Origin of the sequence: Streptomyces sp. 3214.6 (assembly GCF_900129855.1) — a bacterium.
GTDB classification, from domain to species: Bacteria; Actinomycetota; Actinomycetes; order Streptomycetales; family Streptomycetaceae; genus Streptomyces; species Streptomyces soliscabiei.
Map to the genome: position 1 here is coordinate 4,913,937 of NZ_LT670819.1, position 115,343 is coordinate 5,029,279.

The 115,343-nt window shown below is 69.8% G+C and carries 98 protein-coding genes, 5 tRNA genes and 2 pseudogenes (2 of these 105 cut by a window edge); 46 read left to right on the forward strand and 59 right to left on the reverse strand.

What is annotated here, in order from left to right; all coding sequences use genetic code 11:
• The 4 genes from B5557_RS22075 to B5557_RS22090 all read right to left on the reverse strand — a co-directional run.
• A protein-coding gene (locus B5557_RS22075; protein ID WP_079661096.1) for an AI-2E family transporter crosses the window boundary here: on the reverse strand, positions 1-679 show its 5' portion. It extends 431 nt beyond the left edge of the window; the window shows 679 of its 1,110 coding nt (coding positions 1-679); the start codon lies at positions 677-679; its stop codon lies beyond the left edge, outside the window.
• Between the two features lie 156 nt (positions 680-835).
• Positions 836-1,816: a pirin family protein gene (locus tag B5557_RS22080; RefSeq protein ID WP_079661097.1), complete on the reverse strand. Its 981-nt coding sequence runs from the start codon at positions 1,814-1,816 to the stop codon at positions 836-838.
• A gap of 117 nt (positions 1,817-1,933) precedes the next feature.
• Positions 1,934-3,877: an Ig-like domain repeat protein gene (locus B5557_RS22085; RefSeq protein ID WP_173877716.1), complete on the reverse strand. Its 1,944-nt coding sequence runs from the start codon at positions 3,875-3,877 to the stop codon at positions 1,934-1,936.
• 217 nt (positions 3,878-4,094) lie between these two features.
• A complete protein-coding gene (locus tag B5557_RS22090; protein WP_079661099.1) occupies positions 4,095-4,574 on the reverse strand; it encodes an SseB family protein in 480 nt (159 codons plus the stop codon).
• A gap of 219 nt (positions 4,575-4,793) precedes the next feature.
• Here B5557_RS22090 and B5557_RS22095 point away from each other — a divergent pair, with 219 nt between their 5' ends.
• The 4 genes from B5557_RS22095 (at position 4,794) to B5557_RS22110 (ending at position 8,942) form a co-directional block, all read left to right on the forward strand.
• A complete protein-coding gene (locus B5557_RS22095; protein ID WP_079661100.1) occupies positions 4,794-6,620 on the forward strand; it encodes an acyl-CoA dehydrogenase in 1,827 nt (608 codons plus the stop codon).
• Positions 6,621-6,702: 82 nt separating this feature from the next.
• Positions 6,703-8,001, forward strand: coding sequence for a M18 family aminopeptidase (locus tag B5557_RS22100; RefSeq protein WP_079661101.1), 1,299 nt, complete (start codon positions 6,703-6,705; stop codon positions 7,999-8,001).
• A gap of 90 nt (positions 8,002-8,091) precedes the next feature.
• Positions 8,092-8,346, forward strand: a complete 255-nt coding sequence (locus B5557_RS22105; protein WP_079661102.1) for a DUF6458 family protein — start codon at positions 8,092-8,094, stop codon at positions 8,344-8,346.
• Between the two features lie 98 nt (positions 8,347-8,444).
• Positions 8,445-8,942: an LURP-one-related/scramblase family protein gene (locus B5557_RS22110; protein WP_079661103.1), complete on the forward strand. Its 498-nt coding sequence runs from the start codon at positions 8,445-8,447 to the stop codon at positions 8,940-8,942.
• Here B5557_RS22110 and B5557_RS22115 read toward each other — a convergent pair.
• Complete coding sequence (locus B5557_RS22115; RefSeq protein ID WP_079661104.1) at positions 8,939-9,751, reverse strand: carbon-nitrogen family hydrolase; 813 nt, start codon at positions 9,749-9,751, stop codon at positions 8,939-8,941. The two genes, B5557_RS22110 and B5557_RS22115, sit on opposite strands and share 4 nt — an antisense overlap.
• A gap of 181 nt (positions 9,752-9,932) precedes the next feature.
• On the opposite strand from B5557_RS22115, the gene B5557_RS22120 reads away from it, so the two are divergent.
• Positions 9,933-10,757: a maleylpyruvate isomerase family mycothiol-dependent enzyme gene (locus B5557_RS22120; protein ID WP_079661105.1), complete on the forward strand. Its 825-nt coding sequence runs from the start codon at positions 9,933-9,935 to the stop codon at positions 10,755-10,757.
• 124 nt (positions 10,758-10,881) lie between these two features.
• On the opposite strand, the gene B5557_RS22125 is transcribed toward B5557_RS22120, so the two are convergent.
• Positions 10,882-11,784 (reverse strand): D-alanyl-D-alanine carboxypeptidase family protein, encoded by a 903-nt coding sequence (locus tag B5557_RS22125; RefSeq protein ID WP_079661106.1) that lies wholly within the window; start codon positions 11,782-11,784, stop codon positions 10,882-10,884.
• Between the two features lie 255 nt (positions 11,785-12,039).
• Here B5557_RS22125 and B5557_RS22130 point away from each other — a divergent pair, with 255 nt between their 5' ends.
• From B5557_RS22130 to B5557_RS22150, 5 genes are all read left to right on the forward strand, one after another.
• Entirely contained in the window at positions 12,040-12,759 is a 720-nt protein-coding gene (locus B5557_RS22130; protein ID WP_231975998.1) for a GntR family transcriptional regulator, read from the forward strand.
• 62 nt (positions 12,760-12,821) lie between these two features.
• Positions 12,822-14,069, forward strand: coding sequence for an MFS transporter (locus tag B5557_RS22135; RefSeq protein ID WP_079664930.1), 1,248 nt, complete (start codon positions 12,822-12,824; stop codon positions 14,067-14,069).
• Between the two features lie 175 nt (positions 14,070-14,244).
• Positions 14,245-14,317 (forward strand) — tRNA-Trp (locus B5557_RS22140).
• Between the two features lie 5 nt (positions 14,318-14,322).
• Positions 14,323-14,394: transfer RNA gene (locus B5557_RS22145), tRNA-Pro, on the forward strand.
• A 2-nt stretch (positions 14,395-14,396) separates the two neighbouring features.
• Positions 14,397-16,751 (forward strand): hypothetical protein, encoded by a 2,355-nt coding sequence (locus tag B5557_RS22150; RefSeq protein ID WP_079661108.1) that lies wholly within the window; start codon positions 14,397-14,399, stop codon positions 16,749-16,751.
• Positions 16,752-16,814: 63 nt separating this feature from the next.
• Here B5557_RS22150 and B5557_RS22155 read toward each other — a convergent pair whose 3' ends face one another.
• The 4 genes from B5557_RS22155 to B5557_RS22170 all read right to left on the reverse strand — a co-directional run bounded on the left by B5557_RS22155 (position 16,815) and on the right by B5557_RS22170 (position 22,598).
• Positions 16,815-18,323, reverse strand: a complete 1,509-nt coding sequence (locus tag B5557_RS22155) for a dihydrolipoamide acetyltransferase family protein (RefSeq protein WP_079661109.1) — start codon at positions 18,321-18,323, stop codon at positions 16,815-16,817.
• Positions 18,324-18,333: 10 nt separating this feature from the next.
• Entirely contained in the window at positions 18,334-19,341 is a 1,008-nt protein-coding gene (locus tag B5557_RS22160; protein ID WP_079661110.1) for an alpha-ketoacid dehydrogenase subunit beta, read from the reverse strand.
• A 1-nt stretch (position 19,342) separates the two neighbouring features.
• Positions 19,343-20,560, reverse strand: coding sequence for a pyruvate dehydrogenase (acetyl-transferring) E1 component subunit alpha (pdhA, locus tag B5557_RS22165; RefSeq protein ID WP_079661111.1), 1,218 nt, complete (start codon positions 20,558-20,560; stop codon positions 19,343-19,345).
• A 427-nt stretch (positions 20,561-20,987) separates the two neighbouring features.
• The gene (locus tag B5557_RS22170; RefSeq protein ID WP_107472622.1) at positions 20,988-22,598 is read right to left on the reverse strand and encodes a protein kinase domain-containing protein; all 1,611 of its coding nucleotides are present in this window, start codon (positions 22,596-22,598) and stop codon (positions 20,988-20,990) included.
• Positions 22,599-22,956: 358 nt separating this feature from the next.
• On the opposite strand from B5557_RS22170, the gene B5557_RS22175 reads away from it, so the two are divergent.
• Complete coding sequence (locus B5557_RS22175) at positions 22,957-24,594, forward strand: protein kinase domain-containing protein (protein WP_079661113.1); 1,638 nt, start codon at positions 22,957-22,959, stop codon at positions 24,592-24,594.
• 80 nt (positions 24,595-24,674) lie between these two features.
• On the opposite strand, the gene B5557_RS22180 is transcribed toward B5557_RS22175, so the two are convergent.
• Complete coding sequence (locus tag B5557_RS22180; RefSeq protein ID WP_079661114.1) at positions 24,675-25,220, reverse strand: bacterial proteasome activator family protein; 546 nt, start codon at positions 25,218-25,220, stop codon at positions 24,675-24,677.
• Between the two features lie 163 nt (positions 25,221-25,383).
• Here B5557_RS22180 and B5557_RS22185 point away from each other — a divergent pair, with 163 nt between their 5' ends.
• Positions 25,384-25,935, forward strand: coding sequence for a hypothetical protein (locus tag B5557_RS22185; protein WP_079661115.1), 552 nt, complete (start codon positions 25,384-25,386; stop codon positions 25,933-25,935).
• Positions 25,936-26,028: 93 nt separating this feature from the next.
• Here the strand turns inward: B5557_RS22185 and B5557_RS22190 are convergent, their stop codons facing one another.
• Entirely contained in the window at positions 26,029-27,009 is a 981-nt protein-coding gene (locus tag B5557_RS22190) for an NAD(P)H-quinone oxidoreductase (protein ID WP_079661116.1), read from the reverse strand.
• An 88-nt stretch (positions 27,010-27,097) separates the two neighbouring features.
• Positions 27,098-27,796: pseudogene (locus B5557_RS22195) on the reverse strand (potassium channel family protein); the annotation flags it as partial.
• Between the two features lie 120 nt (positions 27,797-27,916).
• Here B5557_RS22195 and B5557_RS22200 point away from each other — a divergent pair.
• Complete coding sequence (locus B5557_RS22200; RefSeq protein WP_079661117.1) at positions 27,917-29,035, forward strand: potassium channel family protein; 1,119 nt, start codon at positions 27,917-27,919, stop codon at positions 29,033-29,035.
• Between the two features lie 99 nt (positions 29,036-29,134).
• Here B5557_RS22200 and B5557_RS22205 read toward each other — a convergent pair whose 3' ends face one another.
• The 5 genes from B5557_RS22205 to pdhA (B5557_RS22225) form a co-directional block, all read right to left on the reverse strand.
• Positions 29,135-30,514 (reverse strand): molybdopterin molybdotransferase MoeA, encoded by a 1,380-nt coding sequence (locus B5557_RS22205; RefSeq protein ID WP_079661118.1) that lies wholly within the window; start codon positions 30,512-30,514, stop codon positions 29,135-29,137.
• Complete coding sequence (locus B5557_RS22210; RefSeq protein WP_079661119.1) at positions 30,511-31,470, reverse strand: NTP transferase domain-containing protein; 960 nt, start codon at positions 31,468-31,470, stop codon at positions 30,511-30,513. Before B5557_RS22210 ends, B5557_RS22205 begins: the two co-directional genes overlap by 4 nt.
• Before the next feature lie 81 nt (positions 31,471-31,551).
• Positions 31,552-32,982 (reverse strand): dihydrolipoamide acetyltransferase family protein, encoded by a 1,431-nt coding sequence (locus B5557_RS22215; protein ID WP_079661120.1) that lies wholly within the window; start codon positions 32,980-32,982, stop codon positions 31,552-31,554.
• Entirely contained in the window at positions 32,982-33,986 is a 1,005-nt protein-coding gene (locus tag B5557_RS22220) for an alpha-ketoacid dehydrogenase subunit beta (RefSeq protein ID WP_079661121.1), read from the reverse strand. Before B5557_RS22220 ends, B5557_RS22215 begins: the two co-directional genes overlap by 1 nt.
• The gene (pdhA, locus tag B5557_RS22225) at positions 33,983-35,119 is read right to left on the reverse strand and encodes a pyruvate dehydrogenase (acetyl-transferring) E1 component subunit alpha (protein ID WP_079661122.1); all 1,137 of its coding nucleotides are present in this window, start codon (positions 35,117-35,119) and stop codon (positions 33,983-33,985) included. Before pdhA (B5557_RS22225) ends, B5557_RS22220 begins: the two co-directional genes overlap by 4 nt.
• A 175-nt stretch (positions 35,120-35,294) precedes the next feature.
• Here pdhA (B5557_RS22225) and B5557_RS22230 point away from each other — a divergent pair, with 175 nt between their 5' ends.
• Positions 35,295-35,804 carry an Lrp/AsnC family transcriptional regulator gene (locus tag B5557_RS22230; RefSeq protein ID WP_173877717.1) on the forward strand — a complete coding sequence of 170 codons (510 nt, stop codon included), beginning with the start codon at positions 35,295-35,297 and terminating at the stop codon, positions 35,802-35,804.
• Between the two features lie 68 nt (positions 35,805-35,872).
• On the opposite strand, the gene B5557_RS22235 is transcribed toward B5557_RS22230, so the two are convergent.
• Positions 35,873-36,463 (reverse strand): TetR/AcrR family transcriptional regulator, encoded by a 591-nt coding sequence (locus tag B5557_RS22235; protein WP_079661124.1) that lies wholly within the window; start codon positions 36,461-36,463, stop codon positions 35,873-35,875.
• Positions 36,460-37,974 (reverse strand): 3-hydroxyacyl-CoA dehydrogenase, encoded by a 1,515-nt coding sequence (locus B5557_RS22240; protein WP_079661125.1) that lies wholly within the window; start codon positions 37,972-37,974, stop codon positions 36,460-36,462. Before B5557_RS22240 ends, B5557_RS22235 begins: the two co-directional genes overlap by 4 nt.
• A 159-nt stretch (positions 37,975-38,133) precedes the next feature.
• Between B5557_RS22240 and paaN the strand changes: the two genes are divergently transcribed.
• Positions 38,134-39,828 (forward strand): phenylacetic acid degradation protein PaaN, encoded by a 1,695-nt coding sequence (gene paaN / locus B5557_RS22245; protein ID WP_079661126.1) that lies wholly within the window; start codon positions 38,134-38,136, stop codon positions 39,826-39,828.
• 89 nt (positions 39,829-39,917) lie between these two features.
• On the opposite strand, the gene B5557_RS22250 is transcribed toward paaN, so the two are convergent.
• From B5557_RS22250 to B5557_RS22260, 3 genes are read right to left on the reverse strand one after another with little or no spacing between them, the layout of a single operon-like run.
• Positions 39,918-40,706 (reverse strand): TrmH family RNA methyltransferase, encoded by a 789-nt coding sequence (locus tag B5557_RS22250; RefSeq protein WP_079661127.1) that lies wholly within the window; start codon positions 40,704-40,706, stop codon positions 39,918-39,920.
• Positions 40,703-41,914, reverse strand: a complete 1,212-nt coding sequence (locus tag B5557_RS22255; protein WP_079661128.1) for an HTTM domain-containing protein — start codon at positions 41,912-41,914, stop codon at positions 40,703-40,705. The genes B5557_RS22250 and B5557_RS22255 overlap by 4 nt, the downstream gene beginning before the upstream one ends.
• A complete protein-coding gene (locus B5557_RS22260; protein ID WP_079661129.1) occupies positions 41,911-42,909 on the reverse strand; it encodes a DUF5819 family protein in 999 nt (332 codons plus the stop codon). Before B5557_RS22260 ends, B5557_RS22255 begins: the two co-directional genes overlap by 4 nt.
• 290 nt (positions 42,910-43,199) lie before the next feature.
• Between B5557_RS22260 and paaA the strand changes: the two genes are divergently transcribed.
• The 6 genes from paaA (at position 43,200) to B5557_RS22290 (ending at position 48,224) form a co-directional block, all read left to right on the forward strand.
• On the forward strand, positions 43,200-44,237 hold the full coding sequence (gene paaA / locus B5557_RS22265) for a 1,2-phenylacetyl-CoA epoxidase subunit PaaA (RefSeq protein WP_079661130.1): 1,038 nt from the start codon (positions 43,200-43,202) through the stop codon (positions 44,235-44,237).
• On the forward strand, positions 44,234-44,521 hold the full coding sequence (paaB, locus tag B5557_RS22270) for a 1,2-phenylacetyl-CoA epoxidase subunit PaaB (protein ID WP_079661131.1): 288 nt from the start codon (positions 44,234-44,236) through the stop codon (positions 44,519-44,521). Before paaA ends, paaB begins: the two co-directional genes overlap by 4 nt.
• Positions 44,518-45,366, forward strand: coding sequence for a 1,2-phenylacetyl-CoA epoxidase subunit PaaC (gene paaC / locus B5557_RS22275; RefSeq protein ID WP_079661132.1), 849 nt, complete (start codon positions 44,518-44,520; stop codon positions 45,364-45,366). Before paaB ends, paaC begins: the two co-directional genes overlap by 4 nt.
• On the forward strand, positions 45,360-45,905 hold the full coding sequence (paaD, locus tag B5557_RS22280) for a 1,2-phenylacetyl-CoA epoxidase subunit PaaD (protein WP_079661133.1): 546 nt from the start codon (positions 45,360-45,362) through the stop codon (positions 45,903-45,905). The genes paaC and paaD overlap by 7 nt, the downstream gene beginning before the upstream one ends.
• The gene (locus tag B5557_RS22285; RefSeq protein WP_079661134.1) at positions 45,905-46,966 is read left to right on the forward strand and encodes a 2Fe-2S iron-sulfur cluster-binding protein; all 1,062 of its coding nucleotides are present in this window, start codon (positions 45,905-45,907) and stop codon (positions 46,964-46,966) included. Before paaD ends, B5557_RS22285 begins: the two co-directional genes overlap by 1 nt.
• A gap of 91 nt (positions 46,967-47,057) precedes the next feature.
• Entirely contained in the window at positions 47,058-48,224 is a 1,167-nt protein-coding gene (locus B5557_RS22290; RefSeq protein ID WP_079661135.1) for an acyl-CoA dehydrogenase family protein, read from the forward strand.
• A 59-nt stretch (positions 48,225-48,283) separates the two neighbouring features.
• Here B5557_RS22290 and B5557_RS22295 read toward each other — a convergent pair whose 3' ends face one another.
• Together B5557_RS22295 and B5557_RS22300 are read right to left on the reverse strand one after the other, a co-directional pair.
• The gene (locus tag B5557_RS22295) at positions 48,284-48,613 is read right to left on the reverse strand and encodes a rhodanese-like domain-containing protein (protein WP_079661136.1); all 330 of its coding nucleotides are present in this window, start codon (positions 48,611-48,613) and stop codon (positions 48,284-48,286) included.
• A 129-nt stretch (positions 48,614-48,742) separates the two neighbouring features.
• On the reverse strand, positions 48,743-49,540 hold the full coding sequence (locus B5557_RS22300; RefSeq protein ID WP_079661137.1) for a J domain-containing protein: 798 nt from the start codon (positions 49,538-49,540) through the stop codon (positions 48,743-48,745).
• Positions 49,541-50,323: 783 nt separating this feature from the next.
• On the opposite strand from B5557_RS22300, the gene B5557_RS22305 reads away from it, so the two are divergent.
• The gene (locus tag B5557_RS22305; protein WP_079661138.1) at positions 50,324-51,544 is read left to right on the forward strand and encodes an IS110 family transposase; all 1,221 of its coding nucleotides are present in this window, start codon (positions 50,324-50,326) and stop codon (positions 51,542-51,544) included.
• Between the two features lie 4 nt (positions 51,545-51,548).
• On the opposite strand, the gene B5557_RS22310 is transcribed toward B5557_RS22305, so the two are convergent.
• Together B5557_RS22310 and B5557_RS22315 are read right to left on the reverse strand one after the other, a co-directional pair.
• A complete protein-coding gene (locus tag B5557_RS22310; RefSeq protein WP_443031266.1) occupies positions 51,549-53,075 on the reverse strand; it encodes a DUF2252 domain-containing protein in 1,527 nt (508 codons plus the stop codon).
• 479 nt (positions 53,076-53,554) lie between these two features.
• A tRNA-Leu gene (locus B5557_RS22315) sits at positions 53,555-53,641 on the reverse strand.
• Between the two features lie 458 nt (positions 53,642-54,099).
• On the opposite strand from B5557_RS22315, the gene B5557_RS22320 reads away from it, so the two are divergent.
• The 7 genes and pseudogenes from B5557_RS22320 to B5557_RS45285 form a co-directional block, all read left to right on the forward strand.
• Complete coding sequence (locus tag B5557_RS22320; protein ID WP_079661140.1) at positions 54,100-54,999, forward strand: FhaA domain-containing protein; 900 nt, start codon at positions 54,100-54,102, stop codon at positions 54,997-54,999.
• Between the two features lie 10 nt (positions 55,000-55,009).
• Complete coding sequence (locus B5557_RS22325) at positions 55,010-55,528, forward strand: FHA domain-containing protein FhaB/FipA (RefSeq protein WP_069769333.1); 519 nt, start codon at positions 55,010-55,012, stop codon at positions 55,526-55,528.
• 140 nt (positions 55,529-55,668) lie between these two features.
• On the forward strand, positions 55,669-57,216 hold the full coding sequence (locus B5557_RS22330) for a Stp1/IreP family PP2C-type Ser/Thr phosphatase (RefSeq protein ID WP_079661141.1): 1,548 nt from the start codon (positions 55,669-55,671) through the stop codon (positions 57,214-57,216).
• 27 nt (positions 57,217-57,243) lie between these two features.
• Entirely contained in the window at positions 57,244-58,683 is a 1,440-nt protein-coding gene (locus B5557_RS22335) for an FtsW/RodA/SpoVE family cell cycle protein (RefSeq protein WP_079661142.1), read from the forward strand.
• Positions 58,680-60,149, forward strand: coding sequence for a peptidoglycan D,D-transpeptidase FtsI family protein (locus B5557_RS22340; RefSeq protein ID WP_079661143.1), 1,470 nt, complete (start codon positions 58,680-58,682; stop codon positions 60,147-60,149). The genes B5557_RS22335 and B5557_RS22340 overlap by 4 nt, the downstream gene beginning before the upstream one ends.
• Positions 60,150-60,318: 169 nt before the next feature.
• Entirely contained in the window at positions 60,319-62,298 is a 1,980-nt protein-coding gene (gene pknB / locus B5557_RS22350; protein WP_079661144.1) for a Stk1 family PASTA domain-containing Ser/Thr kinase, read from the forward strand.
• Between the two features lie 168 nt (positions 62,299-62,466).
• Positions 62,467-62,619: pseudogene (locus tag B5557_RS45285) on the forward strand (restriction endonuclease); the annotation flags it as partial.
• 111 nt (positions 62,620-62,730) lie between these two features.
• Here B5557_RS45285 and B5557_RS22360 read toward each other — a convergent pair.
• Genes B5557_RS22360 through B5557_RS22385 form a run of 6 tightly spaced genes read right to left on the reverse strand, consistent with a single transcriptional unit; the run spans position 62,731 to position 66,975 of the window.
• Positions 62,731-63,486: a class E sortase gene (locus B5557_RS22360; protein ID WP_079664932.1), complete on the reverse strand. Its 756-nt coding sequence runs from the start codon at positions 63,484-63,486 to the stop codon at positions 62,731-62,733.
• A 45-nt stretch (positions 63,487-63,531) separates the two neighbouring features.
• The gene (locus tag B5557_RS22365) at positions 63,532-64,599 is read right to left on the reverse strand and encodes a class E sortase (protein ID WP_079661145.1); all 1,068 of its coding nucleotides are present in this window, start codon (positions 64,597-64,599) and stop codon (positions 63,532-63,534) included.
• Positions 64,596-65,234 (reverse strand): aminodeoxychorismate/anthranilate synthase component II, encoded by a 639-nt coding sequence (locus B5557_RS22370; protein ID WP_079661146.1) that lies wholly within the window; start codon positions 65,232-65,234, stop codon positions 64,596-64,598. Before B5557_RS22370 ends, B5557_RS22365 begins: the two co-directional genes overlap by 4 nt.
• A complete protein-coding gene (locus tag B5557_RS22375; RefSeq protein ID WP_173877623.1) occupies positions 65,231-65,428 on the reverse strand; it encodes a hypothetical protein in 198 nt (65 codons plus the stop codon). Before B5557_RS22375 ends, B5557_RS22370 begins: the two co-directional genes overlap by 4 nt.
• A 16-nt stretch (positions 65,429-65,444) precedes the next feature.
• Positions 65,445-66,128 carry a class E sortase gene (locus B5557_RS22380; protein WP_079664933.1) on the reverse strand — a complete coding sequence of 228 codons (684 nt, stop codon included), beginning with the start codon at positions 66,126-66,128 and terminating at the stop codon, positions 65,445-65,447.
• A 22-nt stretch (positions 66,129-66,150) separates the two neighbouring features.
• Positions 66,151-66,975: a DUF881 domain-containing protein gene (locus B5557_RS22385; RefSeq protein WP_079661148.1), complete on the reverse strand. Its 825-nt coding sequence runs from the start codon at positions 66,973-66,975 to the stop codon at positions 66,151-66,153.
• A gap of 140 nt (positions 66,976-67,115) precedes the next feature.
• On the opposite strand from B5557_RS22385, the gene crgA reads away from it, so the two are divergent.
• Positions 67,116-67,370 (forward strand): cell division protein CrgA, encoded by a 255-nt coding sequence (crgA, locus tag B5557_RS22390; protein WP_079661149.1) that lies wholly within the window; start codon positions 67,116-67,118, stop codon positions 67,368-67,370.
• 256 nt (positions 67,371-67,626) lie between these two features.
• Here crgA and B5557_RS22395 read toward each other — a convergent pair whose 3' ends face one another.
• A complete protein-coding gene (locus B5557_RS22395) occupies positions 67,627-68,526 on the reverse strand; it encodes a rhomboid family intramembrane serine protease (RefSeq protein WP_079661150.1) in 900 nt (299 codons plus the stop codon).
• A 172-nt stretch (positions 68,527-68,698) separates the two neighbouring features.
• Positions 68,699-69,232, reverse strand: a complete 534-nt coding sequence (locus B5557_RS22400; protein ID WP_079661151.1) for a peptidylprolyl isomerase — start codon at positions 69,230-69,232, stop codon at positions 68,699-68,701.
• 296 nt (positions 69,233-69,528) lie between these two features.
• On the opposite strand from B5557_RS22400, the gene B5557_RS22405 reads away from it, so the two are divergent.
• A complete protein-coding gene (locus tag B5557_RS22405; RefSeq protein ID WP_079661152.1) occupies positions 69,529-70,257 on the forward strand; it encodes a DUF5324 family protein in 729 nt (242 codons plus the stop codon).
• 70 nt (positions 70,258-70,327) lie between these two features.
• Here the strand turns inward: B5557_RS22405 and B5557_RS22410 are convergent.
• Positions 70,328-70,400: transfer RNA gene (locus B5557_RS22410), tRNA-Ala, on the reverse strand.
• A gap of 182 nt (positions 70,401-70,582) precedes the next feature.
• Here B5557_RS22410 and B5557_RS22415 point away from each other — a divergent pair.
• Together B5557_RS22415 and B5557_RS22420 are read left to right on the forward strand one after the other, a co-directional pair.
• Positions 70,583-71,131, forward strand: coding sequence for a helix-turn-helix domain-containing protein (locus tag B5557_RS22415; RefSeq protein ID WP_079661153.1), 549 nt, complete (start codon positions 70,583-70,585; stop codon positions 71,129-71,131).
• 189 nt (positions 71,132-71,320) lie between these two features.
• Positions 71,321-72,994, forward strand: coding sequence for a serine/threonine-protein kinase (locus B5557_RS22420; RefSeq protein ID WP_079661154.1), 1,674 nt, complete (start codon positions 71,321-71,323; stop codon positions 72,992-72,994).
• Here B5557_RS22420 and B5557_RS22425 read toward each other — a convergent pair.
• Both B5557_RS22425 and B5557_RS22435 read right to left on the reverse strand, forming a co-directional pair.
• Entirely contained in the window at positions 72,958-74,358 is a 1,401-nt protein-coding gene (locus tag B5557_RS22425; protein WP_197697259.1) for a hypothetical protein, read from the reverse strand. The two genes, B5557_RS22420 and B5557_RS22425, sit on opposite strands and share 37 nt — an antisense overlap.
• 251 nt (positions 74,359-74,609) lie before the next feature.
• The gene (locus B5557_RS22435; RefSeq protein WP_003999697.1) at positions 74,610-74,738 is read right to left on the reverse strand and encodes a DLW-39 family protein; all 129 of its coding nucleotides are present in this window, start codon (positions 74,736-74,738) and stop codon (positions 74,610-74,612) included.
• Between the two features lie 359 nt (positions 74,739-75,097).
• On the opposite strand from B5557_RS22435, the gene B5557_RS22440 reads away from it, so the two are divergent.
• On the forward strand, positions 75,098-75,472 hold the full coding sequence (locus B5557_RS22440; RefSeq protein WP_079661156.1) for a DUF6344 domain-containing protein: 375 nt from the start codon (positions 75,098-75,100) through the stop codon (positions 75,470-75,472).
• Positions 75,473-75,693: 221 nt separating this feature from the next.
• On the opposite strand, the gene B5557_RS22445 is transcribed toward B5557_RS22440, so the two are convergent.
• The 10 genes from B5557_RS22445 to dnaA all read right to left on the reverse strand — a co-directional run bounded on the left by B5557_RS22445 (position 75,694) and on the right by dnaA (position 89,132).
• Positions 75,694-76,047: a VOC family protein gene (locus tag B5557_RS22445; RefSeq protein ID WP_079661157.1), complete on the reverse strand. Its 354-nt coding sequence runs from the start codon at positions 76,045-76,047 to the stop codon at positions 75,694-75,696.
• 103 nt (positions 76,048-76,150) lie between these two features.
• Positions 76,151-76,227 (reverse strand) — tRNA-Ile (locus B5557_RS22450).
• A gap of 124 nt (positions 76,228-76,351) precedes the next feature.
• The gene (locus tag B5557_RS22455) at positions 76,352-77,146 is read right to left on the reverse strand and encodes a DUF3566 domain-containing protein (RefSeq protein WP_079661158.1); all 795 of its coding nucleotides are present in this window, start codon (positions 77,144-77,146) and stop codon (positions 76,352-76,354) included.
• Between the two features lie 19 nt (positions 77,147-77,165).
• A complete protein-coding gene (gene gyrA / locus B5557_RS22460; RefSeq protein ID WP_079661159.1) occupies positions 77,166-79,760 on the reverse strand; it encodes a DNA gyrase subunit A in 2,595 nt (864 codons plus the stop codon).
• Positions 79,761-79,802: 42 nt separating this feature from the next.
• Complete coding sequence (gene gyrB, locus B5557_RS22465) at positions 79,803-81,863, reverse strand: DNA topoisomerase (ATP-hydrolyzing) subunit B (RefSeq protein ID WP_180291564.1); 2,061 nt, start codon at positions 81,861-81,863, stop codon at positions 79,803-79,805.
• A 397-nt stretch (positions 81,864-82,260) separates the two neighbouring features.
• Positions 82,261-82,797, reverse strand: coding sequence for a DUF721 domain-containing protein (locus tag B5557_RS22470; RefSeq protein WP_079661161.1), 537 nt, complete (start codon positions 82,795-82,797; stop codon positions 82,261-82,263).
• Positions 82,794-83,915 carry a DNA replication/repair protein RecF gene (recF, locus tag B5557_RS22475; RefSeq protein ID WP_079661162.1) on the reverse strand — a complete coding sequence of 374 codons (1,122 nt, stop codon included), beginning with the start codon at positions 83,913-83,915 and terminating at the stop codon, positions 82,794-82,796. The genes B5557_RS22470 and recF overlap by 4 nt, the downstream gene beginning before the upstream one ends.
• A 52-nt stretch (positions 83,916-83,967) precedes the next feature.
• Positions 83,968-84,843, reverse strand: coding sequence for a phosphogluconate dehydrogenase (NAD(+)-dependent, decarboxylating) (gene gnd / locus B5557_RS22480; protein ID WP_079661163.1), 876 nt, complete (start codon positions 84,841-84,843; stop codon positions 83,968-83,970).
• Between the two features lie 214 nt (positions 84,844-85,057).
• Entirely contained in the window at positions 85,058-86,188 is a 1,131-nt protein-coding gene (gene dnaN, locus B5557_RS22485) for a DNA polymerase III subunit beta (protein WP_079661164.1), read from the reverse strand.
• A gap of 925 nt (positions 86,189-87,113) precedes the next feature.
• On the reverse strand, positions 87,114-89,132 hold the full coding sequence (gene dnaA, locus B5557_RS22495) for a chromosomal replication initiator protein DnaA (protein WP_079661166.1): 2,019 nt from the start codon (positions 89,130-89,132) through the stop codon (positions 87,114-87,116).
• A gap of 377 nt (positions 89,133-89,509) precedes the next feature.
• On the opposite strand from dnaA, the gene rpmH reads away from it, so the two are divergent.
• The 9 genes from rpmH to B5557_RS22540 all read left to right on the forward strand — a co-directional run bounded on the left by rpmH (position 89,510) and on the right by B5557_RS22540 (position 96,401).
• Complete coding sequence (rpmH, locus tag B5557_RS22500; protein ID WP_005482975.1) at positions 89,510-89,647, forward strand: 50S ribosomal protein L34; 138 nt, start codon at positions 89,510-89,512, stop codon at positions 89,645-89,647.
• 21 nt (positions 89,648-89,668) lie between these two features.
• A complete protein-coding gene (rnpA, locus tag B5557_RS22505; protein WP_079661167.1) occupies positions 89,669-90,040 on the forward strand; it encodes a ribonuclease P protein component in 372 nt (123 codons plus the stop codon).
• Positions 90,037-90,390, forward strand: coding sequence for a membrane protein insertion efficiency factor YidD (gene yidD, locus B5557_RS22510; protein WP_079661168.1), 354 nt, complete (start codon positions 90,037-90,039; stop codon positions 90,388-90,390). Before rnpA ends, yidD begins: the two co-directional genes overlap by 4 nt.
• A gap of 3 nt (positions 90,391-90,393) precedes the next feature.
• On the forward strand, positions 90,394-91,671 hold the full coding sequence (gene yidC, locus B5557_RS22515) for a membrane protein insertase YidC (RefSeq protein WP_079661169.1): 1,278 nt from the start codon (positions 90,394-90,396) through the stop codon (positions 91,669-91,671).
• A gap of 15 nt (positions 91,672-91,686) precedes the next feature.
• Complete coding sequence (locus B5557_RS22520; RefSeq protein ID WP_079661170.1) at positions 91,687-92,199, forward strand: Jag family protein; 513 nt, start codon at positions 91,687-91,689, stop codon at positions 92,197-92,199.
• Between the two features lie 118 nt (positions 92,200-92,317).
• Complete coding sequence (gene rsmG, locus B5557_RS22525) at positions 92,318-93,034, forward strand: 16S rRNA (guanine(527)-N(7))-methyltransferase RsmG (protein WP_079661171.1); 717 nt, start codon at positions 92,318-92,320, stop codon at positions 93,032-93,034.
• Between the two features lie 249 nt (positions 93,035-93,283).
• Positions 93,284-94,357 (forward strand): AAA family ATPase, encoded by a 1,074-nt coding sequence (locus tag B5557_RS22530; RefSeq protein ID WP_079661172.1) that lies wholly within the window; start codon positions 93,284-93,286, stop codon positions 94,355-94,357.
• Positions 94,354-95,454, forward strand: a complete 1,101-nt coding sequence (locus B5557_RS22535) for a ParB/RepB/Spo0J family partition protein (protein WP_079661173.1) — start codon at positions 94,354-94,356, stop codon at positions 95,452-95,454. Before B5557_RS22530 ends, B5557_RS22535 begins: the two co-directional genes overlap by 4 nt.
• A gap of 329 nt (positions 95,455-95,783) precedes the next feature.
• Positions 95,784-96,401, forward strand: a complete 618-nt coding sequence (locus B5557_RS22540; protein WP_079661174.1) for a GNAT family N-acetyltransferase — start codon at positions 95,784-95,786, stop codon at positions 96,399-96,401.
• A gap of 97 nt (positions 96,402-96,498) precedes the next feature.
• Here the strand turns inward: B5557_RS22540 and trxA are convergent, their stop codons facing one another.
• The 7 genes from trxA to B5557_RS22575 form a co-directional block, all read right to left on the reverse strand.
• A complete protein-coding gene (gene trxA, locus B5557_RS22545; RefSeq protein WP_079661175.1) occupies positions 96,499-96,831 on the reverse strand; it encodes a thioredoxin in 333 nt (110 codons plus the stop codon).
• 40 nt (positions 96,832-96,871) lie between these two features.
• Positions 96,872-97,840 (reverse strand): thioredoxin-disulfide reductase, encoded by a 969-nt coding sequence (gene trxB, locus B5557_RS22550; RefSeq protein WP_079661176.1) that lies wholly within the window; start codon positions 97,838-97,840, stop codon positions 96,872-96,874.
• 178 nt (positions 97,841-98,018) lie between these two features.
• Positions 98,019-98,918, reverse strand: coding sequence for an anti-sigma factor family protein (locus B5557_RS22555; protein ID WP_079661177.1), 900 nt, complete (start codon positions 98,916-98,918; stop codon positions 98,019-98,021).
• Positions 98,915-99,652 carry an RNA polymerase sigma factor SigM gene (gene sigM, locus B5557_RS22560; RefSeq protein ID WP_079661178.1) on the reverse strand — a complete coding sequence of 246 codons (738 nt, stop codon included), beginning with the start codon at positions 99,650-99,652 and terminating at the stop codon, positions 98,915-98,917. The genes B5557_RS22555 and sigM overlap by 4 nt, the downstream gene beginning before the upstream one ends.
• Before the next feature lie 27 nt (positions 99,653-99,679).
• Positions 99,680-101,398 (reverse strand): protein kinase family protein, encoded by a 1,719-nt coding sequence (locus B5557_RS22565; RefSeq protein ID WP_079661179.1) that lies wholly within the window; start codon positions 101,396-101,398, stop codon positions 99,680-99,682.
• A 138-nt stretch (positions 101,399-101,536) separates the two neighbouring features.
• Positions 101,537-103,858, reverse strand: a complete 2,322-nt coding sequence (gene murJ, locus B5557_RS22570; RefSeq protein WP_079661180.1) for a murein biosynthesis integral membrane protein MurJ — start codon at positions 103,856-103,858, stop codon at positions 101,537-101,539.
• Positions 103,859-103,902: 44 nt separating this feature from the next.
• Positions 103,903-106,326 (reverse strand): DUF6049 family protein, encoded by a 2,424-nt coding sequence (locus B5557_RS22575; protein ID WP_079661181.1) that lies wholly within the window; start codon positions 106,324-106,326, stop codon positions 103,903-103,905.
• Between the two features lie 257 nt (positions 106,327-106,583).
• Here B5557_RS22575 and B5557_RS22580 point away from each other — a divergent pair, with 257 nt between their 5' ends.
• Positions 106,584-108,050, forward strand: coding sequence for a CCA tRNA nucleotidyltransferase (locus tag B5557_RS22580; protein WP_079661182.1), 1,467 nt, complete (start codon positions 106,584-106,586; stop codon positions 108,048-108,050).
• 110 nt (positions 108,051-108,160) lie between these two features.
• Here the strand turns inward: B5557_RS22580 and B5557_RS22585 are convergent, their stop codons facing one another.
• The 4 genes from B5557_RS22585 to B5557_RS22600 form a co-directional block, all read right to left on the reverse strand.
• Positions 108,161-108,679, reverse strand: a complete 519-nt coding sequence (locus B5557_RS22585) for an LppU/SCO3897 family protein (RefSeq protein WP_079661183.1) — start codon at positions 108,677-108,679, stop codon at positions 108,161-108,163.
• 128 nt (positions 108,680-108,807) lie between these two features.
• Entirely contained in the window at positions 108,808-110,070 is a 1,263-nt protein-coding gene (locus tag B5557_RS22590) for an MFS transporter (RefSeq protein WP_079661184.1), read from the reverse strand.
• 96 nt (positions 110,071-110,166) lie between these two features.
• Positions 110,167-111,249 carry an inositol-3-phosphate synthase gene (locus B5557_RS22595; RefSeq protein WP_079661185.1) on the reverse strand — a complete coding sequence of 361 codons (1,083 nt, stop codon included), beginning with the start codon at positions 111,247-111,249 and terminating at the stop codon, positions 110,167-110,169.
• 44 nt (positions 111,250-111,293) lie between these two features.
• On the reverse strand, positions 111,294-111,977 hold the full coding sequence (locus B5557_RS22600; RefSeq protein ID WP_079661186.1) for a PadR family transcriptional regulator: 684 nt from the start codon (positions 111,975-111,977) through the stop codon (positions 111,294-111,296).
• Positions 111,978-112,329: 352 nt separating this feature from the next.
• On the opposite strand from B5557_RS22600, the gene B5557_RS22605 reads away from it, so the two are divergent.
• Both B5557_RS22605 and B5557_RS22610 read left to right on the forward strand, forming a co-directional pair.
• On the forward strand, positions 112,330-115,002 hold the full coding sequence (locus B5557_RS22605) for a transglycosylase domain-containing protein (protein WP_079661187.1): 2,673 nt from the start codon (positions 112,330-112,332) through the stop codon (positions 115,000-115,002).
• A 130-nt stretch (positions 115,003-115,132) separates the two neighbouring features.
• A protein-coding gene (locus B5557_RS22610) for a glycosyltransferase family 87 protein (protein ID WP_079661188.1) crosses the window boundary here: on the forward strand, positions 115,133-115,343 show its 5' portion. 1,289 nt of this gene lie beyond the right edge of the window; 211 of the gene's 1,500 nt are visible here — the first part of the coding sequence; the start codon lies at positions 115,133-115,135; its stop codon lies off the right edge, out of view.

A 115,343-nucleotide genomic window follows, 5' to 3' on the forward strand; every position in this document is an offset into this window, starting at 1 on the left:
CGAGGACGAGCAGCCCGACGGTGATACAGACGGCGTCGATGAAGGCGATGAAGGTGGTCCCCCGCATGAACCCCTCGACGGCCCGGAAGGCCCGCCGGGCGATGGCCTCCAGGATGTCGGCACTCCCCCCGGGGGCGACGGAACGCAGCACGCCGACGAACCGATGCGAGTCCCGTAGAAAGAAGAAGACGAGGAACAGGGCAAGCACAGCAAGGGCGATGCTCTCCCCGACGATGCTCACCCCGCTGATGACATTGGACGCGGCCGTCCCGCCGAACTTGGTCAGCAGCTCCTTGGCGTTGGAGGCGAGATCGTCGAGCGAGGTCCCGGCAGCGCCGAACCGCCGGGCGAGATCCTGCCCCGCGTCCTTCAACGAGGCGATGATCTGATCCCCGGTGTCGACCAGGGCAGCGACGACGATATAGACAGCCCCGCCCACCACACCGACCACGGCGACACAGGTGAGCCCGGCCGCCACCGCCCGAGGCACCCCCGCCTTGACCAGCTGCCGATACAACGGCCCGAGCAGTGCGGTCCCGAGCAACGCGAGCAACACGGGCGTGACGGCTGCCCGCAATTCCGAACAGAGCCGAATCCCCACGTACCCGACGCCGGAAACAAGCAGGACGACGGCACACCAGGCAGCCAGCCTGCGAACGGGGACGGGGAGCAGGTGCACGGCTCCAGCGCATCACGGGGTCGGAGAGCTGTCCTGCGGGGACCACCCGCACGGGTGACGGTTCGTCACTTTGGCGCAGATTCGCACCGACACAAGACAGGCCCGAAGTCGCAAAACGGAGTTGCGGCTTCGGGCCTGCTCGTGAGCTACCGGGACTCAGGCGGTCTGCGGGCCGCCCTCCGTCATCCCGTGCACCGCCGGGATCGTGCCCAGTCGGCCCTTCTGGAAGTCCTCGAACGCCTGCTGCAGCTCGTCCTTGGTGTTCATGACGAACGGGCCGTAGTGAGCCATCGGCTCACGGATCGGCTGGCCGCCCAGCAGCACGACCTCCAGGTCCGGGGTGTGGGAGTCCTGCTTCTCGTCCGCGCGGACGGTCAGCGAACCGCCGGCGCCGAAGACCGCCGTCTGGCCCAGGTGGATCGGACGGCGCTCGGCACCGACCGAGCCCTTGCCCGCCAGGACGTACGCGAGGCCGTTGAAGTCCTCCCGCCACGGCAGTGTGACCTCCGCGCCCGGCGCCAGCGTCGCGTGGATCATCGTGATCGGGGTGTGCGTGATGCCGGGGCCCTGGTGGCCGTCCAGTTCACCGGCGATGACCCGCAGGAGCGCGCCGCCGTCGGGGGTGGTGAGCAGCTGGACGTTGCCGCCGCGAATGTCCTGGTAGCGCGGCGCCATCATCTTGTCCTTCGCCGGCAGGTTCACCCACAGCTGGAGACCGTGGAAGAGACCGCCGGACATGACCAGCGACTCCGGCGGCGCCTCGATGTGGAGGAGGCCCGAGCCGGCCGTCATCCACTGGGTGTCGCCGTTGGTGATGGTGCCGCCGCCGCCCTGGCTGTCCTGGTGGTCGAAGATGCCGTCGATGATGTAGGTGACGGTCTCGAAGCCGCGGTGCGGATGCCAGGGCGTGCCCTTCGGCTCGCCCGGCGCGTACTCCACCTCGCCCATCTGGTCCATCATGATGAACGGGTCGAGGTGGCGGTAGTTGATCCCGGCGAACGCGCGGCGCACCGGGAAGCCCTCGCCCTCGAATCCGCTGGGCGCGGTCGTGACGGTGAGCACGGGACGTGCCACCGCGTCCGCCGCTGCGGTGACGCGGGGCAGGGTCAGCGGGTTGTCGATGGTCACTGCGGGCATGTCCGACCTCCTAGGGCGACGTGCATCCGAGTTTAGTTGAGCATTGAACTTTCTGCCACCCACAACGACGAAAGCCCGGAGGACATTCCCTCCGGGCTCCGCCGTTGTTCAGACGGGTCAGTTGCTGAAGTACAGGTACTTCCAGGCCCCGATCGTCGTCGCGTTCGCGCTGTCGCCGGACGCGCCGTCGACGTACGACGAGCGCACACGGGCCTTGATGCCGGACTCACCGGGGGCACCGAGGTTCACGGCCGACTTCCCGTTCGGAGCGAGGGCGAAGTACTCCGAGCCCGTCGTGTACCAGGCGCCCTGGAAGTAGACCTGCAGCTCGAGGCGCTGCTTGCGGCCGGGGTAGTAGGACATGGCCGTGGTGATGACCGGGGCGGTGTTCTTGTGGAACCAGTAGTACGACGTCGAGCCGATCCTGGCCGTCTTGTAGTGCTTGGAGACGGCGGTGGAGACGTTGACCCGGGCGTATGCCGTGACCTTCACGCTCTTCGGGGCGTAGCGGGCGTCGCCCGCGAAGACCGCGGTGACCGTCGTGTCGCGGGTCATGTCGACGGTCGCGACGAGGTTGCCGACGGAGTTGACCGTGCCGGTCTTGATCAGCCTCTTGGGCGCGTCACCCCCGTAGGGGTCCGACCAGATCTCGACCTTGCGGCTCTTGTAGGTCGCCCCGAGGTGCGCCGTGAACTTGACGTCGGCGCCGTTGCTGTACACCTTGCCGTTGTTGTTCAGGGTCAGGGCCACGGCCGCGCGGGAGACGGCCACCTTGTCGGAGGCCGAGACCGCGGTGTGCTCGGCGTCGCCGGCGTAGGCGACCGTGTACGTGACCGTGCCGCCGGCCGGCGGGGTGTCCGTGACGGAGTACGTGCCGTCCGCCTTGACCGTGGCGGCCGCCAGCGCCTTGCCGGACGGGCTCTCCAGGTCGGTGCGGGTGACCACGAGCTTCGTGCCCGCCGGGAGCGGGACGCTCGCCGAGATCTTTCCGGTGATCGTGAGCGGCTTGGCGCGGGTCGCGGAGGCGGGGGCGTCGGCCGTGAGGGTCGGCACGCTGAGCGCCGGGCCGGTGAACGCCTTCAGGGTGTAGGTGTTGTTCGTGGTGCCGGTCAGGGCGAACAGCCGCGAGGAGTCGGGGGCCCAGGCCACCTCGCCCATCGTCGAGTCGCCCGCGTCGATGCGGCGCACCGGCGTGGCGGCGCCCGGCTTGTAGACGTTCACGTGGCGGTCGTAGACCTGCGCGACCAGGCCGCCCGGCGAGACGTCGCCGAACCAGCCGGTCTCCGAGAGGTTCGTGCCCTCGGAGATCTCCCCGTCGGCGTACGACAGTCGCCGGGTGCCGTTCCACAGCACCTCGGAGGTACCGGGGACGAGGTCGACGTCCGCGAAGGAGCGCCCGGCGTCGCTCTTGGCGACCACCTGCGGGGTGGCGCCCGAGACGTCGAGCACGTTGGTCGCGCCGGGGCTGGTCCCGCTGTCGGTGTAGGTCAGCAGGCCGGGGGCGGACGGATCGGCGTCGAGGAGCCCCGAGTTGTAGTACGGGGTGACCGCCTCCGGGAGCAGGCCCAGCGTCGCGGTGGTGGCCGGGTCGGTGGCTGTGGGGTCGATGGAGCCCAGGTTGCCGTGCCAGGAGTTGTCCTCGCCGATGCTGCGGTACGAGAACCACAGCCGTCCGCCCGTGAAGGCGACGTCGTGCGGGAGGATGCCCTCGCCGAGGGCGTACGTGGACCTGACGGTCAGAGTGGCCGCGTCGAGCGCCACGATCGCGTGCGTCTCGGGCAGCGCCGCGTAGAGGGTGGCGCCGTCGGCCGAGAGCGCGAGATCGCTGAGCTCGCCGAAGCCGACGTTCAGGCCGACGAGGGTGCCGTTGTAGTCGGTGGCCAGGATCCGCCCGTTGGCCTGATCGCCCACGAAGACGCGCTGGAGCGCGCCGTCCGCGACGAGACCGACGGGCGAGGTGAGGACGGCCGTGGCGGCCGAGGCGGTGCCGGCCGCGGCGATGCTCAGGGCCGCGGAGCTGACGAGGACCGCGAGTGCTGTCGCGGCCGAGGTGCTGCGCATGCGCACAGTGATGAACCCCCACAAGAGAACCCGGTGGTCCGGGTGATGAGAGCGCCGCGCGGCACCCGGACGTGACCGCGTGAGAGCGGTGTCGTACGGGGCGCGGCTGCCTGGGGCAACTCTATGGCATGCCTGTGACAACCCAAGGAGGAATTTCCGCCCACCTCGGAGTCTCGGGAGGGGGCCGGGGACCACGGTCGCAGAGGGCAGGGACCGCTCAGCCGTACATCCGCCGCATCGCGAACTCGACCATCTGCTCGACCGCCTTGGCGTCGAACACCATCCGGTGCTCGCCCTCCATGTCGAGGACGAAGCCGTAGCCGGTGGGCAGCAGGTCGATCACCTCGGCGCCGGTGATCACGAAGTACTTGGACTCCTTGCCCGCGTACCGGCGCAGTTCCTTGAGGGAGGTGAACATCGGGATCACCGGCTGCTGGGTGTTGTGCAGGGCGAGGAAACCGGGGTTGTCGCCGCGCGGGCAGTAGACCTTGGAGGTCGCGAAGACCTGCTGGAAGTCCTCCGCGGCGAGCTGCCCGGTGGTGAAGGCCCGCACCGCATCCGCGAGGGACGGCGGGGACGGCTCCGGATAGAGCGGCTGCTGGCCGTACCCGCCGTGGCCGCCGGGCATCTGCTGCTGCGGCGGGGCGTACTGCTGTTGCGCAGCACCGCCGTCCATGGGCTGGCCGTATCCGTACATGGGCGCAAGCGTACCGAGACGGGCCGCGCGGCGAAGGGGCGGGCGATTTAACTATCGGTCGATACGAAGATGTCGGAGTAGACCCTTCTCACACTTGGACGAGTAGGGGTTGCGACTTATTACCGGCGGGTAGCATCATCGTAGGTACTTGCTACTTGTTGGTATGTGAACTAGCGCGAGGTCCAGTGCCTCGCCGAATCTCTCTACGGAGCCGTCGCCATGGGGCACTACAAGTCGAATCTCCGCGACATCGAGTTCAACCTCTTCGAGGTGCTCGGGCGCGACAAGCTGTACGGCACCGGCCCGTTCGAGGAGATGGACACCGAGACCGCGAAGAGCATCCTCGAGGAGATGACCCGCCTCGCGGAGAACGAGCTGGCGGAGTCCTTCGCCGACGCCGACCGCAACCCGCCGGTCTTCGACCCGGAGACCAACACCGCGCCGGTTCCCGCGTCCTTCAAGAAGAGCTACAAGGCCTTCATGAACTCCGAGTACTGGCGGCTCGGCCTGCCCGAGGAGATCGGCGGCACGACCTCGCCCCGCTCCCTGATCTGGGCCTTCGCCGAGCTGATCCTGGGCGCCAACCCGGCCGTCTGGATGTACTCCTCGGGCCCCGCGTTCGCCGGCATCCTCTTCGAGGAGGGCAACGACGTACAGAAGAAGATCGCCCAGCTCGCCGTCGAGAAGAGCTGGGGCTCCACCATGGTCCTCACCGAGCCGGACGCCGGCTCGGACGTGGGCGCCGGCCGCACCAAGGCCATCCAGCAGGAGGACGGCTCCTGGCACATCGAGGGCGTGAAGCGGTTCATCACCTCCGGTGAGCACGACATGGAGGAGAACATCCTCCACTACGTCCTCGCCCGCCCGGAGGGCCACGGCCCCGGCACCAAGGGCCTGTCACTCTTCCTCGTCCCGAAGTACCTCTTCGACTTCGAGACCGGCGAGCTGGGCGAGCGCAACGGCGTGTACGCGACGAACGTCGAGCACAAGATGGGCCTCAAGGCGTCCAACACCTGCGAGATGACCTTCGGCGACCAGCACCCCGCCAAGGGCTGGCTGATCGGCGACAAGCACGACGGCATCCGCCAGATGTTCCGCATCATCGAGTTCGCCCGCATGATGGTCGGCACGAAGGCGATCTCCACGCTGTCGACGGGCTACCTGAACGCGCTGGAGTACGCCAAGGAGCGCGTCCAGGGTCCCGACCTGGCGAACTTCATGGACAAGTCCGCGCCCAAGGTCACCATCACCCACCACCCGGACGTGCGCCGCTCCCTGATGACGCAGAAGGCGTACGCGGAGGGCATGCGCGCGCTGGTGCTCTACACGGCCTCCGTCCAGGACGAGATCCAGGTCAAGGAGGCGGCGGGCGAGGACATCAAGGCGCTGGAGGCCCTGAACGACCTGCTCCTGCCGATCGTCAAGGGCTACGGCTCCGAGAAGGGCTACGAGCAGCTCGCCCAGTCGCTCCAGACCTTCGGCGGCTCCGGCTTCCTGCAGGAGTACCCGATCGAGCAGTACATCCGCGACGCCAAGATCGACACCCTGTACGAGGGCACCACCGCGATCCAGGGCCAGGACTTCTTCTTCCGGAAGATCGTCCGCAACCAGGGCGCGGCACTGAACTCCCTCGCCGAGGACATCAAGAAGTTCCTCGCGCTCGGCACCGGCGGCGAGGAGCTGGCGGGCGCCCGCGAGCACCTGGCGAAGGCGGCCGTCGAGCTGGAGGCCATCGTCGGCCTGATGCTGACCGACCTCGCGGCCACCGAGCAGGACGTCAAGAACATCTACAAGGTGGGCCTGAACACCAGCCGCCTGCTGCTGGCCTCGGGTGACGTGGTCGTCGGCTACCTGCTGCTGAAGGGCGCCGCGGTCGCCGCCGAGAAGCTGGAGACGGCCACGGCCAAGGACCGCGCGTTCTACACCGGCAAGATCGCGGCGGCGAAGTTCTTCGCGGCGAACGTCCTGCCGGGCGTCACGCTGGCCCGCAAGATCGCCGCGGACGTCGAGCTTGACCTGATGGAACTGGACGAGGCCGCGTTCTAGGAGCCGGCACTCCACACTGTCCTCACGAGAGCCCGCTCCCATCACCGGGGGCGGGCTTTCGTACGTCGTTAAGGTGAACCCCATGAGCGAACCCTCCCGCTTCGACCGCGGCCACACCGACGACCTCATGACGTTCCTGACGGCGAGCCCGTCGCCGTACCACGCCGTGGCGAACGCGGCGGAGCGGCTGGAGAAGGCCGGATTCCGGCAGGTCTCGGAGACGGACGCCTGGGAAGGGACCAGCGGCGGCAAGTACGTGCTGCGCGGGGGCGCGATCGTGGCCTGGTACGTCCCCGAAGGCGCCGCGCCGCACACACCGTTCCGGATCATCGGCGCGCACACCGACTCCCCGAACCTGCGCGTCAAACCGCGGCCCGACACCGGCGCGCACGGCTGGCGCCAGGTGGCCGTGGAGATCTACGGCGGCCCGCTGCTCAACTCCTGGCTCGACCGCGACCTGGGCCTGGCCGGCCGGCTGACCCTGCGGGACGGTTCGACGCGCCTGGTCGACGTCGGCCGCCCGCTGCTGCGCGTCCCCCAACTCGCCATCCACCTCGACCGTTCGGTCACCGCCGACGGCCTCAAGCTCGACAAGCAGCGCCATCTCCAGCCCGTCTGGGGCCTGGGCAACGACATGCGCGACGGCGACCTCATCGCCTTCCTGGAGGAGGAGGCCGGGCTGGCCGCCGGCCAGGTCACCGGCTGGGACCTGATGACGCACTCCGTAGAGCCGCCCGCCTACCTGGGCCGCGACCAGGAGCTGCTGGCCGGACCGCGCATGGACAACCTGCTGTCCGTGCACGCCGGGACGGCGGCGCTGGCGGCCGTGGCGACCGGCGGCGAGAAGCTGCCGTACATCCCGGTCCTGGCCGCCTTCGACCACGAGGAGAACGGCTCGCAGTCCGACACCGGCGCGGACGGACCGCTGCTGGGCAGCGTGCTGGAACGTTCGGTCTTCGCGCGCGGAGGGTCGTACGAGGACCGGGCGAGAGCCTTCGCGGGCACCGTCTGTCTGTCCTCCGACACCGGCCATGCCGTCCACCCCAACTACGGGGAGCGGCACGACCCGACGCACCACCCGCGGGTCAACGGCGGGCCGATCCTCAAGGTCAACGTCAACAACCGCTACGCCACGGACGGCACGGGCCGGGCGATCTTCGCCGCCGCCTGCGAGAAGGCGGACGTGCCGTTCCAGTCGTTCGTGTCCAACAACTCCATGCCCTGCGGCACGACCATCGGCCCGATCACCGCGGCACGGCACGGCATCCGCACGGTCGACATCGGCGTGGCCATCCTGTCGATGCACAGCGCCCGGGAACTGTGCGGCGACGCCGACCCGTACCTGCTGGCCAACGCACTGGTGGCGTTCCTGGAAGGCTAGTCGAGGGACGGTCGGGGGTACTTCGCGGGAAGGGGGGTACCCGCCCGTCGGAGCCGGACCGACCGGTACTCCTGACAGGGAGGCGACATCATGGGCCTCGGCGGGTGCATCATCCTCATCGCCGTGGGAGCCATCCTCACGTTCGCGACCGACTGGGACATGCAGGGAGTCAACCTCGACCTGGTCGGCGTCATCCTGATGATCGTGGGCCTGATCGGCGTGACGACCTTCAGCAGCATCGCCCGGCGCCGCCGGGTGATGGTGCCTCCCTCGACCACGGTGGTCGAGACCGACCGACACCGCGACGGCTACCGAGACGGGTACAGCGACGGCTACGGCGTCTGACCTGACCCACTCCCGTCCGCCCCGCCCGTCCGCCCCGCCCTCAGCCCGTCGGCCTAGCGGCGGCGTTGCGGGGCGGGCGCCGGGGAAGCGGTACCGGTATGAGATTCCTCGTGCGCGACCGGCTCCTCGGCATCGGTGACGACTACTGGATCGAGGACGACCGGGGCAACAAGGTGTACCTCGTCGACGGCAAGGCGATGCGGCTGCGGGACACGTTCGAACTGAAGGACACCCGCGGGCAGGTCCTGATCGACATCCACCAGAAGATGTTCGCTCTGCGGGACACGATGGTGATCGAGCGGGGCGGTGAGCCGCTCGCGACGGTCCGGCGCAAACGGCTGTCCCTGCTGCGCAACCACTACCGGGTGGGCCTGGCGGACGGCCGCACCGAACTCGACGTCAGCGGCAAGATCCTCGACCGGGAGTTCGCGATCGAGTACGACGGCGAACTCCTGGCCGTCGTCTCCCGGCGCTGGCTGCACGTGCGGGAGACCTACGGCGTCGACGTCGTGCGGGACGACGCGGACCCGGCGCTGCTGATCGCGGTCGCGGTGTGCGTGATCCACCTCGCCGACAAGGAGCGGGAGGACGACTAGGGGGTGTCCTGGTGAACTCGGGGCCGCGGCAGTCCGAGGACCCGGTCTTTCAGGGCAGGGAACTGTTCCCGGGTCGTGGCGACCTTCGCCGGGTCGAACTCGACCCTGAGGACCTCCTCGCCCGCGCCCGCCTCCGCCAGCACCTCGCCCCAGGGATCGACCACGATCGAGTGACCTGCCTGGGGAACTCCGGCGTGCGTCCCGGCCGTTCCACAGGCGAGCACGAACGCCTGGTTCTCGACCGCCCGCGCCTGAGCCAGCAGCGTCCAGTGCGCCCTGCGGCGCTCGGGCCAGCCCGCGCAGACGACGAAGGTCTCGGCGCCGGCGTCCACGAGAGCGCGGAACAGTTCGGGGAAACGGAGGTCGTAGCAGGTGGCGATGCCGACGGTCGTCTCGGGGAGGCGGACCGTCGCCAGATCCTCGCCCGCGCCCATCAGCACGGCCTCGCCCTTGTCGAAGCCGAAGCGGTGGATCTTGCGGTAGGCGGCGGCGAGCTCACCGGAGGGGGAGAAGACGAGAGACGTGTTGTAGAGGGTCCCCTCAGGGTCCCGCTCGGGAATCGAGCCCGCGTGCAGCCACACGCCCGCGTCGCTCGCGGCCTTGGCCATCGCCTCGTACGTCGGCCCTTCCAGGGGCTCGGCCTCGCTGCCGAAGTCCTCGTAGGCGAACGCCCCGGTCGTCCACAGTTCCGGCAGCACCACCAGGTCGGCCGCACCGGCCTGTTCCCGTACCAGCGCGGCGACCCGCAGCCGCCGCGATTCGACCGATTCACCCTGTTCTACGGCGATCTGGATCAGAGAGGCGCGCACACTACCACCGTCCTGGCATTCGAGTCGTCCACACGGGCCTACGATCGTCACACGAAAGCACTGCCGGGGTGCCTCACAGCAGCGTAACTTAGCGTTCCGAAACACCGCCGACAGCAGCCACCTCCCGCTGGCAACGCCGCCACAGCCCACCCGAGTACCGACCGCCGAGGGGTCCCGTTCCGTGAGTCTGCATCCCACCCTCCAGCCCTACGCCGACGCCTGGACCCACTCCATCGAAGCGATATCCGAGCTGGTGCAGCCGCTGGTGGAGGCGGACTGGAACCGCAGGACGCCCTGCCCGGGCTGGTCGGTGCGCGACATCGTCTCGCACGTCATCGGCCTGGACTGCGAGATGTACGGCGACCCGCGCCCCATCCACACCCTCCCGCGCGACCTGTTCCACGTCACCAACGACTTCCAGCGCTACATGGAGATGCAGGTCGACGTCCGCCGCCACCACACGGCGCCGGAGATGACGTCCGAGCTGGAGTACACGGTGATCCGGCGCAACCGGCAGCTGCGCAACGAGTCACGGCAGCCCGACACGGTGGTGCGCGGCCCGCTCGGCACCGAACTCACCCTGGAGGAGTCGATGCGCGGCCACGCGTTCAACGTGTGGGTGCACGAGCAGGACCTGCGCGCCGCCCTCGGCCGCCCCGGCAACCTCGACTCCCCCGGCGCGCACATCGCCCGTGACGAGCTGCTCGCCGCCCTCCCTGCGGTCGTCGCCGAGAAGGCCGACGCACCGCGCAGCTCGGCGGTCGTCTTCGACGTGCACGGCCCGATCGAGTTCCTGCGCACGATCCGCGTCGACATCCAGGGCCGCGGCACCCTGGAGACGGCGCCCGCGCTCGGCCCGGCCGCCGCCTTCACCCTCGACTGGGAGACGTATGTGCGGCTGGCCTGCGGTCGGGTGACGCCGGAGGCGGTCTCGGACCGGGTGAAGGCGGAGGGCGAGCCGGAGCTGACGGCGGCGATCCTGCGGAACTTCGCGGTGACCAGGTAGCACCGCGGCGACGTTCGGCGTCGGCGGGCCGTCGAGGCCGGCGGGTCCGGCAACGGGACGGGCCCGCCGTGTGGATCACGACGGGCCCGTACGGAGCGGAGCGGAGTGGGCGTCGGCCCAGACCTCAGCCGAGCCTGGCGAAGCCGTAGTTCAGCAGCTTCGTCGCGTCGGCGGCGCGCACCGTCGCGTTGGTGGAGGCCAGCACCGTGCCCACGACGGTCTTGCCGTTACGGGTGGCGGCGAAGACGAGGCAGTACTTCGCCTCGGGGCCGGAGCCCGTCTTCACGCCGATGGTGCCGCTGTAGCTGCTCAGCAGCGTGTTGGTGTTGGTCCAGGCCGCCATGGTGCGGGTGGAGCCGGTCTTGGTGATGGTCTTGGCGGTGTAGGACTTCGTCTTGACGACCGCGCGGAAGTTCGCGCTCTTCAGCGAGTTGCTGGCGAGCTTCGTCAGGTCCTTGGCCGTCGAGTAGTTCGACCCGTTGCCGATGCCGTCGAACGAGTCGAAGTGCGTGTTCGTCATGCCGAGCGTCTTCGCCTTGCTGTTCATCTTGGCGATGAAGTTCTTGACGCGGGCGGCGCGCGTCGTGCCCGTGCCGAACTTGTCGGCCAGCGCGTACGCGGCGTCGCAGCCGGACGGCAGCATCAGCCCGTAGAGCAGCTGACGGACAGTCACCTTGTCACCGACGATCAGCCGGGCGGACGACGCGCTGTTCGCCACGATGTAGTCGCTGTACGCCTTCTGGATGACGACGGTGGCGTTCAGGTTGAGGTTCGTCTGCGACAGCACGACGTTCGCCGTCATGATCTTCGTCGTGGAGCCGGTGGACAGCTTGGTGTCCATGCCCTTGTTGTAGAGCGCTGCGCCGTTCGCGTTGTTCATCACGAAGCCGGTCTTGGCGGCGATCGTGGGCGTCGCGACGGCTTGCGCAGGTGCCGCGGTGAGGGCTCCGGTCGCGAGCACTGCGGCGGCGGTGACAGCAACGGCTGCGGCCCTGCGGACTCGGACGCCCTTGATAGCGGTTATCAACTGAAATACCCCGATTACGTCGAATGCCCCTGCGATGCGGCCAAGTTGAAGGGGAAAGCAGAAGGGGCCGCATGTGTGTGACACGTAAGTAGCACAGAAAGTTGTGCGGCTGCTGGACCGAATTTCCGATTACTTGGCGAGGCTCTTACCTGCGCCTGACGCGGATCGCACGATCGGTCCCGGCACCGCCCCGTTTCCGGTCCCGCAATGTGGACCGGTCCCCCGATGCGTACGTGTTGTATCTATCCTGTGGACATGCCGTCGTCCGCCCCGCCCGCCCCCGTTACGACCCCCACTCCGACGCCCGCTCCGACGCCCGCTCCGACGCCCGCTCCCGTCAAGCAGCCGCCCGCCGCCGACCGCGTGTACGCCCACGTCAAGCAGGGTGTCCTGGACCGCCGCTACGAGGGCGGCACCCTCCTCACCGAGGGCGAGCTGGCCGAGGCCGTGGGGGTCTCGCGCACACCGGTGCGGGAGGCGCTGCTGCGCCTGGAGGTGGAGGGGCTGATCAAGCTCTACCCGAAGAAGGGCGCCCTGGTCCTGCCGGTCTCCGCGCAGGAGATCGCGGACGTCGTGGAGACCCGCCTGTTGGTCGAGGAGCACGCGGCGCGCAAGGCCGTCCCCGCGCCGGCCGCTCTCATCGAACGCCTGGAAGAGCTGCTGGCGAAGCAGAAGGAGCAGGCCGCGGCGGGCGACCTGGCCGGGGCCGCGGTGACGGACCGCTGTTTCCACGCGGAGATAGTCCGCAACGGCGGCAACGAGATCCTGTCCCGGCTCTACGACCAACTCCGCGACCGGCAGCTGCGGATGGGCGTCGCCATCATGCACTCGCACCCCGACCGGATCGCCAAGACGCTCACCGAGCACGAGGAGATCCTCCAGGCGCTGCGCTCCGGCGACGCGGAGGGCGCCGTCAGGATCGTGCACCGGCACGTCGACTGGTTCTCCCACCTGGCCCGCGGGGAGGTCCGATGAGCGCCGGCGCCCGCCGCCTGAACTCCACCCTTCCGGGTGACCCGCCGGGCGGACGGCGTGCGATGGCCGTCTGGGGGATCGGCGTCTCCGTCTACTTCGTCGCGGTCATCTTCCGTACGTCGCTGGGGGTGGCCGGCCTCGATGCCGCCGACCGCTTCCACGTGAACGCCTCGGCGCTGTCCACGTTCTCGATCCTCCAGCTCCTGGTCTACGCGGGCATGCAGATACCCGTGGGCCTGCTGGTCGACCGGCTCGGTACCAAGAAGGTGCTGACCATCGGCGTCGTGCTGTTCACCGCCGGCCAGCTCGGCTTCGCCTTCTCCCCGTCCTACGGCACCGCCCTCGCCTCCCGCGCGCTGCTCGGCTGCGGCGACGCGATGACGTTCATCAGCGTGCTGCGGCTGGGCAGCAGGTGGTTCCCGGCGCGCCGCGGACCGATGGTCGCCCAGCTGGCCGGTCTGGCGGGCATGGCGGGCAACCTGGTCTCCACGCTCGTCCTGGCCCGCCTCCTGCACGGCATCGGCTGGACGGCCGCCTTCGCGGGCAGCGCGCTGGCGGGAGTCGTCGTCCTGGTCCTCCTGCTGCTCTTCCTGAAGGACCACCCAGAGGGCCACGAGCCCGAGCCGTTCCCGCACCGGGGCGCGGCGTACGTCCGCCGTCAGATCGTCGAGTCCTGGCGTGAGCCGGGGACCCGGCTGGGGCTGTGGGTGCACTTCACCACCCAGTTCCCGGCGATGGTGTTCCTGCTCCTGTGGGGCCTGCCGTTCCTGGTGCAGGCACAGGGCCTGTCCCGGGCGACGGCCGGTGAACTCCTCACCCTGGTGGTGCTGTCCAACATGCTCGTGGGCCTGGTCTACGGCCAGATCGTCGCCCGCCACCACGAGGCGCGGCTGCCGCTGGCCCTGGGCACGGTGGGCGCGACGGCCCTGACGTGGGCGACGACGCTGGCCTACCCGGGCGAACGGGCGCCGACGTGGCTCCTGGTGACGCTCTGCGCGGTCCTCGGCGCATGCGGCCCCGCCTCCATGCTCGGCTTCGACTTCGCCCGCCCGGCCAACCCGCCCGAGCGTCAGGGCACGGCCTCCGGCATCACGAACATGGGTGGTTTCGTGGCGTCGATGACGACGCTCTTCACGATCGGCGTGCTCCTGGACGCGACCGGCGACGACTACACGATCGCCTTCTCCTGCGTCTTCGTCCTCCAGGCCCTCGGCATCAGCCAGATCCTGCGCCTGCGCAAGCGAGCGGCCCGCCGGGAACGCGAACGCCTGGTGGCCAGCCGCGTGGAGACGGTGCACGTGCCCGTATAGGGGCGCGCGCGACCGCCGCCATGGCCACGGCACGGGGACGGGCATGGGTACGGGACGGGCACGGGCACGGGCACGGGCACGGGTACGGGCACGGGTACGGGTACGGGTACGGGCACGGCGCCTCGCGAAATCCGGTTGTCCGGACGCCCGTTCGACCTCTACCGTCACGTCTCATCGACGTGTAGCTCAGTAGCCAGAGCACCGGGCTCCAGACCCGGAGGGCGCGGGGGCGGAACCCGCCACGTCGGCTCATCGGCGTGTAGCTCAGCAGCAGAGCACCGGGCTCGGGACCCGGAGGGCGCGGGGGCAGCACCCGCCATGCCGGCTATGAACGACGACGCTGACCAGCAGCATCCGGCCCCGGCAACCCCGCAGACCAACCCCGGCTACGCCGCCGGCCAACTCGCCAAGGCGCTCACGACCGCGCTCACCCACGACGACCCCGACACCCGCAACCGGGCCGCGGAACGGCAGCGAGCGTGGCGGTCCGTGCTGGCCGGCATGGCGAACGGGCTGCTCCGCATCGGCTCCCGCACCCCCGTCGAGGGACTGCCCGCGTGGGTCACCCCCGCGGTGCTCCGTGGCGGCTTCGCGACCGCCGAGCCGAGCGCCGGCGGCCCCCTGACGAAGTACGAGGTCGAGGCCGCGCGCCGGGCCGGAGTCCCGCAGCACCGGCGGGCACTGTTCGCGTACTGGCTGTCCGAGGACGGGCTGGCGCAGCTCTGCGGACTTCTCGACAGCGGACGGTACGAGGTGACCGTCCCCGAGGAGGCCGCCCTGCTCACCGTGGCCTGGCTGGCCCGGGCCGGGGAGACGGACGCGGCGCTCACGCTCGTCGAGGAACTCGCGCCGTTCGCGGATCGACTGCGGTTCACACCACGCCCGGCCGACCGCCCGGCGCCCGACACGGCGACGGTCCACCGCCGGACCGTCGCCGAGGCCGGTCGGACCCTGGCGCGACGGAGGACCAACGCGGCGGTGGAGACCCAGCGGGAGGCCCTGGCGGTCTGGCAGCCGTTCGGCGACGAACTCCTCGCGCACTGGCTGGAGACCGCCGACGCCGGGCAGCCCGACGCCGGACAGCCCACCCGGGTGGGGACGCGCGTCCCCGACGACGCCTGGCACGAGCGCGGCGCCGAACTGCTGCGCCGCTACCGCGACCTGGCCCGCCGCCACACCCTCTGCACCAAGCACCTGAAACCGAAGGAGAACCTGGCGATCCTGCGCGGGGCCCTGGAGGAGACCGTCGCCGGGCGGGAGTTGGACGGCCGCGGGCTCGGACTGCTGCGGCACGCCGTCACCTCCATGGTGCGGCGGCGCGGGCTGCCCGGCTCGACGGAGCTCCGGTCACTGCGCCGGGAACAGGCCGCCCAGGCCGCGCTGCCCTCGCACCACGCGCTGGCCCAGCTGGTGCTGCGCCGACTGTCCGGGCTGGACCAGCAGGCGGGCGTGGCCGAGGTCGCGCCGCTGGTCGCCCCGGTGAGCGGCGAGGAGGCGCGGGAGAGCGGGCTGCCCGCGGGAGCCGTCGTCCCGGCCGGTGTCCGCCGTCCCGTCGAGGCCGCGCTGAGCGCGCCCCTCGGCACGCTGGTGGAACGCGGGATCGTACCGTCGGCGGAGGTGCTGGCGGAGCTCGTCCCGCAGCTCGTCGGCGTCACCACCGCGCAGGCCTATCCCGACCCGGCCCTGCGGACGCTGGCGGCGGCCCACCACCGGGCGTTCGCGGGCCGCCGTTCGCTGCTGCTGCTCAGCCTCCAGCGGCAGGTACGGGCGGAGGAACTGCCGTGGGTGCGGGCGGTGGCCGGGCAGCGCACGGACCCCGAGGCGGGCGAGGTGTCGGTCCGCGCACTGCGGCAGCTCGGCGAGCTGGCCGTGCAGGCCTTTCCCGGCACGCTCCTGCCCAACCCCCTGATCCGCGAGCTGTCCGTCCTGGCCCGCCAGGCCGAGCTGGGCGCGCCTCTGGTCGAGGAGCTGGCCGCCGACATCTTCATGGGCACGTTCACCCCGAAGTTCCTCACCGCGGCCCGGGTCGCGGCGGAACTGCTGGGCGGCGACTCGCTCTACGAGCGCTACTACGGCATCGACTACGGGGCCGTCCGCAATCTGGCGATCGTCGAGACCGGAGAGGCGCTGTCCCGGTCGTACGGGGCGAGGACCTCGCCCGGGTTCGCGAAGCTGTGCGTCGAGCGGGCCCAAGACGCCTCGTCCTCGTCCGACCGGCGGCACGGACACGGGTCGCCGGCCGCCAACGGCATGGTGATCGAGCAGGCGCAGATCCTCACCACGCACAACCTGGCCACGCTGGTCCACCGGGTGGGCATCACCCCGGCCGTGGGCTGGGAGGACCTGGCCCGGCGCTGCTTCGTCACCGTGTGCCGACTGACCACCCGTGTGCAGGCCAACCCGCGCCCGCTGCCCACGATCAAGGACGTGGCCTACGCCTGGCGGCAGCTGCTGTTCCACCTGTCCCTGTGCACGCCCGACGAGCGGACCCGCACCCTCGCCTGGCTGCCCGGGGAACTCACCCGCCACCCCGCCCATGTGACGGCCCGGCTGGCTCCTGCCCTGACCGGACTGCACCAGGTCGCCGAGGGCGGCCGCCCGGACGAGGGCACGGGCCGCCTGCTCCTCGGCTGGACGACGGACGACCACTGGCTCCGCGCGGAGCCGGCCTCGACCGCCTGAGGTCTCCCCACTGTCGGGAGGGGCCGCGCTCCCGCTCGGGGCGCGCGGCCGTTCTCCTGGCCGCTACCCCCAGGTGATCAGCTTTTTGGGCTGTTCCAGGATGGCCGCCACGTCCGCCAGTACCTTCGAGCCCAGTTCCCCGTCGACCAGCCGGTGGTCGAAGCTCAGGGCCAGCGTCGTCACCTGACGGGGCTTCACCTTGCCCTTGTGGACCCACGGCTGGAGCCTGATCGCGCCGACCGCGAGGATCGCGGACTCGCCCGGGTTCAGGATCGGGGTGCCGGTGTCGACGCCGAAGACGCCGACGTTGGTGATGGTCACCGTGCCGCCTTGCATGGCGGCTGGGGACGTCTTGCCCTCCCTCGCCGTCGAGACCAGCTCGCCCAGGGACTCCGCCAGCTGCGGCAGCGTCTTGGCGTGGGCGTCCTTGATGTTCGGGACCAGCAGGCCCCTCGGGGTCGCGGCCGCGATGCCCAGGTTGACGTAGTGCTTGACGACGATCTCCTGCGCCGCCTCGTCCCACGACGCGTTGATCTCCGGGTTGCGCTTGATGGCGACCAGCAGCGCCCTGGCGATGAGGAGCAGCGGGTTCACCCTGAGTCCCTGCAGGTCCTTGTCCTGCTTGAGCTCCTCGACGAGCTTCAGCGTGCGCGTCACGTCGATCGTCACGAACTCCGTGACGTGCGGCGCGGTGAACGCCGAGCCGACCATCGCCAGCGCCGTCGCCTTACGGACACCCTTGACCGCGATACGCGTCTCCCGGGCCGCGTCGTACGACGGTACGGGGACTGCCGTGGGCGCGGGGGCCGTGACCGGGGCCTGCGGCGCCGGTGCCTGCGGCTCGGCTGCCGGAGCCGCCGTCGGAGCCGCCGTCGGAGCCGCTGTCGGGGCCGCCGCCGCGTGGACGTCCTCGCGGGTGATGATGCCGTCCGGGCCGGACGGGACCACCGTGGCGAGGTCGACGCCCAGGTCCTTGGCCAGCTTGCGCACCGGCGGCTTGGCCAGCGGGCGGTCCTTCAGGGCCGGCCCGCTGCCGTGGCCGTTGAGCTCGGTCTGGATCGGGTCCGCGACCTGCGGCACCGCGATGTCCGGGCCCTTGCGCGGCCGGCGCTTCGTGGAGGAGGCGGCCACGCCGTACCCGACGAGAACCGGCTGGCGGCCCGCACCCGCCGGCTTCGCCGCCTGGGCCTTCCCCGCATCCGGCGTCGCCGTCCCGGGCTGCTTCTGCGGGGCGGCCGGCGCCTGCGCGGGAGCCTGCGCCGGCACCTCGGCGACCGGGGCGACCGGGGCGTCGCCCGCCCTGCCCGCCCCGCCGGCCACGTCCACCGCGATGATCGACGTGCCCACGTCGACCGTGGTGCCCTCGGGGAAGTGCAGTTCGCGGACCACCCCGTCGTAGGGGATGGGCAGTTCGACGGCGGCCTTGGCCGTCTCGACCTCGCACACCACCTGGCCGTCCGTCACCGTGTCGCCGGGCTGGACGTACCACTTGAGGATCTCGGCCTCGGTGAGCCCCTCACCCACGTCGGGCATCTTGAACTCGCGTACGGACGCTTCCGTCATCGTCGTCACGACCCTCTCCTCAGTACGCCAGGGCACGGTCGACGGCGTCGAGCACCCGGTCCAGACCAGGCAGGTACTCCTCCTCCAGGCGCGCCGGCGGGTACGGGGCGTGATAGCCGCCGACCCTGAGGACCGGTGCCTCCAGGTGGTAGAAGCAGCGCTCGGTGATCCGGGCGGCGATCTCCGCGCCCGAGCCGAAGAACACCGGCGCCTCGTGGACGACGACCAGACGGCGTGTCTTCTCCACGGACGTCTGGATCGAGTCGAAGTCCAGCGGGGACACCGAGCGCAGGTCCAGGACCTCCAGGTTCTTGCCCTCCTCGGCGGCCGCGTCGGCGACCTCCTGGCAGAGCTTCACCATCGGGCCGTAGGCGACGAGGGTGAGGTCGGCGCCCTCACGGACGACCCTGGCCTTGTGCAGAGGGCCGGGGATCGCCTCGGTGTTGACCTCGGCCTTGTCCCAGTAGCGCCGCTTGGGCTCGAAGAAGATCACCGGGTCGTCGCTCTGGATGGCCTGCTGCATCATCCAGTACGCGTCGGACGCGTTCGACGGGGAGACGATCTTCAGGCCCGACACATGCGCGAAGAGGGCTTCCGGCGACTCCGAGTGGTGCTCGACCGCGCCGATGCCGCCGCCGTAGGGGATGCGGACGACGACCGGGAGCTTGACCTTGCCGAGCGAACGCGCGTGCATCTTCGCGAGCTGCGTGACGATCTGGTCGTAGGCCGGGAAGACGAAGCCGTCGAACTGGATCTCCACGACCGGCCGGTAGCCGCGCAGGGCCAGGCCGATCGCGGTGCCGACGATGCCGGACTCGGCGAGCGGGGTGTCGATGACGCGGCTCTCGCCGAAGTCCTTCTGCAGCCCGTCCGTCACCCGGAAGACGCCGCCGAGCTTGCCGACGTCCTCGCCCATGATCAGGACCTTGGGGTCGGCCTCCAGGGCGTGCCGCAGCGACTCGTTGATCGCCTTGGCCAGGGCCAGGTTCTTCGAAGCCGCAGCCTTGGCTGTCGCGGTCTCGGTCATCTCACTTACCCCCGTCTTCGTCCGCGAACGACGCCTGGTAGGCGGCGAACTGGGCCCGCTCCTCGTCGACGAGCGCATGCCCGTCGGCGTACACGTTCTCGAAGATGGCGAAGTGGTCCGGGTCCGGCATGGCGCGGACCGCTTCGCGCACTCGCCTGCCCAACGCCTCGCTCTCCGCTTCGAGTTCCGCGAAGAATCCCTCGTCCGTGTGGTTTGAGGCCTCCAGGTGGCGGCGAAGGCGCAGGATCGGGTCCTTCGCCTCCCATGCCTCCCGCTCCTCGTCGGCGCGGTACTTCGTCGGATCGTCGGAGGTGGTGTGCGCGCCCATGCGGTACGTGTACGCCTCGACGAGGGTGGGGCCCTCGCCGTCGCGGGCCCGCTCCAGCGCCCACTTGGTGACCGCGAGGCAGGCCAGGACGTCGTTGCCGTCGACGCGGACGCCCGGGAAGCCGTAGCCCTGCGCGCGCTGGTAGAGCGGCACCCGGGTCTGCTTCTCGGTGGGCTCGGAGATCGCCCACTGGTTGTTCTGGCAGAAGAACACGACGGGCGCGTTGTACACCGCGGAGAAGGTGAACGATTCGGCCACGTCGCCCTGGCTGCTCGCGCCGTCGCCGAAGTAGGCGATGACCGCGCTGTCCGCGCCGTCCTTGGCGATGCCCATCGCGTAGCCGGTCGCGTGCAGCGTCTGGGAGCCGATGACGATCGTGTAGAGGTGGAAGTTGTTGCTGTTGGGGTCCCAGCCGCCGTTGTTCACGCCACGGAACATGCCGAGCAGGTTGGTCGGGTCGACCCCACGACACCAGGCGACGCCGTGCTCACGGTAGGTAGGGAAGACGTAGTCGTCCTCGCGGGTGGCGCGGCCGGAGCCGATCTGGGCGGCCTCCTGGCCGAGCAGTGAGGCCCACAGGCCCAGTTCGCCCTGGCGCTGCAGGGCGGTGGCCTCGGCGTCGAAGCGGCGGGTGAGCACCATGTCGCGGTAGAGGCCGCGAAGGTCTTCGGGGGTGATGTCGGCGACGTACTTGGCGTACTCCGCGTTCCTGCTGTTCTTGACCCGCTTGCCCTCCGGCGTCAGCAGCTGCACGAGCTCGGGCTCGGCGCTCTTCCTCGCGGTGGTGCCTGTGGTGCGTGTGGTGCGGGTGGTGCGCTCGGTGCCGGTGGCGCCGGCCTTGCCTCCGGCGCTGCGTCGCGGCTTGCGCGCGGCAGTGCTCTCCACGGTCACGTGTGCTCCTCCGTCGGTCCGGCCCCCGGGGTTGCCGGGTCACCAGTGCGGCTCACCTGTTTCCGACACCCGTTGCACGGGGTGGGTGCCACTCGGCCGGAACAGGCGTGACAGGTGCCCCGGCGAGCGCCCTGCAATCAACACGTTACCCAGTGCTCCACATATCTGTGAAACCCCTCCTGACCTGCGTTTTTGCTTGGATTTCCAAGTAAATCGGCAAAGTCGGGAAGATTCCTGGTCACAGCCTTGCAGGAGGCCGGAGCAACGGCACGTTATCCCGGCCGGGCAGGCCACGGGAAGAGTCGGTTTTCGAGACCGACCGGGTGAGCGGCGGACGACGCCCTGGGCTCCGCGGGAAAACGCGCACGCGCGCGTGGAGCCCTGTTAGGCCCACGCGCGCGTGGCTGACGAGACGGCGTATGCCGGTTCAGTTACCGAGGTTCCCGAGAGTGGTCCCCTGGTCGGTGCCGCTGGTGGTGCCCTGCGTCGTGCCCTCGCTGGTCCCGCCGTCCGCTCCCGGGGCCGTCGACACCGGGGTGCTCGGCTCCTCGGACGGCTTGGTCTCCGACGGGTCGGGGGACGGCGCCGAGGAGGCCGACTGCGACTGGCTGTACGTCGGCTTGTCCGACGGCGTGTACGGCGGCGAGTAGTCCGAGTCGGAGTTCGAACCGGTGCTGTCGTCCGTGCTGTCGTCGGTGGCCGTCTCGGACGGCTCGTCGCTCGGCGTCGCGCTGGGCGAGGTCGCGGCCGACGGCGAACTGGACGGCGACTTCGACGTCTCGCTGCCGCCGCTGCCGTCCCCCTTGGTGTTCAGGGCGAGTGCGACGCCCGCGGCGATGGCGATCACCGCGAGGACGGCCAGGATCCACAGCTTGCCGCGGCCGCTGCCCCTGTTGCCATGGTTCTCGAAACCGCCGTCGTCACCGCCGCCGTAGCCCGTGGGCAGGATCGGCTGCGGGATCTGCGAGGTGCTGGAGCCGTCGACGCCGTGCGGCAGCACGGTCGTGCTCGCGAAGCCGCCGGAGGGCGTGCCGCGGCCATCGTGCGCGCCGACCGCGCCGACCGGGCCGACCGGGCCGGTGTTCCAGGTGCCGGTGTGACCGCCCTGGTCGTACAGCATCTGCAGCCCGTACTGGACGAGGCCGCGCATCTCCTCCGCCGTCTGGAACCGGTCGTCCGGGTCCTTGGCCAGGGAGCGCATGACGAGACCGTCGAGCTCCGGCGGGCACTCCCCGTCCGAGGTCTGCGACGGCGGCACCGGGATGTCCTGCACATGCTGGTAGACCACCGACAACGGTGTCTCGCCCGTGAACGGGGGCCGCAGCGCGAGGAGTTCGTACAGCAGGCAGCCCGTGGCGTACAGGTCGGAGCGGTGGTCGACGGCCTTGCCGAGCGCCTGCTCCGGCGAGAGGTACTGCGGGGTGCCCATGACCATGCCGGTCTGCGTCATCGTCGTGGACGCGCCGTGCAGGGCGCGCGCGATGCCGAAGTCCATCACCTTGACCGCGCCGTTGTGCGTGATGATGACGTTCGCCGGCTTGATGTCGCGGTGCACGATGCCGTGCTGGTGCGAGTAGGCGAGCGCCTCCAGGACCCCGGAGACGATGATCAGTGCCTGCTCGGGGCCGGGCGCCTCGGCGTTGAGGAGAAGGTCGCGGATCGTGCGCCCCTCGACGATCTCCATCACGATGTACGGCACGCTCTGGCCGCCCACGAAGTCCTCACCGGAGTCGTACACGGCGACGATCGCATGGTGGTTGAGGCCGGCCACCGACTGGGCCTCGCGCGTGAAGCGGGCCTTGGACACGGGGTCCTCGGCGAGGTCGGCGCGCAGCAGCTTGACCGCGACGGTCCGTCCGAGGCGCACGTCCTCGGCCGCGAACACCTCGGCCATGCCGCCCCGGCCGAGTCTGCGGGTCAGCCGGTATCGGCCGTCCCCAACCAGCCCGCCGTTGCCCCAGTTCTCCGGCGCATCTGACATACCGCCGCCAGTCGCCTCGGGGTCGGACGGGCCCTGAGCGCGCTGCTGTGCCATCAGTCCTCGCCGTCGTTTCTGCCCGCGGTGCGCGCGGTGTTGTTACGGTCTCCGTCGGCCACGCTACAGCCTCTGCGCAAGCCGCCGGTCCGGGACGATCCCCCCAACGATGCCCCGGGCGGTCCCCGGGCGCCGGTCCGGGTCGGACCGGCCATGAAACCCGTACGCCGTACCGACGTGCAAATTCTGTGTACCGGCGGTACGGCACCTGTAACTCTTCCGCGACGCTTCTTTCTCGTAGGGTCACGGAACGGGCACCGAGCTTGACGTGTCAGTGCCCTACGGCAGACTTGGCCGGGAATAGCTCTTTCGATCAACGAATAAGTCAACGGCGCCTGAGGGCCTACGGGGGACGCAGAACATGAGCCAGGACGGCGCGCAGGGCCGGTACGCGGGACGGGCGCTCGCCGCGGGCCGCTATCAGCTGCGCGACTTGCTCGGCGAGGGCGGCATGGCCTCGGTGCACCTCGCCTACGACGCCGTGCTCGACCGTCAGGTCGCGGTGAAGACCCTGCACACCGAACTGGGCCGTGAGCAGGCCTTCCGTGAGCGCTTCCGCCGCGAGGCCCAGGCCGTGGCCAAACTCACGCACACCAACATCGTCTCCGTCTTCGACACCGGCGAGGACGAGGTCGAGGGGCTGACGACGCCGTACATCGTCATGGAGTACATCGAGGGCCGCCCGCTCGGCTCCGTGCTCGACGAGGACGTGCGGCAGCAGGGCGCGATGCCCGCCGACAAGGCGCTGAAGATCACCGCGGACGTGCTGGCGGCGCTGGAGATCAGCCACGAGATGGGGCTCGTCCACCGCGACATCAAGCCCGGCAACGTGATGATGACCAAGCGCGGCGTCGTCAAGGTGATGGACTTCGGCATCGCGCGCGCCATGCAGTCCGGCGTCACCTCGATGACCCAGACCGGCATGGTCGTCGGCACCCCGCAGTACCTCTCGCCCGAACAGGCCCTGGGGCGTGGGGTGGACGCCCGGTCCGACCTCTACTCGGTCGGCATCATGCTGTTCCAACTCGTCACCGGGCGGCTGCCGTTCGAGGCGGATTCACCGCTTGCGATCGCGTACGCGCATGTGCAGGAGGAGCCGGTGGCACCCTCCTCGATCAACCGGGCGCTGCCCCCGGCCGTGGACGCGCTGATCACCCGCGCGCTGAAGAAGAACCCGAACGAGCGCTTCCCGACCGCCGTCGCCATGCGCGACGAGTGCCTGCGCGTCGCCGCCTCCTTCCAGCCGGCCCCGCCGAGCATCGTCCCGGGCGCGCCGACGTCGAGCGGCGCGGGCGTCGGCTCCGCGGTGTTCCCGCCGGTCGGCCAGGGCACCCCGGCGCCCCAGGCGGGCGTCCAGACGCCCTACCAGCCGGCCCCGACTCCGAACCCGTACGGCGCCCCGACGCCGTCCCCGTCCTACGGTTACCCGCAGCAGGGCGGCTACCAGACGCCCGCTCCGGCGTACGGCCACCAGCAGGCGCCGCACACCCCGCCCGCGTACAACCTCGCCCCGCAGCCGTCGACCACGGCGTCCTCGGGCGGCGGCAGCCGCAAGAACAACAGGACGGTGCTCATCGGCTCGGCCGTCGTCGCCGTGGTGGCGGTCGGCGGTCTCATCACCAGCCTCATGCTGAGCGGCGGCAGTTCCGACGACTCCAAGGGCGGCACGACCAGCGCCTCGCCGTCGGCGACGAAGGCGGCCAACTACCGCGGGCCGGACACCTCCAAGACGATCGAGTCGACCGCGTGCTCCGAGCCGGAGGAGTCGTACAACGACCCCGCCAAAATCCGGGTGCCGAACTTCAAGTTCAAGTACATCGGCTCGGTCAAGGCGTGTTTCCAGGCCGCCGGCTGGCCGTACAAAATCACGAAGGTGGACGAGAACACCTACGGCGACGGGGCGGTCATGGACCAGTTCCCCTCCGCCGGAACGGACGTCGACCCGAAGAGCATGCCCGAGATCGAACTCAAGGTCTCCTCGGGCAACCCGGCGTCGTGACGCCATGACCCCGTCGAGAAGGGCCCGGCGTTCACGCCGGGCCCTTCCTTTGTGTACGTCTACGGGTACGGGGCTGCGGCCTACAGGTACGGTCCGCCCGTGCGGCCGCCCGCGCGTGGGTCGTCGGCGCCCTCGTGGCTCACACCTGGCGGCAGCGCGCGGCGCATCTGCTCCAACTGGGCGCGCGCGGCCATCTGCTGGGCGAAGAGGGTCGTCTGGATGCCGTGGAACAGGCCCTCCAGCCAGCCGACCAACTGAGCCTGCGCGATGCGCAGTTCCGCGTCGCTCGGGGTCGAGTCCTCGTTGAACGGCAGCGACAGCCGCTCCAGCTCCTCGACCAGCTCCGGCGCCAGGCCGTCCTCCAGTTCCTTCACCGAGCTCGCGTGGATCTCCTTCAGCCGGGCCCGGCTCGCCTCGTCCAGAGGAGCCGCGCGCACCTCCTCGAGGAGCTGCTTGATCATGCTGCCGATGCGCATGACCTTCGCGGGCTGCTCGACCATCTCCGTCACCGGGATCTCGCGGGAATCCTCGTCAGCGTCGATGCCGCCGAGCGCCATGCCGTCCTGACCTACGACCAGGATCTTCTGGGCGTTCTCCGGCGACCTTTCGTTCCTCGGCATCTCCATGCCGCCATTCTCTCGCACGTCCCCACCTCATCACCGTGGTGCCCCCCATGAAAGGTGATCCACCGTTTCCGTTCGGCGTAGTCCGTAATGCGCTGATAATTCCGTGATGTGAGGCTTGTTGCGACTTTTCTTGGCAACCGGGTACCGGGAGGGGGTCACGGACGTGACTCCATGGCAGCGGGCATTGTGCGGGATGCGCGTCGGCGCGGTGGGCGCCGTGGGCGCACTGGGAGTGGTCGTACTGCCCTGCGGGGCCGCCCCGGCGTACGCGGCGGTGTCGGCGTACGGGCACGTCCCGCCGCACGTCACCGTCTCGGCGTCCGCCACCCCCACCCCCTCCTCCCCCGAAGCGGACCGGGCCGGCAGCCGCGCGGGCGAGGGCCGCGAGCGGCCCGGGCGCAAGGTCGACCAGGGGGAGGACGAGGACGAAGAGGCGCCGAATACGGCGGGGGAGGACACCGGCGAAGAGGACTCGGACGAGGAGAGCGGCGACGCGGAGGCCGGTGACGGCGACCCCACCGGATCCGAGTCCCCGCAGGCCGTCGTCGCTCCCGCGACCTCCGCGACCCCTCAGGACGCCGTGCGGCAGCCGGACGGGCAGGCGGAGCGGGCCGACGGCCCCGTGCTGCAGATCCTGCCGCTCGGCACCGGCCTCGTCCTCATCGGCCTGGGCATCGCCCTCGCCCTCGCCGCCCTACGCCTGCGCCGCGGCTAGGCACCGATCAGCACAGGCGGGCGGGGTGCGGTGCGTCCGCCGGTGTGGTGCGTCCGCCGGGACAGGCCCTGGCGCCGGCGGCTACGACGGTGGCTACGACGCGACCAGGAGCACCTTGCCGACGTGGCCGCTGTCCTCCACGACCCGGTGAGCGGCGGGGGCGTCGCTCATCGGAAATTCGCGGTCGACCACGGGGCGTACATGGCCTGCGGCGAGCAGCGGCCAGACGTGCTCGCGGACGGCCGCGACGATGGCCGCCTTCTCCTCCAGGGGACGGGCCCGCAACGAGGTCGCGCTGATGGCGGCGCGCTTGCCGAGGAGCGCGCCGATGTTCAGCTCGGCCTTGACGCCGCCCTGCATGCCGATGATCGCGAGCCGGCCGTTCACGGCGAGCGCCTGGACATTGCGGTCCAGGTACTTCGCTCCCATGTTGTCGAGGATGACGTCGGCGCCGGCGTCGCCCGTGGCCTGCTTCACCTCGGCGACGAAGTCCTGCTCGCGGTAGTTGATCAGGATGTCGGCGCCCAGCTCGGCGCACTGCGCCAGCTTCTCCTTGGTGCCCGCGGTGACGGCGACCTTCGCGCCGACGGCCTTGGCCAGCTGGATCGCCATGGTGCCGATGCCGCTGGAGCCTCCGTGCACGAGCAGCGTCTCGCCGGGGCGGAGGTGGGCGATCATGAAAACGTTCGACCAGACGGTGCTGGTCACCTCCGGGAGCGCGGCGGCCTGAACGAGGCCGACGCCCGTCGGCACGGGCAGCAGCTGGCCGGCCGGCACCACGACCTTCTCGGCGTAGCCGCCACCCGCGAGCAGCGCGCACACCTCGTCGCCGACGACCCAGCCGGAGACGCCGGGGCCGATCGCGGCGATCCGGCCGGAGCACTCCAGGCCCGGGTAGGGGGAGGCGCCGGGCGGCGGATCGTAGAAGCCCTGGCGCTGCAGGATGTCGGCGCGGTTGACGGCGCTGGCCACCACCTCGACCAGGACCTCGCCCTCGCCGGGTACGGGATCGGGGACCTCGTCCCACACGAGCGCCTCGGGACCACCGGGTTCGGGAATCGTGATCGCATGCATGAGAAGGACGCTACTCCTCGCCCCCGGCCGCAGGTCGCCTGGTCGCTGGGGTGGGCAGCGCTGTTCGTGCTGCTCTTCGGGAGGCTTCTCAGGCTGGCGGGAGGGGCGGGACGCCGGGCATGTCGGGTGTCCCGAGGGTGGCCCGTGCGCTGTCCGGACCCACCCGCATGATCGTGACCAGTCGGTCCGTCGGTTCCAGCAGGCCGATCGCCGGGTCGTCGTAGGCGAGGACTCGGTGCCCGCGGACGACGCTCACCACCAGGTCGTCCGTCTCACGCGGGCCGCGGCCCGCCTCCGCCTTGGTGACGGGCCGTTCCACCAGGTCGAGCCCGTCGCCCTGCTGGATGAGGTCCTCCATCACCCGGCCCGCCGCCGGACTGAGCACGGACAGGCCGAGCAGCCGGCCGGCCGCACCCGCGCTGGTGATGACCTCGTCCGCGCCGGACTGCTTGAGCAGCGGCGCGTTCTCCTCCTCGCGGACCGCCGCCACGATCTTCGCCCCGGGGTTGAGCTGGCGCGCCGTCAGCGCCACCAGGACGGCCGTGTCGTCGCGCTGCGTCGCGATGACGATCCGCCCCGCCCGCTGCACCTCGGCCCGCCGCAGCACGTCACTGCGCGTCGCGTCTCCGACGATGCCCTCATAGCCCTCGGCCGTCGCCGCCTCGATCACCTTCGCGCTCGGGTCGATCACCATGACCTGTTCCTTGCGCAGGCCCGCCGCGCAGGCCGTCCGGATCGCGGACCGCCCCTTCGTACCGAAGCCGACGACGACAGTGTGGTCGCGCAAGGGGACCTCCGGGATCATGGACAGACGCGGACTCATGGACATGTGTTGCTTCATGACGGGCACGAGCCCGCCGGGAACCATGGTGCCCACCGAACGGACGACCACCACAGGGGGCACGCGATGAAGGACCACCCACGACAGCCTGCCGGGCCGGTCAGGTTCTCCCTCTTCAGGTCCCTCTGGTACCGCTCGCGCACCGAGGCCCGGGACGACGCCGAGGCGGGCCGCTCCATCACGATGCCCGTGCGCACCGGCGTCCCCCCGCTCCAGCAGGTGCTGCGGCGTCTCGCCATGGGCCTGCTGGTACTGGCCGTCACCACGCTGATCGTCTACGCCGACCACGATGGCTACAACGACAACGCGGACGGCTCCGTCGGTCTCCTCGACTCCGCCTACTACGCCACCGTCACCCTCTCCACCACCGGCTACGGCGACATCACCCCGGTCAGCGACATGGCCCGGCTCGTCAACATTCTCGTCATCACACCGCTGCGTGTGCTGTTCCTGATCATCCTGGTCGGCACCACCCTGGAGGTGCTCACCGAGCGGACCCGGCAGCAGGTCCGCATCCACCGCTGGCGCGCCCGCACCAGCGATCACATCGTGGTCGTCGGATACGGCACCAAGGGCCGCCATGCAGTGGAGACCCTCGTCGGGCAGGGCATCGCCAAGGACCGGATCGTGGTCGTGGACGCGCAGCGCAAGGCCGCCAACCTGGCCGGCGACGACGGCCTGGTGGCGGTGACCGGTGACGCCACCCGCTCGGAGACACTCCTCAAGGCCGAGGTCCAGCGCGCCTCCCGAGTGATCGTCGCCCCGCAGCGCGACGACACCACCGCCCTGGTCACCCTCACCGCCCGCCAGCTGAACCGACGCGCGACGATCGTCGTCGCCGCCCGGGAGGACGAGAACGTGCCACTGCTCAAGCAGAGCGGCGCGGACACCGTGATCACCAGCTCCAGCTCCGCCGGCCGACTGCTCGGTGTCTCGATGGTCAGCCCGACCGTGGCCAGGACCCTGGAGGATCTGATGACTCTCGGCAGCGGCCTGGACCTCATCGAGCGCCCGATCACCGAGGCGGAGACGGGACAGGCGCCCCGCACCTGCGCGGACCTCGTGGTGGCCGTCATCCGCCGCAAGGAGCTGCTGGACTACGCCGACCCCCGGCTCACCCGCCTGCAGCCGGGGGACCGCGTGATCACGGTCAGCCGGGCAGTCCCGGCCACCGAACAGGCGTGACGACGTTTCACGTGAAACACCCACGGTTTCACGTGAAACAGGCGCCGTGGCTTCACGTGAAACAGGCGCCGTGGCTTCACGTCAAACACGGAGGGTGTTTCACGTGAAACAGGCACCGATCCCGGCCGCCGCCCACGGCAGATCGAGGAGTTCGGCCTCCTGACCCGCCCGAGCACCGCCCGGCGGTACGACGGCGAGGGCATCGGCCGCCGCGATGCCCCGCAGCATGGCCGGCCCGTTGTAGTGCAGCGGCACGGCATGATCGCCCCGCAGCACGACCGGAATGAGCCGGGTGTCGTACGGATGCCCGTGCGCCGCTTCCCTCAACGGCAGCGCGTACCGCTCGGCAGCCGGGCGGGCGGCGAGGGTGCGCAACAGGGGCTCGGCGAGGGTGAGCAGACCGGAGACGGCCGCGAGGGGGTTGCCTGGCAGACCGACGAGGTGCTGGTCCTCCGTGAGACGGGCCAGCAGCATGGGGTGACCGGGGCGCACCTGGACGCCGTCGATGAGGAGTTCGGCGTCGAGGCGGCGCAGGGTGGGGTGCACATGGTCGAGCGGGCCCGAGGCCGTGCCCCCGGTGCTGACGATCAGATCGGCACCGGACGCGGTGATGGCCTTGCGCAGGGCCTTCGCGTCGTCACGGAGCCTGCGTACGGCGGTGACCTCGGCACCCAGCGCCCGCAGCCACGGGGGCAGCATCGGGCCGAGAGCGTCCCGGATGAGGCCGTCGTGGGGGCGGCCCTCGGAGAGCAGTTCATCACCGAGGACGAGCACCTCGACCCGGGGACGGGGCACAGCGGTCAGCGTGTCGTACCCGGCGGCCGCGGCGAGACCGAGCACGGCCGGGGTCACCACCGCTCCGGCGAGCAGCAACTGGTCCCCGCTGCGGCACTCCTGCCCGCGCGGGCGGATGTCCTGCCCGTGCTGCATCTCGCGGGTCGCGTGCAGCCGGCCGTTGTCGTCGGTGCGGCCGTGCTCGCTGCGCAGCACCGCGGTGGTGTCCGCGGGGATCCGGGCGCCGGTGGCGATCCGGACGGCCTCACCGTCGGCGAGGGGCGCGGGCGCGGCGCTGCCGGCGAGCACGCCCTCGTCCCGTACGTGCCAGGGGCCGGGTCCGGCAACCGCCCATCCGTCCATCGCGGAGGTGTCGAAGGAGGGCAGGTCGGTGAGTGCGGTCAGGGGGGCGGCCAGGACGAGGCCGAGGGCGTCGCCGAAGGTCACGGAGACTGGCGCGCGGCGGGCGGCACACGACCGCGCGGCACGGGCGGCGATCGTCCGGGCCTCCGGCCAGGGGGTGGCCTGGTGGCGGTGCTCCCCGGCGGCGGCCCGGTGACCGGTCTGCGGGGCGTGGGAGGACGGGGAACGGTTGCCGTTGCCGTCCCGCTGCGTGGGGCCGTTGCCGTCCTTCACGAGGGCGAGCGCCTCCTCGACATCGAAGTCCTCGGCGTCAAGACCCTGCCGGGTGCCGCGGGGCGTCATCCGGCGTCCGGTCCAGAGCCGCCGGGCTCGACGACCTTGTCCTTCTTGTCCTGTGGGGCCTTGTCCTGTGGGGCCTGGGCCTTGTCCTGTGGGGCGGCGGTGTCCTGTTCGGCCTCCTGCGCCCAGCGCAGGGCCAGCGCCGCGGCCTTGCGGGCGGCCTCGGCGACGGCCTCGGGGCCTCCCTGGGCCTGCGCGGCGGCGTAGCCGACCAGGAAGGTGGTCAGCGGGGCCGCGGGCCGGGCCACTCCGTGGGCGGCGTCACGGGCGAGATCGAGGAGGCCGCCGGTGTCGACATCGAGGTCGATGCCCAGCTCGTCCTTGACTGCGGAGATCCATTCATCCAACACGTGGCCATGCTCCCTGATACGTGCCCTGGCGGTGGCGATGTCGTCCCAGGTGTCGCAGTCGAAGGACGCGACAGGGTCGGAGACGCGGGTGAGGTCGAGTCCGGCGGTCAGCCGGCGCAGGGGCAGCCCGGTGAGGCCGCCGTGGTCGGCGGTGAGCACCTCCAGTTCACGGCGCAGGGCGGCCGTGCGGTACGCGGCGACGAGCGGCTGGTCGCGGCCGTCGGCGTCGGTGAGCAGCGCACCCTCGGCCGCACCGGCGCGCAGGGCGGTCAGCAGCCGCCGTACGGTGTCCGCCGCGAGGAAAGGCAGGTCGGCGGAGAGGACGAGCACGTCGTCGGCCGCGGTGTGCCGTACTCCGGCGTCGAGCGCGGCGACGGGGCCCGCACCAGGCGGGTCCTCGCGTGCCCAGCGCACGGGCCGGGCGGTGGGGCGAGGGTCGGCGACGACGACGGTGGCGCGCGCGTCGACGCAGGCGCCGAGCACCCGGTCCAGCAGCGCGCGCCCGCCCACCCGCACGCCGGGCTTGTCGGCGCCGCCGAGCCGCCGGGCGCCGCCACCGGCGAGCACGACGGCGTCGTACGCCGGCTCGGAAGGCTCGTTCGAGGTCACCCCCCGAGTATGGGGGTCACCCCGGCGATGCGTTCCCCGCGATCACGGGGAACGCGGGGAACGCCCGGGCCGAGTTCGTGATCACAGGGTGCGTAGAAGCACCGCCGGTTGTTCCACGCAGTCCGCCACGTAGCGCAGGAAGCCTCCCGCGGTGCCGCCGTCGCACACCCGGTGGTCGAAGGTGAGGGAGAGCTGCACGACCTGGCGCACCGCCAGCTCGTTCTCGTGCACCCACGGCTTGGGGACGATGCGGCCGACGCCGAGCATGGCCGCCTCGGGGTGGTTGATGATCGGCGTGGAGCCGTCGACGCCGAACACGCCGTAGTTGTTCAGCGTGAAGGTGCCGCCGGTCAGTTCGCCGGGGGTGAGGTGCCCGTCCCGGGCGGCCTCGGTGAGCCGTGCGAACTCGGCGTTGAGCCCCTCGGCGTCGAGGGCGTGAGCGTCGCGGACGACGGGCACGACGAGGCCCCGCTCCGTCTGTGCGGCGAACCCGAGGTGGACGTGGTCGAAGCGGACGACCTCACGGGCCGCCATGTCGACGGTCGAGTTGAGCTCCGGGAACCGGGCCAGGGCCGCGGTGCAGATCCGGGCCAGCAGCGCGATCAGGGAGATCTTCGACCCGCCCGCAGCGTTCATGGCGGCGCGGGCACGCATCAGTTCCGTCGCGTCGGCGTCCACCCAGCAGGTCGCGTCGGGAATCTCCCGACGACTGCGGGAGAGCTTGTCGGCGACTGCACCCCGGACGCCCTTGAGGGGGATGCGATGGGCGGAGGCGGCGGGGGTGGGGGTGGGGGCAGCCGCGGGAGTGGGCGTCGCCGGGGAGACCGGCGCGGGCTGCGGGACGGGTTGCGGGACGGGCTGCGGAGCGGGTTGCGGAGCGGGTTGCGGAGCGGGCTGCGGGGCTGCGGCCGCCCGCAGCGCGTGCTCGACATCCCCCCGCAGGATCAGCCCGTCGGGTCCGGAGCCGGCGAGCTGTCGCAGGTCCAGGCCGTTCTCGCGGGCGAGGCGGCGCACCAGCGGGGAGATCACAGGAACGGGACTGTCCGCTGCCTTGTGGGCACCAACGGCCGAAACGTCGTCCGGGACAGCGGCCGAAACATCAGCCGGGACAGCGGGAGCAGCCGTGGTCGCTGGGGTGGCGGGGGTGGCGGGCGGCGGCTGAACCGGCCGCACCCGCCTGCGCCGCGCCGGTGCCTCCGAAGTGCCGTAGCCCACCAGCACGTTGCCCGAGCCCTCGGTGGGAACGGCCGCCCCGGCGGAGGCCGGCGCGCCGACCGCCACCGTGATCAGCGGGGCCCCGACGGGCAGTTCCGTGCCCTCCTCGCCGAAACGGGCGGTGACCACGCCGCCGTAGGGGCAGGGCACCTCCACCATCGCCTTGGCCGTCTCGACCTCGACGACCGGCTGGTCCACGGCGACCACGTCACCGACCTGGACCAGCCAGCGGACGATCTCCGCCTCGGTGAGCCCCTCCCCGAGGTCGGGGAGCTTGAACTCCAGCACCTGTGCCATCAGTTATCGGCCTCCCACTGCAGCCGCGCCACGGCGTCCAGGATGCGGTCGACGCCGGGCAGGTGGTGCTGCTCCAGCATCGGCGGCGGGTACGGCAGGTCGAACCCGGCGACCCGCAGCACCGGCGCCTCCAGGTGGTGGAAGCAGCGCTCCGTGACCCGGGCCGCGATCTCTCCGCCCGGCCCGCCGAAGGATCCCGACTCATGGACGACGACCGCGCGGCCGGTCCGCCGTACCGAGGCGCAGACCGTCTCGTCGTCAAAGGGCACCAGGGAACGCAGGTCGACGACTTCGAGGTCCCAGCCCTCGGCGCGCGCCGCCTCCGCGGCTTCGAGACAGACCGGCACCGACGGCCCGTACGTGATCAGTGTGGCGCTGCGGCCCGGGCGCCGCACCACGGCGCGGCCTATCGGGTCGACGGTCTGCGGGTCCTGAGGGTTCCAGGAGTCCTTGGACCAGTACAGACGCTTGGGTTCGAGGAAGACGACCGGATCGTCGGAGGCGATGGCGGCGCGCAGCAGGCCGTACGCGTCGGCGACCGTGGCGGGGGTGACGACATGGAGGCCCGGGGTCGCCATGTAGTACGCCTCGGAGGAGTCGCTGTGGTGCTCGACGCCGCCGATGCCGCCGCCGTAGGGCACGCGGACGGTGATCGGCAGGGGCATGCGCCCCCCAGTGCGGTTGCGCATACGGGCGACATGGCTGATGAGCTGCTCGAACGCCGGGTAGGCGAAGGCGTCGAACTGCATCTCCACGACCGGACGCAGCCCGTACATGGCCATGCCGACGGCGGTGCCGAGGATGCCCGCCTCGGCGAGCGGGGTGTCCGTGCAGCGGTCCTCGCCGAACTCCTTGGCGAGCCCGTCGGTGACCCGGAAGACGCCTCCGAGGGTGCCCACGTCCTCGCCCAGGACGTGCACGGACGGGTCGGCGGCCATCGCGTCGCGCAGCGCGCGCGTGAGGGCCTGCGCCATGGTGGCGGGCTTGAGGGCGACGGTGGTCATCGGTGCGCGCCTTCCTGCTCCGCCTCGAGCTCGGCCTGCAACAGGGCGCGCTGTTCCCGCAGTTGGGGAGTGTCTTCGGCGTACACGTGGGCGAACAGGTCCATCGGGTCGAGGACCGGGTCCTGGTTCATGCGGGCGCGCAGATCGGCGGCCATCGCCTCGGCGGCGTCGCGTGTGGACTGCTGTGTGTGCTCGTCGAGCAACCCGCGCGCGGTCAGTTCACGCTCCAGCAGCCGGATCGGGTCGTGCTCGCGCCAGGTCTCGACCTCGGCGTCGGCGCGGTAGCGGGTGGCGTCGTCGGCGTTGGTGTGCGCCTCGATGCGGTAGGTCACCGCCTCCACCAGGGTCGGACCGCCGCCCTCGCGCGCGCGGCGCACGGCGTCGGCCAGCACCTCGTGCACGGCGACGGCGTCGTTGCCGTCGACCAGGCGGCCCGGCATGCCGTACCCGACGGCCTTGTGGGCCAGCGAGGGGGCGGCGGTCTGCTTGGCGAGCGGTACGGAAATCGCGAAGCCGTTGTTCTGCACGAGGAAGACGACCGGGGCCTGCCAGACGGCGGCGAAGTTCAGCGCCTCGTGGAAGTCGCCCTCGCTGGTGCCGCCGTCACCGACCATGGCGAGCGCGACCACGTCGTCGCCCTTGAGGCGGGCGGCGTGCGCGAGGCCCACCGCGTGCGGAAGCTGGGTGGCGAGTGGTGTGCACAGGGGCGCGACGTGGTGCTCGTAGGGGTCGTAGCCGGTGTGCCAGTCGCCGCGCAGCAGGGTGAGGGCCTCCACGGGGTCCACCCCGCGGGCGACGACGGCGAGGGTGTCGCGGTAGCTGGGGAAGAGCCAGTCCCGCTCCTGGAGAACGAGCGCGGCGGCGACCTCGCAGGCCTCCTGGCCGGTGCTGGAGGGGTAGACGGCGAGTCTGCCCTGCTTGGTGAGGGCGGTCGCCTGGACGTTGTAGCGACGGCCGCGCACCAGCTGGGCGTACAGCCGGCGCAGCAGCTCGGGGTCGGCCTGCGCGGCCGCGTCGGTGCCGAGGACGCGGTACGGCTCCGCGTCGGGCAGCAGCGGCGCGGGGTCGGTACGGGGCTGCCAGGCGGGCGGCGGCGTGGGCCGGTACGTGCCCCGCTGCTCCATGACCGTCATGACGGCACCTCCTCGTGGAAGCGGCTACGGGAGGCGCGTCGAAGGTGATGCGCCTCACCTACCGATTGTTCGGTCGTCGGCACATTTTGGCTACGGGGCCCCTCAGGCTGTGGACAAACGGTTCTCCACAGCCTGAGATGGACGCAGTACGTCCATGGTAGGGAGGCGGGGGGACATGGCACCTGAACAAATGGCCGAAGAGGGGTCGCTCCCGGAGAGCGGTGTCCCGCTGCAGCCGCCGCGCCCGCTCGACGCCATCGATCAGGACATCCTGCAGATGCTCCAGGCGGACGGCCGCGCCTCGATACGGTCGGTCGCCGAGCGGGTCCACGTCTCGCGCGCCAACGCCTACGCGCGGATCAACCGGCTCATCGACGACGGCGTCATCCGCGGCTTCGGGGCCCGCGTGAACCACGAGCGCGCGGGCCAGGGCACCAGCGCCTACATCACGCTGAAGATCGTGCAGAACTCCTGGCGGACCGTGCGCGAGCAGCTCAGACAGCTGCCCGGCGCCTCCCACATCGCCCTCGTCGGGGGCGATTTCGATGTCCTGCTCCTGGTGCACACGCCCGACAACCGGGCGCTGCGCGAGGTGGTGCTCACCCGGCTCCAGGAGATCCCCGAGGTGCTCAGCACGCGCACGCTGCTGGTGTTCGAGGAGGAGGACCTGGAGCCACAGGGATGACCGGCCACAGGGATGACGGCCAGAGAGCTGACCAAACACAGAGCTGACCGGCCACGAGGCCGGTGGTCTCAGTCCGCCGTGCGCAGGCCCTCGAAGACCAGCCGCACCACCGCGTCGGCCACCTCGCTCTCGACCATTCCCCGGCCGCCCGGCCGGTACCACTCGACGAGTGAGTTGATCATGCCGAAGACCAGTCGCGTCGCCAGTCGCACGTCCATGTCGCCGCGTACGTCCCCGTCGGCGGCGGCCGCTCTCAGCAGCTCGGCGACCCGGTGGTCGAAGTCGCGGCGGCGCTCCAGGGCCCACCGTTCGGTGTCGGTGTTGCCGCGCACGCGCAGCAGCAGCGTCACGTACGGCAGTTCGCCGATGAGCACCTCGACCATGCGCCGCACGACGTACTCCAGGCGCTGTGAAGCGTGCCCCACGCGCGCGTGCTCCTCGTCGAGGATCCCGAAGAGGCCGTCCAGGGCCCGGCTGACGGCCCGCCGCAGCAGTTCCTCCTTGCCGGCGACGTGGTGGTAGATCGACGACTTGGAGATGCCGGCGGCCTTGGACAGGTGCTCCATGGAGGTGCCGTCGTAGCCGCGCTCGTTGAAGACCTGGACGGCGACCGAGAGCAGGGTCTCCGGGGTGTACGTGTCGCGCTTGGCGGTGGTCACGAGGCGCCCTCCCGCTTCTCGGTGGCGTAGGAGTGCCGGTAGAGCGCGAGGGACGGCGCGTAGCGGCCGGAGGGGTCGCGTTCGTGCAGGTCGTCCAGGAGGGAGCAGGCCCAGGTGCGGCCCAGCCTGCGGCTCCACTCGAAGGGACCGAGGGGGTAGTTCACGCCCAGGCGCATCGCGGTGTCGATGTCCTCCTCGGTGGCCACCCCCTTGGCGACGGCGTCGTGCGCGAGGTCGACGATCCGCGCGACCGTACGGGCGACGACCATGCCGGGGACGTCGCCGATGACGCTGACGTCCTTGCCGAGCGCCTGGAACAGGCCGATCGCCTCGGACATGGTCTGGGTGGAGGTGTCCTGGGAGGCGGACAGGGCGATGCGGGTGGCCTTGCGGTAGTCGAGGGCGAGGTCGAAGTAGACGACGTCCCGGAACTCCACGGAGGTCTGGCCGTCGGCGAGGGCGAGCTGGCCGTCGCCGGGGAGCACCAGGCGGCTGCCGTGGTCCTCTTCCTCCTCGCGGACCTGGATGCCCGCCTCGCGGATCAGCGCGAGCAGTTCGCAGGCGGGGCCCAGGTTGCCCTCGGCGACGACGTACGCGGGCGGCTGGGCCTTCTCCGCGGTGTGCGGCTCGGCCGGCTCGGCGCCCTCCCGGTAGTCGTACCAGCCCTGGCCTGACTTGCGGCCCAGCCGGCCCGACTCGACCAGGCGGCGCTGGGCGAGCGACGGCGTGAAACGCACGTCCTGGAAGAAGGACTGCCACACGGAGTGCGTGACCGACTCGTTGACGTCCTGCCCGATCAGGTCGGTCAGTTCGAACGCGCCCATCCTGAAGCCGCCCGACTCGCGCAGGATCGCGTCGATGGTGGCCGGGTCGCCGCCCTGGGCCTCGTAGACGGCGAAGGCCTCGGCGTAGAAGGGCCGCGCGATGCGGTTGACGATGAAGCCGGGGGTGTCGGCGCAGGCGACCGGCGTCTTGCCCCAGGAGCGGGCCGTCTCGTACGCGCGCGTGGCTGACGTGACGTCGGTGGCGTACCCGGAGACGACCTCGACGAGCGGCAGCAGCGGCGCGGGGTTGAAGAAGTGCAGTCCGACGAAGCGGCCGGGGTTGCGCAGGGCGCCGGCGATGGCTGTCACCGACAGGGAGGAGGTGTTGGTGGCGAGCAGGCAGTCCTCGCCGACGACGTCCTCCAGCTGCCGCAGCAGTTCCTGCTTGACCTCCAGGCGCTCGACGACTGCCTCGACGACCAGGGAGCAGTCCGCGAGGTCGGTGAGGCTCTCCACGGCCCGCAGGCGGGCGCGTGCCTCGTCCCGGTCGGTGGCGGCGAGGCGGTCCTTCTCGACGAGCCGGTCGAGGCGCGCGCCGATCGCGGCGGCCGCCTCCCGGGCCCGTCCGGGAACGGCGTCGTACAGCCGCACCGGGTGGCCGGCGACCAGCGCGACCTGGGCGATGCCCTGGCCCATGGTGCCGGCGCCGACGACGGCCACGGGGCTGCTGAGGTCGAGTGCTGTCATGTGCGCGATCCTCCCGCACGGGGTTTTCCACAGATACGGCAGGCCCCCTTGTCCCGACCGATCGTTCGGTTACTCTAACCCTGACTGGCCGTTCCTGCCCAGGGTTCCGCCAGGTCATGGGCTCGAAGAAGAGTTCTCACGACGAGGAGTTGGTCCCGCATGGCCACCGCCGAACTGACCACGCACGATCTGATCGCCCAGCACCGGCCCACCCTCGACCAGGCCCTGGAAACGATCCGCACCCGGGCGTACTGGTCCCCGCACCCGGAACACCCCAAGGCCTACGGGGAGAACGGCAGTCTGGACGCGGCGGCGGGCAAGGCCGCCTTCGACGCCGTGCTGCATACCCGCCTCGACCTCGGCCAGCCCGGCACCGACGACTGGGTGGGCGACGAGGTCTCGCCGTACGGCATCGAGCTGGGCGTGACCTACCCGCACCCGGACCTGGAGACGCTGCTGCCCGCCATGCGGGCCGGACAGCGCGCCTGGCGCGACGCGGGCCCGGAACTGCGCGCGGTGGTCTGTCTGGAGATCCTCAAGCGGATCAGCGACCGCACGCACGAGTTCACCCACGCGGTCATGCACACCTCCGGCCAGGCCTTCATGATGGCGTTCCAGGCGGGCGGCCCGCACGCACAGGACCGCGGCCTGGAGGCGGTCGCCTACGCGTACGCCGAGCAGGTCCGCACCCCGGGTACGGCGGAGTGGACCAAGCCGCAGGGCAAGCGCGACCCGCTGTCGATGACCAAGAGCTTCACACCGGTCCCGCGCGGCACCGCCCTGCTCATCGGCTGCAACACCTTCCCGACGTGGAACGGCTACCCCGGCCTGTTCGCCTCCCTGGCCACCGGCAACGCGGTCCTGGTCAAGCCCCACCCGCGCGCGGTGCTGCCGCTCGCGCTGACCGTGGGCATCGCGCGCGAGGTGCTCGCCGCGGCCGGCTTCGACCCGAACCTGGTCGCCCTGGCCGCCGAGCGCCCCGGCGAGGGCATCGCCAAGACCCTGGCCACCCGCCCCGAGATCAGGATCATCGACTACACCGGCTCGACCGCTTTCGGCGACTGGCTGGAGGCCAACGCCCGCCAGGCGCAGGTCTTCACCGAGAAGGCCGGCGTCAACACGGTGATCGTGGAGTCCACCGCGAACTACCAGGGCATGCTCGCCAACCTGGCGTTCTCGCTGTCCCTGTACAGCGGCCAGATGTGCACCACACCGCAGAACCTGCTGATCCCCCGCGAGGGCATCCGCACCGACGAGGGCACCAAGACCTTCGACGAGGTCGTCGCCGACCTCGCCCGCGCGGTCGACGGTCTCCTCGGCGACGACGCGCGCGCGAACGGCCTGCTCGGCGCGATCGTCAACCCGGACGTCAAGGCCCGCCTGGAGGCCGCGGCAGGGCTCGGAGAGGTCGCCCTCGCCTCCCGCGAGGTGAGCAACCCGGAGTTCCCGGACGCGGTCGTGCGCACCCCGGTCATCGTGAAGCTGGACGGGGCCAAGCCGGACGACGAGGCCGCCTACATGAGCGAGTGCTTCGGCCCGGTCTCCTTCGCCGTCGCCGTCGATTCCGCGGCCGACGCGGTCGCCCTGCTGCGGCGCACGGTGCGCGAGAAGGGCGCGATGACGGTCGGCGCGTACACCACCGACGAGGAGGTCGAGGAGGCGATCCAGGAGGTCTGCCTGGAGGAGTCCGCCCAGCTGTCCTTCAACCTCACCGGCGGGGTCTACGTCAACCAGACGGCCGCGTTCTCCGACTTCCACGGCTCGGGCGGCAACCCGGCGGCCAACGCGGCCCTCACCGACGGCGCGTTCGTCGCCAACCGCTTCCGGGTGGTCGAGGTCCGCAGGGACGTCTAGGGACGTCTAGGGACGTCTAGGGACGTCTGGAGGACGCCCAGGGGACGTCTGGGAATGTTCCAGGGACGCCCAAGGGCGTCCCTGGGCGTCTAAGGCGCGTACTGAGGTGCGTGCGGTGCGCCGCCGGTCGCACTCCAGTGGTACAGCGTCATGGCCACACTGGTCGCGAGGTTGTAGCTGGAGACCTGGGGGCGCATCGGCAGGGCGAGAAGATGATCGGCACGCGCGCGCAGCTCCGCGGAGAGCCCGCTGCGCTCGGAGCCGAAGGCGAGAAGGGCGTCGTCCGGGAGCTCGATGCCCCGGATGTCGTCGCCCTCCGGATCCAGCGCGAACACCGGCCCTGCCGGCAGCTCGTCGACGGTCAGCCGCTCCACGGCGGTCGCGAAGTGCAGCCCCGCCCCGCCCCGCACGACGGTCGGATGCCAGGGATCGAGCGTGCCGGTGGTGACCACCCCGGTCGCCCCGAACCCGGCGGCCAACCGGATCACCGCCCCCGCGTTGCCCAGATTGCGCGGGTTGTCGAGAACCACCACCGGACTACTGCGGGGCGCGTGCCCGAGCCGCTCCAGGTTGTCCTCCCGCACGGGCCGCACGGCCAGAGCCGCGACCGCCGTGGGATGCGGACGCGGCACCAGGGAGGCGTACGTCGCCTCCGGGACCTCCGTCAGGAGCGCCGCCAGCGCCTCGCGCACGTCGGGAGCGAGCTCGTCGGCGAGAGCGAGTGCCGCCCGCCGGTCGACGGTGACCGCCACCGGCACCTCCGCCCCGAAGCGCACGGCGTGCTTGAGGGCGTGGAAGCCGTCGAGCAGGACGGAGGCGCCCGCGAGCCTGCGCCACCGGCCGAGCGGGTCGCGGCCGGCGCTCACGGGGTCGGTCATGCCGTGAACCCTACGCGCGCGTGCTCGGCGTCCTCCTGGGCCCGCGGCTCCGCCGCCGCCGAACGGCCACCGCCGGAGAACAGCCGTCCACGCGCGCGGGCCGCCCAGCCGCCCAGCCGATGCAGGAACGACGTCGGCAGGAACACGGCGTCCGTCGCGATCATCGCCAGCGAGAAGAACGGCAGGCCCAGCACCACGGCGATCCCCGCGTGCTCAACCATCATCAGAGCCAGCAGAACGTTCTTCAGCCGCCGGTTGAACAGGGTGAACGGGAAGGCGACCTGCACGATCACAGTCCCGTACGTCGCGAGCAGCACCATCGTGCCGCTGCCCGCGAGCAGGTCGGCGAGCGCGGGCCAGGGCGAGAAGTAGTCCAGGTGCAGCGGGTAGTACACGGCGGTGCCGTCCTGCCAGCGCGAGCCCTGGATCTTGTACCAGCCGGCCGTCGCATAGATCAGACAGGCCTCGGCCATGATCACGACCAGAGCACCGTTGTGCAGGATGTTGCCGATCACGTCGAGCAGGATCCGCGGCTCCGCCGACTTCCGCAGACGGCCGACGGCCCACCACAGACCCTGCGCGACCCACGCCGCCCACAGCAGCGCCGGAATGCTCCACTCACTGTGGAATCGGCCCGCGACAGTCACGGTGACCAGCACAAACCCGCCCGCGGCCCACAGAACGGGACCAATCCGGTCCGTGACCCGCTCCCCACGCGCGCGTGCCGCCTGCTCACGCCGCGCCCGCCGCGCGTCCAGCGACCACACCCGACCGCAGCGCATGAACACGAGGTAGATCGACATCAGGTGCAGGACGTTGTCGCCACCGTCGCCCATGAAGACACTGCGGTTCTGCAGCGAGAGCACACCGACCATGAACAGCACCGACATCGCACGGGTGCGCCACCCAAGCAGCAGCAGCACGCTGGAGAGCAGCGCGAGCGCGTAGACGGCCTCGAACCAGCCCCGGCCGTCCGACCACATCAGGGCCGTGAACGCGCCATTGGAGTCGATCAGCTGCCGGGCCAGCTCCCAGTCCCACGGGCCGTCGGGACCGTAGAGCTCCTGGCGGTGGGGGAACTCGCGCACCAGGAACAGCAGCCACGTGGCGCTGAAGCCGATGCGGACCACGGCACTCTGGTACGGCCCGAGCGCCGACTCGGTGACGCGGGCGATGGCGGTGGACACCGTCAAGGAGAACCGGTTCACCTCGCACCTCCCTCGGACCCGCCGTCCGGCACCGACCACCAGGGCAGCTCGCGGTACACCGGGCTCATCGACACCTTCTCGTCGCTCCACTTCGGCGGGGTCACATTGGTGGTCTGCGAGCGGACCTGGACCCGCTCGACGACACCGCCGTCACCGGCCGCCCCGCCACGCTCCAGCCGCAGCACCACGATGCGGCGCAGGTACGTCTCCGAGAGCGCGCCACGTATGCCAACCGGGCGGTTGTCGTTGCCGTGCGTGGACGTGTAGAAGTCCCAGGCGCGGCGCAGCTCGTTCTGCTGGGTGTGACTCGGCAGCAGGTTGCCGTCGATGGCCCGGCCGTCCTGCGCGGACAGGTCGTACCAGCCGGTGGTCCTCGACCCGCCCTCCGCGGTGCGGACCTGGGCGCGGACCTGGACGGCGATGTTCTGCTGCAACGGGTTCGGCGCGAACAGCTTCCAGTTCTGCTCGAACTCCGGGTAGATCCATTCGTCGATCGCCTTGCCGTGCGCCTTGGTGACGGTGTTCGACGGCGCGACGTGCAAAAACACCATCCCGACATGCACACAGACAGCGACCGCGACGACGGCGAGCGCCAGCGCGGCGCCGATCTGATAGCGCGGAGAGAGCGCGGCCACACCGGTACGGGGCTCGGGGTGCGGGGGCGCGGGGGGAGGGGGCACGGCGTGAGGGGGCACGGCCACCACACCGGCGGCGGGGACGACACCGGCGGACGGGACGACGGCCGGCCAGGCGAGGGGGCCGGTCGGCTCGGCCCGAGGGCCTGGTACAGCGCCGGCCTCAGGAGCGGCGGCCCCGGCCCGGGGACCCGGAACGGCACCCTCCGCGGGGGATGCCCCGGCCACGGTGCCCGTTTGCGCTGCCGCTTCCGCCGCCGCTTCCGCTGCCGTTTCCGTCCCGGCCGCCGTCTCCTTGTCCGCCTCCCCTGGCGTATTGGCCCCCTGCGGAGCGCCAGAGCCTCCGTCGTACGCGTCCATTCCGCCCCGTTCCCCGATCCGATCCCGGTCGTCTTCGCGCTGCGTCGCGCAATCGCGAACGGTACTCAGCCTCACCCGTTCGGCGCAGCCCTCCCCCCGCGGCGCCCGGGCCTGGGCGGGACGGGGTGGTGTTGTCCACAGGGGACGCCCGCAGGTTATCCACAGCGGTTGACACCTTACGACGGCCGTCCCACCATGGAATCGCACGGACCGAACGATCGGTCGGGAGAAGGCTCGGGCAGAGCCGAGGCCGGGGCACCGAGCCCAGGCCCAAGGTGAAGGGGGACCGCATGGCGACAGCAGCCGCGCACCAGACGGCCCGCACACAGCCGCACACCGCACAGACCGGCGGACGCGACGAAAGCGGCCGAAGCGGCGCCGACGAGGCCTACGAGCGCGCCTTCGACGCCACCGTGGCCGCCGACGAGCGCATCGAGCCACGCGACTGGATGCCCGACGCCTACCGCGCCACGCTGGTGCGCCAGATCGCCCAGCACGCCCACTCCGAGATCATCGGCATGCAGCCGGAAGCCAACTGGATCACCCGCGCGCCCTCCCTGCGCCGCAAGGCCATCCTGATGGCGAAGGTCCAGGACGAGGCGGGCCACGGCCTCTACCTGTACAGCGCGGCCGAAACCCTCGGCACCGGACGCGAGGAACTCCTCGACAAGCTCCACACCGGCCGCCAGAAGTACTCCTCCATCTTCAACTACCCGACGCTGACCTGGGCGGACGTCGGCGCGATCGGCTGGCTGGTGGACGGCGCCGCAATCACCAACCAGGTCCCCCTGTGCCGCTGCTCCTACGGCCCGTACGCGCGCGCGATGGTCCGCATCTGCAAGGAGGAGTCCTTCCACCAGCGCCAGGGCTACGAACTGCTGCTCGCCCTCAGCCGCGGCACCGCGGAGCAGCACGCGATGGCGCAGGACGCGGTGGACCGCTGGTGGTGGCCCTCGCTGATGATGTTCGGCCCGCCCGACGACGAGTCCGCGCACTCCGCGCAGTCGATGGCATGGAAGATCAAGCGCCACTCGAACGACGAACTGCGCCGGCGCTTCGTCGACATCTGCGTCCCCCAGGCCCAGTCCCTCGGCCTCACCCTCCCCGACCCGGACCTGACGTGGAACGAGGAAGAGGGGCACTACGACTTCGGCCCCATCGACTGGACCGAGTTCAAGGAAGTCCTCAAGGGCAACGGCCCCTGCAACGAACAGCGGATAACCCAACGCAGGCGCGCACACGACGAGGGCGCATGGGTCCGAGAGGCGGCCGCGGCCCACGCGGCCAAGCGCGCCGGCGGGACGAAAACGGAAGTGGAGCAGGCATGACGAACACCGACTGGCCCCTGTGGGAGGTCTTCGTGCGCTCCCGGCGCGGCCTCTCCCACACCCACGCCGGCAGCCTGCACGCGCCGGACGCCGAATTCGCCCTGCGCAACGCCCGCGACCTCTACACCCGGCGCGGCGAAGGCATCTCGATCTGGGTCGTGCCGTCCTCCGCGGTCACGGCCTCCTCGCCCGACGAGAAGGACCCGTTCTTCGAACCGGCCGCCGACAAGCCCTACCGACACCCGACGTTCTACGAGATCCCGGAGGGGGTGAAGCACCTGTGACCACGACGACGAACACGCACACCCACGCCGCCGCCCTCGCCCTCGGCGACGACGCCCTGGTGCTCTCCCACCGCCTGGGGCAGTGGATGGGTCACGCGCCCGTCCTCGAAGAGGAGGTCGCCCTCGCCAACATCGCGCTCGACCTGCTGGGCCAGGCCCGGATCCTGCTGTCGATGGCCGGCGACGAGGACGAGCTGGCCTACCTGCGCGAGGAACGCGCCTTCCGCAACCTCCAGTTGGTCGAGCAGCCCAACGGCGACTTCGCCCACACCATCGCCCGCCAGCTGTACTTCTCCACCTACCAGCACCTGCTGTACGCACAACTGGCCGCCCGCGAGGGCCCGTTCGCCGGGCTCGCGGCGAAAGCCGTCAAAGAGGTCGCCTACCACCGCGACCACGCCGAACAGTGGACACTGCGGCTCGGCGACGGCACCGAGCTCAGCCACGAGCGGATGCAGCGCGCCTGCGATGCGCTGTGGCGGTTCACCGGAGAGATGTTCCGCCCGCTCCACGGCCTCGACCTCGACGGCACGAACCTTGACGGCACGAACCTTGACGGCACGAACCTCGACGGCACGAACCTCGACGGCACGAACCTTGACAGCACAGACTGCGACGGAACGGCCCCCGATGAGCCGTCCCCGGCCGGGACGGACCTGGACACGGCCTGGCTGGAGTCGGTGAAAAACGTGCTGGGGGGGGCCGGCCTGGCAGTGCCCGAAGGGCCACGCACCGGAGCCTGGAGCGCCGGCGCCGGCCGCGAAGGCCTGCACACCGAGTCGTTCGGCCCGATGCTCGCCGAGATGCAACACCTGCACCGCAGCCACCCGGGGGCGTCATGGTGACACTCACCCCGCTGGAGGCGGAACTCCTCGCGGTCGCCGGTTCGGTGCCCGACCCCGAGCTGCCCGTGCTCACCCTCCAGGAACTCGGCGTGCTGCGCGCGGTGCACATCCGCGACACGGACACCGTCGAAGTCGAACTGACCCCCACCTACACCGGCTGCCCAGCGGTGGAGGCGATGTCCGTCGACATCGAAAGGGCGCTGCACGAGCACGGGGTACGCGAGGTCACCGTGCGCACCGTCCTCACACCCGCCTGGTCGACCGACGACATCTCCGCCGAAGGACGCCGCAAACTGCGAGAGTTCGGCATCGCCCCACCCCGCAGCACCCGGGCCGTCCCGGGCCCGGTGCCCCTGACGCTGGGCCCTACGCACACCCTCCACAGCGAACGGGAACACGGGCCGGACGAACCGGTCCGCTGCCCGCACTGCGGTTGCGCCGACACCGAACTGCTCAGCCGCTTCTCCTCCACCGCCTGCAAGGCGCTACGTCGCTGCCTCGCCTGCCGGGAACCCTTCGACCACTTCAAGGAGTTGTGATGGCCCGCTTCCACCCGCTCCAGGTGGCCGCGGTGGAGCGCCTCACGGACGACTCCGTCGCCCTCACCCTCACGGTCCCCGACAAACTCCGCGAGGAGTACCGGCACACCCCCGGACAGCATCTCGCCCTGCGCCGCGTGGCCGACGGGGCCGAGGTCCGGCGAACGTACTCGATCTGCTCGCCCGCACCCGACCCCGACGGCGAGGGACCCCGCACGCTGCGAGTGGGCGTACGCCTCGTCGAGGACGGAGCCTTCTCGACGTACGCACTCAAGGAGATCAACGTCGGCGACGAGCTGGAGGTGATGACTCCGGCCGGCCGGTTCACCCTCGACCCCGCACCCGGTCTGTACGCGGCGATCGTCGGCGGCAGCGGCATCACCCCGGTGCTGTCGATCGCCTCCACGCTGCTGGCCCGCGAGCCCGCGGCCCGGTTCTGCCTCATACGCAGCGACCGTACGGCCGCCTCGACGATGTTCCTGGAAGAGGTCGCCGACCTCAAGGACCGCTTCCCCGAGCGACTCCACCTGGTCACCGTCCTCTCCCGCGAGGAACAGCAGGCGGGACTTCCCTCCGGGCGGCTCGACCAGGAGCGGCTCACCGGGCTGCTCCCTTCGCTGCTGCCGGTGCAACACGTCGCGGGATGGTTCCTGTGCGGACCGTTCGGGCTCGTACAGGGCGCGGAGCGGGCACTGCGGGAACTCGGGGTCGCACGGTCCCGGATCCACGAGGAGATCTTCCACGTGGACGTCGCGGCACCCCCGGCACGCACGGCCGCCCCCGCCCACAGCACCGTGACCGCCCGGCTCGACGGCCGCGGCGGAAGCTGGCCCGTCCGCGACGGGGAGTCGGTCCTGGAGACGGTGCTGCGCAACCGGCCCGACGCGCCCTACGCCTGCAAGGGCGGCGTGTGCGGAACCTGCCGGGCCTTCCTGGTCTCCGGCGAGGTCCGCATGGACCGCAACTTCGCGCTGGAGCCGGAGGAGACGGACTCCGGGTATGTGCTGGCGTGCCAGTCGCATCCGCTGACGGAGGCGGTGGAGGTGGACTTCGACCGGTGAGGAGCAGGGCCTCGGCTACTGTTCCCTTCTTCTAGAACCTGTTCTATCTTGACGCTCCGTCAGATCAGCTGACCCGTCGGGAGGACAGGCCGTGGACTTCACCTTCACCGAGGAGCAGCAGGCCGCGGCCGAGGCGGCGCGGGGAGTCTTCGCCGGAGTCGCCCCCGACGCCGTGCCGAGCCCCGCGCTCACCAAGGGCGCCGTGGCCGACGGCTTCGACCGCGCACTGTGGTCCAGGCTCGCCGCGGCGGACCTGCTGAGCCTGCTCCTCGACGAAAAGTCCGGCGGTGCGGGCCTCGACGCGATCGCGCTCTGCCTGGTCCTGCGCGAGTCGGCGAAGGTGCTCGCACGGGTACCACTGCTGGAGAACAGCGCTGCCATGGCCGCCGTACAGGCCTACGGCAGCCCGCAGTTGAAGTCCTCCCTCCTCACCCGGGCCGGACAGGGCGAGGTCGTCCTGACCGTCGCCACGAACGGCCGCACGGGCCACGACCCGGCCGAACTAGCTGTCACCGCCCGCCAGGACGGCCCCGACGCCATGAGCGGCGCGGGAGACTCCGGCGGTCAGTGGGTGCTGGACGGGGTGCAGACGGCGGTGTCGTGGGCGTACGACGCCGACTTCATCGTCGTACCGGCGCGCACCGGGGACGACCGGAGCGTCCTCGCCGTCATCCCCCGCCAACACGAAGGGGTCGAGCTCGCCGAACAGATCTCCACCACCGGCGAACGGCTCGGCGAACTACGCCTCGACTCGGCGCGGATCGCCGCCCGGGACGTCATCACCGCCGACGACGCCTGGGAGTGGCTGCGCGCCCTGCTGACCACCGGGACCTGTGCGCTGGCGCTCGGTCTGGGCGAACGCGCACTGGCGATGACCAGCGACTACGCCGGCAAGCGGGAGCAGTTCGGGCACCCCATCGCCAGCTTCCAGGCCGTCGCCGTGCAGACCGCCGACCGCTACATCGACCTGCGCGCGATGGAGGTCACTCTGTGGCAGGCCGCCTGGCGGATCGCCTCCGGGGCCCCGGGAGCACTGCCCGCCTCCGGTGACGTCGCCGTGGCCAAGATCTGGGCCTCCGACGCCGTACGGCGGATCGTGCAGACCGCGCAGCATCTGCACGGGGGCTTCGGCGCCGACGTCGACTACCCACTGCACCGCTACCACGCCTGGGCCAAGCACCTGGAACTGTCACTCGGCCCGGCCGCGGCACACGAGGAAGCACTCGGCGACCTCCTGGCCGCCCACCCCCTCGGCTGACCGACCCGACACGCCCACGGGACTTGCCTGCCTGCCGCCTGCCGCCTGCCGCCTGCCGCCTACAGAACGAAGCCCGGCCGGCCCTCGTCCGTGACGACCGGGCGGCCCGCGGCGGCCCAGATCTGCATGCCGCCGTCGACGTTCACGGCCTCCAGGCCCTGTTGGACGAGATACATCGTGACCTGGGCCGAACGCCCGCCGGAACGGCAGATCACATGGACCCGCCCGTCCTGCGGAGCCGCCTCGGTCAGCTCGCCATAGCGGGCGACGAACTCGCTGATGGGGATGTGCAGTGCCCCTTCGGCGTGGCCCGCCTGCCACTCGTCGTCCTCACGGACGTCCAGCAGGAAATCGCCGTCCTTGAGGTCTCCGACCTCGACCGTGGGCACACCAGCTCCGAAACTCATGCCCCGACGCTACCCGACCCCGCAACCGTCACGACGCCCCCACCAGCCCACCGGCCCGGCACCGACACGACACCGGCATCGGCACCGGCACCGGCACCCACCAGCTCGGCGCTAACCCACCAGCTCGGCCAGCTCCGCCTCACGGGCGGCGACATCGGCGAGAAGCTTGTCGGCGATCTCGTCCAGCAGACGATCGGGGTCGTCCGGGGCCATCCGAAGCATCGAGCCGATCGCGCTGTCCTCCAGCTCCCGGGCGACCAGCGTGAGCATCTCCTTGCGCTGAGCGAGCCACTCGAGACGGGCGTAGAGCTCCTCACTCGGGCTCGGGCTGCGCTCGGCGGGCACCGGACCGGCCGCCCACTCCTCGGCCAGCTCACGCAGGAGCACCTCGTCCCCGCGGGCGTAAGCCGCGTTCACACGGGTGATGAACTCCTCCCGCCGGGCCCGCTCGGCGTCCTCCTGCGCCAGGTCGGGGTGAGCCTTGCGGGCCAGCTCGCGGTACAGCTTGCGGGCCTCCTCGCTCGGCCGCACCCGCTCCGGAGGCCTCACCGACTGCTCCGCGAGCATCGCCGCAGCCTCCGGGAACAGCCCCTCGCCGTCCATCCAGCCGTGGAACAGCTCCTCCACCCCCGGCATCGGCATCACCCGCGCCCGCGCCTCGGCCGCCTTGCGCAGGTCCTCGGGATCACCGGTGCGGGCAGCCCTGGCCTCGGCGATCTGCGCGTCCAGCTCGTCGAGCCGGGTGTACATCGGACCGAGTTTCTGGTGGTGGAGCCGCGAGAAGTTCTCGACCTCGACGCGGAAGGTCTCCACCGCGATCTCGAACTCGATCAACGCCTGCTCGGCGGCCCGCACGGCCTGCTCCAGCCGCGCCTCGGGCCGGGGCTGCTCAGCTTCGGGGGTCGTCACCCGACCAGCCTAGGCCAACGCCACCCCGACCACCGCTGCCAACCACCGCTGCCAACCACCGCCCGGCCCGGGCTGGGGGGCTCGGGCGGCTCGGACGACTCCGGGGGGCTCCCCCCTCCCTCCCCCTCCCCTCCCGCCCCCGCCCACCCCACACCCGCCCACCCCGCTTCCCGGTCTCGGCGGACCGCCACCGGCGTCCCGGGGCGGCAGGCAGACACCTGGTCTGCCCGCCGAGATCGACCTACGTGCCGGCCGAGATCACATGCCTCAGGTCGTGAGGTCTGCACGGCAAGGTCGACGTACGTGGCGACGTACGTCAGCGAGCCCCGCTCACACTCCTAATGGCGTCGTAAGACGTTCGTCTTGATCCTGCTGGCGAACGTCTTGAGTGAGCCGGCATGCGGTGATCCGTAGCCGCTCCTGAGGCCTGACCTCCCAAGACAGAGTCGGCCCCGCATGCCAGCCCACTCGTTTCGTTCCTCATCGTGCGGAGGGGGCGGGGGCGGCCCGCGCTCTGGCCTTCGTCCCGCGCGGACCGCCCCCGCCCCCTCCGCCGAAGGACACAACAGCGGCATCGTTGACTCGTGGTCCAAGCCGCCGCCAGGGAAACACCTCTCACCGCTCGGCGAACGCTTCAGTTCCGCAGCTGACCGAGACCCCTGACGACCGCTGGGATTGCGAACGACTGATCGGATGACGGGCCGTTGAGCCCTGCCATTAGGAAGACGCGCAACCCCTGCCCGGCGAGGACCAACACACCACCGCCAATCAGAGGACACCCCTATGACCAGCGTGTTCTGCGGTATCGACTGGGCCACCGACCACCACGACATCGCCCTGCTCGACGAGAGCGGCACCCTCCTCGCCAAGCTCCGCATCGACGACAACCCCACGGGCCTCGCCCAGCTCCTCGACCTCCTGGCCCGCCACGGAGACAACCCCGACAACCCGATCCCCGTCGCCATCGAGACCTCCCACGGGCTCCTGGTCGCCTGCCTGCGCGCCACCGGCCGACCGGTCTACGTCATCAACCCGCTCACCGCCGCCCGCTACCGCGACCGCTACGCACTCAGCCGCAAGAAGTCCGACCACCTCGACGCCAAAGTCCTCGCCCACATCCTGCGCACCGACCCCGCCGAACACCGCCCCCTGCCCGCCGACAGCCACCTCGCCCAAGCCATCACCGTCCTGGCCCGAGCCCAGCAGGACGCCGTCTGGAACCGCGTCGAGACCGGCAACCGACTGCGCTCCCACCTGCGCGAATACTTCCCCGCCTTCCTCACCGTCTTCAGACACTTCCGCGAAGGCCTCGCCTCACCCGTCAGCCGCACCCTGCTCGCCACGGCACCCACGCCCACGCAGGCCGCCCAGCTCACCCGCCCCCAACTGCGGGCAATCCTCAAAAAGGCCGGCCGCCAACGCGAGATCACCGCCGAGGTCGAGCGCCTCCACGGCTTACTGCGCGAACCACAGATGCATCAACCGCCCCTGGTGGAGCAGGCGATGGGCACCAAAGCCCTCGCCCTGCTACGGCAGTTCGAGGCGGCCTGCACCAGCGCCGACGAGCTGGAAGCCGCGGTCGTCGACGCCTTCACCGCCCACGACGACGCCGAAATCATCACCAGCTTCCCCGGCCTCGGCCACCTCACCGGCGCCCGCGTCCTGGCCGAACTCGGCGACGACCACACCCGCTTCGCCACCGCCCGCGCACTCAAGGCCTACGCCGGATCCGCCCCCATCACCAGATCCTCCGGACGCAAGACCACCGTCCTGGCCAGGCACATCAAGAACCAGCGCCTCGCCTCAGCCGGCTACAACTGGGCCTTCGCCGCCCTCACAGCATCCCCCGGAGCACGAGCCCACTACGACCGCCGCCGAGCAACCGAAGAACGACACGTCGCAGCACAACGCAACCTGTTCAACCGCATGCTCGGCTGCCTGCACCACTGCCTCACCCGCCGCATCCCCTACGACGAGCAGACCGCCTTCCCCGACACCGCTTGACTGATCAACCGCATCGGATGTCTGTCTCGGCCGCGATCCGTCCCGCCCGTACGGCCGCCACCAGGTCCGTATGGTCGGCTTCGGTGCGGTCGGCGTAGGTGACGGCGAACGTGGCGATCGCGTCGTCGAGTTCCTCGTTCTTGCCGCAGTAGCCGGCGATCAGGCGCGGGTCGGCGCTGTGGGAGTGAGCGCGGGCCAGGAGGGCGCCGGTCATGCGGCCGTAGTCGTCGACTTGGTCGGCGGCGAGCGCGGACGGGTCGACGCTGCCCTTGCGGTTGCGGAACTGCCGTACCTGGAAGGGGCGACCGTCGACCGTCGTCCAGCCCAGAAGTATGTCGCTGACGACCTGCATGCGTTTCTGCCCGATCACCACCCGGCGGCCCTCGTGGTCCACCTCCGGCGTTTCGAAGCCGGCCGTCAGCAGGTGCGGAACCAGGGCCGACGCGCGGGCTTCCTTCACCTGGAGGATGAGCGGTTCTCCCCGGTGGTCCAGCAACAGCACCACGTACGACCTGGTGCCGACACTGCCCGTGCCGACGATGCGGAAGGCGACGTCGTGCACGGCGTGACGGGCCAGGAGGGGATGGCGGTCCTCGGACAGGGTGGTCAGGTAGTGCTCCAGGGACGCGGCCACCGCGGCGGCCTCCGCGTCCGGGACTCGGCGCAGTACCGGTGCCGCGTCGACGAAGCGGCGGCCGCCGTTCTCCGTCGGCTCGGTCGATTTGGCCGCGAACCGCCCGCTGGTGTTGGCCCGCGCCTTCTCCGAGACCCGTTCCAGGGTGCCCAGCAGGTCGTGGGCGTCGGTGTGGGAGACGAGCTCCTCGTCGGCGATGGCGTTCCACGCGTCCAGCACCGGGAGCCTGGCCAGGAGTCGCATGGTGCGGCGGTAGGAGCCGGCCGCGCCGTGCGCTGCTCTGCGGCAGGTGTCCTCGTCCGCGCCGGCTTCCCGGCCTGCGAGCACCAGGGAGGCGGCGAGGCGCTTGAGGTCCCATTCCCAGGGTCCGTCGACCGTCTCGTCGAAGTCGTTCAGGTCGATGACCAGTCCGCCGCGGGCGTCGCCGTACAGACCGAAGTTGGCGGCGTGGGCGTCACCGCAGATCTGCGCGCGGATCCCGGTCATCGGGGTGCGGGCCAGGTCGTACGCCATGAGGCCCGCGGAGCCGCGCAGGAACGCGAATGGCGTCGCCGCCATCCGGCCGACCCTTATCGGCGTCAGTTCCGGGATGCGGCCCTGGTTGGACTCCTCGACCGCCGTCACGGCGTCCGGGCGGGCGGCGTGCAGGTCGAGTGCGGCATGCGCCGACCGGGAGACCCGGCCACGCAGCGCCCTGCCCTCCTCCTTGGGCGAGCGCAGACCGTCCCCGGCCGGCCCCGCCCCATCAGCAGACCGCTCGACGGGCCACTCCGCGAACCCACGCACCCGGGGAAGCCTGCGTGCCCCGCCCGTCTCCATCCCGGTCCCTGTACCGGTGCCGACGCCAGCTCCCACACGGACACCGACACCGACACCACCGACTGCCTCGGTCGCCATGACCGCCTCCCCCGCATGCATACGTCCATCGGCTCGACGAGCCGAACATCAACTTGTGCCGACCGTACAGCCCGGCGGCCAAGGGGTGGCAGCCCCTGTGGATAACTCCCCACCTGTGGACAACGCCTCTGCCGACCCCTGCCAACCGGCAGGTGTTTCACGTGAAACATGACACCGCCGTGCGCAGCCGCCGACGCAGCGAGCCGGTGAGCGGCTCGTCCTGTCTGCCGGATCATGGTCGCCGTTGGGATGAGCTTCGCCATACATGCGACGCCAGGCCGCGGTCCGGGCGAGCGAGCGCGGTGTAGTCCGCTGCGCCCTCGCCTGACGCCGGTCAGCGCCCTGAGATGTTCCTCACACACCGTGAGCAACCGTGGCCAGCACTCGCCTGCGCTCGCCTGCACTCTTCAGTGCGGGCGCGTGCTCCGGGGTACGCGAAAGCCCCACAGGTCCCGGACCTGTGGGGCTTTCAGCTGGTCTGGTGCGCGAGGGGGGAGTTGAACCCCCACGCCCTTGCGGGCACTGGAACCTGAATCCAGCGCGTCTGCCTATTCCGCCACCCGCGCATTGGGTGTGTCCTCGGGTTTGTGGGCTTTTCGGCCCGCCGCCTTCCGACATGCAGAACATTAGCACGCGGTCCAGGGTGCGTTCACATCCCTATTTCGCGGGCAGGGAGCAGGTGGGGGACGGTCGGCGACCCCGTACGTCTCCGTGGTGACTGGTTCACGTATCAACCTCGTACCTATGGCGGCCGTCTCCCCAGGAGCCGGACCAGTCGCACAGTCAGGTGCGGGACACTGGTCCACGGCCGCCTCTACGATCCAGGCAGAAGCGAGAGTCCGAAGAAGGTGCGCACGAGGGAGCGCACGAGGGAGTCGACACCCGTCGACGGGGCCGACAGGGGGAACCAGCCGATTCACCGGCGCGTGGATACGATCAGTAAGCAGTACCAGGTAAGCGGCAACGTGACCGGCAAGGCAAGCGGCACGGCACAGGACGGCAGCCACTACGGAGGAGGTGCCCCATGGGAGTTCTGAAGAAGTTCGAGCAGCGTCTCGAGGGTCTGGTCAACGGCACCTTCGCCAAGGTCTTCAAGTCCGAGGTCCAGCCCGTCGAGATCGCCGGCGCGCTCCAGCGTGAGTGCGACAACAACGCGACCATCTGGAACCGCGACCGCACGGTCGTCCCCAACGACTTCATCGTGGAGTTGAGCACGCCGGACTACGAGCGGCTCAGCCCCTACTCGGGCCAGCTCGGCGACGAGCTCGCCGGCATGGTGCGCGACTACGCCAAGCAGCAGCGCTACACCTTCATGGGGCCGATCAAGGTCAACCTGGAGAAGGCTGACGACCTCGACACCGGCCTGTACCGGGTGCGCAGCCGTACGCTCGCCTCCTCCAGCAGCCAGGCGCCGGAGCAGGCGCCCGCCGCGGGCGGCAGACAGCGGCCCGGCGGACCGGGCAGCGCTCCGTATCTCAGCGCCGGCGCCGGAGCCGGAGCCGCGGCTCCGCCCATGCCGTCCTCTCCGCCGCCCGGCGCCCCCGGCGCCCGCCCCGGCGGTTACGGCTACCCGCCCGCCGCAGGCGCGCAGCGCCCCGGCGGGGCAGGTGGGGGGCTGGCCGGGGCTCCGCAGCCCGGCTCCCGCACCCGCCACTGGATCGAGATCAACGGTGCCCGCCACCAGATCTCCCGTGCGACGCTGGTGCTGGGCCGCAGCACCGAGGCCGACGTGCGGATCGATGACCCCGGCGTGTCGCGTCGGCACTGCGAGATCCGGACCGGTTCGCCCTCGACGATCCAGGATCTCGGTTCCACCAACGGCATCGTGGTGGACGGGCAGCACACCACGCGCGCTACGCTCCGCGACGGCTCGCGGATCGTCGTGGGCAGCACCACCATCATTTACCGGCAAGCCGAAGGGTGAAGCGGGGGCAATGTCAGAGCTGACCCTCACGGTCATGCGGCTGGGTTTCCTGGCCGTACTGTGGCTGTTCGTGATCGTGGCCGTGCAGGTCATCCGCAGCGACCTGTTCGGTACGCGTGTCACCCAGCGCGGGTCGCGCCGGGAGGCGGGGCGGGCGCAGCAGCAGGCCCAGCGCCAGCAGGCGCCCCCGCAGCAGCGCCAGCAGCCGGCCGCCGCCGGTCGCACGCGCCGTAACGCACCGACGAAGCTGGTCGTGTCCGAGGGCACCCTCACCGGCACCACCGTCGCGCTCCAGGGCCAGACCATCACGCTGGGCCGGGCGCACGACAGCACGATCGTGCTGGACGACGACTACGCCTCCAGCCGCCATGCCAGGATCTATCCGGACCGCGACGGTCAGTGGATCGTCGAGGACCTGGGCTCCACCAACGGCACGTATCTCGACCGATCGCGGCTGACGACTCCCACACCGATCCCGCTGGGCGCGCCGATCCGTATCGGCAAGACCGTCATCGAGCTTCGGAAGTAGTGCTGCATCATGAGTGAGCGCGAGCGGAGCGAGCACGCGGCGGCGGCCGGCACTCAGGGCCCCGGTGTGCTCCCGAGCGGAGGGTGGGCAGTGTGGCTCGACACGACCGGCTGTACCCGGGGCCGACGGGCGAGGTGCGCATGAGTCTGTCACTGCGTTTCGCCGCCGGATCGCACAAGGGCATGATCCGGGAGGGCAACGAGGACTCCGGTTACGCCGGTCCGCGCCTGCTCGCCATCGCCGACGGCATGGGTGGCGCCGCCGCGGGTGAGGTCGCCTCCTCGGAGGCCATCTCCACGATCGTCGCCCTCGACGACGACGTCCCGGGCTCCGATGTTCTGACCTCGCTCGGTACCGCCGTCCAGCGCGCCAATGATCAGCTGCGCGCGCTGGTGGAGGAGGATCCGCAGCTCGAGGGCATGGGGACCACGCTGACCGCTCTGCTGTGGACGGGCCAGCGGCTGGGTCTGGTGCATGTCGGCGACTCGCGTGCCTATCTGTTGCGTGACGGCGTGCTGACGCAGATCACGCAGGACCACACCTGGGTGCAGCGCCTCGTCGACGAGGGCCGTATCACCGAGGAAGAGGCCACCACGCATCCGCAGCGCTCGCTGCTGATGCGCGCGCTGGGCAGCGGCGAGCATGTCGAGCCGGACCTCTCCATCCGGGAGGTCCGCGCCGGCGACCGGTATCTGATCTGTTCCGACGGGCTGTCCGGGGTCGTCTCCCACCAGACGCTCGAGGACACTCTCGCCAGTTACCAGGGCCCGCAGGAGACGGTGCAGGAGCTGATCCAGCTCGCGTTGCGCGGCGGCGGCCCGGACAACATCACCGTGATCGTCGCCGACGTCCTGGACCTGGACACCGGGGACACGCTCGCCGGGCAGCTGTCGGACACTCCGGTGGTGGTCGGCGCGGTCGCCGAGAACCAGCTGCAGCTGCACGACAACGGCATCATGCAGACGCCGGCGGGCCGGGCCTCCGGTCTCGGCCGCAGGCAGCAGGGGCACGGCGGGGGCGGCGAGTTCGGACCGCCCGGCTCGGGCGGTGACATCACCGGCTTCATCCCGACCGACGGCTTCGGCGACTACACCGACGACGACTTCGTGAAGCCGCGCAAGGGCCGTAAGTGGCTGAAGAGATCCTTCTACAGCGTGCTCGCGCTCGCCGTGATCGGCGGCGGACTGTACGGCGGCTGGCGCTGGACGCAGACGCAGTACTACGTCGGCTCCAAGGACGAGCATGTCGCCCTGTACCGGGGCATCAGTCAGGACCTGGCGTGGGTGTCGTTGTCGAAGATCGAGAAGGACCACCCCGAGATCGAACTCAAGTACCTCCCGGAGTACCAGCAGAAGCTGGTCGAGTCGACGATCGCCGAGGGCGATCTGTCCGCCGCCCAGAAGAAGATCGACGAGCTGGCCGTCCAGGCCTCCGCCTGCAAGAAGCAGGCCGATGCCACCCCGGCGGGCAAGACCGGCTCGAAGGCCGGCTCGAAGACCGGTTCGAAGACCGGCACGGGCGAGGCCGGCGGCACCACGGGAACCACCCCCACGTCGCTCACGTCCAAGGCATCGCCGAGCCCCTCGGCAACCGCGTCCCCGTCCGTATCCGCGACCGCCACTCCCACCCCCGGCCCCAGCCTTTCGGAGGAAGAGCAGAAGGTCGTCTCGCGGTGCGGTGAGCAGTAGGCAAGCCGTGAGAGGCCCCGTCACACGATGAGCAGTACTACCAACTCGCCGACGCACCACACGTCCACGATCGGCTCGATCGGTACGCCGAGCCGGCGCAACACCGAGCTCGCGCTGCTGGTGTTCGCCGTCGTCATCCCGGTCTTCGCCTACGCCAACGTGGGCCTGGCCATCAACGAGCAGGTGCCGTCCGGCCTCCTGGCCTACGGGCTGGGTCTCGGTCTGCTGGCCGGCGTCGCCCATCTCGTCGTCCGCAAGTTCGCGCCGTACGCCGATCCGCTGCTGCTGCCGCTGGCCACGCTGCTGAACGGGCTGGGTCTGGTCGCCATCTGGCGTCTGGACCAGTCCAAGTACCTGCAGCAGGCCGAGCAGGCCGGTACGGCCGCGCCGCGGCAGCTGCTGTACACGGCGATGGGCATCGCCCTGTTCATCGTGGTGCTGATCTTCCTGAAGGACCACCGCGTTCTGCAGCGGTACACGTACATCTCGATGGTCGGCGCGATCTTCCTGCTGCTGCTGCCGCTCGTGCCGGGTCTCGGCCAGAACATCTACGGCGCCAAGATCTGGATCTCGGTGGCCGGTTTCTCCATCCAGCCCGGTGAGTTCGCCAAGATCGTGCTGGCGATCTTCTTCGCCGGCTATCTGATGGTGAAGCGGGACGCCCTGGCCCTGGCCAGCCGCCGTTTCCTCGGTCTCTACCTGCCGCGCGGCCGTGACCTGGGCCCGATCATCGTCGTCTGGCTGATCTCGATCCTGATCCTGGTCTTCGAGACGGACCTCGGCACCTCGCTGCTGTTCTTCGGCATGTTCGTGATCATGCTGTACGTGGCCACCGAGCGGACCAGCTGGATCGTGTTCGGTCTGCTGATGTCCGCGGTCGGCGCGGTCGGCGTGGCCAGCGTCGAGCCGCACGTGCAGCAGCGCGTCCAGGCCTGGCTCAACCCGATGAAGGAGTACAAGCTCTCCCAGGCGGGTGTCGGCGGCCACTCCGAGCAGGCCATGCAGGCGCTGTGGGCGTTCGGCTCCGGCGGCACCCTCGGCACCGGCTGGGGGCAGGGCCATTCGGAGCTGATCAAGTTCGCCGCCAACTCCGACTTCATCCTCGCCACCTTCGGTGAGGAGCTGGGGCTGGCCGGCATCATGGCGCTGCTGCTGCTGTACGGCCTGATCGCGGAGCGCGGCGTGCGGACCGCCCTCGCCGCCCGCGACCCGTTCGGCAAGCTGCTCGCGATCGGTCTCTCCGGCGCGTTCGCCCTGCAGGTGTTCGTCGTCGCCGGCGGTGTGATGGGGCTCATCCCGCTCACCGGTATGACGATGCCGTTCCTGGCGTACGGCGGTTCGTCCGTCATCGCCAACTGGGCGTTGATCGGCATCCTGCTCAGAATCAGCGACACGGCGCGCCGTCCGGCGCCCGCCCCCGCCTCCAACCCCGACGCCGAGATGACCCAGGTGGTCCGCCCGTCATGAACAAGCCCCTGCGCCGGATCGCGATCTTCTGCGGCCTTCTCGTGCTGACCCTGCTGCTGCGGGACAACTACCTGCAGTACGTCAAGGCGGACAGCCTCGCCAGCGACACCTACAACCGCCGCGTCAACATCACGCGCTACTCCACCCCGCGCGGCAACATCATCGTCGACGGCAAGGCCATCACCGGTTCGGTGGAGACCAGCGGCGACTACAAGTACAAGCGCACCTGGACCGACGGCGCCATGTGGGCGCCGGTCACCGGCCGCTCTTCGCAGGCGTTCGGCGCCAACCAGCTGGAGAAGCTGGAGGACGGCATCCTCAGCGGCAACGACGACCGGCTCTTCTTCCGTAACACCCTGGACATGATCACGGGCAAGGAGAAGGAGGGCGGCAGCGTCATCACCACCCTCAACGCCGCCGCGCAGAAGGCCGCGTACGACGGGCTCGCCGGGAAGAAGGGCGCGGTCGCCGCGATCGAGCCGTCCACCGGCAAGATCCTCGCGCTGGTCTCCGCGCCGTCGTACGACCCGTCGAAGTTCGCCGGGTCCTCCGACAAGGACCAGGAGGCGTGGAACGCGGTCCAGAAGAAGAACGACCCCGACGACCCGATGCTGAACCGGGCGCTGCGCGAGACCTACCCGCCGGGCTCCACGTTCAAGGTGGTCACGGCCGCGGCGGCGCTGGAGAACGGCGAGGTCGACGGCATCGACTCCAAGACCAACACCCCGGACCCGTTCCCGCTGCCGCAGTCCACGCAGAAGCTCGGCAACGAGCACGGCGACTGTGAGAACGCCACGCTGCGCTACGCGCTGATGGTGTCCTGCAACACCGTCTTCGCGAAGATGGCCGACAACGTCGGCAACGAGAAGATGATCGCGCAGGCCGAGAAGTTCGGTTTCAACGAGGCCGAGCTGGACACGCCGGTGCGCGCCGCCGAGTCCGTCTACCCCAAGGACAACCAGCCGCAGAACGCGCTGGACGGCATCGGCCAGGGTTCCAACCGCGCCACCCCGCTGCAGATGGCCATGGTCGCCTCGGCGGTCGCCAACGACGGCAAGCTGATGAAGCCGTACATGGTCGACGAGCTCAGGGCCCCGAACCTGGACACCCTGGAGACGACCGAGCCCCAGCAGCTGTCCCAGGCCGTCTCCTCCAAGACCGCGCAGGCCCTGCAGCAGATGATGGAGACGGTCGTCAACGACCCGCAGGGCACCGGCGGAAAGGCCAAGATCAACGGCGTCGTCGTCGGCGGCAAGACCGGTACCGCCCAGCACGGCCTCAACAACAGCGAGAAGCCGTACGCCTGGTTCATCTCGTACGCGAAGCTGTCCGACGGCAGCGCGCCGGTGGCCGTCGCGGTCGTCGTCGAGGACGGCGCCGCCAACCGTAGCGACATCACCGGCGGCGGTCTGGCCGGTCCGATCGCAAGGGACGTGATGAAGGCAGTCATCGACAGCAAGAAGTGACCCCCATCACGTCGCCTGCACATCGGTGCACGTTGCGATACCGGTCCTGTATCGGGTGACGGGCTTGGCCAGGTCACACTGCTCCGTCCAGGTACGGTAAGCCCGGACGGCAGCCTCCGGCCGCACACGTGTGCCGGTCGGGACCGACGGAGAGGGCTGGTAGGTAGCTATGGAAGAGCCGCGTCGCCTCGGCGGCCGGTACGAGCTGGGCCATGTGCTCGGCCGTGGTGGCATGGCCGAGGTCTACCTCGCGCATGACACCCGCCTCGGCCGCACCGTGGCGGTGAAGACGCTGCGCGCGGACCTCGCGCGCGACCCTTCCTTCCAAGCCCGGTTCCGCCGGGAGGCCCAGTCCGCCGCCTCGCTGAACCACCCCGCGATCGTCGCGGTCTACGACACGGGCGAGGACTACATCGACGGGGTCTCGATCCCGTACATCGTCATGGAGTACGTCGACGGCTCCACGCTCCGCGAGCTGCTCCATTCCGGCCGCAAGCTGCTGCCGGAGCGGACGCTGGAGATGACCATCGGCATCCTCCAGGCGCTGGAGTACTCGCACAGAGCCGGCATCGTCCACCGCGACATCAAGCCCGCGAACGTCATGCTGACGCGCAACGGCCAGGTCAAGGTCATGGACTTCGGCATCGCCCGTGCGATGGGCGACTCCGGCATGACGATGACGCAGACGTCCGCGGTGATCGGCACGGCCCAGTACCTCTCGCCGGAGCAGGCCAAGGGCGAGCAGGTCGACGCGCGCTCCGACCTGTACTCGACGGGCTGTCTGCTCTACGAGCTGCTGACGGTACGGCCGCCGTTCGTGGGGGACTCCCCGGTCGCGGTGGCGTACCAGCACGTCCGGGAGGAACCGCAGCCGCCGAGTGTCTTCGACCCCGAGATCACCCCCGAGATGGACGCCATCGTCCTGAAGGCGCTGGTCAAGGACCCGAACTACCGCTACCAGTCGGCTGACGAGATGCGCCTGGACATCGAGGCCTGCCTCGACGGCCAGCCGGTCGCGGCGACGGCGGCGATGGGCTCGGTCGGCTACGGCGGGTACGGCGACGACCAGGCGACCACGGCCATGCGCTCCGCGGACGCCGGCGCCACGTCGATGCTGCCGCCCATGAACCCCGACGACGGCGGCTACGGCTACGACGACCGTCCGGCCCGGCGCCGCCAGAAGAAGTCCAACGCCTCGACGATCCTGCTGGTCCTCGCCGCGGTGCTGGTCCTCGTCGGCGCGATCCTGATCGGCAAGTGGGTGTTCACCGGCGACGGCGTCTCCGACAAGCCCTTCGCGGTCCCGAACTTCGTGAACAAGACGCAGGCCGAGGCCACGACGATGGCCAAGAACGTCGAGCTGAAGGCGGTCTTCACGCAGAAGCCGTGCGAGAGCACCGCCAAGGGCAACATCTGTTCGCAGAACCCGGCGATCGGCCAGAAGGTCAACAAGGGCGACACGGTGAACCTGGTCGTGTCGACGGGTGCGCCGAAGGTGGTCGTGCCGAGTGTCCTCGGCAAGACCCAGGACGAGGCCAAGAAGCTCCTGGAGGGCGACAAGTACCAGTTCGTCGTGGAGACGAAGGAAGAGGTCTCCGCGGAGCCGGCGGGCAACGTCATCAAGCAGAGCCTGGAACTCGGCGAAGAGGTGGAGAAGGGCACGACCATCACCCTCACCATCGCCAAGGCCGAGGAGAAGGCGACCGTCCCCGACGTCTCCAACAAGAGCTGTGACGACGCCAAGGCCCAGATGCAGCAGAACGACCTGCAGGGCAACTGCGTCGAGGTCGACACCCAGGACCCGAACCAGGTCGGCAAGGTCATCCAGACCGTCCCGTCCATCGGCTCCCAGGCCGACAAGGGCTCCACGGTCCAGATCCAGATCGGCAAGAGCAGCCAGCCCCAGCAGACCCAGGTCCCGGGCAACCTCCAGGGCATGAGCGTGAAGGACGCCAAGAAGGCTCTGCAGGACGCGGGCCTGAACGTCGGCCAGATCGCGGGCTCCTCGGACGACGACGCCCAGGTCATCGGCTCGGACCCGGCGCCCGGCAGCACCGTCAACCGGGGGCAGACGGTCAATCTGATCGCCTTCAAGAACAACAACGGCGGTAACAACGGCGGTAACAACGGCGGCGGCTTCGGCGGCTGACCGCACACCGTGAACGAAACGGGCCCCACCGGTCACCCGGCGGTTAGCCGTACGGAGGACTGAATCATTCCCCGTCAACGATGCCCCAGTGCTTGAAAGCACTGGGGCATCGCCACGTTTTTCCGAGCGCTGTCGTTGCTGCCAGACGGGATGCATGTGACCACAGCGATGGTGGCGGCGTACTTCGAGGTGGGTCTGGACATCGCCGCACTGCTGCGCCGCGACGGCTGCACCAACGTCGTCGTGCAAGGCGGCGGAAGGGACCGCGGCGTCGACATCACCGCCCTCACGGTCCACGGGCGACGCCTTGTCGTCCAATGCAAGAGGTTCGCGCCCCACAACAAGCAGAAGGCCCGAAGCCGCAAAGGCAAGTTGCGGCTTCGGGCCTTCGTCATGCTAGGTGACCGGCCCCCTCCCGAGGGGCCAGTCACTTCAGCCGAGTTCCTTCGGCGGTGTGCGGTCCGCGTCGACCTTCTGCACCCGCTCCAGCTCGCCCCACACCACGTACCGGTACCGGCTCGTGTACACCGGCGTGCAGGTGGTCAGGGTGATGTAGTGGCCGGCCTTCTTCTTGCCGGACTCCTTGGGGATCTGGCCGAGGACGTCGACGTTGTACTTCGAGGTCTCGGGAAGGACCGCGTACACCTTGTACACGTACCAGTTGTCCCGCGTCTCGAAGACGATCGGGTCGCCCTTCTCCAGCTTGTCGATGTTGTGGAACTTCGCGCCGTGGCCGTCGCGGTGGGCGGCGAGCGTGAAGTTGCCCTCCTTGCCGCTCGTCGGGAGGACGGCCTTGAGGGGGTCGGTGTAGTAGCCGGCGACGCCCTCGTTGAGGACCTTCGACGAGGTGCCCTGCTCGACCAGCACCTCGCCGTTCTTCATCGCGGGCACATGGAGGAAGCCGATGCCGTCCTTGGTGTCGAGCGCTCCGGGGCCGGTGTCCTCCTGGGCCCAGTTGTCGCGCACCTTGTCGCCCTGCCGATCGGCGTGCCGGTCGGCGACGACGTTGGTCCACCACAGCGAGTAGACGACGAACAGGCCGAGCACCAGGCCGGCCGTGATGAGAAGCTCACCGAAGACGCTGACGGCCAGCGCGATCCGGCCGCCCGCGCGGCGCCGCGGCGGGGGCTCGGACGCGTCCACGCGCGCGTGTTCTCCGTGCTCGGTGTCGCCGGTGGTCGCTGCCACGTTCACTCTGCCCCTACTCGACTGCACGCCTACCTGCTTGCCCGCCTACTCGACGAGCGCATCCGGCTTGCCCTTGCTGCGCGGCCGTTCCTCGACCATCTTGCCCCAGACGATCAAGCGGTACTTGCTGGTGAACTCCGGGGTGCAGGTGGTGAGCGTGATGTACCGGCCCGGCCCGGTGAACCCGGAGCCCGGCGGGACCGGGTCCAGGACGCTGGTGTTGTTGGGCGCGGTCACCGGCAGCGAGGACGTCATCTTGTAGACGAAGTACTCGTTCTGCGTCTCGACGACCATCTCGTCGCCCGCCTGCAGCCTGTTGATGTACCGGAACGGCTCGCCGTGCGTGTTGCGGTGGCCCGCGAGCCCGAAGTTGCCGGTCTTCGCGTCGGGCATCGCCGTCTTCAGGGCGCCCTCGCCGTAGTGCCCGACCATGCCCTTGTCGAGCACCTTCTTGTTGCTGACGCCCTCGGCGATCGGCACCACCACGTCCAGCTTGGGGATATGGAGGATCGCGAAGCCCTGCCCCGGCGAGAACACCCCGGGGGCGCCCTTGCCGCTGGCCCAGTCGTCCTGGAGGCTGCTCGCCTCCTTGTCGGCCTGCGCGTGGGCCCGCACGTTCGTCCACCACAGCTGGTAGGAGACGAACAGCAGCATCAGCACGCCCGTGGTGATGAACACCTCGCCGACCGCCCGGCTGGCGATCACGGCCGCGCTCGGCTTACGGGCTCGCTCACGGCGGCGGGCCTCGACGCGCGACAGCGGCCGCTCGTCCTGCGCGGGCGCGTCGGCTCCGTCGTACGACTCGGACACCTCGCCCGGGCCGCCATGACGCCCACGACGACCCTTGGCGGCCTTTCTGCGGGCCGCGCGGCCACCGGCCGGGGATCCAGGGGCGGGAGAGGCTCCTGGGACGCCAGAGACCGATACGGACTCGCCGCCGAACGTGGACGCCGACGACGGCGGTATCCGCAGCGCCACCGTCTCCTCGTCGATGGGCGGCAGGTACGGCTCCCCCGCGTAGGACGCGGATCCTGCGCCGTACTGATCACCGCCGAAGGACTCGTACGGCGCGGTGCCGTACGAGTCCTCGCGCTCGGGGCGCAGCGCGGTCACGCCGTGGCCCTGCCCACCACCGGGGCGAGCCCCGTCGACCTCGCCACCGCGCCCTGGTCGCCGCACTCCACGAGCCAGTTGGCCAGCATCCGGTGCCCGTGCTCGGTCAGCACCGACTCCGGGTGGAACTGGACGCCCTCGACGGGCAGTTCACGGTGACGCAGGCCCATGATGATGCCGTCGTGCGTACGCGCGGTGACCTCGAGTTCGGCCGGGACCGTCTGCGGCTCGGCGGCCAGCGAGTGGTAACGGGTCGCGGTGAACGGCGTCGGCAGGCCGGCGAAGACGCCCTTGCCGCCGTGCTCCACCAGCGAGGTCTTGCCGTGCAGCAGCTCCGGCGCGCGGTCCACGACACCGCCGTAGGCCACCTGCATGGACTGCATGCCGAGGCAGACGCCGAAGACGGGGACTCCGGTGGCCGCGCAGTGGCGGACCATCTCGATGCAGACGCCGGCCTCCTCGGGCGTGCCCGGCCCGGGGGACAGCAGGACACCGTCGAAGCCGTCCTGGGCATGGGCCGTGGAGACCTCGTCGTTGCGCAGGACCTCGCACTCGGCGCCCAGCTGGTACAGGTACTGGACCAGGTTGAAGACGAAGCTGTCGTAGTTGTCGACGACGAGAATGCGCGCGCTCACTGGTTGTCCACCGTCACATCGTTGAAGGGAAGCAGCGGTTCGGCCCATGGGAAGACGTACTGGAACAGCGTGTACACCACGGCGACGACCAGCACGATCGAGAGCAGCGCCTTCACCCACGCGTTTCCCGGCAGATGCCGCCAGATCCAGCCGTACATGCCGTCCCTTCCGTCGCACCACGGCACCTGACTCACGCCGTACGCCACCAGACTAACGGCGCAGAGCCTTCGGTTCGCCTGCCTCCACAGGCTGTGTGGAGTCCAGGTGCGCCCAGACGATCAGCCGGTGACTGTGCCCCCATTCCGGATCGCACGTGGTCAACGTCAGGTACCGGCCCGGACGCGTGTACCCCGACTTACGTGGCACAGCGTCGATCACCTCGACGTCCGAGGGCACGGTTTTGTAAGGGCCTTTGTCGATCCGATACGTGAACCAGGTCGTGCCGTCCGTCAGCACCACCGCGTCGCCGCGCCTGAGCTTGGGGAAGTCCTTGAACGGGTCGCCGTAGGTACGGCGGTGACCTGCGACGGAGAAGTTCCCGGTCTGTCCGAGGCGCGCCGTTCCGGCGTAGTGTCCGAGCCCCTTCTTCAGGGTGTTGGTCGCCGTTCCTTCGAGGACCGGCTTGTTCCACGTGAAACCAAGGCGCGGGATGTACATCACGGCGAAGGGTCTGCCGCTGCGGTACGGCGCCGGCTGGACGGTGGTGGCGGGGCCGGCGCTCGGGGCGGGGCCCGCGCTCTGCCGGGCCCACTGGTCGTGCAGGTCGTCGATCTGGTCGTCCATGACGCGGTCGGCCTGGACGCCGGTCCAGAACAGCACGTAGACGACGAAGAGGACGATGACGGCGCCTACGGTGATGCACAGCTCGCTGAACGTCCTGACGATCACCCGCACCGACACAGGCGCCCCCCGGCGGCTACTTCACAGGCTTGGCGTAGTGCAGATCCACTGTGCCCGAGTAGCCCGGCAGAGTCACCGTGCCGTCCTCGGTGACTTTCCAGCCGAGGCCGTACACGTTCACGTAGACCATGTAGTTCTGGATCGCCGGGGAGTCCGCCAGCGCCTGCTGCAGCTTCTCCGGGTCGCCGACCGCCTGGATCTTGTACGGGGGTGAGTAGACGCGGCCCTGGAGGATCAGGGTGTTGCCGACGCAGCGGACGGCGCTGGTGGAGATCAGCCGTTGGTCCATGACCTTGATGCCCTGGGCGCCGCCCTGCCAGAGGGCGTTCACCACGGCCTGGAGGTCCTGCTGGTGGATGACCAGGTAGTCGGGCTGCGGTTCCGGGTAGCCGGGGAGCTTGGCGGTGGCGTTCGGCGGGGCGTCGTTGAGGGTGACGGTGACGGCCTTGCCCTTGAGCTTCTGGGTGCCGGCGTTCTTCTCCAGTCCCGCGAGCTTGTCGTCCTGGGCCTTGGTGCTGCCGTCGTCGGCCTCGGCCAGCGACTCCACGTCCTCGCGCAGGGTCCCGTTCGCCTCGTCGAGCTCGCCGTTCTTCTGGCTGCGTTCCTCGATGAGGTCGGACAGCCTCAGCAGGGAGGCGTCCGTGCGGATGTTGGTGCCCTTGGCGGTGTTGAAGCTGGTGAAGAAGAGAAGGCCGGCGAGGGCGAAGACACCGACGGTGAGCACCCGCACGGGCCGGAAGCCGCCGCGGCGTCCGGAATCTCCGGAATCACCGGCATCAGGGGAGGAGCCGGTGCCGGAACCCGTTGTACCTGTCCCGGGGGAGTCGGCAGAATTGCTCAACGTACCCTTATCTCCTTCGGCGCCGTAGAAGCACTACGCTAACGGACGCCCGGGGGAGCCCCTCAGTCCCCTAGTACGCAGCCCCCGAGCCCGACCCAGCACCTGCGCGGCCACGCAGCGCATCGACAGGAGAGACCCTCGTGCCGAAGTCACGTATCCGCAAGAAGGCCGACTACACGCCGCCCCCGGCGAAGCAGGCGACCGCCATCAAGCTGAACAGCCGTGCCTGGGTCGCGCCCGTGATGCTGGCCATGTTCCTCATCGGGCTCGCCTGGATCGTGGTCTTCTACGTCACCGACGGCTCGATGCCGATCGACCAGCTCGACAACTGGAACATCGTGGTGGGCTTCGGGTTCATCGCGGCCGGGTTCGGCGTCTCCACCCAGTGGAAATAGGGCCGGTCCCGTAGCTCTGCCCAGGGCTATCCACTGAGTTATCCACAGCGGTTTTCCACATGGGGAAAAGAAAGACGATCTGTGGATAACTCATCGGAGGTTGACGCCGGTGTGACGTAACTACCGGCTGTCACCCCCACTCGAAAAACCGTTCGCCCCCTGCCTGACCTGCACAAACGCGGGTCGATGGCAGAGGGCGCAGCTGTTCCCGCACGTTGTGCACAAGATTCGACACAGACTGTGGACAACAGCGCGCTCAGGTGAGCTGAGCCGTCCTCAGGAGGGTCACGACCACCACGGCGACCAGCATCAGCGCGCAGGTCCCGTACTGCACGAGGGCCCGGCGCTCGCGCGGGGCGTGGACCATGGCGATGCCGATGACGACGCCGGCGACCAGGCCGCCGATGTGGGCCTGCCAGGCGATACCGCTCCACCCGAACGTGATGACCAGGGTGATCACCAGCAGGGCGATGACCGGCCGCATGTCGAGGCGCTGGCGCCGCACCAGCACGGCGAGCGCGCCGAAGAGCCCGAAGATGGCCCCGGAAGCACCGAGCGAGGCCTGGTTGGGCTCGGCGATCAGGTACGTCAGCGCACCGCCGGCGAGACCGGAGACGAGGTACAGCGCCAGGAACCGGGCCCGGCCGAGGGCTGCTTCGAGCGGGCCGCCGATCCACCACAGGCTCAGCATGTTGGACAGGATGTGGATGATGCTGGCGTGCAGGAACATCGAGGTCAGCAGCCGGTACCACTGCCCTTCGGCGACGCCCTGGAGCTCGCCGTACCCGAGGGTGGGCATGATCGCGCGGCCGATCATGTCGAACCGGTCGGTGAAACTGTCGCCGACAGCCTGCTGCAGGACGAACATCACCGCGTTGAGGCCGATGAGGATCTTGGTGAGCAGGTGTGGGTCGGCGGCGATCGTGCCCCCCGCGAGCGTGCGGGGCTGCGAGGCGCTGGGCGGGTGCCCGGTGCCGGAGCCCTCGCGGACGCAGGAGGGGCACTGGAATCCGACGGAGGCGCTGACCATGCACTCGGGGCAGATCGGGCGCTCGCAGCGGGTGCAGCGAATGCCGGTCTCCCGGTCGGGGTGCCGGTAGCAGACGGGCAGGCCGCTGTGCGCGTCGTCCTGCCGGCTGCCAGGCGCCTGGTCCATGGGCTCCCCTAAACAAGTGGAAGAGGTCGTGGTCGTGGTCGGAGTCGTGACGGGGTCGTGGTGGGAAAGGAACCGCCCTGCACATCCTGACGGACGAGCAGGGCGTTAGGTTCCCCATGGTTCGCCTGGGGCGTTTTCGCCGCGAACCCGGCGGGCCCGGACCCGCCCGGCTTCAGACCTGGCGGGTCTCGACGACGACCGACTCGATGACGACGTCCTTCAGCGGACGTTCGGTGCGCGGGTTGGTCGGGACGGCCGCGATGGCGTCCACGACCTTCTGGCTCGCCGCGTCGGTGACCTCGCCGAAGATGGTGTGCTTGCGGGTCAGCCAGGCCGTCGGGGAGACGGTGATGAAGAACTGCGAGCCGTTGGTGCCCGGCCCGGCGTTGGCCATGGCCAGCAGGTAGGGCCTGTCGAACCGCAGGTCGGGGTGGAACTCGTCCGCGAACTGGTATCCGGGGTCCCCGGTGCCGTCGCCCAGCGGGTCACCGCCCTGGATCATGAAACCGCTGATCACCCGGTGGAAGACCGTGCCGTCGTACAGCCTGTCCGAGGACCTCACGCCCGTCTCCGGGTTGACCCACTCACGCCCGCCGGTGGCGAGGTCGACGAAGTTCTTGACCGTCTTCGGGGCGTGGTTCGGGAACAGCCGGACCTCGATGTCGCCGTGGTTGGTCTTCAGGGTGGCGTACAGCTGCTCGGCCACGATCTGCCTTCCGTTGTCTTCCTGTGATCCCCCGATCCTCGCACGCTCGGCGAGGTGCGCCGCCGTACGGCTCGTTCCTGCACGGGAACCGTCGGTTCGGGTACGGAAATGCACTCGACTCGCTCCGGACGGGAGCGGGCGGGGCCGATCCGTGGCATCGTCGGTTTTGTCGGCCTGTCGACGATATGCCCGTCCACCGTATGCCCGCCCGCACATGCCGTGACGGCGCACGGCAGGCATGATCCGTAAAAGGGTGGAAAGTCGAAATACCGTACGCCACCGAGGAGGAGGATCCCGTGACCCGCATCGACAGCGTGCGCGCCGCAACCGGCTCGGCGAAGGACAGCGTGCTGCACGCCGCGGAAGTGGTGGCGCCCTACGCCGACACGGCCAAGGAGCGGGCCGCGCTTTACGCGCATGAGGCTCGCGTACGGCTCGCGCCCAAGGTGTCGCAGGCCGCCGAACAGGCCCGCGTCCAGTACGACGCCCATGTCGCCCCGCGTCTGGAACACGCGATGGAACAGGCGAAGACACACGTCCCGCCGAAGGTAGACCTCGCCGCACAGGAAGCGGCCGCCCGTACCCGCCTGGCGGCGCGGCAGGCCGCCGACTACTCGCGGCCGAGGATCGAGCAGGCCGTGGCCGCGGCCGGGCCCGTCAAGGACGAGGCCACCGCCCGTGGCGTCGCCGCGCTGGCCGCCCTGCGCGGTCAGGTGACGCCGAAGGAGATCGAGAGGCTGGCGCGCAGGCACCGGCGGCGAGCCAAGGCCGGCCGGCTCGCCAAGGCACTGGCCGTGCTCGGAGCCGTCACCGGCGGCGCCTACGCGGCCTGGAAATGGTGGGACAAGCAGGCGAACCCGGACTGGCTCGTCGAGCCGCCGGCCGCCACCGAGGTACCCGCCGTGGGCGGCCTGACATCGGTGGACGGCAGCGCCGACCCGTCGGTCCTCGACCCCGAGGTACAGGCCAAGGAGGCCGAGAAGGACACCGAGAACGAGGCGGCGAACCGCGAGGACCGTAGCTGAGCAGTACCGCCCGCACATCGAAAAAGACCCCTCCCTCCTGCGTTTCCGCAGGTGGGAGGGGTCTTGTGCGTGGAGCCTAGGGGAGTCGAACCCCTGACATCTGCCATGCAAAGACAGCGCTCTACCAACTGAGCTAAGGCCCCGGGAAGGGGACGTCCGGCCGGAAGAACCTCGCACCGGCGGGCGTCGCGAACCAGAGTACCGGGTCACCCGGGGTATCTCGCAAAAAGATTGGGGTCCCCGCGGATGACCACTCTCCGTAAGATGCTCGGACGTGGTTCGCTACAGCGAACCGCGGTTTCTGGGGAAGCGATGGGGAGACGCAATGGACGCCGCACAGCAGGAAGCGACCGCGAGAGCGCGGGAACTGCAGCGGAACTGGTACGGGGAGCCGCTGGGGGCGCTCTTCCGTAAGCTCATCGACGATCTTGGCCTCAACCAGGCTCGTCTCGCGGGGGTACTGGGACTGTCGGCGCCGATGCTGTCGCAGCTGATGAGCGGTCAGCGGGCGAAGATCGGCAACCCGGCGGTGGTGCAGCGGGTGCAGCTGCTCCAGGAGTTGGCTGCGCAGGTCGCGGACGGCAGCGTCAGCGCCGCCGAGGCGACCGAGCGCATGGACGAGATCAAGCGGTCGCAGGGGGGCTCGGTGCTCAGCAACACCACGCAGACGACGAGCAGTTCGGGGGCTCCCACGGTCAAGCGGGTCGTCCGCGAGATCCAGTCCCTGCTGCGCTCGGTGGCCGCCGCCGGCGACATCATCGACGCCGCCGACACTCTCGCCCCGAGCCACCCGGAACTGGCAGAGTTCCTCCGGGTGTACGGCGCCGGCCGCACCTCCGACGCGGTCACGCACTACCAGTCCCACCAGAGCTGAGCCGTCGGCCCGGTCGCCGAAGGGGGTTCGGCAACCGGGCGGGCGGCAGCTCGGGGGGACAACTCGGGGGGACAACTCGGGGGGTTGGCGCAACGCAGCGAGGACACGGGGGTCGTATCGCTCATCACGGGGGTAGCAAGGGGGGAACCGAGGGGACCCGGGGACCAGGGGGAGGAGCGAGGCACTGCCATGGGTGAGGTCTTCGCCGGACGGTACGAACTGGCCGACCCGATCGGACGCGGAGGGGTCGGCGCGGTCTGGCGCGCCTGGGACCACCGCCGCCGCCGCTACGTGGCCGCCAAGGTGCTCCAGCAGAGCGACGCACACGCGCTGCTGCGCTTCGTGCGCGAGCAGGCGCTGCGGATCGACCACCCCCATGTGCTCGCGCCCGCCAGCTGGGCCGCCGACGACGACAAGGTCCTGTTCACCATGGACCTCGTCGGCGGCGGTTCACTGGTCCACCTCGTCGGCGACTACGGCCCCCTCCCCCCGGGTTTCGTGTGCACGCTGCTCGACCAGCTGCTCTCCGGGCTCACCGCGGTCCACGCGGAAGGCGTCGTGCACCGCGACATCAAACCCGCCAACATCCTGCTGGAGGCCACCGGGACCGCCCTGCCCCGGCTGCGGCTGTCCGACTTCGGCATCGCCATGCGGCTGGGCGAGCCCCGGCTGACCGAGACCAACCTCGTGGTGGGGACGCCCGGTTACCTCGCGCCCGAGCAGATGATGGGCGCGGACCCGGACTTCCCGGCCGACCTCTTCGCCGTCGGCCTGGTCGCCCTGTATCTGCTGGAAGGCGCGAAGCCGGACGCCAAGGCACTCATCCAGTACTTCGCGGAACACGGCACGCCGGGCGCTCCGAAGAGCGTGCCGGAGCCGCTGTGGCAGGTCGTCGCCACCCTGCTCCAGCCGGACCCGCAGGCGCGCTTCCGTACGGCGACGGGGGCGCGCAAGGCGCTCGCGGCCGCCGTCGAACTCCTGCCCGAGCCCGGCCCGGACGACGAGATGATCGAGATCTTCGACCAACTCGGGCCGCTGCCCAAGGGGTTCGGGGCCGACGGTCCGTCCGCACCGAGGCCGCGAGCCGGTTCCGATTCCGGTACTGGTACCGGAATCGGAACCGGCTCCGTGCCCACCCGCCCGAACACCCCTCCCGCCCCCGCCCACCCGGGCACCGGCTCGCTGCCCTCCCGTCCGCACCCGGCTTCCGATCCGGCCCCTGCGGGCAGCGGATCGTTTCCCTCGGGGTCGTATCCCTCCGGTCCGGGAAGAGCGGCCGGTCCGGCCCACCCGGGCACCGGCGGCCTGCCCTCCCGGACGGACGGGACTTCCACGCCGTCGGTCGCCGCATCCCACTCCGTACTCGGCTCCGTACCCGGCTCCGGCTCCGTACCCCTGCCGCCCGCGCCACTGCACGCCCCGAACTCCGCACCGACTCCCACCCCCACCCCCGCGCCGGCACCAGCACCCGCGCCCGCTCACGTCCCCTCCATGTCGGACACCGGAAGCTTCCACCTGCCGCCGCCGCAGTCCCCCACTCCGTATCCGTCGGCCTCTTCCGCGCCCGCGTACGAGTCCCCGTACGAGTCCCCCGAGCCGCACGCATCGCACGCACCGCACGAGTCCACGTTCGTGTTGCCCTCCCGTGGGCCACGCGCCGAGGTGTCCACAGCCTCGTACACCGCCCAGGACCCGCAGGTTCCGCAGCCCGCCGCGCAGGCGGTTGCGCCGCGGGGCGGTCGACGCGGTCATCGCGCCGCCCGCCGGGGGCGTCCCGGGCCGCCCGCGAAGGTCGCGGTGCCGCTGCTGCTCCTCGCGCTGGTCTGCTACGCCGTGGGGTTCTGGGCGCTGGCCCGCGTCTGAGCGGCCCTGCGCCGGGCGGTCAGCGTCCACACCCCCAGCACCGTCAGCAGTGCGCTCCCGGTGCCGAGGCCGCCCACGGCGACCGCCCGCATCACGGGGTCACCGCCCGACGCACCGCCCCTCGACGCGGTGCCGCCCACCAAGGGTTCCGGGTCCGGTGCGCCGACGTCGAAGAACCCGCGTGGCACCGACGGCGCCGAGTACCCCGGACCGGCCTGTGTGCCGCCGTCCACCCGGACGCGCAGGGTGAGCCCGTAGGGCCCCTCGCCGAAACGTTGGGCCACCTGCGAGGCCAGGTGCACCACGAGGTAGTACGAGCCGGCGAACCGCAGCGAGTTCGTCGGATCGGTGGGCGCGTACCGGTTGACGTACCGGACCGGCGGCACGGGCGGCAGCGAGGCCGACTTCTGGGTGCCGCCGAAGCCGACGCTCGCGTCCTTCACCTCGGCTCGCACCGGGTTGTAAAGGGTCAGGTCCAGGGCGTCGACCACATATCCGGAGTCCGTGTCCGCGCTGCCCAGGTCGACGGCGGCGGACACCTGCCGGCCCCAGTCGACGGGCACCTTGTAGAAGAGGGTCTGCCCGGGGACGATCTCGTCGCTCCACACGCCCGGCTCCACGGCGGTCGCCCTGGCGAAACCGGCCCCGCCCCGCACCGCCACCGGCTCGGCGACGGGCGGCGTGGGCGTCGCGGAGTCCCACTGCTCGGGCACGCTCGTCGAGACCGCCTTCCGCACGGGCGCCTCGGAGACGGCCGCGAGCTCCAGCTCCCAGGGGTCCTCGACACCGGTGCCGGTGCCGGTGCGCTCGACGACGACGTAGTACGTACCGGGCTCCTGACACACCCCTTTGCCGGGCACGAGTTCGCGCGCGCCCCACGCCGTGATCGGCTGCGGGCTCTTGGACGCGCCCACGCCGGCCGAGTCGTTGGAACATCGGAGGCCGTCGGCGTCCTGTACGGAGACGCTGATCCCGTCGCCGACGGACAGGACGGCTCCCGCGCGCGGGATCGCCGTCACGGAGACGTACACGTTCGACGCACCGTCGAGTTCGAGCCGGTAGTAGGCCTTCACCCGCTTCTCCCGGCCCTGGCTCTGGCCCTCGTCCTGGTTCTGGCCCTGGCCCTCGTCCTGGTTCTGGCTCTGGCCCTCGTCCTGGTTCTGGCCCTGGCTCTGGTCCTGGCTCTGGCCCTTGAGGGAGCTTCGGTACGTCGCGCCGGGGTCCAGGCGTACGGCGTCGCTGGTGCCCGTCGCCGCCGGGGCGCTGCGGACGTCGTCCGCAAAGGCGTACGACGGGACCTCCGGCGCGGCGACGGCGGCCGGCCCTGGCAGCGCCACCGACGACGTGCAGAGCACCGCTCCCACGGCAGTGATCCGCGCGACGGACCGCCGCACAGCCGTCCCACGCCTCGCAAGCCCCGCACGCCGGGCCATCGATCCCGCCCCCTCGCCTTAGACCGAACGTGGCCCATCCTGCCCCGCCCGCGCGCGCGTCACCCTCGCATCCGGCACGAGCGTCCGAAAAGCCCGCTTCTAACCGCCGTCCCGGGAACGCGCAACACAAAACCCCGACCGCAAGCGGCGGCCGGGGTTTGCTCAGTCTTCGGTATCGATACTCACGAACCCGTGGGCACGGAGTCAGTCGCCTCCGTCCACAGATCCTGCTCGGCGCGATCCGCCTGGATCTGGCGGTACACGAGGAGCCCGCCGATGGCGGCCAGTGCGACCAGGAGAAGCTTCTTCACCGCGCGACCTCGTCTTTCCTTGACGTAGGGGACCTCTGGCGCCCGACTATACACACCGGCCGATACCGATCGGTGACCTACGCCCGCCGCTCAACTCCCGCCCTCGGCAGCGCAGTAGAAGCGGATCGCACCACTCCGATCGGAGGGTGATCACACCTCCACAGAGGGTGAGAGTCGCCCCCACTCACACCACTTACTCACCTTTCTCCGCTTCTTCTCCCGTTTTATGGCTTCTTGCGTCCATACGAGTGGTGTTCATCGGAACAACGCCACGCCGCGAGCGTCGGTCCACCACTTCGCGGCCGCCATACACATCATGAGGAAAGTACGCAAATCGCCCAACCCGAAAGTGAGGGGCCATGACCGAGAACCGGGTCATGAAGCTGTGGACCACGATCGTCACCGCCTTCCTCGCGCTGTGCACGGCGCTCGGACTCATCACGACGACCGCCGCGACGGCGTCGGCCCGGACCGAGCCGACGCGCGGCAGCGAGAGCGACGCCACCGCGCGCACGACGGCCTGGCCGACGATCTCGACCCCCCGGGTCTGGCCCCAAGCCCGCTCCCTGCCCCCCACGATGAAACAGCGCATCCGCGCCGAGGCGCACGGCAAGTCCCCCAGCTGCCGTCACCGCGGTCTCCCGGACACGGACCCGGCCGAGCACACCACGACCACCTGCGCCCCCGAGGACCCGGCCGAACCAGCCGAACCAGCCATCCCCCTCCAGCGCTGAGCACCTCCCTCCCCCCCGACGTAACGGCGAACTTGCGTACAGCCCGCACGGACCAGGCCCGGCGGCTCCCCCAGGAGCCACCGGGCCTTCGCCGTGCGTCGTCGCCGACCGCAGCGGCGGGCGAGCGACCGCCGGTCTTCGGTCAGGGCGTCCCGCCTCGCGTCCCCCGGACACGGCGAAGGCCCCCGACCATGACCGGTCGGGGGCCTTCGCCGGGGTGCTCACTGACGCCGTTGGCCAAGGACACAGAACTCGTTGCCCTCGGGGTCTGCCATGACGACCCACGACTGCTCACCCTGGCCGATGTCGACACGCTTCGCGCCATGGGCCTCGAGGCGGGCCACCTCGGCGGCCTGGTCATCGGGCCTGAAGTCGAGGTGCAGCCGGCTCTTCGCCGTCCGGCCCTCGTCGACCCGCACGAACTCCAACCCTGGCAGACGATCGGGCTCCGCGCGGATCTCGAACTCGTCATCGGAGGTGTGGACGACCACCCAGCCAAGAGCCGTGGCCCACCACTGTCCCAAGGCCGCCGGATCCACCGAGTGAACGATTACCTGTTCCCATTCCAAGGTCATCCGCAGAGTCTAGGCACGCCCGCCATCAGCAGACCGCGACCGCTGCTAACCGCAGCCATAGACGCCAAAAACCCCCGGACCAAAGGTCCAGGGGTCTTCTGGCTGGTGGGGCTAACAGGATTTGAACCTGTGGCCTCATCCTTATCAGGGATGCGCTCTAACCAACTGAGCTATAGCCCCGCCGCGCTCTGCGGTGTGTGTCCCGCGCGCTGACTCCTGAAGATTAGCGCACGACGTGGGCAGTCCCAAAATCGATAGTCGCGGGGCCCTCGGGGGAGGTTTGAAACCGCTGCGACGACAAAGCTCACTCGTCCTCGGCGAGCGTCAGCTCGACGCCGCCGACGAAGCCGGCGGAGAGGTTGTAGATGAACGCGCCGAGCGTCGCGAGGGCCGTCGCGAGGACGACGTCGATGACCGCGATGATCGAGGTGAACATCAGGACGTGGGGGAGCGACAGGAACGCCTGGAGGTCGAAGCCGTTCGACTCGTTCGAGCCGGTCGCCTCCGCGATCGTGCCGCCGACCGACGAGAAGACGCCCATCGCGTCCATGACCATCCACAGCACGGCGGCCGCGACGATCGTGCAGATGCCGAGCGCGATGGAGAGCAGGAAGCTGACCTTCATCACCGACCACGGGTCGGCCTTCGACACCCGCAGCCGCGCCTTACGCACGCGGGGCGTGGTGCGGACGCCGGTCCGCGGGCGCCGTACGGCGCCGGCCGGCGCCGGGGGCGCCTGCGTCGGGTAGGCCTGCGGCGGGTGGTAGGGCCCGGCGGGCTGCTGCGGCTGCCGTTCCCCGGGCAGCGGCGAGCCTTCGGCAGGCTGTTTGGCCTGCGCGCCTCGGGTGTCCGTCACGGTTCCCCCCTGGGATCCCTTTGATCCTTGCGTGTCGGGCGAGGACGACGGCGAGGGCGAGTCAGCCACGGGCGCCTTGATGGCCTTCAGCTGGGTCGTGTGGGTGTCCGCCGGACGCCCGTCACCGCCCCCGGCGCCCCGCGCGTCGGTCGTACGCGCGTCCCCCGCCGGCGCGGCGGAGCCACGGCCGCCGCCGTTCTTGTCCGTACCGGCAGACGTACCGGCGCCCGTGGCTCCGCTCACGATGACTCACTCCTCGTACCTACTCGGCCGAGGGCGACTCACCCTCGTCCGTGCCGGTGGTCGTGGCTGCCTCGGCGGAGTCGTCCACGGCGTCCTCGCCGTCGACCTCTTCCGCCTCGCGCCCCGCCTCGGCGTTACGTGCGATACCGACGACGGCATCGCGCTTGCCCAGGTTGATCAGTTGGACGCCCATGGTGTCACGGCCCGTCTCCCTGACCTCGTTGACTCGCGTACGAATCACACCGCCGGACAGCGTGATGGCGAGGATCTCGTCGGTCTCCTCGACCACCAGCGCGCCGACGAGAGAACCACGGTCCTCGACGATCTTGGCGGCCTTGATACCGAGGCCGCCGCGACCCTGGACGCGGTACTCGTCGACAGCGGTCCGCTTCGCGTACCCGCCGTCTGTGGCAGTGAACACGAACGTACCGGGTCGAACAACATTCATCGAGAGCAGCTGGTCGCCCTCACGGAAGCTCATGCCCTTGACGCCCGAGGTGGCACGGCCCATGGGGCGCAGCGCCTCGTCCGTGGCGGTGAACCTGATCGACTGCGCCTTCTTGCTGATCAGAAGCAGATCATCCTCGGCCGAGACGAGTTCGGCTCCGATCAGTTCGTCGTCCGAACCGTCCTCCGTCTCACGGAGGTTGATCGCGATGACACCACCGGCACGCGGCGAATCGTAATCCTTCAGAGGCGTCTTCTTCACCAGACCGCCCTTGGTGGCCAGGACCAGGTACGGCGCCGCCTCGTAGTCGCGGATCGCGAGGATCTCGGCGATCGCCTCGTCCGGCTGGAAGGCCAGCAGGTTGGCGACGTGCTGTCCACGCGCGTCACGCCCGGCGTCGGGCAGCTCGTACGCCTTCGCCCGGTAGACGCGGCCCTTGTTGGTGAAGAACAGCAGCCAGTGGTGCGTGGTGGAGACGAAGAAGTGGTCGACGATGTCGTCTTCCTTCAGCTTCGCGCCCCGTACGCCCTTGCCGCCGCGCTTCTGGGAGCGGTAGTCGTCCGTCTTCGTGCGCTTGACGTAGCCCCCGCGCGAGATGGTGACGACGATGTCCTCCTCGGCGATCAGGTCCTCGATGGACATGTCGCCGTCGTAGGGCACCAGCATCGTCTTGCGGTCGTCGCCGTACTTCTCGACGATCGCGGCGAGTTCCTCGCTCACGATGCCGCGCTGGCGGACCGGCGACGCGAGGATCTGGTTGTACTCGTTGATCTTCGCCTGGAGTTCGTCGTGCTCCTGGACGATCTTCTGACGCTCCAGGGCGGCGAGGCGGCGCAGCTGCATCTCGAGGATGGCGTTGGCCTGGATCTCGTCGATCTCCAGGAGGCTCATCAGGCCCCCGCGCGCGATGTCGACGGTGTCGCTGCGCCGGATCAGCGCGATGACCTCGTCGATGGCGTCCAGGGCCTTCAGCAGGCCGCGCAGGATGTGCGCCCGCTCCTCGGCCTTGCGCAGCCTGAAGCGCGTACGGCGGACGACGACCTCGATCTGGTGCGTCACCCAGTGGCGGATGAACGCGTCGAGCGAGAGCGTGCGCGGGACCCCGTCGACCAGGGCCAGCATGTTGGCGCCGAAGTTCGTCTGCAGGTCCGTGTGCTTGTACAGGTTGTTCAGGACGACCTTGGCGACCGCGTCCCGCTTCAGGACGATCACCAGGCGCTGGCCCGTACGGGACGACGTCTCGTCGCGGACGTCCGCGATGCCGCCGATCTTGCCGTCCTTGACCAGGTCGGCGATCTTCTGCGCGAGGTTGTCGGGGTTGACCTGGTAGGGCAGCTCCGTGACCACCAGGCACTGGCGGTTCTGGATCTCCTCGACCTCGACGACCGCCCGCATGGTGATCGAGCCGCGGCCCGTTCGGTACGCCTCCTCGATGCCCTTGCGGCCCACCACGAGGGCGCCGGTCGGGAAGTCGGGGCCCTTGATGCGCTCGATCAGCGCGTCCAGGAGCTCCTCGTGCGAGGCCTCCGGGTTCTCCAGGTACCACTGGGCGCCCGAGGCGACCTCGCGCAGGTTGTGCGAGGGGATGTTGGTCGCCATGCCGACCGCGATACCGGCCGAGCCGTTGATCAGCAGGTTGGGGAAGCGGGCCGGCAGGACGGTCGGCTCCTGGGAGCGGCCGTCGTAGTTGTCCGTGAAGTCGACGGTCTCCTCGTCGATGTCACGGACCATCTCCATCGACAGCGGCGCCATCTTGCACTCGGTGTAGCGCATGGCGGCCGCCGGGTCGTTGCCCGGAGAGCCGAAGTTGCCGTTGGAGTCCACCAGCGGCATCCGCATCGACCACGGCTGCGCGAGGCGGACCAGCGCGTCGTAGATCGAGGAGTCGCCGTGCGGGTGGTAGTTGCCCATGACGTCGCCGACGACGCGGGCGCACTTGTAGAAGCCGCGCTCGGGGCGGTAGCCGCCGTCGTACATCGCGTACAGGACGCGGCGGTGGACGGGCTTGAGGCCGTCGCGGACGTCGGGCAGCGCGCGGGAGACGATGACGGACATCGCGTAGTCGAGGTACGAGCGCTGCATCTCCGTCTCGAGCCCGACGGGCTCGATGCGCATGGCGATGTCGCCGCCCTCTTCAGGGGTGACGGGAGTGTTCTCGTCGGTCATTGCTGGTGGGGATCCTTCCTGATGCGGTCAGCTGAGACCGACTCAGATGTCGAGGAAGCGGACGTCCTTGGCGTTGCGCTGGATGAAGGCACGGCGCGCCTCGACGTCCTCGCCCATGAGGACCGAGAACAGGTCGTCGGCCTGGGCGGCGTCGTCGAGGGTGACCTGGCCGAGGACGCGGTGCTCCTGGTCCATCGTGGTGACGCGCAGTTCCTCGGCGTTCATCTCGCCGAGACCCTTGAAGCGCTGGATGGAGTCCTCGCGCACCCGCTTGCCGCGCTGGCGGCCCATCTCGATCAGCGCGTCGCGCTCGCGGTCGGAGTACGCGTACTCGATGTCGTCCCGGCCCCACTTGATCTTGTAGAGCGGGGGACGGGAGAGGTACACGTGGCCGGCCTCGACCAGCGGCCGCATGAAGCGGAACAGGAAGGTCAGCAGCAGGGTGCTGATGTGCTGGCCGTCGACGTCGGCGTCCGCCATCAGGATGATCTTGTGATAGCGGAGCTTCTCGATGTCGAAGTCCTCGTGGACCCCGGTGCCGAACGCGGAGATCAGCGCCTGGATCTCCTGGTTCTGCAGGATCTTGTCGATCCGCGCCTTCTCGACGTTGAGGATCTTGCCGCGGATCGGGAGGATCGCCTGGTACTGCGGGTTGCGGCCGGACTTGGCCGAGCCGCCGGCGGAGTCACCCTCGACGATGAAGATCTCGCACTTGGTGGGGTCGTTGGACTGGCAGTCGGAGAGCTTGCCCGGCAGGGAAGCGGACTCCAGCAGACCCTTGCGACGGGTCAGGTCGCGGGCCTTGCGCGCCGCCACGCGCGCGGTGGCCGCCTGGATGCCCTTGCGGACGATGTCCGCCGCCTCGACCGGGTTGCGGTCCAGCCAGTCGTTGAGGTGCTCGTAGACCGCCTTCTGGACGAAGGTCTTCGCCTCCGTGTTGCCCAGCTTGGTCTTGGTCTGGCCCTCGAACTGCGGCTCGCTCAGCTTCACCGAGATGATCGCCGTCAGACCCTCGCGGATGTCGTCGCCCGTGAGGTTGTCGTCCTTCTCGCGCAGCAGCTTCTTGTCGCGCGCGTACTTGTTGACGAGGTTCGTCAGCGCCGCGCGGAAGCCCTCCTCGTGCGTACCGCCCTCATGCGTGTGGATGATGTTGGCGAAGGAGTAGACGCCCTCGCTGTAACCGCTGTTCCACTGCATGGCGACCTCGAGGGACAGGCTCTTGTCCTTGTCCTCTGCCTCCAGGTCGATGACGGTGGGGTGCACCGCGTCTCCCTTGCGGGAGTTGAGGTACTTCACGAAGTCGACGATGCCGCCCTCGTAGTGGTACGTGACGGTCTTGACCTCGTCCTTCTCGTCCGCACCCGCCTCGTCCGCGCCGGCGGTGGCCTTCGCCGACTCGCGCTCGTCAGTGAGTTTGATCGTCAAACCCTTGTTGAGGAACGCCATCTCCTGGAAGCGCCGCGAGAGCGTCTCGAAGGAGTACTCGGTGGTCTCGAAGATGTCCGCGTCGGCCCAGAAGGTGACCGAGGTGCCGGTCTGCTCGATGGCCTCGTGCTTGGCGAGCGGCGCCGTGGGGACGCCCATCTTGTAGTCCTGCGTCCAGCGGTGGCCGTCCGTGCGCACCTCGACGGAGACCTTGCTCGACAGCGCGTTCACCACCGAGACGCCGACGCCGTGCAGACCGCCGGAGACCGCGTAGCCGCCGCCGCCGAACTTGCCGCCCGCGTGCAGCACGGTCAGCACGACCTCGAGGGCCGGCTTGCCCTCGGAGGCGACAATGCCCACCGGGATGCCTCGGCCGTTGTCGGTGACCCGCACGCCACCGTCGGCCAGGATCGTCACGTCGATGGTGTCCGCGTGGCCGGCCAGCGCCTCGTCGACCGAGTTGTCGACGACCTCGTACACGAGGTGGTGCAGACCGCGCTCACCGGTGGAGCCGATGTACATACCGGGTCGCTTGCGGACCGCGTCCAGACCCTCGAGGACGGTAATGGCGCTGGCGTCGTAGGAGGCGGTGACCTCGTGGCTCGAGGTGCTTGCCTCGCTGTTCGCGCCGGCGTCGGTGGACGGGATGTTCTCGTTGGGGTTGCCGGAATCGGCCACGAAGCGCCCTTTCTGGCACAGCACCAGCCAGGCTCGTCGGCAGGTTGCCGGAGCGGCTGCGGCATGTTGCGTTGGTAAGCCTTGATCAGCGTTGCTCAGCTTTTCCCGGGCGGTCCCCACGTTCGGGGCGGGATTGGCTTCAGTCTACCGGTAGCACCGACAGTGATGGGGGTTTGCCGGTACCTGAGTCCGCATGTGCCGCCCTCAACCGGTCTCTTCCGGGTCCCGATATGCGGATGGGGGCTCCAAGAGGCTCACGGAGGCACTCAGCGCTTCCGGGTGTCAACCCTTGGCTACTTGGGAGTCAGGTCCGAATGAGCCGCCGCGGGCGGGCACTCACGACGAAGGCCGGGCGGTCGTCTCGGGACCGTCCCGGCCTTCAAACACGTGACGCACGTCACCCGTAGGTGTCGCCGGGTCCGGTGCTTCCAGGGGCCCTGAGGGGGCCGTAGCGGCGCTGGGGGCCACCGGGACCCAGGACCTTGATCAGCCGTACCGCGCCATGCCCCAGATCCTCGTTGAGGCGCGCCACCAGCGTCGGCGCGAGCAGCCTGAGGTTCGTCGCCCAGGCCGTCGAGTCGCAGCGCACGATCAGCACCCGCTCGTCCTCGTCGTAGCGCTCCGGCACGCAGTGCTTGGCCACGTCCTCGCCGACGATCTGCGGCCACCGGCCCATCACACCGCCCACCGCGGCCGGCGCCTCCCAGCCGCGCTCGGTGAGCAGCCGGTTGATCGCGGCGCCCAGCGCCATCGGGTCGCGGCCGTCAGCGCGCGCGCCGGAGCGCAGACCGCCCCCGCGCCGGGCCTGCTTCTTCTGCTGTGCCGCGTCCCCACGCGCGCGTGCCTGCTCGCGGGCCGCCCTGAGCGCCACGCGCGCGAGGTCGACGCCGGACGGCTCGGTCGCCTTCTTCGGGGCCGACTCGTCGGCGGTCATAGGCGCTCCACCGTCCCCTCGGACACCGTGTACCGCGCCCCGGCCAGCACATGCGGTACGTCGTCGTCGACGGCGGCCGTCACCAGCACCTGCTCGCCGGGCGCGACCAGTTCGGCCAGCCGCTCCCGCCGCCGGGCGTCCAGTTCGGCGAAGACGTCGTCCAGGACCAGCACCGGTTCGTTGCCCTCGGCCCGCAGCAGGTCGTAGGAGGCCAGCCGCAGGGCGAGCGCGTAGGACCAGGACTCGCCGTGGGAGGCGTATCCCTTGGCGGGCATGGAGCCGAGTTTGAGAATCACATCGTCCCGATGGGGCCCCACGAGGGTGACGCCCCGCTCGATCTCCTGCTTACGGACCTCCGCGAGCGCGGCCATCAGCTGCTCGTAGAGGTCCTCACGCGTGTGCGCCTCGCCCGGCGCCGACGGCTTGTACTCCAGGGCCACCGGACCGCCGCCCGGGGCCAGTTGCTCATACGCCTTGTCCGCCAGCGGCTGAAGCGCGGCCACCAGGTCGAGCCGCTGGGCGAACAACTCGGCGCCCACGCGCGCGAGGTGCTGATCCCACACGTCCAGGGTCGACAGGTCCATGGAGCGACCGCCGTGCCGTCGTGCGAGCGCGGCCGACTTCAGGAGGGTGTTGCGCTGCTTGAGCACCCGCTCGTAGTCGGAGCGCACGCCCGCCATGCGCGGGGAGCGCGCGGTGATCAGCTCGTCCAGGAAGCGGCGCCGCTCACCGGGATCGCCCTTGATCAGCGCGAGATCCTCGGGCGCGAACAGCACGGTCCGTACGATGCCCAGCACGTCGCGGGGCCTGACCTGCGAGGACCTGTTGATGCGGGCGCGGTTGGCCTTGCCCGGGTTCAGCTCCAGCTCGACCAGCTGCTGCCGCTCGCCCTGCTTGACCTGCGCCCGGATGATCGCGCGGTCGGCGCCCAGGCGGACCAGGGGCGCGTCCGAGGCGACCCGGTGGCTGCCCAGCGTGGCGAGGTAGCCGACGGCCTCGACGAGGTTGGTCTTGCCCTGCCCGTTGGGTCCCACGAAGGCGGTGACGCCCGGGTCGAGCGGAACTTCGACCCGGGCGTACGAGCGGAAGTCGGCCAGCGACAGATGCGTGACGTGCATGGTCGTTCGCCGACCTCCCCCAGGGTTGTGGATCGCGGGGCGACCCTGTGGATTACTTCTTCTCGACGGCGTGGCCGCCGAACTGGTTGCGCAGCGCCGCGATCATCTTCATCTGCGGCGAGTCCTCCTGCCGGGAGGCGAACCGCGCGAACAGCGAAGCCGTGATCGCGGGCAGCGGCACGGCGTGGTCGATCGCGGCCTCCACGGTCCAGCGGCCCTCGCCGGAGTCCTGTGCGAAGCCGCGCAGCCTGTCGAGGTGCTCGTCCTCGTCGAGGGCGTTGACGGCCAGGTCGAGCAGCCAGGAACGGATGACCGTGCCCTCCTGCCAGGAGCGGAAGACCTCGCGCACATCCGTGACGGAGTCGACCTTCTCCAGCAGCTCCCAGCCCTCGGCGTAGGCCTGCATCATGGCGTACTCGATGCCGTTGTGGACCATCTTCGCGAAGTGGCCTGCGCCGACCTTGCCGGCGTGCACCGCGCCGAAGTCGCCCTCGGGCTTGAGCGCGTCGAAGACCGGCTGCACCTTGGCGACGTTCTCCGCGTCGCCGCCGTACATCAGCGCGTAGCCGTTCTCCAGGCCCCAGACGCCGCCTGAGACACCGCAGTCGACGAAGCCGATGCCCTTGGCGGCGAGCTCCTCGGCATGCTTCTCGTCGTCCGTCCAGCGGGAGTTGCCGCCGTCCACGACGACGTCGCCCGGCTCCAGCAGCTCGGCGAGCTCGTCGACGGTCGACTGCGTGGCGGCGCCGGCCGGGACCATCACCCAGACCACGCGCGGGCCCTTGAGCTTGCCCACAAGCTCTTGGAGGCTGTGGACATCGGCGAGGTCCGGGTTGCGGTCGTATCCGACGACGGTGTGGCCGGCGCGGCGGATCCGCTCGCGCATGTTGCCGCCCATCTTGCCGAGGCCGACGAGACCGAGCTCCATCAGTTGTTCCTTAGGTCGCTGTGTGGCGTGTGGGGCACCTTCGTACCCATGTCCGAGCCTAAACCCGGACGGCCACGCACACCTGTGGGCATACGCGCTCAGACGTGCTGCCCATCTCGCCGCTCACCTGCGGCTTCGTCCACAGACCGGGGACCCTTCGGCCACAGCCTGTGGACGACCTCCGACGCCGGCGCGACGCCGGCGCGGGGGCCGGTCAGCCGCTGAGGCGCACCGGCATGATCAGGTACTTGTAGGCCTCGTCCGCCTCCGCGTCCAGCGCCGGCTTGCCGCTGAGCAGCGCGGGCTTCGTGGACGTCGTGAAGGACAGTTGGGCGACCGGCGAGTCGATGGCGCTCAGGCCGTCCAGCAGGAAGGTCGGGTTGAAGGCGATCGAGATGTCGTCGCCCTCCAGCTGGGCGTCGACGCGCTCCACAGCCTGTGCGTCGTCGCTGGAGCCGGCCTCCAGGATGAGCACGCCCTGCTCGAAGCTCAGCCGCACCGGGGTGTTGCGCTCGGCGACCAGGGCCACGCGCTTGACAGCCTCCACGAAGGGGGCGGTCTCGATCACGGCGACGGAGTTGAACTCGGTCGGGAACAGGGTGCGGTACTTCGGGAGGTCGCCCTCCAGGAGGCGGGTCGTCGTACGCCGGCCCGCGCCCTCGAAGCCGATCAGGCCCTCGCCCGAGCCGGAGCCGGACAGCGCCAGGATGACGCTGTCGCCGCTCGTGAGGGCCTTGGCGGTGTCCAGGAGCGTCTTGGCGGGCACCAGGGCGACCGCGGAGGCCTCCGGGTTCTCCGGCTTCCACAGGAACTCGCGGACCGCGAAACGGTAGCGGTCGGTGGAGGCCAGCGTGACCGTGTCGCCCTCGATCTCGATGCGCACACCGGTGAGGACGGGCAGCGTGTCGTCACGCCCGGCGGCGATGGCGACCTGGGCGGCCGCGGAGGCGAACACCTCGCCGGGGACGGTGCCCGTCGCGTTCGGCATCTGCGGCAGGGACGGGTACTCCTCCACAGGCAGTGTGTGGAGGGTGAAGCGCGAGGAGCCGCAGACCACCGTCGCCCGTACACCGTCTGTGGAGATCTCCACCGGGCGGTTGGGCAGGGCGCGGCAGATGTCCGCGAGCAGGCGGCCGGAGACGAGGACCGTGCCCTCCTCCTCGACCTCGGCCTCCACGGAGACCCGCGCGGAGACCTCGTAGTCGAAGCTCGACAGGCTCAGCTGGCCGTCCTCGGACTTCAGCAGCAGGCCGGCGAGGACAGGCGCCGGTGGGCGGGCCGGGAGGCTGCGCGCCGCCCAGGCCACGGCCTCCGCGAGTACGTCGCGTTCCACCCGGATCTTCACTCTTGCCGCCTCCTGCTGTTGCCGGCGCTTCTCGCCCTGCCTGGCCTTCGTCATCTGTCTCGGTGTGGTCGGTCCCGTCGAGGGGAAGGACCATCGGGGACCAGTCTGACGCACCGCACTGTCAGTCGGTGCCCCTCGGGGTCAAGTCGTGACGAGGGGCGGCCGGGCAGCGAAGAGCGAGTTGTGCACAGGCCCCGCTTCGAAACGGATTCCCAGCTCTCTCTAGTTGTCAGTAGTAGTAGGGCCTGTGGATACCGTGGATAACCCCGTTTTCGCAGCTCAGGGGCGGTTTTTTATCCACTGGTCCTGTGGGCGGAGGCGGTGGATAACCGGGGTCTTCTGTGGAGAACAGAAAGTTCTGCACACCCCATGCACAGGGAGGGGCGACTTGTCCCCAGCGCCGTCCCCAGCTTTACCCGTCTTTCCCACAGGCCAACCCGGCAACTTCGTGTGACGCCTTTCACTCGACCTGGTGAGGAGGCGCGTCGGGTTGCCGAACAGTGGACAGACATGTGGAGAAGCCGGAGATCGCTGGGGACAACCGGCCTCAGCCTGTGGGTTGCCGGTGGACAACTTCATGCACAGCCTGTGGATCATTTTTTTGTCCACAGCCTGTGGAGATCCTTCGTCCACGAATCCACAGCCTGTTGACCTGGTCCGATCGTCCCTCACCCGCGACGCCTGTGGATACAGTCTGGACAACTTCCCGGTCCCCAGGGTGTGGACGGGAAAAAGTCACCGAATCTGTGGAGAGTGGCCGTAACCCGGCCAGTAATCGAACAACGGGTGAGCGGCGGACGACCCTCGTCGAGCCCCGCACGGCGTCGCCGGCCCCCGCTTCCGGCCCCCGGAACGACGAAAAGCGCCCCCGGATGTCCTCCGGGGGCGCTCTCGGCGAGGCTCGCGACGCGTTGCTCTGGCGCCGTCAGCCGTTCTTGATGCGGTTGGTCAGCTCGGTCACCTGGTTGTAGATCGAGCGCCGCTCGGCCATCAGATTGCGGATCTTGCGGTCCGCGTGCATGACCGTCGTGTGGTCACGGCCGCCGAACAGCGCGCCGATCTTCGGCAGCGACAGGTCCGTCAGCTCGCGGCACAGATACATGGCGATCTGCCGGGCCGTGACGAGCTGGCGGCCCCGGGAGCTGCCGCACAGGTCCTCGATCGTGAGGCCGAAGTAGTCGGCGGTCGCGCTCATGATGGCCGTCGAGGTGATCTCCGGCGTGGAGTCGTCACCGCCGGGGATCAGGTCCTTAAGGACGATCTCGGTCAGCCCCAGGTCCACCGGCTGCCGGTTGAGCGACGCGAACGCCGTCACCCGGATCAGCGCGCCCTCCAGCTCACGGATGTTGCGCGAGATCCGGGAGGCGATGAACTCCAGCACCTCCGGCGGGGCGTTCAGCTGCTCCTGGACCGCCTTCTTGCGCAGGATCGCGATCCGCGTCTCCAGCTCGGGCGGCTGGACGTCGGTGATCAGACCCCACTCGAAACGGTTCCTCAACCGGTCCTCCAGCGTCACCAACTGCTTGGGCGGCCGGTCGCTGGACAGCACGATCTGCTTGTTGGCGTTGTGGAGCGTGTTGAAGGTGTGGAAGAACTCCTCCTGCGTCGACTCCTTGTCCGCGAGGAACTGGATGTCGTCGACGAGCAGGATGTCCATCTCGCGGTACCGCTTGCGGAAGCTGTCGCCCTTGCCGTCGCGGATGGAGTTGATGAACTCGTTGGTGAACTCCTCGGAGCTCACGTACCGCACGCGCGTGCCGGGGTAGAGGCTTCGCGCGTAGTGCCCGATGGCATGCAGCAGGTGCGTCTTGCCGAGGCCCGACTCCCCATAGATGAACAGGGGGTTGTAGGCCTTCGCGGGCGCCTCGGCGACGGCGACGGCGGCCGCGTGCGCGAACCGGTTGGAGGCGCCGATGACGAAGGTGTCGAAGAGGTACTTGGGGTTCAGCCGCGCGGTCGGCTCACCGGGGCCGGCCTTCGCCGAGGACTGCGCGCCCGACGGCCCGGGACCGCCCGAGCCCTGCTGGCCGGGACCGCTCGGGCCGCCGCGGTGCGGATGCCCGGGACCGGCCGGCGGCTCGGGCAGCTCACGTCGGCCCGGCTCGCGCTGGTCGTAGTCGGAGCGCGACGACTCGTACTCCGCACGCTTGTGCTCGTACGGCGACGGATCGTAGGGCGGCCGCTCCATCGACTGGGGGCGGTAGTCCTGCGACGGCGGGCCGTAGGAGTCCTGCGACGGGGAGCCGTACGGGTCCTGGGAGGCCGGCCCGCCGTACTGGTCCTGCGACGAAGGCGAGGCGTACGGGTCGCGCTCCGGGAAACCGAGGCGCTGCTGCTGCCAGCTGTACTCGTCCTGCTGGGGCCGCGGCCAAGCACCCGGCTCGGGGCGCTGGTACTCCGACGGGTACGCCGGCCGCGCGGTGGGCAGCGGGTCCGGGCGCGAGGGGAGCTGGTCGCCGGGCGTCGGCGGCGACTGCTCGGCGCGGTGCCGGCCGTAGCCCTCGTACGGGCTGTCGTACGCCTGGTCGTATCCGCCGTCGTAGCGGCCCTCCTGCTGTCCGTCCCGCTGTCCGTCCCGCTGCCCGTCGTACGGGCCGGACGGCAGCTCGGGCTCTTCGTAGCGCGGCTGCTGCTGGCCGGGGGGCGCAGGCGGGGCCGGGGGCTCGCCTGCGGAGTCGTCGACGGTGATCGCGATACGGATCGGGCGGCCGCACTCGCGGCTCAGCGTCTCGCTGACGATCGGCGCGAGGCGCCCCTCGAGGACGCCCTTCGCGAATTCGTTCGGTACGGCGAGCAGGGCGGTGTCCGCGACCAGCGCGAGCGGCTGGCAGCGCCGGATCCAGTGCTCGTCCTTCACCTCGACACCCTGGCCCCGGCCCTCACCGAGGAGCTGTTCCAGTACTCGTGGCCACACTGCGGCAAGATCGGCAGGTACGTCAGCCACAGGGCACGCTCTCTCGTGGGTCCCACGAACGTGTGGTTGTGGGACGGCGGGGATTCATATCGGGTGGGGGCAGGGACAAAGGAACGAATCGGAGTTCAGCCAAGGTAGTCAGGGCGACGGCTGCGGTTCAAGTTGTTGTCCCCAGGCTGTGGATAGTGTCTCCCCGTGACTGCCGGTTTGACCGGATGGCGTAGCCGCGCGTACCGTAACCAGGTCGAGTTGTCGATGGCTGCTGCCGCCTGCCTCCGATGGGCACAGATCGCGTCAGGTGATCGGGAAGCGGTGCACTCGGGCGTTGACCGCGAGCTACCTCGTGGGCGCACGGTGACAGCCAGGACGGCACCCCGCCACCACCGATTGATTTCTGGAGCCCCCGAGTGAGCAAGCGCACCTTCCAGCCGAACAACCGTCGTCGCGCCAAGACCCACGGCTTCCGCCTGCGGATGCGTACCCGTGCCGGCCGCGCGATTCTCGCGAACCGCCGCAGCAAGGGTCGCGCGAGCCTGTCCGCCTGATCCTGATCAGGTCATGACGTCGTGCTGCCTACCGAGCATCGGCTGAGGCGGCGCGAGGACTTCGCGACCGCGGTACGACGGGGCCGTCGGGCCGGACGCCCGACTCTCGTCGTCCATCTTCGTAGCGGTGCCACGGACCCGCACGCGCCTGGGGAGAGCGCTCCCCCGACGCGTGCGGGTTTCGTCGTGAGCAAGGCCGTGGGAGGCGCGGTCGTGCGCAACCAGGTGAAGCGCAGACTGCGTCACCTGATGCGCGACCGAGTCACTCTGTTCCCCCCCGGTAGCCTGGTAGTCGTACGGGCGCTGCCCGGGGCGGGCGACGCCGACCACGCACAGCTGGCCCAAGACCTGGATGCCGCCCTGCAACGGCTACTGGGAGGGGGCGCGCGATGAAGTACCCGCTACTGGCTCTGATCAAGCTCTACCAGTGGACGATCAGTCCGCTGCTCGGGCCGGTGTGCAAGTACTACCCGTCGTGTTCCCACTACGGCTACACGGCCATCGACCGGCACGGTGCGATCAAGGGAACGGCACTCACGGCCTGGCGCATCCTGCGGTGCAATCCGTGGTCGCTGGGTGGAGTGGATCATGTTCCGCCGCGTAAGCGCCCGCGGTGGCACGAAATGTTGCGTGACGCCTGGCGTGCACGCAGGGGCGGGACCTCCGCCGCCGAAACGGCCACCGAAGAGAACCTCGCTTCGGGCCCGGCCGCAGAGACACCGTCCCATGCCCAAGGAGCATGATTAGTGGACACGATTGCCAGCCTCTTCAGCTTCATCACGACACCTGTCTCCTGGGTCATCGTCCAGTTCCACAAGGTGTACGGCGCCATCTTCGGCCCCGACACCGGGTGGGCCTGGGGCCTGTCCATCGTGTCCCTGGTGATTCTGATCCGTATCTGCCTGATCCCGCTCTTCGTGAAGCAGATCAAGTCGACGCGGGCCATGCAGACGCTCCAGCCCGAGATGAAGAAGATCCAGGAGCGCTACAAGAACGACAAGGCGCGTCAGTCCGAAGAGATGATGAAGCTGTACAAGGAGACGGGCACCAACCCGCTCTCCTCGTGCCTTCCCATCCTGGCGCAGTCCCCGTTCTTCTTCGCCCTGTACCACGTGCTCAACGGCATCGCCACGGGCTCGACGATCGGCGTCATCAACGAGTCGCTGCTCGCCAGCGCCCGTAAGGCGCACATCTTCGGCGCCCCGCTGGCCGCGAAGTTCACCGACGGCTCGGCGAAGGTGGAGTCGCTCGGCGCCTCGCTGACGGACGTCCGCGTCGTCACCGCGGTCATGATCGTGCTGATGTCGGCCTCGCAGTTCTTCACCCAGCGCCAGCTGATGACGAAGAACGTCGACACCTCGGTGAAGACGCCGTTCATGCAGCAGCAGAAGATGCTGATGTACGTCTTCCCGGTCATGTTCGCCGTCTTCGGCATCAACTTCCCCGTCGGTGTCCTCGTCTACTGGCTGACCACCAACGTGTGGACCATGGGCCAGCAGATGTACGTGATCCGCAACAACCCGACGCCGGGTTCCAAGGCTCAGGCCGCGTACCTGGAGCGCCTGTACAAGCACGTCACGCACCACGGCAAGACCCGCAGCCGCGGTGAGAGGGCCATCGTCAAGGCCATCGTGGCCAAGGGCCGCGACCGCAACGACGCCGAGCGCAAGTTCATCAACGGTCTGACCAAGGTGGGCTTCGCGGCCCAGGCCGACGGCACCGTGATCAAGAGCGAGACCCAGGCAGCCGCCCAGGCCGAGGACGGCACGCCGACCAGCGCCGCCGCCAAGCGTCAGCAGCCCAAGCGGCAGTCGAAGTCCCAGCGACAGTCCACGACCCCCAAGGCGGCCGGCGAGACCACCCCGACCACGTCGCTGAGCAAGTCCGACGAGCCGGAGGACGCCAAGCCCTCCGGAGCCGCGAAGCAGGCCGCTCCCAAGCCCGGCACCGGAGGCCGCAGCAAGGCCCAGTCAGGGCAGCGCAAGGGCGGCCCGCAGCGCCCCAAGTCCCCGTCCAAGAAGTAAGAAGGAGCCCATCCCGTGACGGAAGGCACCACCTCCGCCGCCGCCGAGGGTGCAGACACCCTGACCCGCCTGGAGCAGGAGGGCGAGATCGCGGCGGACTACCTCGAGGGTCTGCTGGACATCGCCGATCTCGACGGCGACATCGACATGGACGTCGAGGCCGACCGCGCCTCTGTGTCGATCATCAGCGACGCGGGCACCCGTGACCTGCACAAGCTGGTCGGCCGGGACGGCGAGGTGCTGGAGGCGCTGCAGGAGCTCACGCGCCTGGCCGTGCACCGGGAGACCGGCGACCGCAGCCGTCTGATGCTGGACATCGGGGGTTACCGCGCCAAGAAGCGCGCCGAGCTCTCCGAGCTGGGCGCCAAGGCCGCGGCCGACGCGAAGAACAGTGGTGAGCCGGTGAAGATGAAGCCGATGACGCCCTTCGAGCGCAAGGTCGTGCACGACGCGGTCAAGGCCGCCGGCCTGCGCAGTGAGTCCGAGGGCGAGGAGCCGCAGCGCTTCGTCGTCGTGCTGCCCAACTGATTCGGTACGTACGTATCCCCGGCCCCGTCTGTAGCGCAGACGGGGCCGGTCTTTGTCAGCCTGGTAGTTCTGGTGGTCGGCGCTCGAAGCGCTGATGCGGTACGGAAGGACGGTCCCCGTGACGGAGGCAGCGGAGCTCCCCCCTGCGCCCGAAGTGGCACGTGAGGTATTCGGCGATCGCTTCGGTGATGCGGTCCGGTACGCCGAGCTCCTGGCCGAGGCAGGTGTGCAGCGTGGGCTCATCGGCCCACGAGAGGTGCCCCGCCTGTGGGAGAGGCACATCCTGAACTGCGCGGTGCTCTCCGAGGTCGTGCCCGAGGGCGTGACCGTGTGCGACGTCGGATCGGGTGCCGGCCTCCCCGGCATTCCGCTGGCGCTCGTCAGGGAAGACCTGAAGATCACCCTGCTGGAGCCGCTTCTGCGACGCACCAACTTCCTCACCGAGGTCGTCGAGCTCCTCGGCCTCGACCATGTGACGGTGGAGCGGGGCCGTGCCGAGGAGGTCATGGGCAAGGTGCAGCCGGTGCATGTGGTGACCGCCCGCGCCGTGGCGCCCCTGGACCGACTGGCCGCCTGGGGAATCCCGCTGCTGCGTCCCTATGGCGAGATGCTCGCCCTCAAGGGCGACACCGCCGAGGAAGAGCTGAAGAGCGCCTCCTCGGCACTGAGCAAGCTCGGTGCCGTGAGCACCTCGATCCTGCAGGTCGGCGAGGGCGTCGTCGACCCGCTGTCCACGGTGGTGCGGGTCGAGGTCGGGGAAAGTCCGGGCGGTGTGCGATTCGCGGCCAAACGGGCCAAGGCGGCCCGCACGGGCCGTACGCGCCGACGCCGCTGAGACGTACTCCACACAAGCTGCCAAACCTACGCATCACGGAGTGTCGCGAGGATCCGGCCGCGGGCGCTGTGCATCGTGTTTCACGTGAAACGTCGCTCCCTGCTCCACGGCATTATCAGCCGCGGCCGCGCCGCGGCCGAACCCCGCGACCGCAAGCCTCTCGGTTCACTCGATGAGGTACCGGAGTTGTCCACAGAGGCGGATTTCTCCACAGAACAACAGGCCTCACTGGTTCACCACCCCGAAGACATGGGAGGCTCTGTTCATTGCGAGCCTGAAGTCGAGGAGAGTGAATCCTTGCGGTCCGACGCCAACATCGCGGGACCGATGACCGATCCGGTCCCCGGTCCCCGTACCGAGTCGTTCGGGGAGGATGTTTCACGTGAAACACCGCCCCCTATGGACGACACTCCGATCGGTCGTGCTGCCCAACTCGCGGTGGAGGCTCTGGGCCGCGCCGGCGAGGGTCTGCCACGCCCTGAACAAACCCGTGTGATCGTGGTCGCCAACCAGAAGGGCGGGGTGGGCAAGACGACGACGACGGTCAACCTTGCCGCCTCCCTGGCCCTGCACGGGGGCCGCGTCCTGGTGGTCGACCTCGACCCGCAGGGCAACGCGTCCACCGCCCTCGGGATCGACCACCACGCCGAGGTTCCGTCCATCTATGACGTGTTGGTGGAGAGCCGTCCCCTCGCTGAAGTCGTTCAGCCCGTACCCGATGTAGAAGGCCTCTTCTGCGCTCCCGCCACGATCGATCTCGCCGGTGCGGAGATCGAATTGGTCTCCCTGGTGGCACGTGAGAGCCGTCTTCAGCGAGCGATCCAGGCATACGAACAGCCGCTGGACTACATCCTCATCGACTGCCCGCCTTCCCTCGGCCTGCTGACGGTCAACGCGCTGGTCGCCGGTGCCGAGGTCCTCATCCCGATCCAGTGCGAGTACTACGCGCTGGAAGGGCTCGGCCAGCTGCTGCGTAACGTCGACCTGGTGCGGGGGCACCTCAACCCCACTCTGCATGTGTCGACCATCCTGCTCACCATGTACGACGGCCGGACGCGTCTCGCGTCGCAGGTCGCCGAGGAGGTGCGCACCCACTTCGGTGACGAGGTGCTGCGGACGAGCATTCCCCGCTCGGTCCGTATCTCCGAGGCGCCGAGCTATGGGCAGACGGTGCTGACCTACGATCCTGGATCGAGCGGCGCCCTCTCCTACCTTGAGGCAGCACGAGAGCTTGCGCTGAGGGGTGTCGACGTCAGTTACGACCCGACGCACGCCCATATCGGCGCCCAGAACAACCCGAACATGGTGGAGGGGATCCAGTGAGTGAGCGACGGAGGGGGTTGGGCCGTGGCCTTGGCGCGTTGATCCCTGCTGCCCCGACGGAGAAGAATCCGGCGCAGGCCGCGGTGGGAGGCGGGGGATCCACATCCCCCGCAGCCGTCCCGGTTCTGACGACGGACCGCGGGGTGGCCGCGGCGAAGGTGGCCACGCTCCCGCATGTTTCACGTGAAACAGAGGAGTTGTCGGCGAACGGCGTCCTGGAGACCCCCGCCGCGCCGATCGGCGCGCATTTCGCGGAGATCCCCCTCGACCACATCACGCCGAACCCGCGCCAGCCCCGTGAGGTCTTCGACGAGGACGCGCTGCACGAGCTCATCACCTCCATCAAGGAGGTCGGTCTCCTCCAGCCGGTCGTCGTACGCCAGACCGGTCCCGCGCGCTACGAGCTCATCATGGGTGAGCGGCGCTGGCGGGCTTGCCGCGAGGCCGGCCTGGAGGCCATCCCGGCGATCGTGCGGGCCACGGACGACGAGAAGCTCCTCCTGGACGCCCTCCTGGAGAACCTCCACCGGGCTCAGCTGAACCCGCTGGAAGAGGCAGCCGCCTACGACCAGTTGCTGAAGGACTTCAACTGCACGCACGACCAGCTGGCGGACCGCATCGGTCGATCCCGTCCGCAGGTCTCCAACACGCTGCGGCTACTGAAGCTTTCGCCGGCGGTGCAGCGCAGGGTCGCGGCGGGAGTCCTCTCCGCCGGTCACGCCCGGGCGCTGCTCTCGGTGGACGACTCGGAAGAGCAGGACCGGCTGGCCCACCGCATCGTCGCCGAAGGGCTCTCGGTGCGGGCCGTGGAGGAGATCGTGACCCTCATGGGATCACGTCCGCAGACGGCTCAGCGTGCCAAAGGGCCGCGTGCCGGTGGTCGGGTCTCCCCGGCTCTGACCGACCTTGCGACCCGGCTCTCGGACCGTTTCGAGACACGGGTGAAGGTCGACTTGGGGCAGAAGAAGGGCAAGATCACCGTCGAGTTCGCCTCGATGGAGGACCTTGAGCGCATCCTCGGCACACTCGCTCCCGGTGAGGGCCCTGTCCTGCAGAAGGGCCTCGTGGAGGGCGACATAGAGGAAACGGAAGACTGAGCCGCGGCTCGGCCGGGGCCCCTGTCGGCCGTCGGATCCTCTGAGCGAGCCGTGTCCGGTGTGTACCGGAACACGGCTCGCTCTTTGCTTTCAGTCGGTATCGGCGGAATCGCATCGTGGATACGATGCGGTGAGGCTTTGGCGCATCCACCTTGCAGTACCTCGGAGCGGGAGGCGGGGGCCATGCGAACGATGAGCCGGACCGGATTGGTGAGCGCCGGACTGGGGCTGGGCGCGGTCGGCGGTTTCGTCGGCAGTCTGCTCAGAGAACGGAGTGCTCTGACGGCCGCTCGCGATGCTGCGGGCGAAGGAAGCGAGGAACAGCCTTCATGGGGCGTCGGCTTGTACCGCTCACGCTGGACAACCTTCAGGACCTTCCCAAGCGCTGTCGTTCGTGCGTCTTCTGGGAGCTGGACCCCGTCAGCGGTGCGGCCGCGGTAAAGGCGGGCACGTCCTCCCTGGAGAAGGAGTCCTGGATCTCCGCCGTCCTGTTGGACTGGGGGTCGTGCGGTCGGGTCGTCTATGTGGACGACGCCCCCGTGGGTTTCGTCCTGTACGCGCCGCCCGCCTATGTCCCCCGCTCGACGGCCTTTCCCACAAGTCCCGTGTCGCCGGATGCGGTGCAGCTGATGACCGCGTTCATCATGCCGGGCTACCAGGGCCAGGGACTTGGCCGCGTGATGGTCCAGACGGTGGCCAAGGATCTGCTGCGACGGGGGTTCAAGGCCATCGAGGCGTTCGGTGACGCCCGTTGGAAAGAGCCTGCCTGCATGCTTCCTGCCGATCACTTGCTGGCAGTGGGCTTCAAGACGGTGCGCCCTCATCCCGTCCATCCTCGACTGAGGCTGGAGTTGCGGACCACGCTCTCCTGGAAGGAGGACGTGGAGATGGCGCTCGATCGGTTGCTGGGGGCGGTTCAGAAGGAGCCGGCGCTGCGCCCGCTGTAGGGCGTTATGTGGGGCACAGCGATGGGGCCGACCCTTGCGGGTCGGCCCCATTGTGTTTCACGTGAAACATCGGCCGTCGGAGGGACGGTTCAGTGCCTCACTCGGAGATGAAGGTCTCCAGGTCGCGGACGAGCGCGGCCTTGGGCTTGGCGCCGACGATGGTCTTCGCGACCTCGCCACCCTGGTAGACATTCAAGGTCGGGATCGACATGACGCCGTACTTGGCGGCCGTGGTCGGGTTCTCGTCGATGTTGAGCTTGACGATCTCGATCTTGTCGCCGTGCTCGGCGGCGATGGCCTCGAGCGAGGGAGCGATCTGGCGGCACGGGCCGCACCACTCGGCCCAGAAGTCCACCAGGACGGGCTTGTCGCTCTTGAGGACGACCTCATCGAAGTCGGCGTCGGTCACATGCTTCAGGGTGCCGGCCACAGGGGGCTCCTTAATTCCTTGTGCGGTGGGGAGGAGAGGGTCAGACAGCGGTCTTCTCGGGCTCGGCCTGCTCCTCGTCCGCGAGGGCGGCGAGGTAGCGCTCGGCGTCGAGGGCGGAGGAGCAGCCGGTGCCGGCAGCGGTGATTGCCTGGCGGTAGGTGTGGTCAACCACGTCACCCGCGGCGAAGACACCGGTCAGGTTCGTGCGGGTGGAGGGGGCGGCGACCTTGAGGTAGCCCTCCTCGTCGAGGTCGAGCTGGCCCTTGAAGAGCTCGGTACGCGGGTCGTGACCGATCGCGATGAACAGGCCGGTCACCGGCAGATCCGAGAGCTCGCCGGTCTTGAGGTTGCGCAGCTTCAGCCCGGCCAGCTTCTGGTCGCCCTGGACCTCGGCGACCTCGCTGTCCCAGACGAACTTGATCTTCGGATCGGCGAAGGCGCGCTCCTGCATCGCCTTGGAGGCGCGCAGGGTGTCACGCCGGTGGACGATCGTCACGGACTTGGCGAAGCGGGAGAGGAACGTGGCCTCCTCCATCGCGGTGTCCCCGCCGCCGATCACGGCGATGTCCTGCTCCTTGAAGAAGAAGCCGTCACAGGTGGCGCACCAGGAGACACCGCGGCCGGACAGGGCGTCCTCGTTCGGCAGGCCGAGCTTGCGGTGCTGTGAGCCGGTCGTCACGATGACGGCCTTCGCGCGGTGGACCGTGCCGGCGGTGTCCGTGACGGTCTTGATCTCACCGGTGAGGTCGACGGAGACGATGTCGTCGGGGATCAGTTCGGCGCCGAAGCGCTCGGCCTGGGCGCGCATGTTGTCCATGAGCTCGGGGCCCATGATGCCGTCCTGGAACCCCGGGAAGTTCTCCACCTCGGTGGTGTTCATCAGGGCACCGCCCGCGGTGACGGCTCCTTCGAACACCAGCGGCTTCAGCGACGCGCGTGCGGTGTAGAGGGCCGCGGTGTAGCCGGCGGGCCCGGAGCCGATGATGATCACGTTACGGACGTCGCTCACGGCTTGTTTCCTCGTCTCTGGACTGCGTCGGTCGACCGGGGGAGCTTCTTGGACTCTCACCCCACCCAACGGATCCTAAGGGGCGCGCATTCCCGGTGTGTCCGGGCACACGGAGCGATGACGCCGGAGGGGATGCCACGGGGAATACGAGCGCGGGAACGAGACGAGCCGTCGACCGTCAGTGACGCGTGTAGGAGTTCGTCAACAGAACCTTGGCGGGGCTCGACGACGGATGCTTCACACAGGTCTTGTCCATGATGTAGACGCGGACCCGGGTGCTGTCGGAGGTGTCGGACAGCACGACAAGCAGGGCGGCCGTCCCCTGGTATTTGCCATCCTCGACGGCGAGAGCCTCATCGCTGCGTCCGATGCCCTGCTGGATGCACGGGGGCACAGCGGGGGGCTGCAGGAGAGTCCTGTTCTGCGGGCTGCCGGACTGGCCCTCGGCCTTCATGCCCGCCGGTGCACGGGAGGCGCCGGCCTTGGCCAGGAGATCGGTGACCTGTGACTCCAGCTTGCTCGCGGAAAACGTGTCCGGCCCGGTGGACTGATGGGCCGAACTGCCCGGCCCGGGGCCCGTGAGCGATGACACGAGGACGGAACCGAGCCCCAGCGCCGCGGCTGTGAACACCGTGCCGAGGACGGCGACCTTGCGGCGTCCGGCCCGCTTGCGGTCCTTGCGGCCCGGGCCGGTGGTGGTGCGGGCATGTCCCGCCGGTCGGCCCGTCGACGTCGTTGTTTCACGTGAAACATGGAGCGCGTCCATGTCGGCGTCGGCCGCACCGGCGGAAATCTTCGGAGCATCCTCGTTCTCCGAGGGCGTGGCATTCAGCAGGGCCTCGGCGGCGAGCGCGGCATCGATGCGGTGGGCGACGTCGTCCGGCATTCGCGGCGGGCCGGGTAGAGCGCCCAGAAGACCGCGGATCTCCTCCAACGAGGCGTGGACGTCCGCGCAGAGTTCGCAGGTGTCCAGATGCCGACGCACATCGGCGCTTCGGGAGGGAGCGAGCAGGCCCTCGGTGAGGTCGGAGATCTCCGCGACGTCCGGGTGCCCGGTCGTGTCCGTCGTCGATGTCACGCTCGCCCACCTCCGCCCTTCACAGCAGCTGAATCGCCTGTCCCGGCGTTGCCCGGCCCCTCGTCGCGAGGTTCCGCTGCCGGTGGGACGGATGTCCCCTGCGTGCGGTTCCGTCCTGCGCGGTTTTCTCTGTCGCCGCCGCCGCCGCCGGCGGCGGCGTCCGGCCGTAGATGGGTGAGCAGCGGCAGCAGTCTGGCTCTGCCCCGGGCACAGCGGCTCTTCACCGTCCCGGAAGGTACGTCGAGCATGCGGGCGGCTTCGGCGACCGGGTAGCCCTGCATGTCGACGAGGACGAGGGCGGCCCGCTGGTCGGGCGGGAGGGTGCCGAGCGCTTCGAGGAGCTGGCGGTGCAGGTCTTTGCGTTCCGCGGGCGCCGACGCCGCCTCATGCGGCTCGAGCAGCTGCTCCAGCCTCTCGGTGTCGTCGACCGGTGAGGTCTTGCGGGAAGCCGCTTTGCGGGCGCGGTCCAGACAGGCGTTCACCGTGATGCGGTGCAGCCAGGTCGTGACGGCGGACTGGCCGCGGAAGGTGTGCGCGGCCCGGTACGCGGACACCAGGGCGTCCTGGACGGCGTCAGCGGCCTCCTCGCGGTCTCCCAGCGTGCGCAGTGCCACCGCCCAGAGCCGGTCACGGTGACGCCGCACGAGCTCGCCGAAGGCGTCGGGGTCGCCCTCGACGTGGCGAGTGAGGAGGTCCTGGTCGCTCACTCCGTCATATCCGGCGCCTTCCGCCATCGGACCTCCTCCCCCTCCGGTGAGACGTCAGCCCGTGAACTTCACGTCGGTGATCGCCTGCTTGTAGCCGGCGCCGCTGTACTCGTCCTGCCCTGAGCGCGGCGCGGCGGTGATCCATACGAGAACGTACCGCGTCTTCACGGGCGACTTGGCGGAGATCTTCAGTTCCTCCCCCGAGGTCCGAGCGGCAGCGATCTTCGTCATGGAGCTGAGGGGAGCCGACGACGAGAGCGAATCGGCCGCGTACAGGGTCGCCGCGGTGTAGTCGCCTCCATAGTGAAGCCCTATTGAGGCGGTCGAAACGCTGTGCTCCGAGCCCAGGTCGTAGACGATGCCCACGCCCTTCTTGAACGGCGCGAGCACGGGCCCGTCGTCGAACGAATAAGTCCGCCAGTACGTGGAGCTGTCACCGTCGTAGGTGAGCTTCGCGTCGCCGGCGTGCTGGGGGTTGCCGTCCGGGTAGTACTCGGCGGCGTCATGGATCTTGAGCGCCTTGACCGGCTTGGGCGCGGTGCTGCCCTTGTCGCCGTCGTCCGTCGTCTGGGTCTGGTTCGTGTCGTCGGACCCGGCATGGTCCATCAGGGCGTCCGCGAGTTGCCAGCTGCCCAGGCCGAGGGCGGCGATGAGGAGGGCGGAGACCGCCCACTTCAGGGCCTTGCCGGTGCGGCTCTGCAGCGTGGGCGGCGGGGCCGACAGGGGCTGGGTGACGCCCGGGTGCGCCGACGGGCGGCCGTATGTGCCCTGCTGGTACGTGGTGCGCTGGTACTCCGGCGGCGCCGCGAACGAAGGCTCCGGCGGGCGGATGCGGGGCATCTCGCCGATCGCCTTCACCAGCTCCTCCGGCGTGGTGCAGGCGGCCTCGTGCCGGGAGGCGGTCGCGCCGTCGTTGGCGAGGGCGCGCATGGCCAGCTCCGACAGGCCCCGGTGGATGCCCGCGCGCACCTGGTCGGGGGCGATCAGTCCGATGTCTTTGGGTAGCCCGGACAGGCCGTACGCGTCGTTCTCGTACGGCCAGCGCTGGGTGAGCGCCGCGTACAGCAGGGCGCCGATCGCCTCGGTGTCGGTGCGCTGGGGGGTGTCGGTGGTGATGCCGCGCAGGGCGGCGTTCACGGCGAGTCCGCGGATGCGCCACTGACCTGAGGAGGTGCGCAGTACGGCATTCGGGTTCAGACGCAGATGCGACAGGCCCTCGCGGTGGGCGGCGGCCATGGCGGACGCGATCTGACTGACCATCTGGTAGGCGTCGTGCGGCTCCAACGGGCCGGCCGCCAGCAACGCGGTGAGCTCGGTGGCGTCGGGCAGCCATTCGTGGACGACGTAGACGAGGTCGTTCTCCTCGACTGCGTCCAGCACTTGGACGAAGCGGGGATCGCCGAGCAGCGCCGAGGAACGGGCCGCGGCCAGCACCGAACGGGCCCGTGCGTGGTCCGCGGGCAGGATATGGACGCCCACAGCACGGCGAAGTTTCTCGTCGACCGCACGCCAACTGCTGAAACCGTCCAGACGGGTGACGCACTCCTCTAGGCGATAGCGTCTGGCGAGCTTGTGACCGCTGTGCAGCTCCGGCGGTGAGGCCTTCTTCCCGGGACGCTCCGCCCCGCCGCTCCCCTGTGCCTCGTCGCTGTCCGTGTCCTGCTCCCGGTTCTTGACCACCCCGTCGGCCGTGGACTGGTCCGCTTGTGCGGTCAGCGGCTCGTCACCGCTGTTGTCTGCCACGTCGACGGCAGCTGTGCTCCGTTCCGCCACCGTCGTTCCTGCCTCCCCATCCAGTGCGCGCCGTCCGACCTCGTGCGCGCCGTCCGACGCCGAACCCAATTGTGCCCACAGTCCGCCGCTATGCACGACACGCGACGGCGGACGATGGTTGTGCGCCTGCCTCCCGACTCAGCGACCCAGTCGCCCGCGGACCATGCCGACGAGCGAGTTGAGCTCCTCGATGCGCATGCGGCGGGCGGCGACGAAGAAGACGCCGAGCAGCAGGGCTCCACCGGCCATCAGCGCGGCAAATGAACCGAGGACGCCCTGGCCCAGGCTGTGGCCGATGCCGTAGCAGGCGAGGCCGCTGACCACGGCGGCCGGTACGGAGGCGATGCACAGCCGGGCGTACGTGCGCAGCACGTGGGAGCCGTCGAGGTCGCCGCCGAGCCGCTTGCGCAGCCGGTTCCAGGCGACGCCGACGCCGATCGCGTACGCCAGGCCGTAGGAGGCCGCCATGCCGACCACGGCCCAACGGGCCGGAAGGACGAAGTAACAGACCGCCGAGGCGCTCGCGTTGACCGCGGCCACGATGACCGTGTTGTAGAAGGGCGTCCGGGTGTCCTCGTAGGCGTAGAAGGCGCGCAGGACGACGTACTGCACGGAGTAGGGGATCAGGCCGAGGCCGAAGGCCATCAGCATGAAGCCCATGTTCGTGGCCTCGCTGGTACCGGAGGAGCCGAAGATCAGGGTGCACATCGGGATGCCGAGCGCGAGGAACCCGAAGGCGATCGGCACGATCGCGACGGCGGTGGTGCGCAGACCCTGGGAGATGTCGTCGCGGACCGCGCCGGCGTCGCCTTCGGCCGCCGAGCGGGAGATGCGGGGCAGCAGGGCGGCCATCAGCGAGACGGTGATGATGGCCTGCGGCAGGCCCCAGATCAGCTGGGCGTTGGCGTAGGCGGCGAAGCCGGTGCCGTCGACCGGCGAGTCCTTGCCGGCCGACGTGGACAGCTGGGTGACGACAAGGGCGCCGGCCTGGTTGGCCAGGACGAACAGGACGGTCCACTTGGCGAGGGTCGCCGCCTTGCCGAGGCCGTGGCCCTTCCAGTCGAAGCGCAGCCGCAGCCGGAACCCGGTCTCGCGCAGGTAGGGGATCATCGCGAGGGCCTGCACGACCAGACCGAGCAGGACCCCGATGCCGAGGAGCCGCTCGCCCTCCGGCGGGATGGTCGTGACCTTCATGCCGGAGTCGGCGGCGGTGCCGTAGACCCAGATGAACATGCCGAGTGTCACGATGATGACGATGTTGTTCAGGACCGGCGTCCACATCATCGCGCCGAACTTGCCGCGCGCGTTGAGGATCTGGCCCATCACCACGTGGACGCCCATGAAGAAGATCGAGGGCAGGAAGTAGCGGACGAAGGTGATGCCGACCTCGTTGGCCGCCGGGTCGCTGGCGACCGAGTCGGACAGGAGGCGGATCAGCACGGGCGCCCCGGCGATCGCGGCGACCGTGAGCACGCCCAGCGCCACCATCACCAGCGTCAGCAGGCGGTTGGCGTACGCCTCGCCGCCGTCCTCGTCCTCCTTCATGGCCCGCACGAGCTGCGGTACGAAGACGGAGTTGAGGCCACCGCCGACGGTCAGGATGTAGATCATCGTCGGCAGCTGATAGGCGACCTGGAAGGTGTCGCCCAGCAGACCGACGCCGAGCGCCGAGACGATCAGCGCGGAGCGGACGAAGCCGGTGAGGCGGGAGACCATGGTGCCCGCCGCCATGACGGCGCTGGACTTCAGCAGGCCCGAGGCACGCCCGCCCTTCTTGGCGGCGGGGGCGGCAGCCGGCGCGGGGTCCGCGGCCGGAGTGGCGGTGAGGTTCATGGTCTGGTCGGTCACGGGCGAGGGGGCCGCGGCCTGGTATTGCGGTGCCTGGTACTGGGGAGCCTGGTTCTGCGGGGCCTGGTACTGCGGGGCGGCTACGTGACCGCCGGGAGCCTGGGCCGGGCCCGGCACCGCCGGGGGCTCCGTCGGGCTGCGGGAGCCGCTCTGCTGCTGGTCCCGGAACAGATGGGCGAACGCGTCCGGCTGGTGCTGCTCCTCGCCGGAGTGCGTCACCAGGTCGTCCACGCCCACGAACTGCGTCGTGCGCGGGTCGTCGCCGTACGGCAGGTGCTGAGTGGGACCCTCCGGCTCAGGAGCCGGTGTCTGCGCCCACACATGCGGGTCGGGGGCGTACGGGGACTGCGGCGGCCGGCCGTACAGCGGCTGCTGCGGCTGGTACGTACCCGGGGGCGGTGGGGGGTGCGCGGCGCGGTCGTAGAGCGCCTCGGCGACCGGGTCCTGCGCGGTGAGGTCCTGGGCCCGGTAGGGGTCCTGGTCGTAGGCGTCCTGGAGATACATGTCCGCGGGGTGCTGCGGCGGCACCTGGCCGTGCTCGGGCGGCGGGCCCCCGGGGTGGCCCGAGCCGCCCGCGGCCTGGCCGCGGTCACCGTCGTACGGCGCGTTCATGGTTACCCCACCTCATCGTCCCCGGCCCACCGGCCACGACATCCTCAACGGTCCACTCTCTCACCCGTGGCGGACGGGTCCGCGTTTTCCGCTGCGGTGTCCGGTGTCTCGTCACTCGGCTGCTCCGGGTCGCCTGCCCCGGCTCGGGCGTCGGACTCTTCCTTGTTGCGGTTCCCGGGATGCTCGGCGGTCTCCGGGCCGTCGGCGGGCTCTTCCGCCTCGTCGGCGCCGTCCTCCGCTTCCCCGGCGGACTCGCCGTTTTCGCCGGCACCCTCGGCCTCCCGGGCCGCGGCACGCTTGCGCTGGGTGTACATACGGAACCCGGCCAGCACGAGCAGCAGGACGCCGCCGCCGATGACCAGCATCACGGTGGCCGTGATCTCGGTGACCTTCACGTCGAAGGTGACCGGGTCGCCGTACTCCTGACCGTCCTCGGTGTACAGCTGGGCGATCACCGTCGTCTGGCCGTTGACGTTTGCGGACGTGGGGAACTTCACCGTCGTGGTGTGCCCGCCGGAGACCTCGATGGGCTGCTCCGCGTAGACGTCGCCGTCGATCTCCAGGCGGGTGTCGTTGGTCGAGGTGAGCCGCAGCACCAAATGGTCGACGCCCTGGACCAGGTTGTTCTGCACGGTCACGGGGATGGTGGCGCTGCGTCCGGAGAGCTTGGTCTCCGACTTGTCGATCAACTTGACCTGGCCGGTGAGACTGCCGAGATACTCCTGCACGTCCTGCCGGAACGTGCTGGTGGCTGTGGTCCGGCCGCGCCACGATGTGGACATCTCACGGTTTATGGCCCGCCCGAAGGGGGTCACCACCCGGGCCTCGTTGGTGAGGATCACCTTGAAGTTGTCGAGCTTGTCCTGCGTGTCCGCGATCTGCTCGAACGCCGACCGGGGCAGCTCCTGCTTGCGCAGCGAGGACGGGTACGCCGAACTCGACGGCACCTTTGTGGTGGCACTCGGGTCGGGCTTGGCCTTGGCCGTCGCCGCGAGCTGCTGGGGCTGCGACCAGGTGGCGCCCTGGAGCAGGGTGACAGCCTGCGCCAGCGACCGGGCCTGGCTCGCGGTCGGCATGCGCTGCGGGGCGACGACGATGCTGCGCTGCTTGCCGGTCTGCAGGTTCAGCTCCAGGCTCTGCGCGAGGAACTCCTGCACGGCGAGCGTGGACGCCGAGGCCCGCACCATATCGCCCTGGAACGCCGTCGACAGCCGCGCGTCCGCGACGACCGCCGTGGTGCCGCCGCCGATGGGCCGGGCCGCGGACGGGGTGTACGAGAGATCGCCGGTCTCCGCCAGGCTGTCGCTGCGCGCGATCACCTTGTCGGCGCCGGCGGAGGTGGCGACCTTGACGATCGACGGGTCGACGGCGCCGTCCACCGGCCAGGTGAAGTCGGTGCTCGGTGTCACATGGAGCACGGTCTCCACCGTGGTGGCGGCGACATCGGTGGCCGCCTTGAGCTGGCTGAGAGAGCCGGCGACGCCTGTGCCGTTGTGGGCGAGGGCGGCCAGGTCGGGATCGGCGAAGGGCAGCGCGACGACCTCCTTGCCGGTCACCGCGTCCTGCAGGTCGTCGAGCCACTGCTTGGCGATCGCCTGGTGGGTGCCCGCCGTGGTGGTGTCGCCGTCGCCACGGATCCGGTAGCTGCCGGTCATGGCGTCCACGGACGCCAGCAGGTCCGGGTCGATCACCCAGGTGACGTCGAGTTCCCTGCCCAGGCTCAGGAGCTGGTCGAGGCGGCCGCCGGGAGCGATCTCCGCGGCCAGGTCGTCGTTGAGGAAGACCGGCGTCTGCTGCGCGTTCGAACCGGTCTCCGCCGTCATGTGCACGGTGGACATCAGCGGCCACAGCACGGTCGTCCTGGTGCGGGTGTCCGCCTCGTCGGGCTGCCAGGGCAGGAAGGTCCGCTGGATCCCCAGCACCTTCTCCCAGGGCTGCGCGGACGTCTCGCCCGAGAGAGCGACACTGATCGGGTAGACGCCGTCGTCGCCGAGGTCGAGCTTGTCGACCGGGACGGCGATGCTGAAGTGCTGTGCCACGCCGGGCGTGAGCTTGGCGAACTTGGCGACGTAATTGCCGCCCACTTCGGAGCCGTCGTTGCCGGTGAGGGCGTCCGCCTGCGTGGCGACCCTGTCGATCGCCGAGCGGGTGGTGAGCGCGGAACCGACCTGCAGGCCCACATGGGCGTCGGTGACGGCCCGCTTGCCGTTGTTGGTGACCGTGCCGGAGACGGTCAGGGTGTCTCCGTCGGAGGGAGCGGCCGGGGTCAGTGAGTCGACGGATACGGCCACAGTGCCCGTGTCGGAGGCCTCCTTGGCGGAGGCCTGGCCGGCGGCCACCGCGGGGGCGGCGGGCAGCTGGAGGAGACCGGCCAGCAGAGGCGCCCCGGCGAGCAGTGCGCCGGTGCGCCGCAGCCACCGGCGGGCAGGTGAGGGACTCATCCCCGGGAAGTCTGCCGCCTCGGCCACGCGTTCGCCCGTCCCTCGTCGTCGTCAGTGGTCGTCGGATGTGCGTCCACGCATGGTAACGATGCGCGCTGAGGGGAAGTGCCGCGGTCTGCTCCACAAGATCGTGAAAGGCCGACGGGTCGTCCGCTATGTCTGTTTATGGAGAGAAGGGCAGGTGGAGGCGGTAAGGGACAGCATTGCACTCCTATCGGTGGAGATGTCCGTTCGCTTTGAATTGGGGCGTCCTCGGTTCGCCGGGCCACGTACCCTCTTCTGTTGTGCCGAACGCCAACGAAGACAATCTCAGCGTCCTGAGCCAGGTGCAGCACCGTGCGGTGAGTGAACTGCTACGGGTCGCCCCTGTCGCCGACGACCTCGCCCGCCGTTTCCAGGAGGCCGGGTTCTCTCTCGCCCTGGTCGGCGGCTCGGTCCGGGACGCGCTGCTCGGCCGGCTCGGCAACGACCTGGACTTCACCACCGACGCCCGGCCCGAGGACGTCCTGAAGATCGTGCGGCCGTGGGCGGACGCGGTGTGGGAGGTCGGGATCGCCTTCGGCACCGTCGGCGTCCAGAAGGACGCCCGTGTCGGAGACGTCGATCGAAGCTTTCAGATCGAGGTGACGACGTATCGCTCCGAGGCCTACGACCGCACCTCGCGCAAGCCCGAGGTGTCGTACGGCGACTCCATCGAGCAGGACCTCGTCCGGCGTGACTTCACCGTCAACGCCATGGCCGTGGCGCTTCCCGAGAAGGAGTTCATCGACCCGCACGGTGGCCTGGAGGACCTCGCGGGCCGGGTGCTGCGCACCCCGGGTACGCCCGAGGAGTCCTTCTCGGACGACCCGCTGCGCATGATGCGGGCGGCGCGCTTCGCCGCCCAGCTCGACTTCGAGGTCGCCCCCGAGGTCGTCACGGCGATGGGCGAGATGGCCGGCCGTATCGAGATCGTCTCGGCCGAGCGGGTCCGGGACGAGCTGAACAAGCTGATCCTGTCCGCGCGTCCGCGCAAGGGACTGTCGCTCCTGGTCGACACCGGCATCGCCGACCATGTGCTGCCGGAGCTGCCTGCGCTGCGGCTGGAGAGCGACGAGCACCATCGGCACAAGGACGTCTACGAGCACACACTGATCGTCCTGGAGCAGGCCATCGAGCTGGAGGAGAGCGGTCCCGACCTCACCCTGCGGCTCGCCGCGCTGCTGCACGACATCGGCAAGCCACGCACCCGTCGCTTCGAGAAGGACGGCCGGGTCTCGTTCCACCACCACGAGGTGGTCGGAGCGAAGATGACGAAGAAGCGAATGACGGCTCTGAAGTACTCCAACGAGCTGGTGAAGGACGTCTCCCGCCTGGTGGAGCTCCACCTGCGCTTCCACGGCTACGGCACGGGCGAGTGGACGGACTCCGCGGTGCGTCGTTATGTACGGGACGGCGGGCCCCTCCTCGAACGCCTCCACAAGCTGACCCGCTCGGACTGCACGACGCGGAACAAGCGCAAGGCGGTCGCGCTCTCACGGGCGTACGACGGGCTGGAGGAGCGCATCAGTCAGCTGAAGGAACAGGAGGAGCTGGACGCGATCCGTCCCGACCTCGACGGCAACCAGATCATGGAGATTCTGGGCATCGGCCCCGGACCCGCCATCGGCAAGGCGTACAAGCACCTGCTGGAACTGCGTCTGGAGCACGGCCCGATGGGGTACGACGCGGCGGTGGAGGCCCTCAAGGAGTGGTGGGCCCAGCAGGACTGAGACCGTGAAACCAGTCATGTTTCACGTGAAACATGACCCGGGCGGCACGGCAGGCGGACAGGCGAAGGGGCGGTGTTTCACGTGAAACACCGCCCCTTTCCGCAGCTGCCTTACTTCTTCGCGTAGTCCTTCAGGCAGAGCAGGAAGTTACTGCCGTCACCGCTCTCGGTGTACGAGTACTGGAAGTCCTTGGCCTTCTCCTGGCACTTGCTGTCGGCCGTGACCTCGGTGTAGGTGCCCTCGACCTTCGCCAGCACGATGTACTGCGCCTGCGAGGAGTCGCACTTGACGACCTCGAGGTCGGGGTTGTCGTCGTTGCTGCTGCCCCGGTGCATGCAGTCGCCGACCGCTGCCGTGTTGGCGTCGTCCTGGCTGGATATGTAGCCGCCGATGGCCACACCGGCGACAGCGAGAACGATGACGACGTTCTTGATCAGCTTGAAGCTGACCTTGCGGCGGGGCTGCTCCGGCGGAACCGCGCCGTAGGGGGCGGTGGGGTAGCCGGGCTGGCCGGGCTGCTGGGGGTAACCGCCCTGCGGCGGGTACGGGGCCTGGCCCTGGGGCTGGCCGTAGGGCTGCTGGCCCTGCTGCGCGAACGGGTTCTGGCCCTGGGGCGGCGGAGTCGACACTTGGGGGTCCCCCTAGAAAACGTGGACGTGTGGCGCGAAATCAGCATGCGAGGTAAGACGCACGTAAGTTACCGGGACCCACTGACAACCTTGTAACCGAGGGGGAGTCTGTGTCATTGATGTGACACTTACTGGCGTTCAAAGCGGGCCATAGCGCCAGCAATTGCTCCGTAGATAACGGCGACCGTGATTACCAGCGCTGCTGAACGGCCATCAGGCGGCAGCATCAGGGCGGCGACCCCGGCGGCCCCGACGAAGGCGACGTTGAACAGGACGTCGTAGAGAGAGAAGATTCGGCCGCGGAAGCCGTCCTGAACGGAGGACTGGACGATGGTGTCGGTGGCGATCTTCGCTCCCTGAGTGACCAGCCCCAGCACGAACGCCGCGATGAACGTGGTGACTTGGGTGAACGGCAGCATCAGGGCGAGCTCCAGGACCGCGGCGGCCGCCGAGCAGACGACGATCCAGCGCTGTGGGCCCAGTCGTCCCGCCGCCGGCGGGGTCACCACCGCGGCGACGAAGAAGCCGACACCGGAGATGCCCACTGCCAGCCCCAGGAGGGCCAGCCCCTTGTCCGGGTCGGACGACCACGCGTACCGGCACAGCATCAGCACCATGACGGTCAGGGCGCCGTAGCAGAACCGCATCAGGGTGATCGAGCCGAGTGCCCAGGCCGCCTCCCTGCGCTTCGGCTCGGTCAGGTGGCGTACGCCGGCCGAAAGGCCGCGGGCGGTGCCCCTGAGCGCGGTCGCCAGCCGGGGCTGGACCAGGTCACGGTCGGGCCCGAGCAGATCCGCGGTCATGGTCAGGGACGCCAGCGCAGAGCACAGGTACAGCACGCATCCCAGCAGCACCACCGCGGCGTCGGAGTCCGCGATGACCAGTCGGACGACGAAGGCGAGGCCGCCGCCCGCGATCGCGGCAAGCGTGCCGGCCGTCGGGGAGAGGGAGTTGGCCAGCACCAGGCGCTCGCCGTCGACCACGCGCGGCAGAGCCGCCGACAGACCGGCGAGGACGAAGCGGTTGACCGCCGTGACGCACAGCGCGGAGGCGTAGAAGAGCCAGTCCGGCACGTGGGTGATCATCAGGACGGCCGTAGCGGACGCCAGCAGGGCGCGTAGCAGGTTGCCGTAGAGGAAGACCTGTCGGCGGCGCCAGCGGTCCAGCAGGACACCGGCGAAGGGGCCGACCAGCGAGTACGGCAGGAGCAGGACCGCCATGGCGGAGGCGATCGCGGTGGCCGAGGTCTGTTTCTCCGGGGAGAAGACGACGTAGGTGGCGAGCGCGACCTGATAGACGCCGTCCGCGCACTGGGACAGCAATCGCACGGCGAGCAGACGCCGGAAGTTTCCCAGGCGCAGCAGGACGCGCAGATCACGGACGACGGCCATGGGGCACAGCCTCACACACGGGGAGGGGCCCCGGGTCGTGCGACCCGGGGCCCCTTCTCAGCCCTGGCAGGAGCGAATTTTCCGGTCCGGGTCGAGCTAGCGCTCGACCTCGCCGCGGATGAACTTCTCGACGTTGTCGTAGGCCTCGTCGTCGAAGTACTGGACCGGCGGGGACTTCATGAAGTAGCTCGAAGCCGACAGGATCGGGCCGCCGATGCCGCGGTCCTTGGCGATCTTCGCGGCGCGCAGGGCGTCGATGATGACGCCGGCCGAGTTCGGGGAGTCCCAGACCTCGAGCTTGTACTCCAGGTTCAGCGGGACATCGCCGAAGGCGCGGCCCTCGAGGCGGACGTACGCCCACTTGCGGTCGTCCAGCCAGGCCACGTAGTCCGACGGGCCGATGTGGACGTTCTTCGCGCCCATGTCGCGGTCGGGGATCTGCGAGGTGACGGCCTGCGTCTTCGAGATCTTCTTGGACTCGAGGCGGTCGCGCTCCAGCATGTTCTTGAAGTCCATGTTGCCGCCGACGTTGAGCTGCATGGTGCGCTCGAGACGGACACCGCGGTCCTCGAACAGCTTCGCCATCACACGGTGCGTGATGGTGGCGCCGACCTGCGACTTGATGTCGTCGCCGACGATCGGGACGCCCGCCTCGGTGAACTTGTCCGCCCACTCCTTGGTGCCGGCGATGAAGACCGGAAGGGCGTTGACGAACGCGACCTTGGCGTCGATGGCGGCCTGGGCGTAGAACTTCGCCGCGTCCTCCGAGCCGACGGGCAGGTAGCAGACGAGGACGTCGACCTGCTTGTCCTTGAGGACCTTCACCACGTCGACCGGGGTCTCCGCGGACTCCTCGATGGTCTCGCGGTAGTACTTGCCGAGACCGTCGAGGGTGTGACCGCGCTGGACCGTGACGCCCTTGTTCGGGACGTCGCAGATCTTGATGGTGTTGTTCTCGCTGGCACCGATGGCGTCCGAGAGGTCGAGGCCGACCTTCTTCGCGTCGACGTCGAAGGCGGCGACGAACTCGACGTCACCGACGTGGTAGTCCCCGAACTGCACGTGCATCAGGCCCGGGACCTTGGACGCCGGATCGGCGTCCTTGTAGTACTCGACGCCCTGCACCAGCGACGCCGCGCAGTTGCCCACGCCGACGATGGCTACGCGAACCGAACCCATTCCGGTTGCTCCCTGTGTGTACGAGTGAGGCCCTGAGTGGGCGCTCACGTGGCGGTTTCGTCGGGCGTATCCGCCTCGGGGGTGTCCCCGGGACGGGGCAGGCCGCCCGACGATCCAGATGTGGTGTTCTGCTGAGCGGACTCCCCGGAGGCGGAACCCTTCAGGTCCCGTCCGGCCCGCTCGCTCTCGATGAGCTCGTTCAGCCAGCGCACTTCGCGCTCCACGGACTCCATCCCGTGGCGCTGGAGCTCGAGCGTGTAGTCGTCGAGGCGCTCTCGCGTGCGTGCCAGGGAGGCGCGCATCTTCTCCAGGCGCTCCTCCAGCCGGCTGCGCCGGCCTTCCAGTACGCGCATGCGAACATCGCGCGACGTCTGCCCGAAGAAGGCGAAACGGGCGGCGAAGTGTTCGTCCTCGTACGCGTCGGGGCCCGTCTGCGAGAGCAGGTCCTCGAAGTGCTCCTTACCCTCCGCCGTCAATCTGTAGACGATCTTGGCGCGACGCCCTGCGAGTGGAGCGGCGAGGGCGTCCTCAGAGGTGTTTCCCGGCTCTTCGATCAACCAGCCGTTGGCGACCAGCGTCTTGAGGCAGGGATAGAGCGTGCCGTAGCTGAACGCACGGAACACGCCCAGTGACGTATTGAGTCGTTTACGCAGCTCATAGCCGTGCATCGGGGACTCGCGAAGAAGGCCCAGGACGGCGAACTCGAGGATCCCGGCACGCCGGCTCATGTTCGCTCCTCTCGTCCTTATGTCGCTCCGATGTATCGACTCGATACATCACGACGATAGAACGGCCTTCCGGATGCGACAAGAGGGGGGATGGTGAACGGGATCACATCACTGATTCGTTGCAGGTGACTTGCCCGATTTGGGGTGAACTTCGGGCCTAGGCAGGTTTTGACGGTGCGTAGTCTGTGCGCCATGCACACCACCGGGACCCATGAGACGCCGGGGGGCGTCGAGGTCCTCGGTGCAGTACGGGTGAATGCGCGACCGACCGCATCCGTACATCGGGGGGACAGGAAACCAGCCGCCCTTTCCAGGCGCGCACGGATGCGCCTGCCCGAGGAGTAATCGTTCGATGAGCGAGCACCGTCGCAAACCGCCGCAGCCGCAGGGAGGCGGACGTGCCGCGGCCCGACGCGGCCAGTCCGGTCCGTCCTCCGGCCGCCGCGCGGCACCGCGAGGCGCCACCGGATCTCCTTCCGACTACGGGTTGGGTGCCGGGGTCGCAGGCGAGGAACTGCCGAACGGCAGCCGCACCGAAGCCCGGCGCGCGTCCGAGAGAAACTCGGGCGGGCGGCGCAGAGCGGCCGAACCCGCAGGGGGCCGCCGTGGCGCCCCGACCGGCCCCGGACGGGGTAGAGGGCGCACGGCCTCCGACCGTAAACGCCTGATCGACTACCCGCGCGCCGACAAGTACGGCTGGCAGCGCTGGATGCCGTCCTGGAAGCTTGTCACGGGCCTGTTCGTCGGCTTCGTCGGCAGCCTGGTGGCGGTGGCGGGCATCGGATACGCCATGGTGGGCATCCCGGACATCGCCAAGACGGCGACTGCGCAGAACAACGTCTACTACTGGAAGGACGGCAGCCAGATGGTTGCCACCGGTGGTGAGACGAACCGTCAGAACATCGGCCTCTCGCAGATCCCGGAGGAGATGCGCTGGGCGGTGATCTCGCAGGAGAACAAGACCTTCTACGACGACAGCGGCATCGACCCCAAGGGCATCGCCCGCGCCGTGTTCAACATGGCCCGGGGCGGACAGACGCAGGGTGGGTCGACGATCACCCAGCAGTACGTCAAGAACGCCATGTTGAACGACCAGTCGCAGACGATCTCCCGGAAGTTCAAGGAGATCTTCGTGTCCATCAAGGTGGGCGCGGAGGTCGACAAGGACGAGATCATGGCCGGCTATCTGAACTCCGCGTACTACGGGCGCAACGCCTACGGAATCCAGGCCGCCGCCCGCGCCTACTTCAACAAGGACGCGATCAAGCTCAACCCGGGCGAGTGCGCCTTCCTGGCCGCCATGCTGAAGGGCGCCACGTACTACGACCCCGCCGGCGCGACCTCCGTCGACCCGACCGGCGCCACGCCCGCGGCCAACAGCAAGCGGGCGCTGCGCCAGATGCAGGACACCCTGAACAAGATGGTCGAGTACGGCCACCTCAACGCCTCGAAGCGGGCCCAGTACACGACGCTGCCCAAGTGGCAGAACCCCCGGTCCAACACCGACCTCAAGGGGCAGATCGGCTACCTCGTCGACCTCGCCAACGGCTACCTGGTCACCCACAGCAAGGAGACCGGGATCACCCAGGACCTCCTGCAGCAGGGTGGCTACTCGATCTACACGACCTTCGACAAGAACAAGGTCAAGGAGCTCGAGGAGTCGGTCACCAAGGTCCAGAAGGCCAACATCAAGCCGGAGAAACGGCCGGAGGACACACACGTCCAGTTCGGCGGGGCGTCCGTCGAACCGGACACCGGTGCCATCCGGGCCATCTACGGCGGCGAGGACGCCACCAAGCACTTCACCGACAACGCCGACCAGACCGGTGCCCAGGTCGGTTCGACGTTCAAGCCGTTCGTGCTGGCGGCCGCGATGACCTGGGGCGTGCGCGACCCGGACCTGGGGTCCTCGCAGGCGCAGGACGAACGCACCATCGTCTCGCCCAAGAGCCTGTTCAGCGGGAAGAACAAGCTCAAGATCGAGAACTATGACCGCACGGTCTGGAAGAACGAGAAGGGCGAGGAGTGGCTGCAGACCAATGACGGCAACGTCTCCGTCGGCAATCCGCCCGACTACAAGATCGACCTGCGGGAGGCGATGCGCGAGTCGGTGAACTCCGCCTTCGTGCAGCTCGGCATGGATGTCGGTCTGGACAAGGTGAAGGAAGCCGCCATCAGCGCGGGCCTGAAGGACTCCAGCCTCACCAACAGCGGCTTCCCGTCGTTCTCGATCGGCATCTCCGACCCGAGCGCGATCCGGATGGCAGGGGCGTACGCCACCTTCGCCTCCAGCGGTAAGCAGCGTGATCCGTACTCGGTGGAGAAGGTCACGAGCGAGAAGGGCCAGATCTTCACGCACGAGAACCAGACGAAGCAGGCCTTCACCTCGAAGGTCGCCGACAACGTCACCGACGTCCTGAAGACCGTGGTCGAGGACGGCACCGGTACCAACGCCCAGCTGCCCGGCCGTCAGGTCGCGGGCAAGACCGGTACCACCGACGGCAACAAGTCGGCCTGGTTCGTGGGCTACACCCCGCAGCTGTCGACCGCGGTGACCATGTTCCGCTATGACGACGACGAGTCGAACAAGAACCGTACGTTCTTGGAGATGTTCGGCACGGGTGGCCAGAAGAAGATCCACGGTGCGTCGTTCCCGGCGCAGATCTGGCACGACTACATGGCCGAGGCGCTGAAGGGCACGGAGCCGAAGGACTTCCCCGAGCCCGAGCCGATCGGCGAGGTCGTCAACGCGGAGCCGTCCCCCACTCCGACTCCTTCGGCCACCGAGACCGAGGAGGAGAAGCCGTCGCCTTCCCCGTCTCCCAGTGCGACGGAGGTCAAGCCGTCGCCCTCGGCGACCGAGACGTGCGCCGGCTTCTTCTGCGACGGCAACAACGGTGGAACGACCAACGGAAACGATAACGGCGGAACGGGGGACGTCACCCCGACGCCGACGATCACGGAGACGAACGGCAACAGTAGAGGCAACGGCAACGGCGGCATCTTCGGAGGTTCAAACGGCTAGCCGCGCTGTGCCCAGCTTGGGTGTTTCACGTGAAACATGTGCATGTTTCACGTGAAACGAGGGCCGCTCCACCGGACCAGGTGGGGCGGCCCTCGGTGTTTTCCTAGGTCGGTACGGCAGGATGTCGCCCATGCCCAGTGCAGAATCGACGCCGACGCCCGTGCACGAGCCGGATCCGGTGAGGCCGACCAGTGACGACCCGGTGGCCGCGGCCGGCAGTGAGCTGATCGGCGGTCCGCTCGGCCGCCGGGCCCTGCTGGGGACGTCCTGGTGGACTCCCGTGCGGATCGTCGCGCTCGTGGCGATCGGGATGTTCGCCCTAGGACTGATCCAGAAGGCGC

Coding starts and splice junctions, on each gene's coding strand:
- B5557_RS22080 (WP_079661097.1), bottom strand. CDS start 1,816: ATGCCCGCAGTGACCATCGACAACCCGCTGACCCTGCCCCGCGTCACC.
- B5557_RS22085 (WP_173877716.1), bottom strand. CDS start 3,877: ATGCGCAGCACCTCGGCCGCGACAGCACTCGCGGTCCTCGTCAGCTCC.
- B5557_RS22090 (WP_079661099.1), bottom strand. CDS start 4,574: ATGTACGGATACGGCCAGCCCATGGACGGCGGTGCTGCGCAACAGCAG.
- B5557_RS22095 (WP_079661100.1), top strand. CDS start 4,794: ATGGGGCACTACAAGTCGAATCTCCGCGACATCGAGTTCAACCTCTTC.
- B5557_RS22100 (WP_079661101.1), top strand. CDS start 6,703: ATGAGCGAACCCTCCCGCTTCGACCGCGGCCACACCGACGACCTCATG.
- B5557_RS22105 (WP_079661102.1), top strand. CDS start 8,092: ATGGGCCTCGGCGGGTGCATCATCCTCATCGCCGTGGGAGCCATCCTC.
- B5557_RS22110 (WP_079661103.1), top strand. CDS start 8,445: ATGAGATTCCTCGTGCGCGACCGGCTCCTCGGCATCGGTGACGACTAC.
- B5557_RS22130 (WP_231975998.1), top strand. CDS start 12,040: ATGCCGTCGTCCGCCCCGCCCGCCCCCGTTACGACCCCCACTCCGACG.
- B5557_RS22135 (WP_079664930.1), top strand. CDS start 12,822: ATGGCCGTCTGGGGGATCGGCGTCTCCGTCTACTTCGTCGCGGTCATC.
- B5557_RS22150 (WP_079661108.1), top strand. CDS start 14,397: ATGAACGACGACGCTGACCAGCAGCATCCGGCCCCGGCAACCCCGCAG.
- B5557_RS22160 (WP_079661110.1), bottom strand. CDS start 19,341: ATGACCGAGACCGCGACAGCCAAGGCTGCGGCTTCGAAGAACCTGGCC.
- B5557_RS22175 (WP_079661113.1), top strand. CDS start 22,957: ATGAGCCAGGACGGCGCGCAGGGCCGGTACGCGGGACGGGCGCTCGCC.
- B5557_RS22180 (WP_079661114.1), bottom strand. CDS start 25,220: ATGGAGATGCCGAGGAACGAAAGGTCGCCGGAGAACGCCCAGAAGATC.
- B5557_RS22190 (WP_079661116.1), bottom strand. CDS start 27,009: ATGCATGCGATCACGATTCCCGAACCCGGTGGTCCCGAGGCGCTCGTG.
- B5557_RS22200 (WP_079661117.1), top strand. CDS start 27,917: ATGAAGGACCACCCACGACAGCCTGCCGGGCCGGTCAGGTTCTCCCTC.
- B5557_RS22205 (WP_079661118.1), bottom strand. CDS start 30,514: ATGACGCCCCGCGGCACCCGGCAGGGTCTTGACGCCGAGGACTTCGAT.
- B5557_RS22215 (WP_079661120.1), bottom strand. CDS start 32,982: ATGGCACAGGTGCTGGAGTTCAAGCTCCCCGACCTCGGGGAGGGGCTC.
- B5557_RS22220 (WP_079661121.1), bottom strand. CDS start 33,986: ATGACCACCGTCGCCCTCAAGCCCGCCACCATGGCGCAGGCCCTCACG.
- pdhA (WP_079661122.1), bottom strand. CDS start 35,119: ATGACGGTCATGGAGCAGCGGGGCACGTACCGGCCCACGCCGCCGCCC.
- B5557_RS22230 (WP_173877717.1), top strand. CDS start 35,295: ATGGCACCTGAACAAATGGCCGAAGAGGGGTCGCTCCCGGAGAGCGGT.
- B5557_RS22240 (WP_079661125.1), bottom strand. CDS start 37,974: ATGACAGCACTCGACCTCAGCAGCCCCGTGGCCGTCGTCGGCGCCGGC.
- paaN (WP_079661126.1), top strand. CDS start 38,134: ATGGCCACCGCCGAACTGACCACGCACGATCTGATCGCCCAGCACCGG.
- B5557_RS22250 (WP_079661127.1), bottom strand. CDS start 40,706: ATGACCGACCCCGTGAGCGCCGGCCGCGACCCGCTCGGCCGGTGGCGC.
- B5557_RS22260 (WP_079661129.1), bottom strand. CDS start 42,909: ATGGACGCGTACGACGGAGGCTCTGGCGCTCCGCAGGGGGCCAATACG.
- paaA (WP_079661130.1), top strand. CDS start 43,200: ATGGCGACAGCAGCCGCGCACCAGACGGCCCGCACACAGCCGCACACC.
- paaB (WP_079661131.1), top strand. CDS start 44,234: ATGACGAACACCGACTGGCCCCTGTGGGAGGTCTTCGTGCGCTCCCGG.
- paaD (WP_079661133.1), top strand. CDS start 45,360: ATGGTGACACTCACCCCGCTGGAGGCGGAACTCCTCGCGGTCGCCGGT.
- B5557_RS22285 (WP_079661134.1), top strand. CDS start 45,905: ATGGCCCGCTTCCACCCGCTCCAGGTGGCCGCGGTGGAGCGCCTCACG.
- B5557_RS22305 (WP_079661138.1), top strand. CDS start 50,324: ATGACCAGCGTGTTCTGCGGTATCGACTGGGCCACCGACCACCACGAC.
- B5557_RS22310 (WP_443031266.1), bottom strand. CDS start 53,075: ATGGCGACCGAGGCAGTCGGTGGTGTCGGTGTCGGTGTCCGTGTGGGA.
- B5557_RS22320 (WP_079661140.1), top strand. CDS start 54,100: ATGGGAGTTCTGAAGAAGTTCGAGCAGCGTCTCGAGGGTCTGGTCAAC.
- B5557_RS22325 (WP_069769333.1), top strand. CDS start 55,010: ATGTCAGAGCTGACCCTCACGGTCATGCGGCTGGGTTTCCTGGCCGTA.
- B5557_RS22330 (WP_079661141.1), top strand. CDS start 55,669: ATGAGTCTGTCACTGCGTTTCGCCGCCGGATCGCACAAGGGCATGATC.
- B5557_RS22335 (WP_079661142.1), top strand. CDS start 57,244: ATGAGCAGTACTACCAACTCGCCGACGCACCACACGTCCACGATCGGC.
- B5557_RS22340 (WP_079661143.1), top strand. CDS start 58,680: ATGAACAAGCCCCTGCGCCGGATCGCGATCTTCTGCGGCCTTCTCGTG.
- pknB (WP_079661144.1), top strand. CDS start 60,319: ATGGAAGAGCCGCGTCGCCTCGGCGGCCGGTACGAGCTGGGCCATGTG.
- B5557_RS22395 (WP_079661150.1), bottom strand. CDS start 68,526: ATGGACCAGGCGCCTGGCAGCCGGCAGGACGACGCGCACAGCGGCCTG.
- B5557_RS22415 (WP_079661153.1), top strand. CDS start 70,583: ATGGACGCCGCACAGCAGGAAGCGACCGCGAGAGCGCGGGAACTGCAG.
- B5557_RS22420 (WP_079661154.1), top strand. CDS start 71,321: ATGGGTGAGGTCTTCGCCGGACGGTACGAACTGGCCGACCCGATCGGA.
- B5557_RS22440 (WP_079661156.1), top strand. CDS start 75,098: ATGACCGAGAACCGGGTCATGAAGCTGTGGACCACGATCGTCACCGCC.
- B5557_RS22445 (WP_079661157.1), bottom strand. CDS start 76,047: ATGACCTTGGAATGGGAACAGGTAATCGTTCACTCGGTGGATCCGGCG.
- gyrA (WP_079661159.1), bottom strand. CDS start 79,760: ATGACCGACGAGAACACTCCCGTCACCCCTGAAGAGGGCGGCGACATC.
- B5557_RS22470 (WP_079661161.1), bottom strand. CDS start 82,797: ATGACCGCCGACGAGTCGGCCCCGAAGAAGGCGACCGAGCCGTCCGGC.
- recF (WP_079661162.1), bottom strand. CDS start 83,915: ATGCACGTCACGCATCTGTCGCTGGCCGACTTCCGCTCGTACGCCCGG.
- gnd (WP_079661163.1), bottom strand. CDS start 84,843: ATGGAGCTCGGTCTCGTCGGCCTCGGCAAGATGGGCGGCAACATGCGC.
- yidD (WP_079661168.1), top strand. CDS start 90,037: ATGAAGTACCCGCTACTGGCTCTGATCAAGCTCTACCAGTGGACGATC.
- B5557_RS22530 (WP_079661172.1), top strand. CDS start 93,284: ATGGGAGGCTCTGTTCATTGCGAGCCTGAAGTCGAGGAGAGTGAATCC.
- B5557_RS22540 (WP_079661174.1), top strand. CDS start 95,784: ATGGGGCGTCGGCTTGTACCGCTCACGCTGGACAACCTTCAGGACCTT.
- sigM (WP_079661178.1), bottom strand. CDS start 99,652: ATGGCGGAAGGCGCCGGATATGACGGAGTGAGCGACCAGGACCTCCTC.
- murJ (WP_079661180.1), bottom strand. CDS start 103,858: ATGAACGCGCCGTACGACGGTGACCGCGGCCAGGCCGCGGGCGGCTCG.
- B5557_RS22590 (WP_079661184.1), bottom strand. CDS start 110,070: ATGGCCGTCGTCCGTGATCTGCGCGTCCTGCTGCGCCTGGGAAACTTC.
- B5557_RS22595 (WP_079661185.1), bottom strand. CDS start 111,249: ATGGGTTCGGTTCGCGTAGCCATCGTCGGCGTGGGCAACTGCGCGGCG.
- B5557_RS22600 (WP_079661186.1), bottom strand. CDS start 111,977: ATGAGCCGGCGTGCCGGGATCCTCGAGTTCGCCGTCCTGGGCCTTCTT.
- B5557_RS22605 (WP_079661187.1), top strand. CDS start 112,330: ATGAGCGAGCACCGTCGCAAACCGCCGCAGCCGCAGGGAGGCGGACGT.